Below are 115,343 nucleotides of genomic sequence, written 5' to 3'. Positions count from 1 at the left end.
TCGGACGTACTCGGGCAATGCTTGTCGTCGCCCTCGTCGCGTGGACGGGACTGTTCGGCGAAGCAGCGTTGGCCTCGGCTGACCCGGCCCCGACATCCCCTTCAGGCGGTTCAGCTCTCGATCACGTCGAGGAGATCAACGCCCGTCAGCTGACTATGTACGTCTACTCGGCTGCGATGGACAAGGTGATTCCGCTCGAGGTGATTCGGCCGGCAGACACAAGTGCGCCCCGGCCGACCCTCTATCTACTCAATGGGGCCGGCGGAGGCGAGGACACGGCGACGTGGCAGACACGGACAGACGTCGTCGACTTCTTCGGCGACAAGAACGTCAACGTCGTCAACCCGATCGGCGGTGCCTACAGCTACTACACCGACTGGGAGAAGCCCGATCCTGTTCTCGGACTGAACAAGTGGACCACATTTCTCACCCAGGAGTTGCCACCGATCGTCGATGCCACGCTCGGGACTACGGGTACGAATGCCGTTGCCGGATTGTCGATGGCAGGTACCTCGGTTCTGAGCCTGGCCGAGGCGGCGCCATCCGTTTACCGTGCCGTCGGTGCTTTCAGCGGGTGTGCCGAGACGAGTACTCAACCCGGTCAGGACTACGTGAGATTCGTGGTCGGATTCCGCGGCGGCAACGTGGACAACATGTGGGGTCCTCCCGGCGGTCCGGGCTGGGTAGCCAACGATCCTGTGGTCAATGCCGAGAGATTGCGGGGGGTCGACCTCTACATCAGCAATGGATCGGGCCTGCCCGGCCCACACGAGAATCTGGGCGGACCGATGGTCAACGGCGACCTCGGCGTTCTGGCGAACCAGGTGATCGTGGGTGGAGTCATCGAGGCCGGGACGAACCAGTGCACCCAGCGTTTGGCCGAGCGGCTCGACTCCTTGGGCATCCCGGCCACCTATGATTTCCGGGCAACTGGCACTCACTCTTGGGGTTACTGGCAGGACGATCTTCACAACTCGTGGTCGATGATTGCCGCGTCGATCGGTGCGCGTTAGCCGGCGAACCCTGGGGTCGGTGGCTGAGTTGTTTCTCACTCCGGGACACTCTTGCCGAACCTAGCCGACCGAACTGCAGGTCAGCGGCGTTATAGTCGCCTCATGAGTTCAGAAACACTCGCTCCCCTCGACACCGACGTACTTGCGCGCAGGTTTGCGTGCCTGGGTGATCCGACGCGGCTGCGAGTGCTTCGACTTGCTGCCGGCGGTCCGATCGACGTCGAGACGATTGCACACGCCGCATCACTCGAGCCGTCGGCGTTGAGTGCTCACCTCGAGGCCTTGATCGAGGTCGGTTTTGTCGAGGCTTCGGTGCGTGAAGGCACTTCGGTTGTCAGTGTTGCCGGAACGGCATACTCCGATCTGATGGCAGCGGCCGCCGTCGTGGCTGCTCGTGGTCCGGTCGAAGACACACTGGGAGTTCTTCCCGATGACGTGGTGGTGCGCCGCATGGAATCCGGCGACTGGGATGCCGTCCGCTCGATCTACCGCGAAGGAATCGACACCGGAACCGCGACGTTCACCACCTCGGTGCCATCCGCCGAGAAGCTCGACGCGCAATGGTTACCCGATCATCGATGGGTGGCCGAGATCGACGGCCGCGTCGAAGGCTGGGCGAGCCTCAGCCCGGTGTCCTCGCGTGATTGCTACCGCGGGGTCGCCGAGAACTCCATCTACATCGGTAGCGGCGCTCGCGGGCGCGGCGTGGGCAAGCTGCTGCTTCGCCGACAGGTGCAAGCCGCCGACGCCAGTGAGATATGGACAGTGCAGTCGTCGATTTTCCCGGAGAACCGGGCAAGCGTCGCCTTGCATCAGGCCGTCGGATTCCGAGTCGTCGGCACTCGGTCGCGTATCGCTCAACTGGGTGGGCGGTGGCGTGACACGTTGTTCCTCGAACGTCGCAGCGAGGACGCTGACATCTGAGAAGAGACGCTCAGCCCTTAGCAGCGCTGACTCCGGCGCGTCGCCCGTAGAAGCTGCCGTCACCGAGGGACGTTCCGGAGGCGTATCCACCGGCGCAGACGCCGGCGGTGCAGCGTCCAGCGGCAAACAAACCCGGGATCGGTTCGCCGGAGACGTGGATGACCTCCGAGTTGATCGACGTGCGCAGACCGCCGAGCGTGAATCCGGCGGTGAAATTGCGAAGATCGAGCGCAGCGACGGGTGAGCCGATCGGCTTGACCCACTCCTTCTTCTTTCCCAATACCGGGTCCTCACCACGGGCGGCGTGGCGGTTGTAGACCTCGACGGTCGACTGGAGGGTGCCTTCCGGCAGACCCATGTCGGATTCGAGTTCCTCGACGGTCTCGGCCACCCACTTGGGCTGGAATCTGAAGAACGGTGTGGAACTGTCGGCGGCGCAGCCCTCTTCGTAGGAAGCTTCGTCGATGATCAGGTAGGCCTGATTCTCGTTGCGCAGCAGCGTCTCCTGGCCGATTCTTCCCGGGTACGTGTCCTCGTTGACGTAGCGCTGGCCGCGTCCGTTGACGAGAATGCCGCGGATCATCAACTGGGGGTCGCCGAAGAATGCGACCTCGGTGGCGTCCATGTGCGCGAGGTCGGCCCCGAGAGCCTGCGCCATCTGGATGGACTTTCCGTCGTGCTCTTCGATAGCCGCACCGGGGCGCCCGATCAGCCGTGGGGCGTACGACTGGATCATCGCTTCGTTGTAGGCGAAGCTTCCCGTCGCCAGTACGACACCCGTGCGTGCTCGAACTGCCACTTCCTTGCCGTACTGCTTGGCGATGATGCCGACCACTCGATCTCCGTCGACGACCAGGCGCTGGACTCGCATGTCGTATTCTGCTCGTACGCCGAGGCTTTCGGCCGTCTCGATCAGTGGCTTCATCAACATGAAACCACCGCCCTTCTCCCCGGTGCGCTTGCCGCTCATCTGTGGAACGTGCCCGCGAGGGGCCGGTGTCGCGATCGTGTTGAACGGTGCCGAGTTCTCGCCGCCGGAATACATGAGTCCGTCGTCGAAGGGTGTTTCCCAGCCGGGTTGGCCGTAGAAACTCTCCTTGAACGGCACACCGTTGTCGACGAGCCAGTTGTAGTGCTCGACGCTGCCTTCGCAGTAGTCGGTGATCTTCTCCTCGTCGGCGCCGGGACCGAGTGCGGCCATCATGAACGATTTCATGTTGGCGGGGGAGTCCTCGAACCCGAGTGCCTGCTGCAACGGGGTCCCGCCGCCCAGATAGATGAATCCGCCTGCCAGCGCCGCAGCGCCGCCCCAGCCGCTCGTGCGCTCGAGCACCAACACGTCGGCGCCCGCTCGCGCGGCCTCGATCGAAGCACTCACTCCGGCAATGCCGTAGCCGGCGACGACGACGTCAGCCTCGAAGTGCCACTGCTCGATGTTTGCGGAGGACTGCGGACGGATTGAGCTGGCCTCGGCCATGGATTCGGATCCTTCGCTCTTCTGGTTGGTTGGTGGGGGAATCGGTGGGTGTGATCGATGCCCTGATGGCAGTATCTCGACCGAAAGTCAGTCGGTGTCCGTTTTCGCGGAATCGGCCGCGGCCTTCTCCTTGGCGCGCGCGGCTTTACGTCTGTCGGCCTTCACGGCGATCAGCGCATTGTTGAGCCCGGTGGCCAGCGGCCAGCCGACGTAGTGGCACAGGAAGATTGCGGCCTCTTCGAACTGCTGCTCGGTCAACTCCTCGTTGTGGAGAGCAGCGTTGATCTGGATCTTCGCCACATCGTTCTGCCCCTGGGCGGTGATGGCACCGATCAGGAGTAGTCGTCGATCACGTACCGACAGTCCCGGTCGCGTCCAGATGTCGGCAAAGAGGTGGTCGGCGGTGACCGCGAAGAAGTCGCCGGGAACGTCGGCGGGAAGCTCCCAGCCGTACACCTCGTTCATCTTCGCGACGCCACGAGCACGGGCCTCGGAGATGCGGCTTTCGTCGGTTCCACCGGCATCGGTCATGTGAGTGGTGTCGGTCATGCGTGCTCCCGAGTAGTAGATGCCGTTGAAGGTTCGGCCGGCCTGACTTCGCTGTCATTCCCGACGCCCAGACCGGCACCGAGTCCGGCGAGCGCAAGGTGCGCGAGCGGCAGGTCGAGATTCAGCCGATCACCGAGGTTGATGGCCAAGGCCAAGTCCTTCTCCCCGAGATTGCGAACATGCCGCAGTATCGAGAACCACGGGTCGTCCTCCGAGACCGGTGCGGTGGTGTCGCGGAGCATGATCGCGCCCGCGCCACCGGTGATCGCATCGGTGTGCCTGACGACCTTTCCGAGCGTGCGGAGATCGAGTCCTGCTGCTTCGGCGAGTCGCGCGGCCTCGGTCGTGGCGGTGAACGAGACGAAGTGAAGAAGGTTGCGTGCGAGCTTCATTCGCGTTCCCGCGCCGACGTCACCGGCGTGAACCACCAGCTCGGCCCAGGATCCGAAGGGCTCGCGGACGGCTTCGAACGCCTCGTCGGAGCCGCCGATCATCACTGCCAGCCTGCCCTGCGCTGCGCCGCCGGCACCGCCACTGATCGGCGCGTCGACCAGCAGAACACCACGCTGTTGACAGATGTCAGCGAGTTCCACCGCCGTGGTGTCCGAGATAGTGGAGTGAATCGCGACGACAGTGCCTGGCTGTGCGGTCGACAGAATCCCGTGCGGCCCGCACACAACCTCGCGTACCTGCGCGTCGTCGAGCACCGTGACGGAGATGATGCTCGCCTGCGCTGCAACGTCGGCGGGCGTCGATGCTGCGCTCGCGCCCGCAGTGGTGAACGGTTCGAGCGCTTCTGCGCGGGCATCACACACCACCAGTCCGCCCGGCCAGTCCAGGAGGCGCTGCGCCATCGGCGCGCCCATGTTGCCTAGGCCGATGTATCCCAGTCTGGTTTTCGAAGCGCTGGCTTTCGGCGCCGATTCCGTCATGACCGGTACACCTGGCCTCCGTCGACGTTGAAGATCTGCCCGGTCACCCAGCCTGCGTCGTCGGAGAGAAGGAACAGGCACATGCCGACGAGATCCTCCGGTGTTCCCATGCGCTGCAACGGGATTCGCTTCACCATGTCCTTGACGATGTTGCCGGGGGTGACGGTTCGAGTCGCCTCCGTGTCGATGGGACCGGGAGCGATGGCGTTGATCCGGATGTTCGACCAGCCGAGTTCGGTCGCGAGTTGTTGTGTCAGGCTGTTGACGCCGGCTTTCGCGAGTCCGTAGTAGTTCGAGTACAGCCAGGCTGCTGTGGAGGACTGGTTGACGATCGAACCGCCCTTCGCTCGCATGTGAGGTACGACCGCCCGGCACACGTGCAGTGCGCCGTCCATGTTGACGCTCATGAACTTTCGGTAGTAGTCCCAGTCCACCGTCAACAGGGAATCGATCTTCATTCCGCCGTAGATGGCAGCGTTGTTCACCAGATGCTCGATGCTGCCGAACTGCTCGATCGTGAAGTCGGCAAGTGCCGCAGTCGACTCCCCGTCGGCGACGTCGACGTCCTTGAACACGGCACTTCCGCCGTCCGCGTTGATCTGCTTGGCGACTGCTTCGCCGAGTTCGCGATTGAGGTCCGCCACGACCACGTTGGCCCCCTCCGCGGCCAGAGCGCGGGCATACGCCTCTCCGATACCCTGCGCTGCTCCGGTGACTATCGCGGTGCGACCGTCGAAACGTCCCATGTCGACCTACTTTCGTGGTGATCATTCTGTGGTGAGGGTGTGGGGTGAGGGTGTGGAATGTCAGGAAGGTGAAGCGACGAGCTTGGTTTCGAGGTATTCCTCGAAACCCGCGAGGCCCATTTCGCGGCCGATCCCTGATTGTTTGTAGCCGCCGAACGGTGCGTCGGCCGAATACCAGACGCCGCCGTTGACGCTCAGCGTTCCGGTTCTGACACCGGCAACGACGTGCGCGACGCGATCGGGATCGGTGCCCCACACCGACCCGGACAGGCCGTAGGGGGAATCGTTGGCAATCCGGATAGCGTCGTCGTCGTTGTCGTACGGAAGGATCACGAGGACGGGCCCGAAAATCTCCTCCTGCGCTACGCGAGACGAGTTGTCCAGCCCGGCAATGAGAGTGGGTTCGACGAAGAAACCCCTCTCGCGATCGTCGGGACGGCCCCCACCCGTCACGATCGTGCCGCCCTCTTCGACCGCGAGGGCGAGGTAGCTCTCCACCCTGGCGCGCTGGCGCGCCGAGATGACCGGGCCACACACCGTTCCGCGCGCGCTGGGGTCGCCGGCTCGGATACCCGCCATCGCGGCAGATGCCGCGGCCAGAGCATCGTCGTACCGAGCGCGCGGCACCAGAAGTCTGGTACTGAGCGCGCATCCCTGACCGGCATGAACGCAGACGGAGAACGCGGCAACCGAGCATGCACCCTTGATGTCCGCATCGTCGAGGACGATGAATGCGGACTTACCCCCGAGTTCGAGGAAGACCTTCTTGAGAGTTTGCGCGGCCGTGGCCATCACTGTGCGTCCGGTGGCGGTGGAACCGGTGAAGGACACGAGATCGACGCGCGGATCGCTGCACAGCTGCGCGCCTAGGGAGTGATCCGTCGACGTCACGACGTTGACTACGCCGGCCGGGATCTCGGTTTCTTCTGCAATCACCTTGGCGACCAGCGCGGCGCACCAGGGCGTGTCCGGCGCGGGTTTGAGAACGACGGTGTTGCCGGCTGCGAGGGCGGGACCGAGCTTGGCGAAATTGATCTGGTGCGGAAAGTTCCACGGTGTGATTGCGCCGACGACGCCGACGGCTTCCTTGAGCAGTCGGCGATGGGTCGGAATCCCCATGGGAGACGCGTGCCCGAGATCTTGTTCCCACGAATAGGTTTCGATCAGATCGGCCCAGTAGCGAAGATCTTCGATCGGGCCTTCGAGTTGCGGACCGCTCGTCAGCATGACCGGTGCGCCGACCTCGGCGACGGTGATCTCACGCAACTCCTCGATGTGGGACTGGAGTGCATCGCACAGTTGGCGCAGGCAGCGAGCGCGAAACCCGTGATCGCGTGCCCATTCGGTGTCGTCGAACGCACGGCGCGCAGCGGCGATGGCCGCGTCCATGTCCGCGGCGGTGCCTTCGGCCGCACGGCCGATCAGTTCCTCGGTCGCCGGGTTGAAAACTTCGAAGGTCCCGCCGGATCCGGGAACCAGTTTTCCGTCGACGAGAAGTGCAGAACTGTCTGCGGGTCGAAGCGTCATAGCGCAAACCCTCTCTTTCTGGACATGTGTCTGGACTCTAGTTCACACTTGTGGTTGAGGCAATGGTTTTTGGGGCATAAGAGATTTCGAGAGCCCAGCGGTCTCGAGAGGGTCTCGGATCTGCTTCGACGAAAAGCGCCTCGTGTCCGGTGCGGCGCCGCTACGGTTCACCGCACATTCACAACCACGTCTTCACATCCACAGGAGAGAGGTCGAAATGAACAGAGTTGACGGAAAAGTGGTGTTGGTGACCGGCGCTGCTCGAGGTCAGGGGCGCAGTCACGCCGTCCGTCTCGCGCGGGAGGGCGCGCACATCATCGCCTTCGATCTGTGCGCAGACATCGCCAGCAACGAATACCCGCTCGCCAGTCCAGCCGATCTGGAGGAAACCGCTCGCCTGGTGAAAGAGGCCGGGCAGCAGGTGGTGACGGCGCGTGTCGACGTCCGTGATCGCGCCGGACTCGAAACAGCACTTGCCGAGGCGGTAGGGCAGTTGGGCGGATTGCATGTCGTCGTGGCGAACGCCGGTATCTGTCCGCTGGGCAAACACGTGTCGACCGCCGGTTTCGTCGACGCCTTCGATGTGAACTTTCTCGGTGTCGTCAATACAGTGCACGCGTCGATGGAATACCTCGGCGAAGGGGGTTCGATCATCGCGATCGGCTCTGTTGCCGGTTTGGTGCCGCAGACCGGATTCAACGGGCAACAGGCGCTCCAGGGTCCGGGTGGCGACGGATACGGGTTGGCCAAGAAGCTGATTCAGGCCTACACCAGTTCGTTGGCGCTGACCCTCGGGCCGAGTTCCATTCGCGTCAACGCGATTCATCCGACCAATGTGAACACCGACATGTTGCAGAGCATGCCGATGTACCGGACGTTCCGTCCCGACCTCGAGAATCCGACCGCCGAGGATGCGGCTGTGACGTTCCCGTTCATGCAGGCGATGCCGATCCCGTGGGTCGAACCCGCGGACATCTCGCATGCAGTCGTGTACCTGTCCTCGGACGAGTCGCGATTCGTCACCGGCCAGCAACTGCGCGTGGACGCTGGTGCCGGGATGAAGATCGGTCTGTAGTAGAACTTTTCGCGTCGCTGCTGCCTGTTCGTGGTGAATTTTCCAAGTTTCCCCATTTCGTTGCCCTGGACAGGACGCTGTAGTAACGTCCAGACACGTGTCCAGCAAACGGGGCGATTCAAGTGGCGGGGGATCGATTGTCTACGAATCCACTCGCAGGCGCCTCACGGGCAAACAGGCGGAAACTGTGGCCAGGCTTGCCGAAGCAACAGTGAAAGTTCTACGCAAACAAGAGTTTTCCGGACTGACTGTCCGTTCGGTTGCGGCCGAAGCGGGCGTAGGAACTGCGACCGCCTACACGTATTTCGCGTCCAAGGAGCATCTCGTCGCAGAGGTTTTCTGGCGAAGACTTCAGAACTCGTCGGCGCCTGATGGCTCAGGGTTGGATCGCACCGCGCACGTGCTGTCTGTACTTCGAAATATCGCGCTGCTTCTCGCGGACGAACCGGAGGTATCGGCCGCCGTGACCAATGCACTGCTCGGATCCGACCCTGAAGTGGAACATCTTCGCGGCCGGATCGGGCTCGAGATCCATCAACGACTCGCCTCGGCGTTGGATCCGAATGGCGAACCCGAAGTGTTGGAAGCGCTCGAAATGCTTTATGCCGGGGCGCTTCTGCGGGCAGGGATCGGCTACGGAACCTACGCGCAAATCGCTGGACGCCTCGAGGCCTCAGCTCTACTGATCCTGGAGAAATCATGACAGAAGCTTTGATCGATCCGGTGGTCTTCAATCCGTACGACTACCACTTTCACGACGATCCGTATCCGACGTACAAGCGTCTGCGCGAAGAATCACCCCTGTATCACAATCCGGACGTGGGATTTTGGGCATTGTCGCGATATGCGGACGTGGTCGACGGATTCAAGGACAACAAGCGTCTGTCGAGCGCAAACGGAGTATCACTCGACCCCGCAGCCTACGGTCCACACGCGCATTATGTGATGTCGTTTCTCGCTATGGATGATCCCCGCCATATGCGGTTGCGCCAGTTGGTTTCTCGCGGATTCACACCGCGGCGTGTTGCGGAGCTCGACGGCCGGATACTCGAACTGACGAAGCAACATCTGATACCCGCGCTGGGCGCGGGGGAGTTCGACTGGATTACGGAGGTGGCGGGAAAGCTGCCGATGGACGTCATCTCCGAACTCATGGGTGTCCCCGAACCCGACCGAGCCGAACTGCGGCGCAAGGCGGATCTGGTGGTGCATCGAGAGGCGGGTGTTCTCGACGTGCCGCAACCTGCGGTGGAGGCTTCGATCAGTTTGATGGGCTACTACAAGGAGATGATCGCGCAGCGTCGCCGATCGCGGACGGACGATCTGACCTCGGCCTTGCTCGACGCCGAGATCGACGGAGACAAGCTTTCGGACCAGGAGATCCTCGGATTCATGTTTCTGATGGTCGTGGCCGGAAACGAGACCACGACCAAGCTTCTCGGAAACGCTCTGTACTGGGGTTCGCACCACCGGGAGCAGATCGCACCGGTCCTCGACGATCCCGAACGAGCCTCGGAATGGGTGGAAGAGACTCTTCGCTACGACACGTCGAGTCAGATCGTGGCTCGGACTTCGGTTGTCGACCTCGAATACCACGGGCGCACGATTCCGGCGGGGGAGAAGGTCCTGCTCCTGATCGGATCGGCCAACCGAGACGCCGACGTCTTCGACGATGCCGACAGCTTCCAGATCGGCCGGAGTTCGTCGGGCAAACTCGCGAGTTTCGGTGGTGGCGTGCACTTCTGCCTCGGTGCCCACCTTGCCAAGCTCGAAGCCAAGATCGCCCTGGCGGAGTTCGGGCGTCGGGTCAGCGACTACGAAGTCGTCGAGTCCGGAATCGAGCGTGTTCATTCGACAAATGTCCGGGGCTTTGCGGCCCTGCCGGTGAAAGTGCAGGTGCGCTGATGCCTCGTTTCGAACCCAATCCTGTTCGCCGGCCGGCACTGATCAGTGGTGCGTCGTCGGGAATCGGCACAGCCACCGCGTATGCCCTGGCCGAACTCGGGCATCCGGTTGCACTCGGTGCGCGTCGAGTCGCCGAATGCGAAGCCATCGCCGAGAAGATCCGCAGCAACGGTGGTGAAGCGTTCGCCCACTTCCTCGACGTCACGGACGGTGATTCGGTCGACGGGTTCGTCTCGGCCGCAGAGGCAGTCCACGGCCCCGCGGAAATCGTCGTCTCCGGTGCCGGAGACCTCGAATTCGGGGCTGCGGACGAGATGAATCCTGAGGCGTTTCTACGGCAGATCCAAGTTCACCTCGTCGGTGCGCAGCGATTGGCGCATCGTGTTCTCCCCGGTATGAGGCAACGACAGCGCGGTGACTTCGTACTGATCGGCTCGGATTGTGCCGAGCGCCAGCGTCCACTCATGGGTGCGTACGACGCAGCGAAGGCCGGGCTCGAGGCAATGGGGCGTCAGATGCGAATGGAGCTCGAGGGAACAGGCATTCGCGCGTCGATCGTGCGACCCGGGCCGACACTGACCGGCATGGGGATGGACACGACGCCGGAGATCATCGGACCGGTCGGGGAATCGTGGAGCAAGTGGGGGTTCGCCCGCCATGGTTACTTTCTGCGCGCCTCGGACATCGCCAATGCCATCGTCGCCGTTGTGTCGGCGCCGCGAGGAGCACACATCGTGCTCGTCGAAGTTCAGCCCGAGGCGCCACTGGACAAACTTCCCACTGCGAACTCACAGGAGACGACATGACGCACGGAGTGCAAGAGACGTCGCGAACACTGCCAGAGCCGCCGCGGGTGTCCGGCGGGGATCTCCCGCACGGGCATCTCGAGGAACTGCGAACCGACCCGATAGCGCTCATGCGCCGGGTGCGTGAGGAATGTGGTGACGTCGGCGCCTTTCAACTTGCCGACCGCACAGTGATCTTGCTGTCCGGAGCCGAGGCAAACGAGTTCTTCTTCCGCTCCACCGACGAGGATCTCGACCAACAAGCGGCTTACCCCTTCATGAAGCCGATATTCGGTGAAGGCGTCGTCTTCGACGCCAGCCCGGAGCGGCGTAAAGAGATGCTGCACAACTCGGCTCTGCGCGGCGAACAGATGCGCGGGCACGCCGCCACGATCGGCCGCGAAGTCGAGGCGATGGTCGCGCAGTGGGGAGACGAAGGCGAGATCGATCTGCTCGACTTCTTCGCCGAGCTGACCATCTATACCTCGTCGGCGTGCCTGATCGGCAAGAAGTTCCGCGACGAACTGGATGATAGCTTCGCCAAGCTGTATCACGAGCTCGAACAGGGAACGGATGCATTGGCTTTCGTGGATCCGTACGCGCCGATCGAGAGTTTCCGCCGCCGCGACGAGGCCCGGTTGGCGTTGGTCGCTCTGGTACAGGACATCATGAACGGGCGCATCGCGAATCCTCCGCAGGGCAGGGATGACCGCGACATGTTGGACGTGTTGGTCTCGGTCAAGGACGAGAACGGCGACCTCCGGTTCAGTGCCGACGAGATCACCGGAATCTTCATCTCGATGATGTTCGCCGGCCACCACACGACTTCCGGCACGGCAGCGTGGTCGCTGATCGAGATGTTGCGGCATCCCGACACCATGACGGACGTCGTCGACGAACTCGACAATCTGTACTCCGACGGCGCCGATATCAGTTTTCATGCCCTGCGCCAGATTCCGGTTCTCGAGGCTGTGGTCAAGGAAACCCTTCGACTGCATCCGCCGTTGATCATCCTGTTGCGGGTGGCACGTGGAGATTTCGAAGTGGGCGGCTTCGAGATCCGAGAGGGCCATCTTGTCGCCGCGACACCCGCGATCTCCAATCGAATCGCCGAGGACTTTCCCCGGCCGGACACCTTCGATCCCGGGAGGTACATCGACCCGAATCAAGAGGACATCGTCAACCGCTGGACGTGGATTCCGTTCGGAGCCGGCCGGCATCGCTGCGTCGGCGCTGCGTTCGCCCAGATGCAGCTCAAAGCGATCTTCTCGATCCTGCTGCGGGACTTCGAGTTCGAGATGGCGCAGCCGTCGGAATCCTACCGAAACGACCACAGCAAGATGGTCGTCCAGTTGCAGCAGCCGTGCGCGGTGAGGTACCGGCGCCGAACACGTCCCGGGCGTGAGGGGTGATCATGCACGTCGAAGTCGACCTCGACCTGTGCCAAGGCCATGCGGCGTGTGAGCTGGAGGCACCGGAGATCTTTGTCGTCCCGAAGCGGGGGAAGGTCAGTCTTCTGGACTCGGACCCACCCGAGTCGCTCCGCGGTGAAGCCGAGATGGCGGTCAGGTACTGCCCGACCGGCGCCCTGAGAATTGTCGATTGATTGCAGCGAATTCATGTGCTCGAGGGAGGAAGTTCAGATGACGGGTTTCGACCGCGCAGAGCTCGACGAGATGGTCCAACGCTGGATCGAGGCGAACAAAAAGGCCGAAGCCGCCGGCGATTGGAAACCGTTGGCGGACATGTATACCGAGGACGCCACGTACGGGTGGAACTACGGCCCCAAGCAGGATTTCATGGCGGTGGGGCGCGAGGAGATTCGCGAAGTCGCGCTCGGTCTCGAGATGAAGGGCCTCGAAGGCTGGGAGTATCCGTATCAAGACTTTGTGATCGACGACCGTAGCGGAAACGTGATCGGCTTGTGGAAGCAGATTTCCGATGCCAAGCGTGAGGACGGTAGCAACTACTCCGTCTACGGTATCGGTGGTAGTTGGTTCCGCTACGGCGGGGATTTCCAATGGTCCTGGCAGCGTGACTTCTTCGACTTCGGGAACGTGTCGGCACTGTTCATGGAGATGATCGGCAACAACGCTCTCTCGAAGGGGATGCAGGGCCGGATCCAGCGATCGATCTCGGGCGACCCGCTACCGGGCTGGTATCCGGTGGGCACCGCGCCGGTTTCGCTGTGGTGAGTCCGATGTCGGTGCGCGATTCCTTCGAGGCACTCTCGCAGCGCGACCTTGCCGTGCTGGTGCCCGAGTTGCTCCTGTGCGGGCAGCTGATCGATCGCTCGGGCATGGCGCATCTGATCGTCGAATTCGGACGCGAGGGTATGGCACAGGTGGCCGTCGAGGAGTGGGAGTCGGCCAGCCCCTGGTACACCCGCCGCATGCAGAAGGCTCTCGGATACGAGGGCGACGACGTCGTGACGATCTTCAAAGGATTACAACTCGACATCGGCGCTCCTCCACAGTTCATGGACTTTCGATACCGGGTCGACGATCCGCTGCACGGTGAATTCTGGCTCGACCATTGCGGAGCACTCATGGACGTCGAGCCGTTGGGCGATGAGTTCGTGACCTCGATGTGTCACGACATCGAGGATCCGACTTTCGATGCAACGGCCATCGCGACCAACCCGCGCGCCCAGATCCGGCCGATTCACCGACCACCGCGCAGGCCCGCCGACCGACATCCGCACTGCGCCTGGACCGTGTCCATCGACCCGTCGCACACGCCTCCCGTGATGACCGCGCACACCGAGCAGATCGGAAGCACCGCCGCGGTGACGGTCGAGCTGAGCCCGATCGATCACGGTGGGGACGGTAGGGCGGACTACTCGGGTCCGTTGTTGTCCGACCTGAGGTTTTCCGACTTCTCGCGATCAGCCTTGGTTCGTATCGCAGAGGAGATCTGCGTGCAGCATCATCTGTTGGCGTTGGGCTTTCTGGCAGCGGTTCGCCGCCGTGCCGACGAAGACAAGGCTCGCGAGATCACGCGAAAGCAATTGACCGGAATCGCGGGAGTTGCGGCACAGCGTATTCGAGATGCGCTCGGGCTTCCTTCGACGCTGGAATCGTTGGCATTGGTCCTGTCCGTGCATCCCTTGCTGAATCCGAAGCAGTATGTGGAGAGCGAGATTCGACAGGACGGCGGTGCTCTGGAGCTGCGGATCTCGCGAGAAGCTCTTGTCGACCGAGACGGCGGTTGGCCGACCTTGCTCGGCAGCGAGCACCTCGATCCTCTCCAAGCTTTGGTCCGCGGCGTGAATCCGCACTTCACCGTGAGAGTGGTGGCCGAAGATGCCGCGGGGCTTCTTCTGGCCGTCGACATCACCGAAGCTCCCGCTCCGGAATGCGTCGAAGTCGCCATCACGAAGGTCAGTACCGGCGCGGCATTCGTATTCGAAGATCGCGGAATCCCCTTGCCTCTCTTCGTCGTCTGACCGGCCGAACCCGAAGGACTCAACCTATGGCGTACACGTTTGCAGACCTGTTCGAGCATTCCGTCGATGCGATGCCCGATCGCCTCGCGCTGATCGTTTCCGGCGACGAGGTGACATACCGTGAGCTCGACGAGCGGGCCAACCGATTGGCGCATTACTTCCAGTCCGTCGGGTTAGGTGTCGGTTCGCACATCGGTATTCAACTGCACAACTCGATCGAGGCGATGGTTGCTGTCCTCGCGGCCTTCAAGATCCGCGGCGTTCCCATCACGGTGAACTACCGCTACACGAGCGACGAATTGGTTTACCTGTACGAGAACGCGGATCTCACGGCGTTGGTTTTCCATCGTGGTTTCGCTGAGCGGGTTGCCGCGGCGTTGGTGTCCGCGCCGCGGGTCAAGTACGTGATCGAGGTGGCGGACGAACTCGCTCTCGGGAACGAACCGTCGATTCCGGGGGCAGTGGCGTACGAGGATGCGCTCGGCAACCAATCCCCGCTGCGCGTAGGTGAACATGCTTTTCCCGAGCGTTCCGGCGATGACGTCTACGTTCTCTACACCGGCGGAACAACCGGACGACCGAAAGGCGTCGTCTGGCGGCAGGAAGACATCTGGCGCGTGTTGGCCGGCGGTTACGACTTCTATTCGGGTGAGCCGATCGCCGACGAGTACCAGCAGTCGCGCGGTGGCGCCGCGGCAGCCGAACCGATGCGGTGGTGCATGCTTCCACCGCTGATCCACACCTCGGCACTGATGCCGACGTTCAACGCTCTGTTCTCCGGAAACACCGTCATCTTCGAACCGAAGTTCGATGCGGCGCAGGTCTGGAAAGTCGTCGCCGAATATCGCCCGCAGGTCATGGTCATCACCGGCGACGCCATGGGCCGTCCACTGGTCGAAGCCCATCACGAATTGCAACCGGATGCGTCGAGCCTGGCCGTGCTCGCCTCCGGCGCTGCGCTCTTCTCCGGATCGGTCAAAGATGCGTTCTTCGACGTCTTTCCGAATCTGATGATCTCCGATTCGGTTGGATCGTCCGAAACAGGCTTCGGCGGAATCGGATTCGCAACCAAAGGGCTCGAGCAGCGTGGCGGACCCAAAGTGGGCGCCAACAGATTCACGGTCGTCGTCGACGACGACAACCGAGTGTTGGAGCCGGGCTCGGGCGCCGAAGGATGGCTGGCGAAACTCGGAAACGTTCCACTCGGCTACTACAACGATCCGGTGAAGTCGGCCGAGATATTCCGCGAGGTGAACGGCGCGCGGGCAGTGGTGACCGGAGACCGGGCGCGGATCGAGGACGACGGCTCGGTCACCCTCCTCGGACGGGGAAACATGGTGGTCAACACCGGCGGCGAGAAGGTCTTCGTGGAAGAAGTCGAAGCCGTGGTGAAGGCCCATCCCGACATCTACGACGCGACAGTGATCGGTGTTCCGGACGAGCGGTGGGGCAATCGGGTGGCGGCGGTGCTTCGCATCCGCGACGGTGTGGAACCGGATTTCGAATCCATCGAGAAGCACGCCCGCAGTCACCTCGCCGGCTACAAGATTCCGCGTTCCTTCTGGATCGCCGACGAGGTCGTTCGAGCGCCGAGCGGCAAGCCGGACTACCGCTGGGCCAAGGAGTTCTCACAGAACAGCGACCCGGTCCACCGGATCGACTAGCGCTCACACGCAACACCCGGCACCCGGCACCCATCCGTAAAGGAGCATCTGCAATGCCTGAGATCGACCTTCCCGACGGGTTCGACGTGACCGACCCGCATCTGTACGGCGAGCGCGTCCCGCTTGCCGAGTTCGCCGAACTACGACGATGCGCTCCGGTCTGGTGGAACGCCCAGGAACCGGGTACCGGCGGATTTCACGACGGTGGTTGTTGGGTTGTCTCCCGCCACGCAGACGTCCGCGACGTCTCGTTGCGCAGCGAGGAGTTCTCGAGCAACGTCAACGGCTGCATTCCGCGGCATGAAGACAACATCTCGGCGGAGGAGTTGGAGGCGACAAAACACGTCCTCATCAACAAGGACGCCCCTGAGCACACACAGCTGCGCAAGTTGGTGGCGCGCTTGTTCACTCCGCGGTCGGTGGAAGCGATGCGGGCCGGGTTGGAAGCGCGGGCAGAAGACATAGCGTCGGCTGCCGTGGCGGAAGGTAGCGGTGATTTTGTCAGCCAGGTCGCCAGCGAGTTACCCATGCAGGCGATCTCGGAGCTGATCGGTGTACCGCAGGACGGGCGCCGTCAGCTGTACGAATGGTCGAATCAGATGACGGGATACGACGACGAGTCGCTCGCCGGCGAGTCTCGGATGGCGTCGGCGCAGATCCTGGGCTACGCCTATCAACTGGCTGAGGCGAGACGGGAGGAACCGCTCGACGACATCATCTCACGCTTGGTGCATGCCGACATCGACGGGCAGAAACTCACCCCGGAACAGTTCGGTTTCTTCGTCATCATGTTGGCTGTCGCGGGCAACGAAACGACGCGAAACGCAACGACACTCGGCATGATGGCATTTCTCGAGCATCCGGATCAGTGGGAATTGTACAAGCGCGAGCGTCCGCGCACCGCCGCGGACGAGATCATCCGCTGGGCTTCGCCACTGACGTCGATGCAACGAACAGCAGTGGTGGACACACAGATTGCCGGCACTGCGATTGCGAAGGGGCAGCGCGTCGTACTGCTCTACGGCTCGGCGAACTTCGACGAAACCGTCTTCGGGAACCCCGACGTCTTCGACATCACCCGAGACCCGAACCCGCACCTCGCGTTCGGAGGAACCGGGCCGCACTACTGCGTCGGCGCCAACCTGGCCAGAATGGAGGTCGATCTGATCTTCGGCAAGATCGCCGATCACATGCCCGACATCAGCAAGCTCGGCGATCCGAGCAGGCTCTCGTCCGGTTGGCTCAACGGGATCAAGGAATTCAAGGTCGACTACGGCAACTCCGCGTCATGTCCTTCGGGGCATTGACGTGTACAGCGGAAGAGTTGCACTTGCGGGCCCGATGCGCGAACTCGGCCAGTTCTACCGGATGGGTGCCGATGTCGCAGTGGGCTTGTTCCGCAACCGCTTTCAGGTGCAAGAGTTTCTCGAGCAGAGTTGGATGATCGCCCGGGTATCGATCGTGCCGACAGTGTTGGTAGCCGTGCCGTTCACGGTCCTGGTGAGTTTCACCCTCAACATCCTTCTCCGCGAAATCGGTGCCGCCGACCTCAGCGGCGCCGGGGCCGCGCTCGGTGCTGTGACTCAGGTCGGTCCGGTGGTGACGGTGCTGATCGTGGCAGGTGCGGGCGCGACAGCCATCGCCGCCGATCTGGGATCGAGAACGATTCGTGAAGAGATCGACGCCATGGAGGTGCTCGGGATCGATCCGATCACTCGGCTGGTGATTCCGCGGGTGGTCGCGTCGACCGTGGTGGCTTTGCTGCTCAACGGACTCGTCTGTGTCATCGGCATCGCCGGCGGTTACGCCTTCTCGGTGTTTCTCCAGGGCGTGAACCCTGGCGCCTTCGTCGAGGGAATCACGTTGCTGACCGGCCTGCCCGAGGTGGCGTTGTCGATGGTCAAAGCTGCGCTGTTCGGGATGCTGGCGGGATTGGTGGCCTGCTATCGCGGACTGTCGGTACGGGGTGGGCCGAAAGGCGTGGGGGAGGCCGTCAACGAAACGGTGGTGTACGCATTCATGGCGTTGTTCGTCGTCAACACCATCGTCACCGCGGTCGGCATCCGATTGACGGCGGGGTGATCGAGGTGACGCTGTCGGATTCGCTGGCACAAATCGGCAAGTTCGGACGCACGCGGGCGCGGGTGGCTCGAACGTCACGCTCGATCGACGACGTCGGGCGACAAGCTGTCTTCTTCGCGCGCGCCATCGCTCACATCCCGTGGGCAATTCGCAAACACCCTAAGGAAGTGTTGAGGCTGGTAGCCGAGATCAGCATGGGCACCGGAGCTTTGGCAGTGATCGGCGGCACGGTTGCGGTCGTAGGATTTTTGACTCTCGCCTCGGGCGGCACCATTGCGATCCAAGGTTTCAGCTCACTGGGAAATATCGGAGTCGAAGCGCTCACCGGATTCTTCTCCGCCTTCATCAACGTTCGTATCGCTGCGCCGGTCATCGCGGGAATCGGCCTGTCGGCCACGATCGGCGCAGGTTCGACCGCGCAGATCGGTGCCATGCGCATCAGTGAGGAAATCGACGCCCTCGAATCGATGGCGATCAGTTCGGTCCCGTACGTCGTCAGCACCCGCGTCACCGCAGGGATGATCGCGATCTTGCCGCTGTACTCATTGGCGCTCGTAGGATCTTTTCTGGCCGGAAGGTTCACCACGGTCGTGCTGTTCGGTCAGTCCTCCGGTCTTTACGACCACTACTTCACGACGTTCCTCGATCCGGTCGATGTCGCATGGTCCTTCGTTCAAGTGCTCGTGATGGCACTACTGGTGATGCTGATCCACACGTACTACGGATACAACGCGTCCGGGGGACCGTCGGGCGTGGGAACTGCAGTGGGCCGCGGGGTTCGGCTCTCGCTGATCTGCGTCGTGGCGGTGACCCTGCTCGTCTCACTCGCGCTCTACGGCGGTTCCGGCAACTTCAATCTGTCCGGTTAGGGGGACTGCGTGCACAGATACGGCTACAAGTTGGCTGCTCTGGGCTTGGCTGCGGCGATCGTCGGGGTCATCGCTTTGTCGGTCGCGTCTTTCAACCAGGTGTTTGTCGCTCGCGTCCCGATCACGGTGATCGCGGAGCGCGCGGGGCTCGTGATGGATCCGGGCGCGCGGGTGAAGATGGCCGGGGTGACCGTGGGCTCGGTGGAGTCCATCACGCCGACTGACGACGCCACCGCACAACTGTCGTTGTCGATCGATCCCGAAGCGCTCGAATCGATTCCGTCAAACGTGGATGTGGCGATCACGTCGAACACGGCCTTCGGCGCGAAGTTCGTCAGCCTGTCCTCGCCGGAGCAGCCGAGTAGTGCGCGACTTGCCGCCGGAGCGACGATCGACGCATCCCGGGTGACCGTCGAGCTGAACACGGTGTTCGAGAAACTCACCACCGTGCTCCGGACGGTGGACCCGGGCAAACTCGATTCGACATTGGGTGCCCTCTCGACTGCTCTGCAAGGACGCGGCGAACGGCTCGGGGTCGCACTCGAACAAGCAGATTCCTCCTTGCTCGAATTCAACACTGCACGTGAGGCTCTCGATCATGTGTTGACGGATTTATCAGCCGTCACACAGACCTACCGCGACGCTGTTCTCGACTTGATGGACACACTCGACTCGCTCACGACGACGGGAACCACTGTTCTCGACGAGCAGCAGAATCTTGATCTCCTCTTGCTCAACGTGATCGGGGTCGCCCGCACCGGAGAAGATGTACTGGGAGAAAACGCCGACGGTATCGACACCGTTCTGTCGTTACTGCGGCCGACCACCGCACTGCTCGAGGAATACTCCCCGGTGATTCCCTGCATGTTCCAGGGACTGCAGGAGAGCAAGAAGATCGGCGACGGCGCCTACAACGGACAACCAGGAATCAAGATGTCGATCGGTCTGATCGCCGGAACCGAACCGTACCGATATCCCGACGACCTCCCGAAGGTCGCGGCAACAGGTGGCCCGCAGTGTATGGGCCTTCCACTGCGCGACCCGAACGTCAATGCTCCGTACCTGGTGACCGACACCGGGGTGAATCCGTTTGCGCCCGAGCGTCAGCCGAATGGTGGGCAACCGATGAACACGGTCCCGGATCTGATGAGCTACCTGTTCGGGACGGAGATCCGATGAAAGTTCGTGGGTACACCGTCAAGTTCGGAATTTTTGTTCTGGTGATGATCCTCGTCAACGCCGGGCTGATCCTCGTGTTCGGCCAGATGCGAGGTGGCGACGCGAGGTCGTACTCGGCGGAGTTCGTCAACGCCTCCGGGCTCAGAGCCGGCGACAAGGTGCGCATCGCCGGTGTGCCGGTCGGTTCTGTCGGCTCCGTCGAATTCGGTGGGAATCACCGTGCCCACGTGAGTTTCAGTGTGGATACGGGTGACACCGTGACTGTATCGACCAGAGCCGCTGTTCGATATCAGGATCTGGTGGGTAATCGATACCTCGAATTGCTCGACGATCCGGGGATCGCGGAACCGCAACCGGAGGGCGAGAGCATCCCCGTCGATCGCACCGCACCGGCACTCGACCTCGATGCGCTACTCGGTGGTTTCAAGCCGCTGTTTCAAGCCCTGGACCCGGAGCAGGTCAACGCGTTGTCGATGTCCTTGCTCGAGGTGTTTCAAGGCCAGTCCGGAACTGTGGCATCGGTGCTGGCGCACACCGGATCGATTACGAACACTCTCGCAGACCGCGACCAACTGATCGGTCGAGTGATCGGCAACCTCGACGGTGTGCTCAGCGAATTGCGCAGCCGCGGTGGTCAGTTCAGTGACACTCTCGATCACCTACAACAGCTGGTCAGCGGGCTCGCGGCGGACCGGGAGATGATCGGGACTGCCGTCGAGAGTGTGAACACCGCATCAGGCACCTTCGCCGATCTCCTCGCCGGAGTTCGCCCGGACATCGCGGGAAACCTGTCGAAGCTGGACGCAAGCCTGAATCCGCTGATCGAGCAACAGAGTGAGCTCGATCGGATTCTCGCGTCCATGCCCTCGAACTACAAGCAGCTGATCCGAGTCGGCTCGTACGGGTCGTTCTTCAACTTCTATCTGTGCGGAATCGCACTGAAGGTCGACGGTGCCGACGGTACGCCGCTCACTGTCGACCTGGTGGATCAGACGACCGGAAGGTGCGCACCACGATGAGAGAGATGGCACAGAGCCAGGCCGTACGCGTGGGGGTCGTGGGATTGGTCGTCACGGCCGCCGTCGTATTGGCATCGCTCCAGTATCAGAATCTGCAGTTCCTGAAATCGGGTGTCGGGTACAGCGCGGTGTTCGCCGACGCCAGCGGTCTCGCGCCGGGAGACGAAGTCAACGCCGCCGGAGTGAAGATCGGAACGGTGAACCGGATCGAGGTCGAGCACGGACTCGCCCGCGTGGACTTCACACTCGACGGCTCGATCGGTTTGGGAGAAAGCACATCGGCGGCCGTCACCACGATGTCGTTGCTCGGCAAGCGAGCGGTATCGCTCGATCTGGACGGTCCGGGAAGGATCGCGGTCGGCGGCGAGATCCCGGTCGAGCGAACAAGATCGGCGTACTCGCTGCCCGACGTGCTCGGTGACCTCACCACGACGGTCGAGGACATCGATCTCGACCAACTCTCCGAATCGCTCGACGCAGTGGGACAGGTGATGTCCGACAGTGCGCCGAACCTGAGGCCGGCGCTGGACGGTGTCGCACGGATCTCCGACAGCGTCAATAGACGCGACGACATGTTGCGCACCTTGCTGTCCGATGCAAACGACGTCGCCGGGACGCTGGCCGAGCGTGGACCACAGGTCAACGCGCTACTCGTCGACGGCAACGCCTTGTTGGGAGAACTGGATCGGCGACAGGCGGCGCTGGGGGAAGTGATCACGAACATCTCGGCGTTGTCGACCCAGCTGAGCGGACTCGTCCACGACAACGAGGCGCAATTGCAGCCGGTCCTCGGCAAACTCGACACGGTTGTCGGAATTCTGCAGAACAACAAGGACAACCTTTCTCAGGGAATCGACGGTCTCGGTACGTACGTGGGCACGCTCGGTGACACCGTGGCCAGCGGCCCCTTCTACTACGCCTACGTCCAGAACCTGGTGCCAGCGCAATACACCCAACCGTTGATCAACGCGATGTTCGGGCTACCACCTGCGCCGCTACCGATTCCGGAGGTTCGATGATGGGTGCCTTACGAGTTCGCAAACCGGTGAACTGGCGTCGAATCGCCGTCGTTGGTGGAAGCGTCATCGGTGCGGCGATCGTCGTCGTGTCGGGATACCTTGCGGTGCAACATCTGCGCTACTACAACGTGACGGCCTACTTCACCTCGACGACCGGTCTGTATGTCGGTGACGACGTTCGTGTCGTGGGAGTCGACGTCGGCCGCGTCACCGCGATCGCCCCACAGGGAGATCGAATGCGCGTCGAACTGAAATTGGCGCGCGAGGTTCCCGTCGCCGAGGACGCGAAAGCGGTGATCGTTGCCCAGTCGCTGGTCTCGGCCCGCTTCGTGCAGTTGACGCCGGCGGTGACGGACGGCGCCGCCGCACTGAATGACGGTGCGGAGATCCCACTCGACAGAACGGCCGTCCCGGTCGAGTGGGACCAGATCAAGGAACAGCTGGGCCGGGCTGCCGACGCTTTGGGTCCCGTCGGGGACGATCGCGGTCCCGCCGCCAACTTCCTCGACGGTGCCGGATCCGCACTGGCCGGCAACGGGGAAGCGCTGGGGCGCTCGGTGACCGAACTCTCGGAGGCTATGAGCACACTCGACGAAGGCGGAGCCGATCTGTTCGGCACCATCCGCGGCCTGCAGACCTTCACGACCGCACTCGCCGCAAGCGACGAACAGATCGTTCAGTTCCAAGGACGACTGGCAAATGTCTCGAGTGTGCTCGCCGAGAGCCGGACGCAATTGGCTCCGGCTCTCGCCGATCTGGACGCCGCCGTCGTCGACGTACAGCGGTTCGTCGAACAGAACCGAACCGGCTTGACGGAGCAGATCGCGAAGTTGGCCGACGTGTCCCACGTACTGGTCGACAAGCGCGCAGGCCTCGAGAAGGTACTGCATCTGGCTCCGACAGCGTTGTCGAACTACTACAACGTCTACCGGCCGGCCCAAGGAGCGATGGTGGGTGTGCCCGCATTCCAGAACGTCGGCAACCCGATCGACTTGATCTGCGGCGGAATCGCCGGCCTGGCCAACGACACCTCGAAGAAGGGCGCGGATTTGTGCATCGAATACCTCGGCCCGTTGCTCAACACGATCAAGGCCAACTACCCGGACCTGAGCATCAATCCGACCCGGGCGCTCGGCGCTCTTCCGGACCAACTGGTGTACAGCGAGCCTGATCTGGAACCGACTGGCGCCTTGGGCTTTCCGACGGTACCGGTGGCGTCTGATCTGACCGGCTTGCTCATGCCGTCGACAGGATCACGATGACTGGCCGCCGGTGGGGAACAGTGTGTGTGGCGGCGAGCGCCGTGCTCGTTCTGACGGGTTGTCAATGGAGCGGGCTGAATTCGGTGTCGCTGCCGGGCGCGGCCGGCCGCGGTGAGGGAAGTTTCTCGGTCGTGATCGAGATGCCGGACGTCACGTCGATCAGTCCCAACTCTCCGGTCATGGTCAACGACGTGACAGTCGGAAGTATCAGTGCGATCGAGACCGACAACTGGCACGCACGGGTGACGGTTGCGCTCGACGGCTCGGTGTCCCTGCCCGCCAATGCGACGGCCAAGATCGGCCAAACCAGCCTGCTCGGGTCCAAACACGTTGCGCTTGCGCCGCCTACCGATGTTGCGCCGGAAGGGCGGTTGTCGGAGGGATCGGTGATCCCCCTCGCGTCGGCCGGCGTCTATCCCACCACCGAGGAAGCGTTGACGGCACTGTCATTGGTCCTCAACGGCGGCGGGCTCGCTCAGATTCACAGCATCACCACGGAGCTGAACACGGCGCTCGGCGGACGGACCGACGCGGCTCGCGACCTGCTGAGTCAGATGGATACCGTGACCGAAACACTCGACCGCCAACGTGATGCGATGGTCACGACCATGGAGAATCTCGACGTCTTCGCCGGTGAAATCACGGCCCAGCGAGACGTTCTCGGTGAGGCGTTGGAGACCCTTGATCCGGCCTTGGCGGAACTCAGCGCCCAACGCGTCGACCTGACCACCGCCCTCGATGCGGTCGGCAGGTTCGGGGACGTCGGGACCGATCTGGTCGACCGGACCCGCGACGATTTGAAAGCCAATTTGAGCGCCTTGGAATCGACGCTGCAGAAGGTGGTCGAAACAGGACCGGACCTGATCAACAATTTGGGCAACCTGAGTACCTTCCCCTTCCCCCAGACGACCATCGACGACGGAATGCGCGGCGATTACACCAATCTGTGGGCGCTGATCGACCTCACGAATAATCGCCTCCAGTCAGGTCTCGGCTTCGGTACGCCGTTCGGGGCGCCGCAAACCCCCGTGGAGAACGGAGTACTGGTCGATCCCTTGACCGCCCCACTCGGCACAGGGCAGCCCGGCCCACTTGGCACAGCGCAGCCCGCCCAGGGAGGTGGACGATGATTCTCACGAAGTTGGTGCGAAGGCAATTGACGATCTTCGCGATCCTGGCGGTGATAGGCATGAGCGCAGCGGCTATCTCGTACCTGAGAGTTCCGACCATGCTCGGAATCGGGCGCTATTCGGTGACAGTCGAACTGCCCGACGCCGGTGGCCTGTATCGGAACGCGAACGTGACCTATCGCGGCGACACCATCGGTCAGGTCAGATCGGTGCGTCTGTCTCCGGGAGTGGTACGCGCCGAATTATCTTTGGAGAGTGCGGTTCCCGTTCCCTCCAGCGGGCTCGCAGTAGCGGTGCGAAGTGTGTCGGCCATCGGCGAGCAATACGTCGACATGCAACCGAGAACCGCGGACGGACCGTTTCTGGCCGACGGAGACGTGATCGGCCCCGACGCTGTCACGATCCCGACCGAGATCGGACCGGTCCTCGATCAGGCGCAGGCGATGCTCGCATCGGTACCGCAGGACAAGTTGCGGTCGGTGATCGACGAGTCCGCGGCAGCATTCGGTGGCAGGGGAGAGGACCTGGCTCGTCTGCTGGATTCGACCACCTCGTTCGTCGATCAGATGTCTGCTGCCACAACCCCGGCCACGACGCTCGTACAGCAGTTGGATCCGCTCCTGCAGACACAGGTGGTGACGGGCGATCAGATTCGCCAGTGGGCGTCCAGTGTCGCTCAACTCAGTGGACAGTTGGAGGTCGCCGACGGGTCCGTGCGCAATATCCTCGAGACCGGACCGGGCTTCGCGACTGAAGCCGACCTGCTGTTTCAAGGCCTCAAACCCACTTTGCCTGTGCTGCTTGCCAATTTCACCAGCACCGCTCAGGTGGCTTTGACGTACAACGCCGGTTTGGAGCAGGTGCTCGTCATCTTGCCGCCACTGGTCGCGGCACAGGAAACCGTCGTACAACGCGGGCAGGTGGACGGCGCCGCGAACGTCAACTTCCACCTCCAAGCGCAGGACCCCGCGGCGTGCTCGACCGGTTACCTTCCGGCCGATCAGCGACGGGACCCGACCCAGATGAGTGTGCCGGACACCCCGGCTGATCTGTACTGCAAAGTTCCGCAGAACTCGGTCTTCGCAGTTCGTGGATCCCGGAACATTCCCTGTATGGAGGTACCGGGCAAACGAGCACCGAGCCCGGAGATCTGTCGGAGCCCCGAAGCGTACGTGCCGTCGGGGACCAATGCTCCCGGCGAGTTGTACACGGGGCCTGACGGAGTCGACTATCAACATACGGAATTGGCTCCTGCTGCTTCCGATTCGGGGGAGGGTGAGCCGTGGCAACAGTTGCTGATGCCGACGAATCGCTGAGGGGCGAGGTGCTGGAGCCGGTCAGAGGGAAACGCGGTGTTCTCACTGCCCTGGCATGGATCGCACTCGCGGCTCTGAGCGTCGTTGTCGTCTTCGGTGCTCTGGCAGTTCGATCCGACCGGGCGCGCGAGACCCAGCGTCAAGAGTACGTCGACGGTGCGGTCGCAGGAGCCCTCGCTCTGATCGACGTTCACTCCGCCACAGTCGACGAGGACCTCGAGACACTGCAGTCGCTGAGTACGGGAACCTTTGCCGACGAACTGAAGTCCGGCGAATCTGCGTTCGTCGCGTCCATCCGTGATTTTGCCGTCGATTCCGACGGGCGTGTCGACACCGCAGCCTTGGCATCGGAATCCGGTAACTCGGGGGTGGTGCTGATCGCGGCATCTGCTCAGGTCGGCAATTCAGCGGGAGAGTCTTCGGCGCGCACCTACCGTCTGCGCGTCGGTGTCGAGGACGTCGACGGGCGGGTACTGATGTCGAGTGTGGAGTTCGTGCCGTGAAGCGCATGGTCATAGCGCTTGCAGCGTTGGTCTTGATGGGAGTCGGCGGCACTGCGATCTGGAGTCACCACCGTTCGGGGGACGCTGAAACCGCACGTGCCGAGGTGATCGGTGTGGCGCCCACGCTCGTCGAGAAGCTCTTGAGCTACAACAGCGATACCGTCGACGACGATCTCGCACGAGCGGCCGAAGGCGCCGGCGGATCGTTTCAGGACAGTTTCACCGAATTCGGATCGAAAACAGTTGCCCCACAGTCGAAGGAGCAGGGAATCAGCACGAAAGCCCGAGTCGTCGATGTCGGTGTGCTCTCCGTTGCCGCGGACCGCGCGGAAGTGCTCGTGTTCGTCGATCAGATCACGACGAGTACCGCGCGGCCGGCACCAGCGTCGACGTCGAGCCGAGTCGAGGTGACACTCGATCGAGTCGACGGCACATGGCTGGTGAGTGCCATGACCCCCATCTAGTGAAGGTTGTCGCGGCCCGCCATGATCAGCCTGGCAGTGACTTCGAGCCGGTCTGCGATCTGCGAATAGGACTCGTAACCCATGCCGGCTCGAACAAGCGCTCCGGACCAGGAGATTTCGAGTGCTTCGAGTACGTCGGGATCGTATGACGGCCCCAGCGCCTCGATGAGCCGCTCGCGGATGTTCTTGCCGATACGTCCCCGAAGGTGTTCGACGTCGGGATCATTGCCCATCATCGCCGTGGTCACGGCCGCGGCCAGCTCCGGTTCGTCGGAAACGAGGAGTGCGACGCTGCGTAGGACCGAACAGACCTGCGCTTCCCGTTCCGCCTCCGGGGAGGGCTCGTGGGGTACCGCGTCGAGGCGACGCCAGAACAGTTCTGCCACAAGGTGACTCTTGGACGAGAAATAGGTGTATGCCGTAGCCGCGGCGACACCGGCTTCTGCTGCCACCATCCGCACGGTCAGATCGGCAAACCCTTTGTCGCGCAGGACCGTGATCGCTGCCGCGGTCAATCGATCGACGGTTTCGGCTTGCTGCTGGGTCAGTCGGCGGCGAGTGGACTCGAACTTGGTCTTACCAGACATGTGTCCAGACACTACGGGATCAGGCCCATGCGGGCAAAGTGTGCGCTATCTCCGCCTGTTCTCGCTCCCGCTCGGCGTCATGTCTCGCTCCCGCTCGGCGTCATGTCTCGCTCCCGCTCGGCGTCATGTCTCGCTCCCGCTCGGTGGGACAGAATTTCGAACCCCCGCGATCGCTAAGTCCATGTGTTAGAACGATTTCTAGAACATGTTCGGAAACTGTGCCCAGAATCAGAGAGGCTGACGATGACGAAGTGGGACGAGACGTGCGACGTACTCGCTGTGGGATCAGGCGGCGGACTCACCGGCGCGTACACGGCAGCCCGCGAAGGCCTCGACGTCATTGCGATCGAAGCAACCGACAAGTACGGCGGAACAACGGCGTACTCGGGCGGCGGCGGAATGTGGTTCCCGTGCAACGCCGTTCTTCGTCGGGGCGGGGACGACGACACCATCGAGGATGCGCTGGAGTACTACCGATCAGTGGTGGGTGATCGTACGCCCGCCGACGTTCAGGAAGCTTACGTTCGAGGTGGCGCCGGGTTGATCGACTACCTCGAAGAGGACTCGAACTTCGAGTTTCAGATACTGCCGTGGCCCGACTACTTCGGTGAAGAGCCCAAGGCTCGAGCGAGTGGACGGCACATTGTTCCCAAGCCGATGAACGCGAACAAGATGGGTGCCCTACGTGATTCGCTTCGTCCGCCGCTGGCGACGGAACGGCTGGGGGAGAAGTTGCCGAAGTACCTCGTCGGCGGCCAGTCGTTGATCGGTCGATTCCTGTTGGCTCTTGCGGAACTCCCGAACGCCACCATGCACCTGAAGACCACTCTCGAGGAACTGGTTGTCGAGGACGGGGTGGTGGTCGGAGCCGTCGTCGACCGAGATGGTCGGCGTCGAACCATTCGGGCACGCAGAGGAGTGATCCTCGCCGCCGGTGGATTCGAGCAGAACGAGACCATGCGTGCCGAATTCGGTGTCCCCGGATCCGCTCTCGACACGATGGGCTGCCCCGGCAACCTCGGGAAGGCGCACCAGGCGGCGGTCGCCGCGGGTGCCGACACCGACCTGATGGGCGAGGCCTGGTGGTCGCCGGGACTCACCCATCCAGATGGGCGCTCCGCGTTTGCGCTGTGGTTCACCGGCGGAATCTTCGTGGACGACGACGGTCGTCGATTCGTCAACGAATCAGCGCCGTACGACCGCTTGGGTCGCTCTGTCATCGAACACATGCGGGCAGGGAAAGTAACCACGCCGTACTGGATGATCTACGACAACAGAGAAGGCGCAGTGCCGCCGGTGAAGGCACCCAACGTACCCATGGCCCAGACGGAGCAGTATGTGGCTGCGGGGTTGTGGAAGAGTGCACAGACACTCGAAGACCTCGCTGCCCAGATCGATGTTCCCACAGCGGAACTGGTGGAGACCGTGAAGCGATTCAACGCGTTTGCGGCGACTGGCGTCGACACGGACTTCGGTCGAGGAGACACTGCGTACGACCGCGCCTTCTCCGAGGGGGCTTCTCCGCTCGTACCGATCGATCAAGGGCCGTTTCACGCTGCCGCTTTCGGCATCTCCGACCTCGGGACCAAAGGTGGTCTACGGACCGACGCGACCGGGAGGGTGCTCAAAGCCGACGGTACGGCGATTGCCGGGTTGTACGCGGCGGGGAACACGATGGCAGCGGCCAGCGGGACTACGTACCCCGGCGGTGGAAACCCGATCGGAGCGAGCATGCTGTTCAGTCACTTGGCTGCACTCGACCTCGCGAAGCTGCCGTCTTGATCATCAGTCGCTCGTCTCGGGGATGTGGTCAGGCCTTGCCGAGTCCGGCGGCGATTCCCTTGTCCAGTTGGGTGAGCATTGCTGTACCCAACGACGAAAGCTGGGCGACCTGGCGATCGTCGAGGCCCTCGAAGAGGAGACCTTGAACTGAGGCGACGTGCGGCGGTGCGGCCGCGACCACCTTTGCCATTCCCTCGTCGGTGAGCACTGCGTTGGAGCCGCGGCTGCCACGAATGACTTCCCGTTTCACCCAGCCGGCCTTCTCCATCTTCGTGATCACGTGCGAGAGGCGGGACAGGGACGCGTTCGCGCGCTGGGCCAGTACCGACAACTGGAGCTTGTGCTCGGGGGCGTCCGAGAGTGCCGCGAGTACGAAGTATTCGAAGTGTGTGAGTGCCGAATCGCGTTGTAGTTGAGTGTCGAGTGCGGCAGGCAACCGTGTCACGAGAGCGATCAGTGTCAGCCATGCTTCTTGCTGCTCGGCTGTGAGCCACTTCGTCTGAGACTGCGCGTCGGGCTGCGCGGTCGGTTCACTCATCGGTGACTTCTCCTTCGGGTCGAGCATTCTTCGTGCACGGAGCGTGCTTGTGTACAGCGTCTCAGACGCATGTCCAGAAGAATCCTGCGGGGAATAGTTGCGGGACGCAAGTGTTGAGTTCTATATTAGGTTGAACCTTCAACTTACGACGAATGTCTATCCCGAGGAGTCCGTATGTCCACCACAACCATGCCTGCGCTGTATCTCAGCCACGGTGCTCCGCCGCTGGTGGACAGCGCGTTGTGGGTCGACCAGTTGGGGGCGTGGGCTGGCGATCTTCCGCGGCCGACGGCAATCCTCGTCGTATCGGCGCACTGGGAATCAGCACCGCTGACGATCGGATCGACGACCACGGGCACCCCGCTCATCTACGACTTCGGTGGTTTTCCCGAGAGGTTCTACCGCGCGAAGTACAACTCTCCCGGCGCTCCGGAACTCGCCGCCCAGGTTGCCGCGTTGATGCCGGACAACGAACGCGTGGTTCAGCAGCCGAATCGAGGCCTGGATCACGGTGCCTACGTGCCGCTCACGGTGATGTACCCGGACGCAGACATCCCGGTACTGCAAATTTCGCTGCCAACCCTCGATCCCGAGCGTTTGCTCCATCTCGGACAGCGCCTACGGCCACTCCGTGAGCAAGGTGTACTGATCGTGGGATCCGGATTCACCACGCACGGGCTACCGTTCCTGCGCGATCCGTCACCGGAGGCGCAGGCCCCGGGATGGTCGGCGGAATTCGACGCGTGGGCAGGGGAGAGGTTCGCTGCCGGTGACGTCGATTCCTTGATCGACTTCCGCGCTCAAGCTCCCGGGATGCCGTACGCGCATCCGACCATCGAGCACTTCGCCCCGTTGTTCGTCACGCTCGGTGCGTCGTCCGATCCGGAACAGGTGCCCACTCAGGTGATCGACGGATTCTGGATGGGGCTTGCGAAGCGCTCGATTCAGGTCGCATAGAGGGTTTAAATCGCGCAGAGAATCAGGTGCCCAGGCACGTCAGCTTCGATTGCGAAGGAACTCGAGCGCCTGGTCTCCGTGGGTGTTGGCGCGTAGTTCACTCGAGATGACTTTGAGGACGGTGCGGTCGGTGTCGATCACGAAGGTCGAGCGTTTGACCGGAGCCAACTTGCCCAGGAGTCCGCGCTTGACGCCGAACTGTTCGGCTACCTTGCCCTCGGTGTCGGCGAGTAGGGGGTAGTCGAAGGATTGTGCGGTGGCAAAGGTGGACTGAGCTTCGACCGTATCGGTGCTGATGCCCGCTCGCGAAGCGCCCACCGCGGCGAATTCGCTGCCGAGGTCACGGAAGTGGCACGCCTCGGCGGTGCACACCGGCGTCGAGGCTGCCGGGTAGAAGAAGAGGACCAAGGGTCCGTTCTCGAGCAGGCTCGTCAGCGAGCGCGGAGTCCCGTCCTGGTCGGGCAGTGAGAAATCGGGAGCGAGTTGGCCTGGTTTCATTCGGCCGAGGTTACCCGCGCACGACGGCCACATGGGGGAGCCTGGGATGATGGAGCCATGCACGGCGAGCCCACCTCCATGTCCGCACGGTCGTCCGACACCGCGATCGTCGGTGACGCGTCCGATTCCACCACGACCCGGGAGCAGTTCCGAGCTCTCGCAGCTGAGCACCGGGTCGTTCCGGTCACTCGGAAAGTGTTGGCGGACTCCGAAACTCCGCTCTCGGCGTACGAGAAGTTGGCCGGCAATCGTCCAGGCACCTTCTTGCTCGAGTCGGCCGAGAACGGTCGTTCGTGGTCGCGGTGGTCGTTCATCGGCGTCGGAAGTCCGGCTGCACTGACCGTCGTGGACGGAGAGGCGGCCTGGTACGGCAACGTTCCGGCCGGCGCTCCGGCCGGCGGCGACCCGATCGACGCGCTCGGTGCCACCCTCGAGCTGCTTCGTTCGGAGCGGCTGCCCGACCTGCCCCCGCTGACCGGCGGAATGGTCGGATTCCTCGGCTACGACGCGGTGCGGCGCCTCGAGAGATTGGGTGACTCCGCGGTCGACGACCTGCAGATCCCCGAAATGGTCATGCTGCTTGCCGCCGACATCGCCGCAGTCGATCACCACGAAGGGGCGATCACCCTCATCGCGAATGCCGTCAACTGGGACGGCACGGACGAGCGCGTCGACACGGCGTACGACGACGCAGTCGCCAGGTTGGACGCGATGACTCGTGCTCTCGCGGCGCCGGCGAAATCGACGGTGTCGACATTTTCGAAAGCGACTCCGAACTACCGTCGTCAGCGCACCACCGAGAGCTTCGGTGTCGACGTCGAAAAGTTGATCGGCGACATCGAAGCGGGCGAGGCATTCCAGGTAGTTCTCTCGCAGCGATTCGAGATCGATTGCACTGCAGCGCCGATCGACGTGTACCGGATGCTGCGCGCGTCGAACCCCAGCCCGTACATGTATCTGCTCAACGTGCCGAACGGTGATGGAGAGACGGCGTTTTCGATCGTCGGTTCGAGCCCTGAGGCACTGGTAACCGTCGCCGAGGGCGTCGCGACAACACACCCGATCGCTGGAACCAGATGGCGCGGTGCCACAGAGGAGGACGACATCCTGCTCGAGAAAGATCTCCTCGCCGACGAGAAGGAAAACTCCGAGCACCTCATGCTCGTCGATCTGGGGCGAAACGATCTGGGTCGTGTCTGTCGCCCGGGCACGGTGAAGGTGCACGACTACCGGCACATCGAGCGGTACAGCCACGTGATGCATCTCGTATCGACCGTCACCGGTCATCTGGCCGAGGGAAAGCACGCTCTCGACGCCGTCACCGCATGCTTCCCCGCTGGAACCCTCTCGGGGGCACCCAAGGTCCGAGCGATGCAGCTGATCGAAGAACTGGAACCGACCAGGCGCGGTATCTACGGCGGCATCGTCGGCTACCTCGACTTCGCCGGCGACGCCGACACCGCGATCGCGATCCGAACGGCATTGATCAAGGACGGGATCGGATACGTCCAGGCGGGCGCCGGCGTCGTCGCCGACTCGGATCCGGTCTACGAGGACACCGAGGCCCGCAACAAGGCGATGGCAGTGCTGAGCGCGATTGCGTCGGCGCACACCCTGCGCACCATCGGAGGTGACGATCAGTGAGTGAGAACGAGTCGAGTGCAGCGGAGCCTACAAGCGTTTCTCGTGGCACCGCCGTGCCGAGAACGCTTCTGCTGGCGTTGTCGGCAGCAGCTCTGTGGGGCAGCTCACGAATGACGTGGGTTCATCTGACCTCGAGCGACGGCAAGACGCTGGAGAGGACGACGGATCTCGACGGCAGCACCTGGGCGGCGGCGATGACTCCGCTCGCGCTCGCGCTTCTGGCGGCGATCGCGGCGTCGTTTGCGGTGCGAGGTTGGGCACTTCGGGTAGTCGGACTGTTGGTTGCCCTCGTCGCCGTCGCGGTAGCGGTTCCGGCAGTGCAGTTGTTGGTGTCCGGAGCCTCTGCGGACCGAGCGGTGGACTTGGCCGAGTTGTCCGGTCACCCGGAAGATCTCTCGACGACTGTTTCGGTACTGCCTGCCTTGCTTGCGTTGCTCGGAGCGGTGGCGGCGCTCGGCGCGGCAGTGCTTCTGATGCGCAAACCTCCAGTGCGAGGCGGGTTGTCGTCGAAATACGACAACCCTGCCGCGCGCCGCGAGGCCGCGGCCAAGCTCGGTCAGGGAGACAAACCCGCATCGGACGAGCCTGTGACACAACGGATGTTGTGGGATGCGCTCGACGCCGGAGAGGACCCGACAGCGACTGACGGGGACGACGGAGTTGGGGGAGACAACGGCGCGAAACCGGGGTCGTCCCACTGAGTAAGACTGAACCCTCACCTGCGTGGGTACCCCGACGGAGTAGCAAAATTTCGTCCCACTAGGCTGAGACCACCCTGATGACGTATCTCACATCGGGCTCTTGCCCAGAAAGGATTCGGGCCACGATGACCGTACTCGACTCGATTCTCGACGGGGTGCGCGCTGACGTCGCCGCCCGCGAAGCCGTACTCGACTTCGCTGCAGTCAAGGCTGCTGCGGCCGCTGCACCTCCTGCACTCGATGCTGCAGCAGCACTTCTGGAATCGAGCATCGGCGTCATCGCCGAGGTCAAGCGAGCGAGCCCGTCAAAGGGTGCGTTGGCCGACATTGCCGATCCCGCTGAGCTTGCCGCGGCGTACCAAGCCGGTGGCGCACGCATCATCAGTGTTCTCACCGAAGAGCGCCGTTTTCACGGCTCGTTGGCCGACCTGGACGCAGTCCGTAAAGCGGTCACCATTCCGGTGCTCCGCAAGGATTTCATCGTGGGGCCGTACCAGATTCACGAGGCTCGCGCTCACGGCGCCGACGTCATCTTGCTGATCGTCGCGGCACTCGAGCAGCAGGCGCTCGCCTCGTTGATCGATCGCACCGAATCTCTGGGAATGACTGCACTCGTCGAGGTGCACACGGAGGAAGAAGCCAACCGCGCGCTCGAAGCCGGCGCCAAGGTGATCGGTGTGAACGCCCGCAATCTCAAGACTCTCGAGGTGGACAAGAACACCTTCGGTCGCATCGCTCCCGGTCTTCCGACCGAGACGATCAAGATTGCCGAGTCCGGTGTTCGCGGAACTGCCGATCTGTTGGCGTACGCCGGGGCGGGCGCCGACGCAGTGCTCGTCGGTGAAGGCCTCGTGACCAGCGGCGACCCTCGCAAGGCCGTCGCCGATCTGGTCAACGCCGGCGCACACCCGTCCTGCCCGAAACCGTCTCGATAAAGCGCATCACCGGCCCGGCGTGCTTTGACGCACCCGGGCGGTGACCAGCGGCACCCTTGGGGCAGACTGGTGGGGTGACTTCACGTACTCAGGAACCAGGCTCCGGTGCAGTATCAGGTGCAGCATTCAAGGGCGGCAATCTGCCGCCCGCCAGCGCGGGACTCACCGAGCGCTCACATGATCCCGATGCCGGCGGCCATTTCGGCGTCTACGGCGGCCGGCATGTGCCGGAAGCTCTCATGGCGGTCATCGAAGAGGTCACCGCGGAGTACGAAAAGGCTCGCGCGGACGACACGTTCTTGAACGAACTCGATCGCCTGCAGCGCGATTACACGGGACGCCCGTCGCCGATTTTCGAGGCAACGCGAATGAGCGAGTTCGCCGGTGGTGCGCGCATCATTCTCAAGCGTGAAGATCTGAACCACACCGGTTCTCACAAGATCAACAACGTTCTCGGTCAGGTTCTGCTGGCAAAGCGTATGGGCAAGACCCGCATCATCGCCGAGACCGGAGCAGGCCAGCACGGTGTGGCATCGGCCACCGCCTGTGCACTGCTCGGTCTCGAGTGCGTCATCTACATGGGTGCTGTCGACACCGAACGTCAAGCACTGAACGTCGCCCGCATGCGCCTGCTCGGCGCGGAGGTCGTCTCGGTCGAGACCGGTTCGCGCACGCTCAAGGACGCGATCAACGAAGCCTTGCGCGACTGGGTTTCCCACGCGGACAACACCTATTACTGCTTCGGTACCGCGGCAGGTCCGCACCCGTTCCCCACCATCGTTCGCGACTTCCAGCGAGTGGTCGGTCTCGAAACACGTGTCCAGGTTCAGGCACTGACCGGTCGCCTGCCCGACGCAGTCACAGCCTGCGTCGGAGGTGGTTCGAATGCGATCGGAATCTTCCACCCGTTCATCGACGATCTGTCGGTACGGCTGGTGGGCTACGAAGCAGCCGGTGACGGTGTCGAAACTGGTAGGCATGCAGCAACATTCGCCGGCGGTACACCGGGTGCCTTCCAGGGTGCCTACTCCTACCTGCTTCAGGACGAAGACGGTCAGACCATCGAATCGCACTCGATTTCTGCCGGTTTGGACTACCCGGGTGTCGGGCCCGAGCACGCCTATCTCAGCGACATCGGGCGCGCCACCTACGAACCCGTCACGGACAGCGAAGCCATGGATGCGCTTCTGCTGCTCTCGCGCCGCGAAGGCATCATCCCGGCCATCGAATCCGCCCATGCCGTCGCCGGCGCGCTCCGACTCGGCAAGGAACTGGGCGAGGGCGCGATCATCGTCGTCAATCTCTCCGGTCGCGGTGACAAGGACATGGATACCGCCGCAAGCTGGTTCGGTCTTTTCGACGGCGCCTCAGGTCAGGCAGCCGCTTCGGATGATGCAGCAGACGAGAACGACAACACGGAAGGCTCGGACAAGTGAGCGAACGACCATCACGCCTCGCACCCACCTTTGCCGCGTGCAAGGCTGACAAGCGCGCCGCCCTCGTCGGATACCTTCCTGCCGGTTACCCGACGGTTCCCGAGTCGATCGACGTGTTCAAGGCGATGGTCGACGGTGGCTGCGACATCATCGAAGTCGGTGTCGCGTACTCCGATCCGGTCATGGACGGTCCGACCATCCAGCGCGCAGCCGAAACCGCACTCTCGAACGGTGTCCGTCTGCGCGACATCTTCACCGTGATCGAGCAGATCAGCTCGGTCGGCGGCAAGGCCGTCGTGATGACGTACTGGAACCCGGTGCTGCAGTACGGCGTCGAGAAGTTCGCACGGGACCTCGCCTCCGCCGGTGGACTCGGACTGATCACCCCCAACCTCATTCCGGAAGAAGCCGGCGCCTGGATGGAAGCATCCGAAGAGCACCACCTCGACCGGATCTTCCTTGTCGCTCCATCTTCGACCGAGGAACGGCTCGCCATGACGCTCGACGCGAGCAGCGGATTCATCTACGCGGCCTCGACGATGGGTGTCACCGGCGCGCGAGACGCCGTCTCGTCCATGGCTCCGGAACTGACCGCACGAATCCGCGCGCACTCCGACATCCCCGTCGGCGTCGGACTGGGAGTCCGCTCCGGCGCACAAGCTGCCGAAATCGCGGCGTACGCCGATGCCGTCATCGTCGGTTCGGCCCTGGTCTCCGCGGTCGAGAACGGGTTGGGTGCGGTTCGCTCGCTCACCGAAGAACTCGCCGAGGGCGTCCGCTCGGCTACCGTGGCGTCGTGACCTCAACTGTGGACCTGCTGGCCTATATCCCCAGCCCGCCCCAAGGCGTCTGGTACGTCGGACCGGTGGCGCTGCGCGCCTACGCGCTCTTCATCATCCTCGGCATCATCGTCGCGATCGTGTGGGGAGATCGTCGTTGGGTCGCCCGCGGTGGCGAGAAGGGGACCGTTCTCGACATCGCGATCTGGGCTGTTCCCTTCGGTCTGATCGGTGGCAGGCTCTACCACGTATTGACCGACTGGCCTGCCTATTTCGGCGAGAACGGTACGCCTCTCGACGCACTCAAGGTGTGGCAGGGCGGCCTCGGAATCTGGGGAGCTGTCTTCCTCGGCGGTATCGGTGCGTGGATCGGCTGCCGGCGACGCGGCATTCCCGTATCTGCCCTCGGTGACGCGATTGCGCCCGGCATCCTGCTCGCGCAGGCCATCGGCCGTATCGGCAACTACTTCAACCAGGAGTTGTACGGTCGCGAGACCACCGTGCCGTGGGGCCTCGAGATCTTCGAGCGAGTGAACTCTTCCGGCCAACTCGATCAACTCGCGGGTGTCTCCAACGGAGAAGTCATCCGGGTCGTTCACCCGACGTTCCTCTACGAGGCTGTGTGGAACGTACTGATCGTGATCCTGCTTGTTCTCGTCGACCGCCGATTCAAGATCGGCCACGGACGTCTGTTTGCTCTGTACGTCGCGGGCTATTGCCTGGGCCGGTTCGTCGTCGAACTGATGCGCGACGATTTCGCCTACGAGATCGCCGGCATTCGCGTCAACACATTCACTTCGGGGATCGTGTTCTTCGCCGCACTGGCCTACTTCTTCCTGGCGAAGAAGGGTCGTGAGGATCCGGCTGATTTGAAGTCGAAGGACTACGTCGCTGCGGTAGCTGCCGGCGAAGCAGGAGTCGCGGCGCCAGTTACCGTAACTGATTCGGCGAAGGCCGACGCGAAAGGCGCCGACGCTGAAGATTCTGAATCCGATGCTGCTGAATCCGCTTCCAGTGAGGCAAGCGACTCCACGGCAGCGTCGGATGAGTCGTCGGACGCGGTGAAGCTGTCGAAGAAAGACAAGCCGTGACAGGTCCCTATTCGCAGGGGGGATTCCCCGAGGATCAGGGACCGGTCTACGGCGCGCCCAATCCGTACGGATATCAGCAGCCATTGCCGCCTCCATCGATGTACGGGTTCGGAGATCCCTACGCCCCGTACGGTCGGCACCCGGTAACCGGGGAACCGTATTCCGACAAGTCGAAGGCCACCGCTGGACTGTTGCAGATCTTGCTGGGCTTCTTCGGAATCTGTGGAGTCGGGCGCCTCTATTTCGGAAGTGTCGGTATCGGATTGTGCCAACTGCTCGGCATGTTCTTCGCGCTGTTCATGTCGGCGTTCCTCATCGGAATTCCATTTGCGATCGGAATCTGGATCTGGGCGTTCGTCGACGGCATCGTGATACTTTCGGGCAATGCGCGGGACGGTGCTCGCCGGCCATTGCGAGGATGAGTCGCGAGCGCGAACCGAGGAAACATGTGTGGGGGACTGGCCTCGAGAAGGTCGAACCTTCTCGAAGTCCGATAACAAAAGCTATTACGTACCGTCGTCGAATCGAAGGAAAGTACGTTGCCTAACTTGAACAAGAATCCGGAACCTTCCGAGTCGGGGGACTCGTCTGGATCACAGCCGCCGGTTCCACCGCAATTCGGGTCGCCGTTCGACTACGACGCGACGGCGGATGCGTCGTTGACGGAAACCTCGGCACCCACCGAAAAGACGCCGTCGACGGAGACCACCGGCACCGGTCCAGGCTGGGACACGTATTCGGGAGTCGGAAACGGTCCGGGATGGGGAAACCACCCCATCTACCCGCCGCCGACCGGAACCGAATCGACCACAGCGTTTCCCGCTGCCGATTCTGATTCCACCCCGAATCAGCCCACAGCGCCGTACACGTCGCAGGAAAGCTACGCCGCTCAGAACTATCCGGCGACCGACTATCCGGCGCCGGACTACTCGAGGCCGACCCAAACCCCGACGGACGGTCCCGTCTACGGTGCACCGGCAGATCAGACTCCGAATCCCTACGCGGCTCCGCCGCAGGGCTACCCCCAGCCGGGATACTCACAGCCGGGTTACGGTCAGCCTCAGGGGTACCCACAAGCTCAGGGTTATCCTCAGCCTGGCTACGGCCTGGTCGACCCGTCCGCACCATACGGACGTGACCCGATGACCGGTGAACCGTACTCGGACAAGTCGAAGACGACTGCCGGATTGCTGGGCATTCTGCTCGGCGGATTCGGTGCAGGACGTTTTTATCTCAACCAGCCCGGCATGGCTGTCGCACAGATCGCGGTCACTTGGTTGACGTGTGGAATCGGTGGCATCTGGCCGCTCATCGACGGAATCATGATGTTGACCGGCAGTGTGCGCGATCAGTACAACCGCCCTTTGCGTAGCTGATCGAAACGACCCTCGGCAAGTGTGACCCCCTGATGCCTCCGTATCAGGGGGTCACCGTTTTGCTCTCGCGACCTGCGGTTATGGGCTGATAAACTAGCGCACGTCGGCTGCATGTCCGCGTGGAGGTCGCCGAGTGCTGTTTTCTCGAATACCTGAACCTCGGGGCCTGTACGACCCCGATCAGGAAACCGATTCGTGTGGTGTAGCCGTGGTAGCAGACACCTCTGGACGCCACCTGCATTCCATTGTCGACGATGCGCTCGCGGTCCTGGGCAATCTCTCCCATCGCGGCGCAGTTGGGCGCGAATCCAACAGCGGAGACGGCGCGGGCATTCTGATTCAGCTGCCGACGGAGTTCTTCGACGCGGTGACCGGGTTCGAGCTTCCACCACCCAACGCGATGGGTGAGAACACCTACGCGGCCGGAAACTGCTTTCTCCCGGTGGATCAGGAAGCACGTTGGCGCGCGGTCGTTCGGATACACCGGTACGCAGCGGCAGAAGGACTGCGGATTATCGGGTGGCGAGAGGTGCCGGTCGACCGAGACTGCGTCGGAACCGTTGCCGCGCAGTGCGCTCCGTACGTCAGTCAGTGTTTTGTGACGTGCGCCGAGTCGCGAGATCGTAGTGTGGGCGGAATTGCCTTGGACCGACGAGTCTTTGCCCTCAGGAGACAAGCCGAGCGGATTCACTGTGCCGACACTGCAGTGTATTTCCCCTCGTTGTCCGCCCGAACCATCGTGTACAAGGGCATGCTGACGCCGACGCAGTTACCCGGTTACTTCACCGACCTACGCGACCACCGAATGCGAACTGCGTTGGCAGTAGTGCACAGTCGATACTCCACGAACACATTTCCGTCGTGGCCACTCGCTCAGCCGTATCGCTGCATCGCCCACAACGGCGAGATCAATACGATTGTGGGAAACAGGAATTGGATGCGCGCTCGCGAGCCGATGCTGCGGAGCACACTTTTAGGTGGGGACATCGATCGCCTGTTTCCGATCTGCACCCCGGGAGGATCCGACTCTTCGTCGTTCGACGAAGTACTGGAGCTTTTGACGCTCGGGGGCCGCAGTGTGCAACACGCCATCGCGATGATGATTCCCGGAGCCTGGGAGAACGATTCTTCGATGCCCGACGAGATAAAGGCCTTCTACCAATTTCACGGTTGTCTGATGGAACCGTGGGACGGTCCGGCGTCCGTGACGTTCAGCGACGGCATTGTTGTCGGGGCCGTGTTGGATCGCAACGGTCTTCGCCCAGGGCGATGGTGGCGGATGAAGAACGACCGTATCGTGTTGGCCAGTGAGAGCGGTGTGTTCGACGCTCCCACGTCCGAGGTGTTGGAGAAGGGGCGCCTCGAACCGGGACGCATGTTTCTCGTGGACACCGCTCGCCATCGGATCGTTTCCGATGCGGAGATCAAGTCCGAACTCGCGAGCACAGCCCCCTACCGGGACTGGGTCGACGGGGGATTGGTCGACCTCGAGGAAATCCCCGAGACTGCGCCTGCCCGAGGCGATCCGGCTCCGCTGTTGCAACGGCAGTTGCTCTTCGGATACCACGCCGAGGACCTGCGGGACATTCTTGTCCCGATGGCAAGCTCAGGATCGGAGCCGTTGGGATCGATGGGTGTCGACACGCCTCTCGCCGTTCTTTCGGAGCGGCCGAAGCTGTTGTACGACTACTTTATTCAGCTCTTTGCTCAGGTGACCAACCCGCCTTTGGACGCGATTCGCGAGGAAGTCGTCACAACGCTTGGTGTCACCCTCGGCGCTGAGCAGAACTTGTTCGAAGCGTCGGCGCTGTCGTGCCGAAGGATTGTTCTCGATAAACCGGTGATCGGACCGGTGAAGATGGCGAAGGTCGCCGAACTATGCGGCGCAAGAACTCCGAGAAGCGCTGTCCTACGGGGAGGTTTCGATCCGAGAGGCAGTCTCGCCGAAGGCGTCGAGAGGCTTCGTGAGTCCGCCCGAACAGCCGCCGCAGCCGGTATCGAGATTCTGGTGATCTCCGACCGTGGATCAGGCCCTGAGCAGGCTCCCATTCCGTCATTGCTCGCAGTATCAGCCGTGCACCACGATCTGGTTCGTCATGGCCTGCGGACCAAGGTTTCCCTCGTCGTCGAGTCGGGTGACGCGCGCGAAGTTCATCACATCGCGCTGCTGATCGGCTACGGTGCGGCGGCTGTCCACCCGTATCTTGCTCTCGAATCGGTAGAAGCACTCAGCGAGCAAGACGAACTTCCCGGGATAAATTCGGAAAAGGCATCGGACAACTATCTGAAAGCGGCAAATTCCGGCGTGCGCAAAGTGATGTCGAAGATGGGAATCGCTACGGTTCACTCCTACACGGGCGCAAAGGTATTCGAGGCCGTGGGCTTGGGTCGAGAGTTGGTCGACGAATACTTCTGCAACACACGGAGCCGGATCGGCGGGATCGGTATCACCGAAGTCGCGCGAGAAGTTCTGATGCGTCACGCGGCTGCGTTCTCGTCGTCCGCAGTGCAGCATCGTCAGTTCGACAATCGTCAGTTGACCGACAGCGGACAATACCGGTATCGCCGCGGTGGTGAATTGCATGTGTTCACACCCGAGTCCGTGTTCTTCCTTCAGCATGCGACCCGGACGGGGCGAAGTGAGATGTTTCGTCGCTACAGCGATGAAGTCGATCGACTGAGCGCGCAGGGCGGAACACTTCGGGGATTGTTTCGATTTCGGCGTGAGATTCGTCAGCTGATTCCCCTCGATCAGGTCGAACCCGTCGAGATGATTCTCGCTCGATTCAACACCGGTGCGATGAGCTACGGTTCCCTCTCTGCCGAGGCGCACGAGACGATGGCGGTTGCGATGAATGCTCTCGGCGGACGTTCGAACACCGGTGAGGGCGGAGAGTCACCGGAGCGGTTGCGTGACAACAAGCGTCGAAGCGCAGTCAAGCAGGTCGCGAGTGGTCGCTTCGGGGTGACCAGCGATTACCTGGTCAATGCCACTGACATTCAGATCAAGATGGCCCAGGGCGCCAAGCCCGGTGAAGGAGGGCAGCTTCCGGGGTCCAAGGTGTACCCGTGGATCGCGGAAACCCGGTACTCGACACCTGGAGTCGGCCTCATTTCTCCGCCCCCGCACCACGACATCTATTCGATCGAGGATCTCGCCCAATTGATCTACGACCTCAGATGCGCGAACAATCGCGCGCGGATACACGTGAAGTTGGTCAGCGCAGCCGGAGTCGGGACTGTTGCGGCAGGTGTGGCCAAAGCACACGCCGACGTGGTGCTGATCTCGGGTCACGACGGCGGGACGGGTGCTGCGGCACTCTCGTCCATCCACCACGCGGCTACGCCGTGGGAGATCGGGCTGGCCGAAACTCAGCAGACCCTGGTGCTCAACGGGTTACGCGATCGGATCGTCGTCCAGTGTGACGGGGGTTTGCGCACGGCGCGGGACGTCGTCGTTGCTGCGTTGCTGGGGGCGCAGGAGTACGGGTTTTCCACGGCGCCACTCATCGCGGCCGGGTGCGTCATGATGCGGGTATGTCACCTCGACACCTGCCCTGTCGGAGTAGCGACGCAGAATCCCGAACTGCGCGAGCGATTCACCGGCCGGCCCGAGTACGTCGAGAACTTCTTTCGCTTCATCGCCGCCGACGTACGACGGTTGTTGGCAGAACTGGGGTTTCGAAGTATCGACGATGCGCTGGGGCACGCAGACGTATTGGAAATGTCTCCGGCGGTGGCGCATTGGAAGAGTCGGACGTTGGATCTCTCACCACTCTTCGACGTTCCGGCCACGCCGGCCGGCGCGGCCTACCAACCGTATGTACCTGTTTCGAGCGAACTCGAACGCACCCTGATCAAGTTGGCTGCGAACTCGCTCGAGGACGCTCGACCCGTACATATCGAACTGCCAGTACACAATACGGATCGAGCGGTGGGAACGAGGCTGGGCGCTGAGGTGACCAGACGCTACGGCGCCGTCGGGCTACCTCAAGGCACCATCGACGTCGTGCTCAGAGGAACGGCAGGCCAGTCACTCGGTGCGTTCCTGCCACCGGGCATCTCGCTGGTCGTCGTCGGCGATGCAAACGATTACGTGGGAAAGGGGCTCTCGGGTGGACGAATCGCGCTTCGGCCGAGTGAGGACGCACCCTTCGTGGCCGAGGATCAGGTGATTGCCGGCAATACGCTGCTGTACGGCGCTACGAGCGGTGCGCTCTATGCCAGGGGGCGTGTCGGGGAACGATTTGCGGTGCGCAACTCGGGCGCGGTCGCTGTGGTGGAAGGCGTCGGAGACCATGCGTGCGAGTACATGACCGGGGGTCGCGTCGTCATCATCGGCCCAACTGGTAGGAACCTTGCTGCGGGAATGTCGGGCGGAATTGCCTTCGTACTCGACGTGAAGGCAGAAAAGGTCAACCGCGACATGGTCGTTCTGGAGCGGCCTTCGGCGGAAGACTGTCGTCAGCTGGTCGAAATTCTCGGCGAGCATTTGGCTGCGACCGGTTCGCCGGTGGCGGCAAAACTTCTCGACGACTGGGTTGGCCAGAGTCCGAGATTCACCAAAGTTTTGCCTGTCGATTATCAGAAGGTCGTGGAAGAGAACGAACTGGTGGAGCCAGCTCATGCCTGACGCACGCGGGTTCCTCAACGTGAAACGATCCGGCTCACCGACCAGATCGACCGATGTGCGTGTCGGTGACTGGGCGTCAGTATACGAGTCGCTGGATCCCGTCGTGCGAAATCGAGACGTATCTGCACAGGCCTCGCGTTGCATGGACTGCGCTGTGCCGTACTGCCATTCGGCCGATGTGGGGTGTCCGCTCGGCAATCTCATTCCGGAATGGAACGACCTGGTTCGGCGTGGACGGTGGTCCGAAGCCTCGGAGAATCTGCATTCCACCAACAATTTCCCCGAGTTCACCGGACATCTGTGCCCCGCACCGTGCGAAACGGCGTGCGTTCTCGCACTCGACGGCGAGCACACGTCGGGGGGTGTCACCATCAAGCGCATCGAACAGGCAATCGTCGACAACGCCTGGGAGTCGGGTTGGTTGGGGCCGCAGGCACCGGTAGTTCACAGCGGAAACTGTGTTGCGGTTGTCGGTTCGGGACCGGCGGGACTGGCCGCGGCTCAACAACTGACACGAGCCGGACACAGTGTCACGGTGTTCGAGCGGAGCGATCGGATCGGGGGACTGCTTCGCTACGGAATTCCGGAATTCAAGTTGCCCAAGGCCCTCATCAACCGGCGGCTGGACCAACTGACCGCCGAGGGGACCAGGTTCGTCACCGACTGCGCCGTCGGAGTGAACGTGAGCGCGCACGACCTCTCGACGGAATTCGAGGCGGTAGTCCTGGCGGTCGGGGCTGATCGTGCCAGAGACACCGACGTACCGGGTCGTAGTCTTCGCGGAATCCATCGTGCGATGACGTACCTGCGTGCGGCCAACCGCGAATGCGAGGGTGACGGTGCGTCGAGCATCTCGGCGCGAGGTAAGAACGTCGTGATCATCGGTGGCGGCGACACGGCCGCCGACTGCCTCGGCACGGTGCATCGCCAGGGTGCGCTCTCGGTGACGGAATTGGACTACCACGTCCCACCTCCGGCACGCCGCGATCGAGATCGCGACCCATGGCCGTTGTGGCCGCGGGTCCTGCGCACCTCGCCGGCGGACGAGGAGGGCAGTGACAAACGATTCCGATGGGCGGCGCAGGAATTTCTCGACGACGGTGGGGGTGCGGTCCGCGCAATCCGGATGGTTCCGGTAGCCGTGTCACGAGCGAAGGACGGACAACGGACCCTGGTGGAGACCGGCGACACGACGGATCTGGTGTGCGAGATGGTCTTGCTCGCTCTGGGTTTCGACGGCGTCGAAACCGCCCCACTGCTCACCGACCTTGATGTCGGCACCGATCCACTCGGCAGAATCGAGTGTGATGTCGGGTGGCAGACCCGGACACCCGGCGTATTCGTCTGCGGCGACGCGCATCGCGGGGCGTCGCTGGTCGTGTGGGCGATTGCCGAGGGACGGTCGGCCGCACGTGCCGTCGACGTGTTTCTCACAGGCGAGTCGGCGCTTCCGGCTCCGGTTCATCCAAAGGCATTTCCGCTGTTCGTGAGCTGACCAACTGAATCGAGTAAGTACAGAAAGTGCAGGTCGCAAATGCCGGATAGAAGTGCGGTGGGGTAGCGACTAGGCTCGAGCCGTGAACCGACGGACAAAAATTGTATGCACACTTGGACCTGCGACAGCTTCTGGCGACCGCATCCGTGAGCTCGTGGAGAGCGGCATGGACGTGGCGCGCCTCAACTTCAGCCACGGCGAGCATGCCGATCACGAAGAAAACTACATTCGCGTCCGCGCCGCGTCGGACGCCACCGGAAAGGCCGTCGGTGTTCTCGCCGACCTTCAGGGGCCCAAGATTCGCCTCGGCCGATTCAAGGACGAGCGGACCACCTGGGCCAACGGTGAAGAGGTTCGTATCACCGTCGACGACGTCGAGGGAACGCACGATCGCGTCGGGACCACGTACAAGGAATTGGCGCGCGACGCCAAGGCCGGCGATCGACTGCTGGTCGACGACGGAAAGGTCGGCCTGGTCGTCACGTCCATCGACGGCAACGACGTCGTCTGTCGGGTCACCGAAGGCGGTCCGGTCAGCAACAACAAGGGCCTCTCACTGCCCGGTATGAACGTCTCCGTTCCAGCCCTGTCGGGCAAGGACATCGCCGACCTCGAGTTCGCTCTCAAGCTGGGTGTCGACTTCATTGCACTCTCCTTCGTTCGCTCACCGGCGGACGTCGAATTGGTTCACGCCATCATGGATCGAGTCGGGCGCCGCGTTCCCGTCATCGCGAAGCTCGAGAAGCCCGAGGCCATCGACAATCTCGAAGCCATCGTGCTCGCGTTCGACGCCGTCATGGTCGCCCGCGGTGACCTCGGTGTCGAGTTGCCGCTCGAGCAGGTCCCGCTCGTTCAGAAGCGCGCAATCCAGATTGCTCGTGAGAACGCGAAGCCGGTCATCGTCGCGACGCAGATGCTCGAGTCGATGATCGAGAACTCACGTCCCACTCGCGCAGAGGCATCCGATGTCGCCAACGCCGTTCTCGACGGCGCCGACGCAGTCATGCTCTCGGGCGAGACTTCGGTGGGCAAGTACGTCATGGAAACCGTTCGCACCATGGCCCGCATCGTCGAGGCCGTCGAGAACGAATCAACCCGTGTCCCACCGTTGACCCACGTCCCGCGCACCAAGCGCGGTGTCATCTCGTACGCAGCACGCGACATCGGCGAACGTCTCGACGCCAAGGCCTTGGTTGCGTTCACTCAGTCCGGTGACACGGTGCGTCGACTGGCTCGTCTGCACACGCCGCTGCCGTTGCTCGCCTTCACACCGCTGCCCGCGGTGCGCAGTCAGCTGACGCTGACGTGGGGAACCGAGACGTTCCTGGTCGATGCGGTGGCCACCACCGACGAGATGGTGCGTCAGGTGGACAGTGCGTTGCTCTCCCTCGGGCGGTACGTCAAGGGCGACCTCGTGGTCATCGTTGCCGGATCCCCTCCGGGAACTGTCGGTTCCACCAACCTCATTCACGTCCACCGTATCGGCGAAGAGGACCACTGAGTGACCCACGCGAACGCGTCCACCGACCTCGGTACTCTCCTCGGTCTGTTGGATCTGGAGCAGATCGGTGAAGACGCGTTCCGTGGATACCACCCGAAACAGGTAGGTTCGCGGACGTTCGGCGGTCAGTTGGTGTCTCAGGCACTGATGGCCGCCGGGCGGACCGTCGACGGTGATCGCCCCATCCATGCGGTGAATGCCCATTTCATTCGCGGCGGAGATGTCAAGGCGCCCATCGAGTATCGGGTGGATCGTCATCGCGACGGGCGGGCGTTCGCCAACCGTCAGGTGACTGCCTATCAGGGTGAGAACGAATTGTTCGTGATGCTCGCGGCGTTCCAGGACTCCGGCAAGGGGCTCGACCATGCTGTCGAGATCCCGGATGTTCCACTTCCGGAGTCGTTGCCTCCCATCGGCGATCATCTGGTGGGGTACGAGGAGAAACTGCCGCATTTCAGTGCGGCGCTCAAGCCGATCGACATGCGGTACGCCAACGATCCGGCGTGGATCCTCAAGGGCACCGGCGAGAAACTCAACCACAATCGGGTATGGATGCGCCCCGACGGTGATCTGCCGGACGATTCGCTCATTCACGCTGCGACGCTGGCATATTCGTCCGACACCACCGTGCTCGATTCGATTCTGACCACTCATGGTTTGTCCTGGGGTCATGATCGTATCGTCGCGGCGACGGTCAATCATTCGATCTGGTTCCATCGCCCGTTCCGGTTCACCGACTGGGTTCTGTACGCCACCGAATCGCCGGTCGCCGCAGGTTCGCGCGGTCTGGCAACCGGACGGTACTTCTCGGTGGAAGGACTGCTGTTGGCGACGGTGGTCCAAGAAGGAATGATCAGGCATTTCCCGCGCAAAGGGGAATGAGATGCGGGCCCGAGACTGAACTCGGGCCCAGAATCAAGCAGACTTGCGATATTGCGGTGAGAGTTCGTCGGCGCGGTCCCACGGAGACCAGTCGACTTCGCGTCCATCGAGTTGGGCCGCAACAACTTCCAAGCCCGCGTGCCAGCCGGCAGCGTGGGCGTACGCGGACTCTTCGTCTTCCATCGTGTGGGTGAGGGTCAGCCAGCAACCGCCGGTGCCGTCCGGTGCCAGTTCCCAATGCAGAGTATCTGCGTCCCAGAGGAATTCGAGAATTCGGTGCGGGTGGACGCTGATGACCGTCCCGCGCGTCACGTGATCTGCTGGCAGTCCGAATCGCTCGACTTGTTCCGGGGTCACCTTGAACAGCAGATCCGCGCCTGGAGTGAGGTTGAAATCGACGTCCGCCGGGAACCAGGCGTCGAGGTACTCGCGTTCCGTTATCACTTTCCAGACCTTGTCCAGTGCGTGCGGAATCGCCAGTTGGAAGCTCAGTGACACCCGACCGTCATAGGTCAGGTTTATCTTGCCGTTGTCCATCGGTGCCTCCAATGCTTGGTGCCCGTGCGGTTGCCCCCATCGTGCCATCTAATTGCTTGGGATGGAATAACTGCAGGTCAGATCGTTACCTATTGATAGGTTATGTCGATTTGTCTCGTTTTGAGAGCGGCGTTCCGGATGCGTTTCGTGGCAGTGAGACAAACGCGCAGTACGCTGACCAAGCACGACTGGCGCGGGTGGGAATTACCACCGGGGAGTGCACATCGCGAGGCATCGACCGCCTGGGTGCTTCACACATCTTGTGTGAAGGGGGATTCATGTCTACCGAGAATCGGCCTACCGAAAACGTCTCTACCAAGAATCTGTCGACCCAGACCGCGCCCGCTCGAATAATCGACGGACGCGCAATTGCCGATGCTGCGCTCGCGGACCTGTCAGTGCGCACCAGGCAGTTTCGTGATGAGGCGGGGCACGTTCCTTGCCTGGCCGCCGTCATCGTGGGAGCGGACCCGGCCTCGAAGGCGTATGTACAGATGAAGGCCAAACGATCTGTCGCCGTCGGAATGACGTCGCGGACGGTCGAACTCCCGGTGAGTACAACCACCGAAGAACTGGTCGACGTGCTGAGAGCGTTGTCGGCGGACCCTTCGATCGACGGCATACTGCTGCAACACCCGGTGCCAGGCCACATCGACGAACGGGCCGCGTTCGATGCCATCTCGGCCGACAAAGACGTTGACGGCGTTACCTCGGCAGCGTTCGCGGCAATGGCGTTGACCGGTGGGGGATTCGAATCATGTACACCGAGTGGCATCCTGCGCCTCCTCGACGCCACAGGCGTCGAACTCACCGGAAAGCATGCTGTCGTGGTCGGCCGAAGCCCGATACTCGGATTGCCGATGGGAATGCTCCTCCTGCGTCGAGGCGCAACGGTGACGTACTGCCATTCGCGAACCGTCGACCTGGCCGCCCACGTCGCCTCGGCAGACGTCGTCATCGCGGCCGTCGGTGTTCCGGAACTGATCAAAGGGGCGTGGATCAAGCCTGGGGCAGTGGTGATCGATGCGGGGTACAACGAGGGCAACGTCGGAGACGTGGAGTACGCCGCTGCGCTCCCACATGCCGGTGCGATCACACCAGTGCCGGGTGGCGTCGGCCCCATGACGGTGGCAGTCCTGCTGGAACAAACACTGGCAGCAGCAGTTCGATCAGCGGACGTTCGGGCATGCAGTGAGAATCATGACAGTCGTGTTGAACCGGACCCCGCAATCGCCTCGGATCGATTGTGAGACCTCGGTTTCGAGACGGAGTATTCATCCGCCCCTCGATAACCGAATTACCGCGTCGAGCACCGCTGCGCTGGAATGGCTGAGCTGAGCGCGCAATTGGGTAATCGACAGTCAGCTGTGTGCTGTGGGGATGTCGATCGTCAACTGGGACGGTGAATCGGATGCCGATACGGTGTATGCCGGACGGATGTCGACCGTGCCGACAAACGACTGCAGGATCGCACTGTTCCTGGCTGCACTGTCTATGCGCGTGATGTTTTCGCCCTCGTGAGATACGGAGTTGAGCGACGAATCCGATTGGACTCCCATCAGGTCGACTTGAAGTATCGATCGACTTCCGACGTCCACGACTGTGCTGTCTCCCGCTCGGATTGCTTCGCTGACGTATTCGGTTTTCCAGAACACTGATCCATTTCCGTCGAATCGGTAGGTGATTCGGGTGAAACCGTCGTGATCGGTTACGTCGATCTCGGTCACGTCGACGCGCGGATTCGGTGAAGGGATCTCCGTGTCGTTCGGGAGCGGAGCAAGCGTGGAGATCTCGGTTGGTGGGGCATCGATCGGGGGAGTGCCGACCTGAACGGTGCCTGTCTGTGTTGCAGCATCGAGGACGGCCTGGGTGGAAGATTCGCCGGCAGTGTTGGATTCGCCGGCAGTGTCGGATTGGTCGTCAGTCTGACACCCGGTGAGCAGCGCGAAAACAGATATGGCTCCGAGCAGAGCAATCAGGCGACGACCGTTCATGGATCGAATCTAACGGCGGTCGATCTGGGGTACAGCCGAATGCCGAAACCTTGCGGTACGGCCAACTGCGGCAGGTGGTGCCCTCGGTGAGACTCGAACTCACACTGGACGGGTTTTGAATCCGTTTCCTCTGCCAATTGGGATACGAGGGCTTGTTGCGATGACTACATTAGAAGATGCGATTTCAATGTCAAACACCGGTACCCTCTAATCGTTCGCGTCTCGTGTCGGGGCGGTTCGATGGAGGAGGATGGTGGCCATGAATTCGCCGCAGCCGCAAGGCAATCAGCTCGCACCCCGTCGTGTTGTCGTCGCTGAAGACGAGGCGTTGATCCGTATGGATCTGGTCGAGATGCTCCGCGAAGAGGGCTACGACGTCGTCGGTGAGGCCGGTGACGGGCAGGTTGCGGTGGAGTTGGCCGAGTCGCTCAAGCCTGATCTGGTCATCATGGACGTGAAAATGCCCAGGAGAGACGGCATCGACGCCGCTTCGGAGATTGCCGCCAAACGCATCGCTCCTGTTGTCATTCTCACAGCGTTCAGTCAGCGCGAGTTGGTCGAGCGCGCACGCGATGCCGGCGCCATGGCTTACTTGGTCAAGCCGTTCTCGATCAGTGACCTCGTTCCCGCTGTCGAATTGGCGGTCAGTCGTTTCCGCGAGGTGACGGCGCTCGAGCGTGAGGTCGCTGATCTTTCCGACCGGCTCGAAGCACGCAAGCTGATCGAGCGAGCCAAGAGTGTTCTGATGGTTCGCCAAGCGCTCACCGAACCTGAGGCGTTCAAGTGGATTCAGCGCGCCGCGATGGATCGGCGCTCCACGATGAAGGCGGTCGCACAGGTCGTACTGGAAACTCTGGGCGGTGAACCGGACGCTTGAGCAAAGTGTCCGGGTTATCCGGCTGCACTGAGTGGCTGCGTCGACCGTCGAAACGTCGCGCAGCGCTACAGCCGTGTAAACACTGTGCACCTTCAGATAACAGTCAGGTCACAGGGCTTTCTTGAAGGATCGCGAAACGGTTCCAAGGTCTAGCGTCTGATCCCACAGCGAGCGCCAGTTCGGGTGGCGCGAGCACCGGCTGATCTTAGGAGCGTGGGATGGCTAGACGAACACTTGTGCGTACTGCTGCAGTTCTCGGCGCGGCATCACTGGCACTTGCAGGCTGTAGCTCGGACAAGTCGGATGACTCGTCTTCGAGTGGCTCTACGTCCGGCGCTTCTGCCGCGACGACATCCGTCACGACTGATTGCACCCCGGAGCAGGCCAAGGCCGGCGCCACCCCGTCCACGGAAGCGCTGCGCATCGGCACGCTTCTTCCCGATACAGGCAGCTTGTCGTTCCTCGGGCCGCCGATGGTCGCGGGCACCCAGCTGGGAGTCAACGACGTCAATGCAGCCGGAGGCGTTCTCGGCCAACCGGTCCAGCTGATTCCCGGCGATTCGGGTGACACCACAACGGACACCGCCAATACCACCGTCGACCGCGAATTGGCTGCAGGCACTCAGGTCATCGTCGGCGCCGCGTCGTCTTCGGTCTCGCTCAAGGTGATCGACAAGATCGCCAGCGCAGGCGTCGTGATGTTCTCGCCTGCCAACACCTCGGACCAATTCGTCTGCTACCCAGACAAGGGCATGTACTTCCGCACCGCTCCGACGGACGTACTACAGGCTCAGGCCGTCGCACAGCTCATTTCGGACGACGGTGGTCAGCGCGTAGCGATCATGGCCCTCAACGACCCGTACGGGACGGGTCTGGCGGACAACATCGAAAAGAATCTGATCGATTCGGGTGTCCCCTCCGATCAGATCGAGAAGATCATCTACGACCCGAACGCGCAGTCGTTCAACTCCGAAGTCGATCAAGTCAAGAACTTCAATCCGGATGCAGTGGCACTGGTGGGCTTCGAAGAGTCGGCGAAGATCATCACGCGCATGCACGAAGTGGGCATCGGCCCGTCGGACGGAATGGCGATGTACGGCGTCGACGGCAACATGGGCAACGCTCTCGGCGAATCCGTGGCGAAGCCGTTGCTCGACACCATGCAGGGAACGACGCCCCTGACGGACGTCGGAGCTGCCTTCCAGGATCGTCTGAAGGCTGTGAACCCCTCTCTGATCGACTTCAACTACGCCGGAGAGTCATACGACGCGGTGGTGATCTCAGCGCTCGCTGCCGAGCAGGCGAAGTCGACGGCCGGTACCGACATCGCGGCCAACATCAACAGCGTCACCGAAGGCGGCACCAAGTGCACGTCCTACGTCGAGTGCCTGCCGTTGGTGAAGGCGGGAACCGACATCGACTACGACGGCATCACCGGTGAGTTGGACTTCAACGATTCGGGGGAGCCGTCCATCGGTTCGTACGGAAAGCTCAAGTTCGGCCCTGAGAACACCCTGACCACAGAAGGATTCGTGGTGGTGGGCAAGTAAGTCGTGGGCAGGTAAGCAGCCAACGAGAATGGGCCAGGGTCTCGCGACCCTGGCCCATTCTCGTGTCTGTCCTACTTCTCTTTGCTTCCAGCGAGCGTTCCCAAGTACAACTCGATCACCTTGGGGTCGTTCATCAGATTGGCGCCGGTGTCGGTGTACGCGTTCTTACCCTGATCGAGTACGTAACCGCGGTCGCAGATCTGAAGGCAGCGGCGCGCGTTCTGCTCGACCATGATGACCGAGACACCCGCAGCATTGATCTTCTTGCAGCGGATGAACACCTCGTCCTGGAACATGGGGGACAGGCCCGCGGACGGTTCGTCGAGCAGCAGCACCGACGGATCCATCATCAGGGCCCGGCCCATCGCGACCATCTGGCGTTCACCACCCGAGAGTGCGCCGGCCTTCACCTTTCGTCGTTCACTCAGGAGAGGGAACAGTTCACTCACGAAGGCGAATCGTTCCGCGAATGCCTTGGGGCGCAGATAAATGCCCATTTCGAGGTTTTCTTCGATGGTCAGAGTCTGAAAGACGTTCTGCGTTTGAGGGACGTACCCGACTCCCTTCTGAACGAGGACGTGAGCGGGCGCAGACGTGATGTTGTCCTCGCGTAGAGTGACCGACCCTTCGCGTACCGGTATCAGTCCGAACAGTGATTTCAGGAGTGTCGATTTGCCTGCGCCGTTCGGTCCGATGATCCCGACGATTTCCCCTTCCTTCAGGAAGAAGTTGCACTCACGCAGGATGTTGACGCCGGGAATGTAGCCCGCGACGAGGCTGTCGGCGCGGAGCAGGGCACCTGCCGACAGTCGCTGATGCTCCTCGGCCGTCGCGGCGAACTCTGCAGGGGTGAGTGCTCGTGCTTTGTTCTCGCTCATGGCTTCTCGTGCCTTCCGCGCGGTTCCTCGGGACTCGATTCCAGCGTCGCGGCGAGATCGGCCGGAAGGTTGTCGACGTCGGGTTCCGACAGGTCCCCGCCCGACTCGAGGGTTTCGACCTCGGCTTCAGCCAGGGCGGCGGCCAGAACGGCCGTCTCGCCCACCGGATTTCCGTTGTCGTCGAACTCGAGGGCCTGGTCATGGTGGCTGCCCAGATATGCGTCGACGACGGCTGTGTTGGACGAGAGTTCGTCCGGGGTGGATTCGGCGATGACGCTGCCCTGCGCCATGACCACCACCCAATCGCTGATGTCTCGGATCACGTCCATGTCGTGCTCGACGAACACGACGGTCATTCCGTCGTCGCGCAATGACTTGATGTGTCCGAGCAGGCTTTGCGTCAGAGCAGGATTGACCCCCGCCATCGGTTCGTCCAGCATCACCACCGAGGGCGAGGTCATGAGTGCGCGAGCCATTTCGAGCAGTTTGCGCTGCCCACCGGAGAGTGAACCGGCGAGGTCGTCGGCCTTGGTGTCGAGTTTGAATCGTGCGAGGAGTTCGTTGGCGCGTTCGGTGATCTCGCGTTCCTGGCCTTTCCAGATCCACGGGACGAGAGATGCAAAAATGCGTTCACCACGTTGGCCGGTGGCACCGAGACGTACGTTGTCCAGCACGGTGAGTTTGGAGAGCGCCTTGGTCAACTGGAACGTCCGTACCACTCCTTTCCTGGCTACCTGGTGGGGATACATGCGGCCCAGCGATTGACCGTCCATCGACCACGTACCGGTGTCCGGCCGGTCGAATCCGGTAAGGAGGTTGAAGAGCGTCGTTTTTCCGGCACCGTTTGGACCGATCAGACCCGTGATGCACCCTCGTTGAATCTCGAGGTGATCGACGTCGACGGCCTTGAGACCGCCGAACGTCCGCGAGACGTTGTCAGCGACCAACACCGGGTCGGGTTTCGCCGATCCGGGAAGGTGAGGAACGTCGGCAAAGATCTGTGCTCTGGTATCGGCGTCAAGCATTGAGTTGCACCTCCCGCTTGTTACCCAGTATTCCCTGCGGTCTGAAGACCATCAGGAGAGCAATCATCAATCCGAGCAGGACGTACCTGGTGGCCCCGACCTGTTGTTCGGTCAGCGAGAGCAGCGGATTCTCGCCGGAGATCGCCTGACGCAGCAAGGCGTCAGGGATGGCGAGGAGGAACCAGAACAACATTGCGCCGAGCACCGGGCCGAATACCGTTGCCGCCCCGCCCAGAATCAGTGCGCCGAACGCGAAGAACGTCTGCGCGGTCGAGTAGAAGTCCGGGTTGATGGACTTGGTCTGCAAAGCGTTGAACACCCCGGCCAGACCACCGATCACGCCGCCGAGAACCAGCGCCTGCATCTTGTACACGAACACGTTCTTGCCCAACGATCGCGCTGCGTCCTCGTCTTCGCGAACCGCCTTGAGGACGCGCCCCCACGGACTGTGCGTCAACAGGTAGACGAATCCGCACAAGATCAAGACCAGCGTCCACCCCACGACCATCGACCAGAGGTCGTCTCCGTAGAACTTCACGCCGAGAAATGAGTACTGCTTGGCCGAGTCGAAGGGGCTCAGTGCGGTGAACGGGTCTGCGAAACCGAACAGGCCATTGGTGGAACCGGTCACCGAATCCGACGCGGTCGAGCGGAAGATCAGACGCAGGATCTCCGAAGCGGCGATGGTCACGATGGCGAGATAGTCGGCGCGCAGACGCAGCGTCGGGATACCGAGCACGAGCGCGAGGAGCCCGGCTGCGGTGAGTCCGACGAGGATGCCGAGCCAGAGCGGCTGGTCGTAGGTCACGGTCATGATGCCGACGCCGTAGCCGCCGAGAAGGGCAAAACCGATCTGACCGAAATTGAGCAGTCCGGCGTAGCCGAAGTGCAGGTTCAACCCGATTGCCAACAGTGCGTAGAAGATTGCCGACGGCCCGATCAGCTGGGCGAAGGAAACCTGGAAAGCTCCCATGATGTCCATGTTCGTCACCCGATCCTTTGTCTGGATCCGAGGATGCCCTGGGGGCGAACCACGAGGATCACGATCAAGACGAGAAGTCCGCCGATGTATTTGAGGTCTGGGTTGATGATGAGCGTCGAGAGTTGGACCAGAAGTCCGACGATGACGCAGCCGAGTAGCGCCCCGTACGCGGTTCCCAGACCACCGAGGGTGATTCCGGCGAACATGAGCAGCAACAGTTTGAATCCCATTTCCCACTGGACGCGTCCTCCGAGTTCGGAGATACCGAACAGCACACCGCCGAGGGCGGCCAGTCCGCCGCCGAGACCCCAGACGAACATGATCACGCGCTCGACGTTGATACCGGACGAAGCGGCGAGGTCACGATTGTCGGAGACGGCACGCATGGCCTTTCCGATGCGAGTCTTCTGCAGAAGCAGTGCGACGCCGACCAGGACGACCAGACTGACGATCATGACTATCGCGTTGGCGTCGGTCAGTGCGATCGGGCCCCAGTTCTTCTCGACCTGGCCCTGGTAGTCGTCGAACGGTTCGGCGCGGTCGGAGAAGAAGATCAGGATCAAGTAGCGCAATGAAATCGCGAGACCGATCGAGACCACCAATTGCGCGATCAACCCGGTCTTGCGCTTACGCAGTGGTTTCCAGACGATTCCGTTGGTCAGCAGGCCGATGCCGATGCCGACGAAGATCGCGAGGATCGTGGCGGGAATCAGCGGAACGCCGAAGGACGTGTTGATCACCCAGGCAGCAACGGCTCCCAACGTCACCATCTCGCCGTGAGCGAAGTTGGTCAGGCCAGTGGTGCCGTAGATCAGGCTCAAACCCACACCGGCGATCGCGATCACGAGGCCGAACCGCAGACCGTCGACCGTCGTGCGGATCAGCTTCTCGCCGAAGCTGACATTCGAGGCGGTACGTACCTCGCCGAACGAGAAGATCACGGTGTTCGCGCGGCCGGCCACCACCTCGCGTTCGACAGCGGCTTGCACACTGACCCCGTCGGGAAGTGTGTCGGCAACGATCTCGAAGGTGTAGGTGCCCGGTGCCACGGCCAGTTCCCAACGGCCGTTCGATGCCGATTCTCCGGTGGCGACTTCCGTGCCGGAAGAATCGAGCGCACGGACGGTGACGCCCTCGAGGCGTGTGCCGCCGTTGTTGAGATTGCCGCTGACGGGGACAGCGTTGTCGGGAACCGGTGCTGTTGGTGTTGCGGATGCTGTCGGGGTCGGCGGTGTAGGGGAAGTGGTCGGTTCCTGAGCCGAAGCAGTTCCGGCCAGGCTGAGTAATGCGAAGAACGTCAGTAATGCAAAGGCCAGTAGTCGGCTGAGTGTCGCGAGGGTCTGCCGTTTCACTACGGGTGGGGCCACGTACGTCCTCCGAGCGGGTCGGGAATAGCGCGTCTGGACAAAGTGCCGCACAGCAGAGGGATTGTTTCGCTGCTGCGATTTCCGGACTCTAACGGCTCCGTTCGCTTCAGATGGGGTTCTGAGATTTCCGGGATGTTTCGGTTCCGTATCGAAGGCCGAAGGCTGCATCAATTGTCCGATTCTTGTGTCTGTTCCTGCGTAAACAACGGCGAAGGCGTCGATGTCGGTCGCGATCCCTAGACTGATGAACCGTGAGCCCCGCAACCACAACTCGGTCCAGCACGTCCACCGCTCCAGCCGGCACCACCGGCAAGGCGGACGATCGCCCTCTTCTGATGCTTCTCGACGGGCATTCGTTGGCGTTTCGCGCCTTCTACGCGCTGCCTGCAGAGAACTTCAAGACACACAGTGGGCAGGCCACCAACGCGGTGTACGGCTTCACGTCGATGTTGATCAACCTTCTTCGTGACGAGCAGCCCACCCACCTGGCCGCGGCCTTCGACGTGTCGCGTCAGACGTTTCGCGCCGACCTGTTCCCCGAATACAAGGCGCAGCGCGCGAAGGCTCCTGACGAATTCAAGGGCCAGATCGACATCACCAAGGACGTTCTCGGCGCGCTGGGCATCCCGGTCATGGCCGAGGAAGGTTTCGAAGCCGACGACGTGATCGCCACCTTGACCACGCAGGCGGAGGCCCTCGGATACCGGGTTCTCGTCGTGACCGGTGACCGTGACTCGCTGCAACTGGTGACCGACAACGTCACTGTGCTCTACCCGAAGAAGGGTGTCTCGGAGCTCACCCGATTCACGCCGACGGCCGTAGAGGAGAAGTACAGCCTCAGCCCGGCGCAGTATCCCGATTTTGCTGCACTGCGCGGCGACCCGAGTGACAACCTCCCCGGCATCCCCGGCGTCGGCGAGAAGACCGCCACCAAGTGGATCCGTGAGTACGGCGACCTGCAGGGACTGGTCGACAACGTGGACAAGGTCCGCGGCAAGGTGGGCGACTCACTGCGGGAGAACCTCGCGAACGTCCTGCTCAATCGTCAGCTCACCGAAATGGTTCGCGACGTTCCCTTGCCGTACACGCCCGAGCAGTTGGTGTTGGCCCCGTGGGACCGCGAGAAGATTCATGCGTTGTTCGACGATCTCGAGTTCAAGGTTCTCCGCGATCGACTGTTCGCGACCCTGTCGTCGTCCGAGCCCGAAGCAGAGGAAGGGTTCGAGGTCAGCGGCGACGCACTCGCCCCGGGTGCGGTTGCCGCGTGGCTCGACGCCCACGCACGAACCGGTGAGCGTCACGGCGTGACGGTGCTCGGAACCAGAACTCCGTTCGCCGGCGACGTCACTGCACTCGCGATCGCGGCCTCCGACGGTGAATGTGCATACATCGCGGCGTCGACGGCAACACCGGAAGACGAAGCAGCTCTCGGTGATTGGCTCGCCGACGCATCGCAGCCGAAGGCGCTGCACGAAGCCAAGTGGGCGATCCATGCTCTGCGTGGGCGTGGTTGGACGCTCGGTGGACTGACCAGCGACACTGCTCTGGCCGCGTACCTCGTCCGGCCGGGCCAGCGCAGCTTCAATCTCGACGACCTCTCGCTCCGCTACCTCAAGCGTGAACTGCGCGCCGAAACATCCGGCCAGGAACAGCTTTCACTGCTCGACGACACCGAGCAGCTCGATGCCGAAGCGGCCGAGACCGCGATGCTCAGCGCTCAGGCCGTTCTCGACTTGGCAGCTGCACTGGACACCGAGTTGGAGTCGATCGAATCCAAGTCGCTCCTCTCCGACATGGAACTGCCGTTGACGATCGAGCTCGCTCAGATCGAGGCCACCGGCATCGCCGTCGACAGCGCGCATCTGCACGATCTTCAGAGCCGTTTCGCCTCCCAGGTCGCCGACGCAGCAAACTCGGCCTACGAGGTGATCGACAAGCAGATCAACCTGGGTTCGCCGAAGCAGCTGCAGGTGGTCTTGTTCGAAGAACTCGACATGCCCAAGACGAAGAAGACGAAGACGGGCTACACCACCGACGCCGAGGCGTTGCAGGGTCTGTTCGACAAGACAGGACACCCGTTCCTCGAACACCTTCTCGCGCACCGTGATGCGACGCGTATGAAGGTGACCGTCGACGGTCTTCTCAAGGCCGTAGCCGAAGACGGACGCATTCACACGACGTTCAACCAGACGGTTGCCGCGACCGGACGTCTGTCGTCGACCGATCCGAACTTGCAGAACATCCCGGTGCGAAACGACGCGGGGCGCGAGATTCGCGACGGATTCGTAGTCGGGCAAGGGTTCGACGTTCTACTCACTGCCGACTACAGCCAGATCGAAATGCGCATCATGGCGCACGTGTCAGGCGACGAGGGGCTGATCGAGGCATTCAACACCGGTGAGGACCTGCACAGCTTTGTCGGCTCGCGCGCATTCGGTGTACCGATCGAAGAGGTGACTCCAGAACTGCGGCGCCGGGTCAAGGCGATGTCCTACGGTCTGGCCTACGGGCTCAGTGCCTACGGATTGGCGTCGCAGCTGAAGATTTCGACCGAAGAAGCGAAGCAGCAGATGGATGCGTACTTCGCTCGTTTCGGCGGCGTGCGGGATTACCTCCACGCGGTGGTCGAGCAGGCACGTAAGGACGGCTACACCTCGACGCTCTACGGTCGTCGTCGCTACCTGCCGGACCTCAACAGCGACAACCGTCAGCGTCGTGAGGTTGCCGAACGTGCTGCCCTCAATGCGCCGATCCAGGGCACTGCGGCCGACATCATCAAGGTGGCGATGATCAACGTGCAGAAGGCTCTCGCCGACGCCGGATTGAAGTCGCGCATGCTGTTGCAGGTGCACGACGAATTGGTGCTCGAAGTGGTTGCCTCCGAGTTGGAGGAGGTCACCGCGCTGGTCAAGGACAAGATGGCCACAGCCATCGAGCTGTCGGTACCTCTGGATGTTTCGGTGGGAACCGGTCGAAGCTGGGACAGCGCGGCTCACTAGGCAGCAACGAAAAAGGCTGGGCCGGAATCGACTTCGATTCCGGCCCAGCCTTTTCACGCTATTCAGCAGATGCGGTCTGCTCTGCGATCTGCTTGCGGACCTCGTCCATGTCGAGTGCCTTGACCTGAGTGACGAGCTCCTCGAGCTGAGCGGCGGGAAGCGCGCCGGCCTGGTTGAACACGAGTACGCCTTCGCGGAAGGCCATGATCGTGGGGATGGAGCGGATGTTGGCGGCCGCTGCGATTCCCTGCTCGGCCTCGGTGTCGACCTTGGCGTGAACGACGTCGGCATGCTTCTCCGAAGAGGCTTCGAACGTCGGTGCGAACTGGCGGCACGGGCCGCACCAGGAGGCCCAGAAGTCCACGAGGACGACGTCGCTGCCGTTGATCGTTTCGTCGAAGTTCTGCTGGGTGAGTGTCTGGGTGGCCACAGGGGTCCTTTCCATTGTGCGGGCTGTTGGTGTGTGCAACGCCCCGGAACCGCTGATTCTTCCCTGAGCCGATTTCAGCTTGCGTTCTCGGTCGCCCGAAACGTCCGGCGGTAGGCCTGCGGCGTGGTGCAACGCAGACGAATGAAGTGCTGGCGAAGCACGGCACCGCCGCCGAATCCGACGCGTTCTGCGATGACGTCGACGGAGAGGTCGGAATTCTCGAGGAGATGTTGGGCGGCCAGTACTCGCTGATCGCTGAGCCAGCGGGCGGGGGTTGTTCCCGTTTCCGCTTGGAAACGGCGCGCGAACGTGCGCGCGGACATGTTCGCGCGGGCTGCGACCATGCCCACAGTGAGGTCGAGGGCGAGGTTCTCCGTCATCCAGTCGAGGAGCGGGGCAAGGGTTGCACTCGGCGTCGAGGCGAGGGGAGTGGCAACGTACTGGGCTTGCCCACCGTCACGATGGGGCGGCACCACCATCCTTCTCGCGATGCCATTGGCAACGCGAGAACCCTGTTCTTTTCGGACGATGTGCAGGCACAGGTCAATTCCTGCCGCGGTGCCTGCGCTGGTGAACACCGGATCTTCGTCCACGTACAACACGTCCGGATCGACCTTGGCTTCCGGATACGTCTGGGCAAGCCTCTCTGCATGCCGCCAATGCGTCGTGCATCGCCTTCCGTCCAGTAGTCCAGCCGCCCCGAGGACAAACGCTCCGGTGCACAGACTCGCCACCTTGGCGCCCCGGGCTACGGCCTCGTTGAGTTTGACCAACAGGGGATCGACACTCGAGTCGGGACTCGGTGAGCACATGTACGCGTCGCCGGCGTCGTAGGTTCCGCCGGCGGACACGACGATGAGATCGGCGTCGTCGAGAGAATCGAGGTTGTACGGAACATCGATGTTGTACCCGAACCGCGTTCGGATCGGACCCGGAACTGCGGCGATCAGAGAGAAGTCGTACGTGGGGAGGCCGTCGTCGGATCGGTCGAAGCCGAAGACTTCACATGCGACGCCGAGTTCGAACGCCTCGGTCATCGGCATCAGTGGGACCACCACTTTCGCGAGCATCTTTCGAGTGTGACAGAAAAACAGGAAAGTGGCAGAAAATCGTCCAAGTCTGGCTTTTCTGCCACTACTGCCACGTGGGACATTCCGTCAGGCTGGACACATGGCAATCATCGTCATCAGCGTCTTGGTCCTACTGGTCCTGAACGTACTAGCTCTTGCCGGCCGAACGCCCGACACTCGTCACGACGTCAGTCCGCACGGAGACTTCACCCTTTGAGGGCAAGTCTGGCCTTTCAATACACCGCAGCTGCGGTGGTGTGGGGAGCCAGTTTCCTCTTCATGAAGATCGGGCTCGAAGGTCTGTCCTTCACGCAGGTAGTTCTGTGGCGCTTGGTCTTCGGTGCGCTCGCGCTGGTTCTCGTGTCAGCGGTCAGCCGGATCGGCCTACCGAGGGACTTTCGCGTCTGGAAACACATGGCTTTTCTCGCAGCGACACAATGCATCGTGCCGTGGCTGCTGTTCAGTTGGGCGGAGCAAAACATGTCTTCGGGACTCGCGAGCATCTACAACGCCACCACGCCACTGATGACTATGGCTGTCTCCCTTGCCTTTCTGCCGGGGGAGACGCTGACGCGATACAAATCGCTGGGGTTGCTTCTCGGATTCGGTGGGGTGCTGATCGTATTGGCGCCGTGGAATCTCGGCGTCGGCGGAAGTGTCAGTTCTCAGGTCGCTTGCCTGGGAGCGACTGCCTCGTACGGGATTTCGTTTGTCTACCTCAGACGTTTCGTGCTTCCTCTCGGCGTCGACACCCGCACGGTCGCGCTATTACAGATCAGTATCGGTGCATTCGTGATGGTTCTGGCCTCACCGGTCATCGCGAATACACCGATGCACCTGACGCCGGCAGTTGTCCTGTCGATGATCGCTCTGGGCGCACTGGGGACCGGGCTCGCATTCATCTGGAACACCAATGTCGTTCAGGGGTGGGGGCCGACTGCGGCGTCCACCGTCACTTACCTCAGTCCAGTGGTGGGCGTCGCTCTCGGCGCAATAGTCTTGAACGAAAGCGTTGGCTGGAATCAGCCGGTTGGTGCACTCGCGGTGATCGCGGGAATCCTGGTGACCCGACGTGCAACCCGATCTGTCACAGCGGCGGCGTCAGTAACCACTCCGTCTTCTGTTCGCCGTCCCAGCGCCTGATCGCGCCGCTGCGCCCGTGAATCACGTCGTTACCGACCAGGGCAATGGCTTCACCCAGACGTGCAGGTTCGACGCGTCGGGCGAGCGTCACATGAGGAGTCCACCCGCCGGGCTCGACGTGGGCGGGAAGCGCCGTCGAACCAACGGTTGCCTCGGCTATTTCTCGGTGCAGGTGAAGGAGTGCGCGCGAAGGAATGACCGAGCGCGCCAAGACCATCTGCTTGCCGCCGAACACGATGTAGCCACCGAGTCGGACCTCGAAGTCAGGGGCCGAGAAGCGCCGCTTCAACAGTCCGTCGACCTCCGCGGGGATCTCACGGGCGACGAACAGTGTGATGTGCGGACGGTTGGACGGGCTGTGATGAGAGGCCTGACTTGGTAAACCGGCGTCGGCGAGAAGCTGCCACTGTGCTCGGACTGCCGACTCACTCACTGGATCGAGGAGCAATTCCACCGACTGGACCATGGTGAGCAATGATTGCCTGATGACAGGTGCGAGCGCAATCGGTACTTCGGCCATGCGGCTGGGACTCATGCACGGCGACGGAATCGGCCACGAAATCGTCCCGGCGACACGGCAGATCGTGGATGCGGCGTTGTCAGCGGTTCATGCTCCGCCCGTCGAGTGGGTCGAGCTTCCGCTCGGGAGCACGGCCATCGACAGCCACGGCACACCGATTCCCGACGAGACCATCGATTCGTTGGGGCAGCTGCAGGGTTGGATTCTCGGACCCCACGACAGCGCGTCCTATCCGGAGAGGTTTCGCGGACAACTCACACCCGGCGGCGTCATCCGGAAAAAGTTCGAGTTGTTCGCGAACATTCGGCCGGCAGCGGCGTTCCCCGGTGTCAAGGCGATGGTCCCCGACATGGATCTGGTGATCGTCCGTGAGAACACCGAGGGGTTGTACGCGGATCGGAACATGGCAGTCGGCAGCGGCGAGTTCATGCCGACGCCCGACATCGCGCTGGCCGTCGGTGTGTTCACCCGCGCTGCGTGTGAACGGATCGCACGCACTGCCTTCGCGTTGGCGTCGCGACGGCGCAATCACGTCACGATCGTCCACAAAGCCAACGTTCTCACACTGACCACCGGCCTGTTCCGTGACGCCTGCCGAACCGTCGCTGCGGAGTACCCGCACGTCGTTGTCGACGACGAGCACGTCGACGCGATGGCGGCGCACCTGGTTCGGCGCGGCGGCGACTTCGATGTCGTGGTGACGGAAAACATGTTCGGCGACATCTTGTCGGATCTGGCGGGCGAGCTGTCCGGTTCACTCGGAACCGCGCCGTCGATCAACGCTTCCGAGACGCAGGTCATGGCTCAGGCTGCGCACGGTGCCGCACCCGACATCGCCGGGAAGAATCGGGCGAACCCGACGGCACTGTTCCTCTCGAGTGCAATGATGCTCGACTGGCTCGGTGATGCGCGTGGCGATCGGTTGTTGTCTGCGGCAGCACGCCGGATTTCAGATGCCGTTCGCACGACCATCGCGTCGGGCATCGCGACCGCCGACCTCGGCGGTTTGGCATCGACCAGCGAATTTTCCGAAGTCGTGTACGCACACACTCTGCGTCGCTGATTCTTGTACGACAGGCCGGAATCTTGCGAAGTCGGCGACGGTGGAACTCCTGCCGTAACCTACCGTTCGACTGAATTTCGGATGGACGTTGCAAGTGCGGCGATCGACGAGTGGAGAGCAGAGTCGTGGTCGATGAAAACGCACGGGCACCAAGGCCACGTGGCGTGAGTTATGGCTCGAGCAGTGGCGGGCGTATCCGCACCAACGTGGTGCGAGTCTTGTTGGTGGGCTTGATCGTCGCACTGTGCGGCGGGTGTGTGACCAACAACGAGGGCCTCGTTCCGGAGGGGCCGCCACTTGACATCCAGAAGGTGCCCGAGATCGCCGCCCTGTTGCCCCCGAACGTCAGGGAGTCGGGCAAGCTGCAGGTCGGGGTCAACATTCCTTACGCACCAAACGAATTCAAAGATGAGAATGGCAAAATCGTCGGCTTCGACGTCGACATCATGAACGCAGTGGCGACTGTGCTCGGGGTCGAAGCTGTCTATAACCAAGCCGACTTCGACAAGATCATCCCTGCTATTCAGTCGGGAAGCTACGACCTCGGCATGTCTTCGTTCACCGACTCCAAGGAGCGCGAGAAGACGGTCGACTTTGTCACGTACTACAGCGCGGGTATCCAGTGGGCCCAGCGGCCGGACAAGCCAGTCGATCCGAACAATGCGTGCGGGCTTCGGGTGGCGGTGCAGACCACGACCACCGAGGACATCGACGAGGTGCCCGCCAAGAGCGAGGCCTGCGTGGCCGAGGGCAAACCCCCGATCGACAAGATCAAGTACGACAGCCAGGACGACGCGGCCAACGCGCTCATTCTCGGTCGAGTCGACGCGCTGTCCGCTGATTCACCAGTGACCGGCTATGCGATCAAACGGAGCAAGGGCCGGATGGAAGCTGCGGGAGAACCCTTCGATTCGGCGCCTTACGGCTGGCCGATCGTGAAGGGCTCCGCCCTCGGTCCCGCCCTGCAGCAGGCAATGCAGTACCTGATCGACAACGGTGTCTATCAACAGATCGCGCAGACCTGGAGTGTCGAGGCCGGCGTCATCGAAGTATCCAAGATCAACGGCGCGGAAAGCTGATGAACATGACAACAACTGAGACCGGCGATCCGGTGCCGATCAAGGCAATTCCACTACGCAGACCTGGTCGTTGGATTGCCGCGGTCGTCGTCGTGGTCCTCTTCGGACTGTTCGTTTACGGCGCGGCGACCAACGAAGCCTTTGCATGGGGGACTTACGGTCAGTATCTGTTCGACAAACGCATCTCCGCTGGTGCGTGGACAACGATCCAGCTGACGGTGCTGGCAATGGTGATCGCGATCGTCCTCGGTGTGATTCTGGCAGTCATGCGACTCTCTCCCAACCCGGTGCTTCGCGCCGCGGCTTGGGGCTATCTGTGGATCTTTCGAGGAACACCTGTCTACGTGCAGTTGGTCTTCTGGGGCCTGTTCCCGTCGATTTACAAGAGCATCGATCTCGGTATTCCCTTCGTACATCAGTTTGCGCACATCAATCTCCAGGACTTGCAGGCAGCGTTTCTGTTTGCCGTGATCGGTTTGGCATTGAACGAGGCCGCCTACATGGCCGAGATCGTCCGCGCCGGCGTGAGTTCGGTCAACGAGGGCCAGACCGAAGCATCTGTTGCATTGGGTATGACGTGGAGTCAGACGATGCGACGAACCGTTCTACCGCAGGCGATGCGCGTCATCATTCCGCCGACCGGTAACGAGGTCATCAGCATGCTCAAGACCACCTCGCTCGTGACGGCGGTCCCTTACAGCTTCGAGTTGTACGGTCGAGCGCGCGATATCTCGGGCGCCAACTTCGAGCCGATTCCCCTGTTGATGGTGGCGGCGACGTGGTACCTCGCAATCACGAGTCTGCTCATGATCGGGCAGTACTACGTCGAGCGTCACTATTCGAAGGGCGCAACCCGAGCACTGACCACGCGCCAACTTCAGGCACTGGCCGACGCGCAAGGAAAAGCTACGGTAGTGGAAACGCTTCCGGATACCCCCGGAGGAGAACGCAAATGACACCCATGGTGAAAGCAGACCGAGTTTGTAAGAACTTCGGCGCATTGGAGGTCCTGAAAGGGATTTCGCTCGAAATCGACCCCGGTCAGGTCCTGTGTCTCGTCGGTCCGTCCGGATCAGGCAAGTCGACGTTCTTGCGCTGCATCAATCACCTCGAGCAGGTCAACGCCGGCCGACTGTACGTCGACGGCGACCTGGTGGGCTACTCGGAGAAGAACGGAAAACTGTACGAACTTCACCCGCGAGCAGCGGCCAAACAACGCCGCGACATCGGGATGGTGTTTCAGCACTTCAATCTGTTCCCGCACCGCACCGCTCTCGAGAACATCATCGAAGCGCCGACGCAGGTGAAGCGCGTCAGTAAGAAGAAGGCTGTCGAACGAGCGAAGGACCTCCTCGATCAGGTCGGGTTGAGCGCCAAAGCCAACGCCTACCCGGCCCAGTTGTCGGGTGGTCAGCAGCAAAGAGTTGCCATCGCCCGCGCTCTCGCGATGGACCCGAAGCTCATGCTGTTCGACGAGCCGACGTCCGCGCTCGACCCCGAACTGGTCGGTGAAGTTCTCACCGTGATGAAGCAGTTGGCCAAAGAAGGTATGACGATGGTGGTCGTCACCCACGAGATGGGATTCGCCCGCGAAGTCGCCGACCAGTTGGTGTTCATGGACGGGGGAGTTGTGGTCGAGGCAGGCGAGCCGCGGGAACTCCTGGCCAATCCTCAGCACGACCGGACCAAGGCTTTCCTGTCGAAGCTGCTGTAGCCGTCAGGGTTTGACGGCGCTGAAAATTGCAGTGCCCGGAAAGAGTTGGCCGCGCAGGGGACTCCACTGTCCCCATTCGCGGTCCAACCACTCCGGCCATTCGGGCTCGATGATGTCGCGCACCTGAAGTCCGGCCGCGACGATCTCACGAACCCGGTCGCCGATGGTGCGGTGATGCTCGACGTAGGTGGGGACTCCGTTGTCATCGACCTCGACGTACGGGGTGCGGTCGAAGTAGGGGAGGGTCGCGGTCAAGCCCTTCGGCCCGGGATCGTCGGGGAAGATCCATCGAATCGGATGGTTGACGGCAAAGACCCACGATCCGCCGGGACGCAGAACCCGGGCGACTTCGTTCATCACTCGCTGCGAATCGGCAACGAACGGGACGGCGCCGAACGCAGAACAAACGATGTCGAAACTCTCGTCGGCAAACGGCAGGAGTTCCGCACTTGCCTGAATCAACGGGACTGCCGGCCCGCCGGCATTCATCGCGTCCTGCCCGCGGGCGAGCATCCCCATCGAGATGTCGAGACCGACGGCCCGAGCACCGTGTCCGGCGAGCCATCGGGCGCACGGCGCGGAGCCGCAACCCACTTCCAATATGTCTTTGTCGACTATGTCGCCGAGCAAGTGGTGATCGCCCTCGTGCAGCCCTTCGGGGCACCAGACGAATTCACCTTCCGCGCTGTTCACGCCCAGAAACTCGCCGTGGGTTCGGTGGTAATCGTCGGCGTCGGCGTCCCACCACGCACGGCTGGCGCGGTCGCTGGCACTTGAATCGACACGGACTCGGCCGACGCCGCTGGTACCGAGAATGGAATTGGCAGCGGCATGGCGCTCGTCAGACATGAACAACACAGTAGAACGGGTGATGCGGGCGCAGGGTACCCGGGTTTGCCCGGCAAGATAGCCGACGCGTAGTCTTACTCACGCGAGTGTCTGTCATCCGACCGATTGTCTATACGAGATCTTTACCAAGGTCTCGGAATCAGTCGGACCGAGGGAGCTCGCGGTGCGCTTCCGCGGTGTGGAATGTGATCCGGTATTCGGTTGTTCGTTATTGATGCAGCTGGGTACTTCGATCTAGTACTTCACAAAGTACTTCCAACATTTGTACGCCACAGTCGCGCATCTCGTCCGACAAAATCCATCAACCGACCACAACTCGTCCGGAGCAATTCAACATATGCCCTCCACAACCGTCACCTCGCCGCAGGTTGCCATTAACGACATTGGCTCCGCCGACGACTTCCTCGCCGCCATCGATGCCACGATCAAGTACTTCAACGATGGCGACATCGTCGAAGGAACCATCGTCAAGGTCGACCGCGACGAGGTTCTGCTCGACATCGGTTACAAGACCGAAGGCGTCATCCCTTCTCGTGAGCTCTCCATCAAGCACGACGTCGACCCCAATGAGGTCGTCTCCGTGGGAGATGCGGTCGAGGCTCTCGTCCTCACCAAGGAGGACAAAGAAGGTCGACTGATCCTGTCGAAGAAGCGCGCTCAGTACGAGCGTGCCTGGGGCACCATCGAGGAGCTCAAGGAGAAGGACGAGGCCGTCAAGGGCACCGTCATCGAGGTCGTCAAGGGCGGCCTCATCCTTGACATCGGTCTTCGTGGCTTCCTCCCCGCTTCGCTCGTCGAAATGCGTCGCGTCCGCGACCTCCAGCCGTACGTCGGCAAGGAGATCGAGGCCAAGATCATCGAGCTCGACAAGAACCGCAACAACGTGGTCCTGTCGCGCCGCGCATGGCTCGAGCAGACTCAGTCCGAGGTTCGCAGCGAATTCCTGCACCAGCTCCAGAAGGGCCAGGTCCGCAAGGGCGTCGTGTCCTCCATCGTCAACTTCGGTGCATTCGTGGACCTGGGCGGCGTAGACGGTCTGGTTCACGTTTCCGAGCTGTCTTGGAAGCACATCGATCACCCGTCCGAGGTTGTCGAGGTCGGCACCGAGGTCACCGTCGAGGTTCTCGACGTCGACCTGGACCGCGAGCGCGTCTCCCTGTCGCTCAAGGCAACGCAGGAAGATCCGTGGCGTCAGTTCGCCCGCACGCACGCCATCGGCCAGATCGTGCCCGGCAAGGTCACGAAGCTGGTTCCGTTCGGTGCATTCGTGCGCGTCGAAGAGGGAATCGAAGGCCTCGTTCACATCTCGGAGCTCGCTGAGCGCCACGTCGAGGTTCCGGACCAGGTTGTCGGCGTCGGCGACGATGCACTCGTCAAGGTCATCGACATCGACCTCGAGCGTCGTCGTATCTCGCTGTCGCTGAAGCAGGCCAACGAGGATTACAACGCCGAGTTCGATCCGTCCAAGTACGGCATGGCCGACTCGTACGACGAGCAGGGCAACTACATCTTCCCCGAGGGCTTCGATCCCGAGACCAACGAATGGCTCGAGGGCTTCGACAAGCAGCGTGAAGAGTGGGAGAACCGCTACGCCGAGGCTGAGCGTCGCCACAAGATGCACACCGCTCAGATGGAGAAGACCGCTGCAGACGAGGCCGCTGAGGCTGCCACCGCTGCTGCCGGCTACTCCTCGGAGACGGCTGCTGCAGACGACGCCGAGGCTCCGGCTGCTGCCGGCTCCGCTCCGGCCGAGTCCGCTGGCGGATCGCTTGCCAGCGATGCACAGCTCGCCGCACTTCGCGAGAAGCTGTCGGGCAACGCATAAGGATTACCGCTTGATCTGATCAGGCGAGATCTGTGAAGAACCCCGCCCCTGCACGTGCAGGGGCGGGGTTCTTTTCTCTGCCAGGTGTCACTTGCGAGCGAAGAATCAATTCAGTGAGTGAACACAAAAATGACCGGCACCGAAGGGTTGCCGGTCATTTTGTACTTCGTGAAGAGAACTCAGTTTGCGGGAGCAGGCACCCAGTAGGTGGCGGTCGCTTCGGCTGTGCGCTTACGCATCGACGCGAAGCTGTGTCGGCCTTGGCTCACGAGCATCGTGAACCACGTACGACGGTGCTCTGCCAGGGCAAAAGCAACTTCGGGAAACTCTATGCAGTGCACGCCGTTCGGCATTCCGAGGCGGTGCTGACCGTGATGGTCGCGATCTGCTCGCATGGCGTCCACTTTCTCGAGAAGGTGCAGGTACAGGTGCGTTCGCTAGAACATAACCGCACGGTCACCGAAATTGTGGTATTTGAGCCTCGAACGCCCCGGCGTGTTCGATCAGTAGGCGTGTCTGAATCTCTCGGGCGCGGAGATGAGAGACTGTCGAGTGTGTTGAGAGTTGGCCTCACTGGAGGCATCGGAGCCGGTAAGTCGACAGTGTCGAAAATCCTCAGCGAACTGGGAGCCGTCATCGTCGACGCCGACCTGATCGCCCGAGAAGTGGTCGAGCCCGGTACCCCGGGACTTGCCGCTCTGGTCGATGCATTCGGCGACGGGATTCTGTCCGAGGACGGCAGCCTCAACCGACCCGCGCTGGCGTCGTTGGCGTTTGCCGACGACACGTCACGCGGAACTCTCAACGGCATCCTCCACCCACTGATCGGTGCGCGGACGATGGAGCAGATTTCGTCTGCGCCGTCGGATGCAGTGCTCGTTCAAGATATTCCGCTGTTGGTCGAGGGTGCGATGGCGCCGGCATTCAATCTGGTCGTCATCGTCTACGTCGACGAGGAGGAACGAGTTCGACGCTTGGTGGGCTCGCGCGGCATGCCTGAATCCGACGCTCGTGCGCGCATCGCAGCGCAGGCAAATGACGATCAGCGTCGTGCTGTTGCCGACGTGTGGCTCGACAACAGCGGAGAGCCGGGTTCACTCGACGACGTGGTCCGCGACTTGTGGGCGAATCGACTTGTTCCCTTCGAGAAGAACCTCCGCGAGGGCACGGTAGTGCGCGCACTGCCCGAGCTGACTCCAGCCGACCCGTCGTGGCCGGCGCAGGCCGAACGAATCATCGGCCGGTTGTCGTTGGCGTCCGGTGACCGCGCGCGCCGTATCGATCACATCGGATCGACCGCAGTGCCTGGTCTCGATGCCAAGGACGTGATCGACATTCAGATCACTGTCGAGCACCTCGGCGTTGCCGACGACCTCGCGGAAGATCTGGCCGCTGCCGGGTTCCCCCGGATCGAGCACATCGTCGCCGACGACCCGAAACCGTCGTACCTCGGTGGCGAGACCGATCCGGCAGTGTGGGCGAAGCGGATCCACGGGAGTGCCGATCCAGGGCGCCGCGCGAACATTCACATTCGGGTGGACGGTTGGCCAGGTCAGCAGTTCGCGATCCTGTTCCGCGACTGGCTTCGCGCCGATGCGTCGGCGCGTGCCGAATATGCCGAACTCAAGGTCAAGGCAGCCGAGAGTGCCGCAGGCATCGACGACTACGCCGCTGCGATCGACGCCTACCTGGGAGTCAAGACGCCGTGGTTCGACGCCGCTTTCCACCGGGCATGGGAGTGGGCCGAGAAATCAGGCTGGTCCCTCTAACCACTAGCGCCACGTGACCGGCATGCCCACCGAGGTGAGCCAGGCGTCGAGATCGTGACCGTGGGCGGCGATGCCGTCGATAGCGCGGGCCGCGTTCAGCATCGCACGCTCTGACGTCTTCGGGTCGAGAATCCCGGCGGTGTTCGCCTCGAGCAATTCGTCGACGTCGAGCAATTCGACGCTGCGTCCGGTCTGCACAATCAGGTCGAGGTAGTGGTCCTCGGACGTCCAGACCTGGTCGCCGCGGATGAAGTCGCCGATGTCGACATAGAAATCCCAGTCTCGGATGTGTTCCGGGGTGAAGTGCAGGATCGACGCCCGAATTCCGAGTTCGGGAATGATCCAGGACTCCAGGTAGTGAAACCGGGGATGGTCGGCGTGACGCGCCATGTACAACCCCCACGGTTCTTCGCGGTAGTGCTCGACCGGGCGAACGAAGCCCTTGGGATCGACGTTGGTGCGAGCTGCGATGTCGAAGGTTTCGACCTTCGGCCGGTGAATGTGGGGACGTTCCTCGCTCATGGTCGAAGAACCTACCGCCGAACTGCATTTTCGGCTGAACGCGGACGAGCGGGCATTGTGTCGGTAGGTGCGCTTACCCTGGTTTCATGGCGTTTGCTTCCGAACATCCCGTGGTCGCGCATTCCGAGTTTCGGCCGGTTGGTGACATCGAGCGCTCAGACGCGCGCTTCGAGGTCGTCAGCCCGTACGAACCGGCAGGCGATCAGCCGGCAGCTATCGCCGAGCTGGAGAAACGGATCAACGAGGGGGAGAAGGACGTAGTCCTCCTCGGTGCGACCGGTACCGGTAAGTCGGCCACGACTGCGTGGTTGATCGAGAAGCTGCAGCGCCCAGCTCTGGTGATGGCTCCGAACAAGACTTTGGCGGCTCAGCTCGCGAACGAGCTTCGGGAAATGCTACCCAACAACGCGGTCGAGTACTTCGTCTCGTACTACGACTACTACCAACCCGAGGCGTACATCGCCCAGACGGACACCTACATCGAGAAGGATTCGTCCGTCAACGACGATGTCGAGCGGCTGCGCCACTCGGCGACGTCCAGCCTTCTGTCACGACGGGACGTGGTCGTGGTGGCCTCGGTGTCGTGCATCTACGGCCTCGGTACACCGCAGTCGTACCTCGATCGCTCGATTCAGCTGGACGTCGGTGTGGAGGTACCGCGGGATGCGTTCCTGCGTCTGCTCGTCGACGTTCAGTACAACCGCAACGACATGGCGTTCACGCGAGGTTCGTTCCGCGTGCGCGGCGACACGGTCGAGATCATTCCGTCGTACGAAGAGCTGGCGGTCCGCATCGAATTCTTCGGTGACGAGATCGAGGCACTGTACTACCTCCATCCACTGACCGGTGACATCGTTCGCCAGGTCGACACGGTTCGTATCTTCCCGGCGACGCACTACGTCGCCGGCCCTGAACGCATGGAGCGTGCCGCCAAGGACATCGAGGCGGAACTCGAAGAGCGACTCGCCGAGCTCGAAGGCAAGGGCAAGCTCCTCGAGGCTCAGCGTCTGCGCATGCGTACGCAGTACGACCTCGAGATGATCAAACAGGTCGGATTCTGCTCCGGCATCGAGAACTACTCGCGCCACATCGACGGCCGTGGCCCTGGAACTGCCCCCGCAACCTTGATCGACTACTTCCCGGAAGATTTCCTTCTGGTCATCGACGAGTCGCACGTGACGGTTCCTCAGATCGGCGCCATGTACGAGGGCGATATGTCGCGCAAGCGAAACCTGGTCGAGTTCGGATTCCGGCTACCGTCGGCAACAGATAACCGCCCTCTGACTTGGGAAGAATTCAGTCAGCGGATCGGTCAGACCGTCTACTTGTCGGCGACACCAGGTAAGTACGAGTTGGGTCAGTCCGGCGGTGAGTTCGTCGAGCAGGTGATCCGCCCGACCGGATTGATCGATCCCGAGGTCATCGTCAAACCCACCAAGGGACAGATCGACGATCTCGTTCACGAAATCCGCGAGCGAGCGGAACGTGACGAGCGTGTGCTGGTCACCACGTTGACCAAGAAGATGTCGGAAGATCTGACCGATTACCTGCTCGAACTCGGTATTCGCGTCCGCTACCTGCACTCGGATATCGATACGCTCCGGCGAGTCGAGTTGCTCCGTCAGCTCCGCCTGGGGGAGTACGACGTGCTGGTCGGCATCAACCTCCTGCGTGAGGGACTCGACCTTCCCGAGGTGTCGCTGGTCGCGATTCTCGATGCCGACAAAGAAGGTTTCCTACGTAGCTCCACCAGCCTCATTCAGACGATCGGCCGAGCGGCTCGAAATGTATCCGGTCAAGTGCACATGTATGCGGACAAGATCACCGCTTCCATGGCGCAGGCCATCGAGGAAACCGAGCGACGACGCGAGAAGCAGGTCGCCTACAACGAGAAGATGGGCGTCGACCCACAACCTCTACGCAAGAAGATCGCGGACATTCTCGATCAGGTGTACGAGGAGGCAGAGGACACTGCGGCGTCCGTGGACGTCGGTGGTTCGGGTCGCAATGCGACGCGTGGTCGGCGTGCGCAGGGTGAGGCCGGTCGTGCGGTCAGTGCGGGTGTGTACGAGGGGCGCGACACCAAATCGATGCCTCGCGCCGAATTGGCAGATCTGGTCAAGGAACTCACCGATCAGATGATGAACGCTGCCCGCGACCTTCAGTTCGAGTTGGCTGGGCGATTGCGAGACGAAATCTCGGATTTGAAGAAGGAGCTTCGAGGAATGGACGCCGCGGGTCTCAAGTAGGTCGCCTCGCGTGCGTTCGTGCTTTCGACCGCTACGGTTTCAGGTATGGATGCACAGACTGCAGGCAAGACCGCGCGGACTCTCGAACTTCTCCATTCCTTGGCGTACTTCGTCCCGGAGACGGAGAAGGAACTTGTCGGCGTCGGGTTGGAGCCTGGCCGAATGGTGTACTTTGCCGGGCGATCAGCTCCGCTCGGCGCTCCACCCGCGACTGTCGTCACGGCCACCTTCTTCAACTTCAATCCTGAATTGATCGCCAGTGTCATCCCACGTGCCTGGGAATTGGCAAGGCCCACAGAGGTTGTCGCCGCGCGGTATCGGGCAATCGACGCGGCGTACGTCCGCCTGTTCGGTGCAGACGTGACAGGATCGGCGGACATGGCCGAGGCCGCCGAACTCGTGTCGATCGCTGCCCAGAACATTCCTGGAGTGGACGGCCGCCCTCTGTACGCGGGTTGGGCGTCGCTCGACTGGCCGGCCGAGCCGCACCTGCGTTTCTGGCACGCGCTGACACTGCTGCGTGAGTATCGCGGTGACGGCCACATTGCGGCCCTTCAGACCGCGGGATTGAACGGCCTGGACGCGTTGATCACGCACACCGCGACGGGAATCGGGTTTCAGCGCAAATTCGCGCAGACTCGTCGCGGATGGTCGCAGGAACAGTGGGACGAGGCCGTCGAGAGTTTGAAGGACCGCGAACTGCTGGATCGTTCGTCCGGTGCGCTGACCGAGGACGGGCAGGACTTGCGTGACGTCGTCGAAGACCTGACGGACGACCTCGCTTTGGCTCCGTGGGATGCGCTGGGTGAGGAGGGTGCCAAGCGGTTGCTGGAATTGGCGACGCCGTGGCGTACCGCCCTGGTCGAGCAGGAAGTATTTCCGGCGGCGCTGTTCGGGCCCCGCTTCGGCAAACTTCGCTGAGTGGTCACCACCGAACAAATGTGTCTGTGACGAAGAATCACATTCACTGTGGGCTTGTGGCGTGTACTGCAAATAACACTATCCGCGGCACAATCCCGCTAATGTCAGCGCAGCGGTTGTCGAGCGGGCGCAACAGCGTTGCGCCCGGTGCCGGCCGTACCGTCCGTCCCGTAACCATGGAGGAATGAATGAGTGCCTACCGGACCGTTGTCGTAGGAACCGATGGCTCCGAGTCGTCACTGAAGGCAGTCGACAGAGCTGCCGCCATTGCCAGTGGCTCGGACGCTCAGCTCGTCATCGCGTGTGCGTACTACCCGGCTGATCCCAAGGACGTGAGCGCTGCCGCTGATGCGTTGGGTAACGAGGCCTACCAGGTCACCGGTTCCGCTCCGACCTACGAGATCCTTCGCACCGCTCGTGAGCGCGCACATGCCCAGGGGGCAAAGGATGTTGTCGAGCGCGCCGTCGTCGGCGCTCCCGTCGAATCGCTTCTCGCTTTGCTCGACGAGGTGAAGGGCGACTTGCTGGTCGTCGGAAATCGCGGATTGAACACGTTGACCGGGCGTCTACTCGGATCGGTGCCTTCCGATGCCGCTCGCAAGGCGACGTCCGATGTCCTGATCGTGCACACCGTTCGCTGAACTACCGGCAGTAGTCGGCCTCGGCCGCATCGACGAACACTTCAGCCAGCTGATCGGCGCTGGGGGGTGTTGTCGATGCGGCCGAGCCGTTTCCGGAGGTGACCATTGGTTCGCTTGCTCCGTTCAGCGATACCGCCCGCAGATTCGCGATGATCATCGCTCGATCCGTTCCGGCCGCGAGCTGCTGGCAGACGCCGTCACCGAGCGCCTGCAACATGTCGTCGGAAAAGGCGGGCGTGACCCCGGTAGACGCAAGCGCCGCCCGCAGCCTTTCTGCCTCGTCTACCGGTTTTTCGGTCGGTGCGGCAGCAACAGCAGCGATGTCGTCGCTGCCGGCAGCAGCCGTCGAACTCGAATCATCCTCTGAGCAACCGGCTGTCACCGCCGCAAGCATCCCGACGCCGATCACCACGCGAGCGATCTTGCGGATGGGTGCGGCGGAACTTGCGGGCAGGCCAAGCACGAGGGGTCATTCCTTCAGTCGTCGACACAAATTGGAGTGACACCACCATTCGTGGTGTCACGCACGAACCTACTCCGTGATGCTCACGAATCGAAGGCCAACTCTGCTGCTTCGACGCCGTCGAGAACCGAGGGGAGCGACTCGACGTGAATGATGCCGAGCCTCTGGGTAGCGCGGGTCAATGCGACGTAGAGGTCGTTCATTCCGCGTGGTGACTCGTCGAGAATGTCGGCAGGTTCGACGATCAACACTGTGTCGAACTCGAGTCCCTTGACGTCCTTGACGGACAGGACGCTTACGGTGTCACTCGCAATGCCCGCCAGATCGGCAACGACCTCGGAACCGGCGATCACTGCGGTGATACCGGGATGCGACTCGGACTCGATGCAACGGCGCACGGTCGATTCCAATTCTTCGGCCGTGGTCTTGAGCGCCCACGGCGCGAATCCGCTGTCGCGTACCGACCGGGGCACGGATTGCTCCGGGTCGATCTCTTCGAGCACACGGTGCGCGACATCCATGATCTCCGAGGGAGTTCGGTAGTTGACGGTCAGTTCGGTGAGCTTCCAGCGCTTGGCGACGTAAGGCTCGAGAATCTTCTGCCAGGACGAAGTTCCCGCGGGATCACCGGTCTGAGCTGTATCGCCGACCAACGTCATCCAGCGATTCGGTATGCGCCGCATCAGCATTCGCCACGCCATTTCGGAGAGCTCTTGGGCTTCGTCGACGATCACGTGACCGTAGGTCCAGGTTCGGTCGCCGGCAGCGCGTTCTGCCGTGGTCTGGCGCTGGCCCTGATCGTGGCGTTGGGCGAGTTGGCTGGCGTCGATCAAGTCGTACGCCATCAAGATCTCGGGATCCATCTCGTCTTCGAGATCCTGTGGTGCAGACCCGGTGAGGATGTCGAGGGCGCCCTGGGCGTCGGCGATCTGCGCGCGCCATTCACGTTGTGCGCGTTCGCGTTCGGCGGCGTCGTCGACGCCGAGAATCTCGGCCAGTTCGTCGAGCAGGGGAGCATCGGCCGCACTGAAACCCGGTCCGACGCTCTGCAGAAGCTCGTCGCGTTGGGCGTCGTCGAGTTGCGGTGCTGCCTTGGCCAACCTCGCCGGCGACGTCCACAGTTCCGCGAGGATTTGCTGCGGCGACAATTCGGGCCACAGCTTCGCGATGGCGGACATGATGTCCGGGTCCTCACGCATCTCGTCGCGAATGTCGGCGATGTCGTCCCGACTGAGGAGTGACCCACCGTCGACGAGGTTTCCGCCGATGAGTTCGGCCATCTGCAGTGCCAACGCCTCGACGACTGCTGCCACGAAGATCGGGCGCGCCAGGTTGTGTGGGCGACGCGACGACCGAGCACGCCCGCGCGCCTTCGTGACAGTCTTTCGATCCAGCTTCAAGTCGTACGTGTCGAATCGAAGGGTAATCGGCTTCGACGGAACTTCCTGCCGATCCCGGACGGCGTTCTTGAGCACGTCGAGGATCGCGAGGGAACCCTTGATCTCACCGGCGGCGAGGGAATCCGTACGAGTCGCACGCACTCCGGGGTACAGGTCCCCGATCGTCGAGAGTAGAACTCCGGTCTCACCGAGTGAAGGAAGGACCTGGCTGATGTAGTCGAGGAACGTCGCGTTCGGCCCGATGATGAGAACACCGGCCTTGGCCAGTTGCTGGCGGTAGGTGTAGAGCAAGAAGGCGGCACGGTGAAGGGCGACTGCGGTTTTGCCGGTACCCGGACCGCCCTGGACGACCAAAACGCTCTTGTGCTCGGAGCGGATGATGGCATCCTGCTCACTCTGAATGGTCTCGACGATGTCGTTCATCTGACCCGTACGCGCTGCGTTCAGAGCGTCCAGGAGAGCGCTCTCACCGGCGACGCCGCCGGCTTCGGTCACCACGCCTGCGGCGCGGGCCGCGTCGAGGTCCAGGTATTCGTCGTTGATGCCGGTGACTGTGCGGCTCCGACTGCGAATATGGCGTCGCCGCTTCACGCCCTCGGGTGCCGCGGGCGTCGCCAGATAGAACGGGCGTGCCATCGGAGCTCGCCAGTCGAGGAGCAGCGTTTCGTAGTCGTTGTCGGTGTCCAGGATTCCCAGTCGGCCGACGTAGCGTCGCTCGTCGTCGAAGTCGATGCGTCCGAAACACATTCCGTTCTCGGCTGCGTCGTACTTGGCGAGATCCTCGGTGTACATGGCGTTGAAGGATTCGCGTTCGCTGCGTGCTTGCGGGGTTCCGCCGGTCTCGAGGAGGACCGTGCTCAAGCGAGTTTGGGCATACTTTCGAAGATCGTCGAGACGGGAGTACAACATCGTCACGTACTGCTGCTCGAGCTCTTGCTCGTTCAGTGACGGGTCCGCGTCGGGCAAAGGATCTCCTAGGCTTGATGAGAAATTCACGCGCTGCAAAAGCGCCAAGACAGTCTAGTTCCCCCAGATGAACTGCCGCATAGATACAGGTCAGGCCACCCGAAGGTGGCCTGACCTGTCTTTCGGTGCACTCAGTGCGTCAATTCGTCCTTCTTGGCGCGAGCCTTTTCGAGCGCCTTCTCTGCGCGCTTGCGAGCACGCTTACCCAGCACCTCGGTCTGCTCCGACGCCGTTTCGGCCCACTCGTTGCTCTTCTCGAGGGCGAGTTCGGCGAACTCCGAGCTGCGCTTGCTCGCCAGCTCTGCCAGTTCGGCGCTGCGCTCGCGTGCGGTCTCGGCCAGTTCGGAGCCGCGCTTCTGCGCGACTTCGAGGATGTCCGGGCCGCGTTCCTTGGCGACCTCTCCGAATTCCGCGGCTCGCTTGCTCGCGATCTCCGCGAACTCGGAGCTGCGCTCCTTGGCAAGTTCGAGCCAATCCGTGCCGTGTGCCTTCGCGGTTTCGGCAAGTTCGGAACCGCGTTCGGACGCCACCGACAGAGCGTGTTCGACGCGATCGCTCGTGTGATCGGTCTGCGATGCGACCAATGGAAGTGCTGCGGCGATAGACGCCTGGGCCTTCTTCGCGGCGCGGCGGCCACGCCAGCCGAGCGACGGCTTGCCCTCGGTGTCGACGGAGGCGATCATCAGTCCGCCGAGCAAGCTGACGTTCTTGATGAAGTTTGTGCGCTGCATCGCTCGCAGTGACGGATCGGTTTCGTTCCAGAAGTCGTGACCGGCAAGCGTGGTCGGTACCAGGCTCCCCGCGAGCACCAACGACGCGAGCCGCGGCGCCTTGCCGGTGGCCAGCAGGGCACCGCCGCCGATCTGGACGGCGGCGTTGATCTTGACGAGTGTTTCCGGATCAGCAGGCACCTTCTGCGTCACTGCTCCTGGCAGCGTCTCGACGGATTTGTCGATCAGCGGTGACGCTTTGGCTGCTCGCTGAGCGGGGTTGCGCAAAGCATCGATTCCCCCGGCGATGAAGATCGTGGAAAGCAGTGGACGAGCAATTCGACGTACCAGCATGTTTCAAGCCTCCCGATGTAGGTTCGTTTTCCACCCTAGCGATCTCACAAGGAATTGGTCCGGTTCGGCGATCCCGGCACGCCTGACCCGGTCGCCGGATTCCTGGTCGCCGAAGCGCGCTGTACTGCGACGATGACTTCTCCACTGATCCGGACACACCGTTCTGAAGTATCCGTTACCGTTTGTCCGCTTACGGCGTGTTCGTGGTTGCCGCACGTGCGCACGTCGATGGTTCGGACGAAGCGCCCACCTAGTTGAGGCGCAAGGAATCGTGTCTGCAATAGATTGTGGGTCATATGGTGCACACTGTTTCTGTGGCGCAGTGGGACACATTAAGAGTGACATTGGTCGAGGTCAACGATTCGATTCATCTGACCTGGCAGGAACTTGAGTCAATCGTCGGTGAGCTACCGCCGTCTGCATCGAGGTACCGAGCTTGGTGGTCGGGCGATCGTCCTCACGTTCGAATGTGGCAACGAGCGGGGTTCAGCGTGGCCAGCCTGGAACTGGGGCAGGAAGTTACTTTTGTTCGTGCAGAACGAGTTCAAGCGGCTACTTCAACATCTGACCGGTATTCTCCGGCCGCGACTGTGCTGGCTTTGGGAGCCGGCACAGACAACAACGTCGCCCGGCCGGATCTCCTTCTTGTCACGTGTGTCAAGTCGAAGGGATCCGCGCCCGCCGCTGCCAAGGACTTGTATGTCTCGGCGCTGTTCAAAAAACAACGCGCGTATGCAGAAAGCAAGCGTGTTCCCTGGTTCGTCCTCTCCGCAGAGCACGGACCTGTGGCCCCAGATTCGTGGATTGCACCGTATGAGCGGTACTTGCCGGAAATGCCCGCCGCCTACCGCGCAGCGTGGGGATTGTGGACCGCGGAACGTCTCGAATTATTGGCGGGTCCCCTACAAGGCAAGGTCATCGAGATGCACGCGGGCGCTGCCTATGTCGACGCGGCGAAAGCGGCGCTGAGCTCCAAGGGAGCCACGGTGACTACTCCACTCGAAGGGCTCGCGTTGGGCGAGCGACTCGCGTGGTATTCGTCAGACCCGGAGGTGCTCGATGAGTCTTACCACGGGTCGGGTGAATTCTTCCCGAGCGGCACCGCATCATTCGTCGCGATGCTGCTGGACGAGTCACGTTCGATCACCCCCTCTGAGTTGCTTGAGAGCAAGCGCGAGGAGCTACAGTCGCCTGGTCTCTATAGCTGGTGGGTTGACCAGGACGGCGCATCTGACCTGACTGATGGTCTCGAACTACTGGTCGAACCCGGACTGATCTACGCAGGACTGGCTGGTGCGACCCGATGGCCGAGTGGGAAGCGTTCGGCGAACACATTGTGGACTCGTGTCTGTGGCATGCACCTTGGCGGCAATCACGAATTCTCGACATTTCGAAAGACACTAGGGTCGATTCTCGCCCACGCCGCTGAAAGCCCACGAATCGATGAGGCGTATCTCACCTCGTGGATGAAGGAGCACCTAAAGGTCATCGCGATTCCTAGTGATGATCCCGACAATCTCGGATCCCTTGAGCACGATGTACTGGCAGATATCGACCCTCCGCTGAACCTGAAGGGGATGGCCATATCACCTGTACGTTCGCGGCTGAAAGAACTCCGACGCGACATCCGATAAACGCTCACATAAGACCAACCAAAACCTGACACTTCACCAACCGCGCTCGCGCCATTCCGCCAGGTGCGGGCGCTCGGCGCCGAGCGTCGTGTCCTTGCCATGCCCGGGGTAGACGACGGTCGCGTCGTCGTACCTTCCGAACAGCTTGTTTTCCACGTCGTCGAGCAGAGAAGTGAACTTCTCGGGGTCGGCGGTCTTGCCTACTCCGCCGGGGAAGAGTGAGTCGCCGGTGAAGAGGTGAACCTGTCCGCTCGGTTCGGTGAGAGCCAGCGCGATGGAGCCGGGCGTGTGGCCGGACAGGTGAATGACGTCGAGGCTCAAGTTGCCAACGGTCACCTTGTCGCCGTCTTCGAGGAGTACGTCCGGGGTGACGGGAAGGACCTCTGCGTCGAGGGGGTGCGCGGCGGTCGGCACCTTGGTTGCGGCGTGAACGTCTTCGAGGGCCAACCAGTGATCGCCGTGCTGGTGGGTGGTGACGATGGAATCGAAAACAGGTGCTTCCTGTTCGATGAGCGCGATGATCTTCTCGGCTTCGTTGGCCGCATCGATCAGGAGAGATTTCCCGGTCGTGGAACAGGCGACGAGGTAAGTGTTGTTGTCCATGGGGCCGACCGACATCTTCGTGATGACGGCGCCTTCGACTGTGCGCCGCTGAGGGGCAGAATCGGGGGAGACCTGACCGGTGTAGGAGTCGTCGATCACGATGGGCTGATTCGTCATGAAACGCAGGCTACCTTCGAATAGGGGCAGGTAGAGCGATGGGCTCGCCTGGTGAGAAAAACGTGTCGGTGGCTCGGCCTACGATGACGATCGCTCGAGGACTCGCGTTTGCGAGGCCACTCGAGACTTCTCCGGGGGGACGGCCCCGGACGATTGACAATGAAGGGAATTGGTGTGGCGGATCGCCTGATCGTGCGGGGTGCGCGTGAGCACAATCTGCGAGGAGTCGATCTCGACCTCCCGCGAGACAGCCTGATCGTCTTCACCGGGTTGTCCGGCTCCGGCAAGTCCAGCCTCGCGTTCGACACGATCTTCGCCGAAGGTCAGCGCCGCTACGTCGAGTCGCTCTCGGCATACGCGCGTCAGTTCCTCGGTCAGATGGACAAGCCGGATGTGGACTTCATCGAGGGATTGTCTCCTGCGGTGTCGATCGACCAGAAGTCGACCAACCGCAACCCCCGTTCGACGGTGGGCACCATTACCGAGGTCTACGACTACCTCCGACTTCTCTATGCCCGCGCAGGTTCGGCGCACTGCCCGGTGTGTGGTGAGAAGATCGCACGTCAGACGCCCCAGCAGATCGTCGACCAGGTGCTCGAGATGGAGGAGGGCATCAAGTTCCAGGTCCTCGCACCAGTGGTCCGTACTCGTAAGGGCGAGTTCGTCGATCTCTTCGATCAGCTCAACACCCAGGGCTACTCGCGAGTGCGCGTCGACGGTGTCGTCCATTCGCTGGCCGATCCGCCGAAGCTCAAGAAGCAGGAAAAGCACGACATCGAAGTAGTGGTCGACCGATTGCAGGTCAAGGCGAGTTCGAAGCAGCGCCTGACCGACTCGGTCGAGACCGCACTTCGCTTGGCTGAAGGCATCGTGGTCCTCGACTTCGTCGACCGTGAAGAAAATGCACCTGATCGTGAGCGTCGTTTCTCCGAGAAGTTGGCCTGCCCGAATGGCCACGCACTCGCGATCGACGATCTCGAACCGCGCTCGTTCTCCTTCAACTCGCCCTACGGCGCCTGCCCGGAATGCACTGGCCTCGGTATCCGCAAGGAGGTCGACCCGGATCTGGTGGTTCCCGATCCCGACCTGAGTCTCGAAGACGGAGCGATCGCGCCGTGGTCGATGGGCCAGAGTTCGGAGTACTTCGGACGGTTGCTCTCCGGCCTCGGCGACATTCTCGGTTTCGACATGAAGACGCCGTGGAACAAGTTGCCGGCGAAGGCCCGTAAAGCAATCCTCGAAGGCAGCGAGGAGCAGGTTCACGTCCGGTACAAGAATCGGTACGGCCGTACCCGTTCTTACTACGCGGAGTTCGAAGGTGTGATGCCGTTCCTGCATCGCCGGCTCGAGCAGACCGAATCGGATCAGATGAAGGAACGGTACGACGGGTACATGCGCGACACGCCGTGCCCGGCGTGTGGTGGTGCTCGCCTGCGCCCGGAAATCCTGTCGGTAACTATCGCGGCTGGGGACTTCGGCAGTAAGTCCATCGCCGAGGTCTGTGAACTGTCGATCTCCGATTGCGCGGACTTCTTGAACAGCCTCACTCTCGGTTCGCGCGAAGAGGCGATTGCGGGTCAGGTCCTCAAGGAAGTTCAGGCACGACTCGGGTTCCTGCTCGACGTCGGCTTGGAATACCTTTCCCTCTCGCGTGCCGCTGGCACGTTGTCCGGTGGCGAGGCCCAGCGAATCCGCTTGGCAACGCAGATCGGTTCCGGACTCGTCGGCGTGCTGTATGTACTCGACGAGCCGTCCATCGGCCTGCATCAGCGTGACAATCGACGACTGATCGAAACCCTGACGCGCTTGCGCGACCTCGGCAACACGCTGATCGTCGTCGAGCACGACGAAGACACGATCCGCACGTCCGACTGGGTAGTCGACATCGGACCGTACGCCGGCGAGCACGGCGGCAAGGTCGTCCACAGCGGACCGTACGAAGAACTGCTGACGTGTGAAGAATCTCTGACCGGCGCCTACCTGTCGGGTCGTAGCTTCATCGAGGTTCCGGCCATTCGTCGGCCGGTGGATCGCAAACGCCAGGTCACGGTCGTCGGAGCTCGCGAGCACAATCTCGACGGCATCGACGTGAGTTTCCCGCTGGGTGTTCTCACCGCTGTCACCGGTGTCTCCGGTTCGGGCAAGTCGACGTTGGTCAACGACATTCTCGCGACCGTCATGGCGAACAAGCTCAACGGTGCACGCCAGGTGCCTGGGCGTCACACACGAATCAACGGTCTCGATCAGCTGGACAAGCTCGTGCAGGTCGATCAGTCTCCGATCGGCCGGACTCCGCGATCGAATGCGGCGACGTACACCGGTGTGTTCGACAAGATTCGAACCCTGTTCGCGGCCACGACGGAAGCGAAAGTCCGCGGTTACCAGCCCGGCCGATTCTCGTTCAATGTCAAGGGTGGACGCTGCGAGGCGTGCTCCGGCGACGGAACCTTGAAGATCGAGATGAACTTCCTGCCGGACGTGTACGTGCCCTGCGAGGTATGCCACGGCGCTCGGTACAACCGCGAAACGCTCGAGGTCCACTACAAGGGCAAGTCGATCGCCGAGGTACTCGACATGCCTATCGAGGAAGCAGCCGAGTTCTTCCAGCCGGTCACCTCAATTCACCGGTACCTCAAGACGCTGGTCGACGTCGGCCTGGGCTATGTCCGACTGGGTCAGCCGGCTCCGACTCTGTCCGGTGGTGAAGCGCAGCGCGTCAAGCTCGCCGCCGAATTGCAGAAGCGGTCCACCGGTCGCACGGTGTACATCCTCGACGAGCCCACCACGGGTCTGCATTTCGAGGACATCCGCAAGCTCCTGATCGTGATCAACGGTCTGGTGGACAAGGGCAACAGCGTGATCGTGATCGAGCACAACCTCGACGTGATCAAGACGTCGGACTGGGTCGTCGACATGGGGCCCGAGGGTGGATCCGGCGGCGGAACCGTTGTGGCGCAAGGTACGCCGGAGGACGTTGCCGCGGTCCCCGAGAGCTACACGGGCAAGTTCCTCAGTGAGGTTCTCACCGCACAGCACGCGCCGGTCAAGGCCAAGCCGATCACCAAGAAGCGTGCGACGAAGGCAGTTGCCGCAAAGAAGGCGGCGCCACGGAAGAAAGCTGCTTCCGTGAGCTAGTAGAAGGTGAGCAAGTAGAAGTCGGTCAGTGATGCCGGGTCGGAATCCGATCCGGCATCACTGCTTTGTCGATCAGGAAGCGGCGGCCTCGAGGATCACCTGGGCGACCTCTTCGGGGCGCGACCACATCGGCCAATGGCCGGTCGGGAGGTCGACGTACGTCACGGGGAGTTTCGCCAGTTCGGCGGCCATCGGATGACCTCCGTCGGCCATCTGGGCGATCACCGCGGAGGGGAAGGTGCTGCAAACGACGGTTGACGGCACCTGGTAGCGCTTTTCGTTCGTCAGGACAATCGGCTCACGCGCGGGCCCAGCCGGTTCGGGGACCGCGTTGGCGCGGAACGTCTCCAGAGCTTTCTCGTCGAGTCCTTCGAGGCTGCTGCCGTCCGCTTCGAGCTCTGCCCACGTGGGGAGCGGAATCTCGATGACATCGGAAGCCAGATCCGGTCGCAGCGCTGCGCCGTCGGGCATGGGGCCCGAGTCGACGTAGACGATCCGAGCGACGCGATCCGGGATGCGATCGGTGACGGCGTACCCCGCCGGGCCGGCGCCGCTGTGTACGACCAAGACCGTGCGCTCGTCGGAGTCCGATACGGCGTCGACGACTGCACGGACGTGAGCGTCGAAGGTGACCGCTGATCGATCTGTGTCTACTGCGTCGAGCCCGGGCAGTGTCAGGCTGGTCACGCGGGTGTCGGAACGTTCGAGGTGTGGGAGTACTGCATCCCAAGCCCATGAACCGAGCCAGAATCCGGGAACAAGAACGATGTGAGTTTTCATGTACTTACAGTGCACCCGGGTTGGTGACAGCAGAGTGTCACCAATTATGTCACCGTTTGGTATCGGAATCTGAGACACTGGTGAACGTGAATCGAGCTGCGAGATTGCATGCTCTCGTCGAGGAACTTCGGCGACAGGGCGATCGAGGGACTACGTGCTCCCGATTGTCCGAGGAATTCGGTGTCACCACCCGGACGATCAAGAGGGATATCGAGACGCTGATGATGTCGGGTGCGGCGATCGAAGCGCGCTCAGGTCCCGGAGGTGGATACCGACTCGTGGGTCGCGCCACGCTGCCGCCGGTGAATTTCACTGTTCCGCAGGCAGTTTCGATCGCGTTGGCCTTGACGGCGATGGGTGATGCTCCGTTTGCGCCGGATGGGCGAGCAGCGCTGGCGAAACTGCTCGATGTGATGGACGAGGAGAGTCGTCGCAAGGTCGCCGAGCTCGGTGGCCGCGTGTGGATTCGCGGTGACGGCGGGGCTCTGACGGATTCGCGCGCGAACCGGCAGGCCGTCGAGCAGGGTCTCGAGCAGAGTCGCGTCGTGTCGTTGCACTACGTGGATGGGGACGGTGCGGAGACGGTGCGGGCAGTTGAGCCGCACATTCTGGCGCAGGACCGTGGGCAGTGGTTTCTCATCGGCTGGTGTCGCCAGCGCGACGCGGTGCGGTGGTTTCGACTCGATCGAATGCGTCGGGCCACGCTGACGAACGATCACTTCACACCACGCGATTCGACCGTCTTCGGGCAACCGCCCGAAGACGCTCGGCCTGTTTCTCCCCGTAGGTGAGTGACTCAGTCGATCATGTTGCGGGCTGCGGCAACGGAATCCGTGATCAGTTCGGTCAGGGCGGTCACATCGACGTCGCTCAGCCGTTTGACGTACAGGCAGCCCTTGCCGATTTTGTGCTTGCCGAGGCGAGCGAGCGTGTCGGTGTAGTCGTCGAAGTTCAGCGACAAGTACAACGTGAGCGCGGTGGCCCTGGGGGAGAACCCGATCAGTGGGGTGTCACCTTCGTGGCCACTCGCATATCGGTAGTGCCGTGCCCCGAATCCGATGATGCTCGAGCCCCACATGACAGCAGGCTCGCCGGTTGCGGCCGACAGCAGGGAGATCAGCTCCACGGCGTCGGCGCGTTTGCGGTCGTCGACGCGTGAAATGAATGCGTCGACGTCCTCGGGCGTCGGTTGAGTCTTGTTGGCGGTTGCCAACTCAGTAGACCGGACCGGTGAACTTCTCGCCCGGTCCCTTTCCTGGCTCGTCCGGGTGCGAGGACGCCTCACGGAATGCGCGCTGCAGGGCTTGGAGGCCTTCACGGATGGGTCCGGCATGAGGGCCGAGGTATTCGACCGACGCAGTCACGAGTCCGGCAAGTGCCGTGATGACTCGACGCGCTTCGTCGAGGTCCAGGTAGGGGCTGGAAGACGGATCGGCGTCGGAGAGGCCGAGTTTTTCGGCAGCCGAACTCATCAGCATCACTGCAGCACGGCTGATGACCTCGACCGCGGGAACTTCGGAGAGTTCGCGGACGTCGGGGTTCGCGCCGTCGGTGTTCTGTTCTGCCTCGAAGTTCTCACTCATGGATGTAAGGATTCCATCAGGCCGTGACGGTGTTGAATCGGGCCTCTCCCGGCAGCACTGGGAGCGGCACCGATTTCTTTCATCTGTGGCGACCTGTTACTCTTGTTGTAACGACCGCCTCCGACTTGTTCGGGGGCAGCAAGTGGAGTCCGACTCCCACCTCTGCGCGGCAGGTGAAACTGCAGTTCAGTGGTTCCGGTCACCTGTTATCGGAGATCATTCTTCGTCAGGTTCCTCGCTCAGTCGAGGAGATAGGTTTCGGCGTGAGCTGGATCTTATGTGATCGGTCGACATCGGGCCCCGCGGATGAGCAATCATCACAGCGGGGCTTTTTTGTTGGGGTGCGGGCGGTACGGGCTGCGTGCGGTCATGAAGACCGCACCGTTCAACCTAGGAGGCCCCATCAGCACTGAGACCCGCATCAACGATCGTATCCGCGTTCCCGAGGTTCGTTTGGTCGGACCTGGCGGCGAACAGGTAGGCATCGTGCGTGTTGAAGATGCACTCCGCTTGGCCCTTGAGGCCGACCTCGACCTGGTCGAGGTAGCTCCTGACGCCCGTCCACCGGTCTGCAAGATCATGGACTACGGCAAGTTCAAGTACGAGGCTGCACAGAAGGCACGTGAGTCACGTAAGAACCAGCAGCTGACGGTCATCAAGGAGCAGAAGCTCCGACCCAAGATCGACGACCACGACTACGAGACCAAGAAGCGCAACGTCGTTCGCTTCCTCGAAGCCGGTTCCAAGGTCAAGGTCACGATCATGTTCCGCGGACGTGAGCAGTCACGCCCCGAACTCGGCTACCGCCTTCTGCAGCGTCTGGGAGCAGACGTCGCAGATCTCGGATTCGTCGAAACCTCGGCAAAGCAGGACGGCCGAAACATGACGATGGTCCTGGCACCGCACAAGGGCGCCAAGACTCGTGTCAAGGCGCAGGAGAGCGCTCAGGCGCCAGTGGCTCAGGCTGCTCCGCGTCCGGCTCCGGCCGCACCGGCTTCCAGTGAAGCAGCTCCGGAAGCACCGGCGACCGGCGATGCCGCTCCCGAGGCTCCGGCCAGCTAGTCGATTTCCCAAGATCCACCACGTAACAAGAACTGAGGACTCCATGCCCAAGATGAAGAGCCACAGCGGCGCCTCGAAGCGATTCAAGGTGTCCGGCAGCGGAAAGCTCATGCGCCAGAAGGCCGGCCGTCGCCACCTTCTCGAGCACAAGTCCAGCAGGGTTACCCGTCGTCTCGACGGTGTCGCTGTTGTCAGCCCTGACGACGCTCCGCGCATCAAGCGCATGCTCGGCATCTGAGTCGCCCCCTTACTGACCACCCGGGGCCGTACTTTCAGCCCCTAGATTGACAGGATTTTTCAAGTGGCACGCGTAAAGAGGGCGGTCAACGCCCAGAAGAAGCGTCGTTCAATTCTTGCTGCATCCAGCGGCTACCGTGGACAGCGTTCGCGTCTGTACACCAAGGCCAAGGAGCAGCAGCTCCACTCGCTCACCTACGCGTACCGCGACCGTCGTGCGCGCAAGGGCGAGTTCCGCAAGCTGTGGATCACGCGTATCAACGCTGCAGCTCGTGCAAACGACATCACGTACAACCGCCTCATCCAGGGCCTGCGTCTGGCAGAGGTCGACGTCGACCGCAAGATCCTGGCTGAGCTCGCTGTCTCCGATGCCGAGGCCTTTGCCGGCCTGGTCGCACTCGCGAAGGCCGCTTTGCCGGCTGACGTGAACGCTCCTGCCGGAGAAGCAGCCTGATTCACGCATCACAGCAACGGCCCGTGGACCCGCTCACCGAGCGGACTCCGCGGGTCGTTTCTGCTGTCAAGCTCCTGCGCACAGCAGAACGACGCAAAGCAGGACGTTTCCTCGTCGAGGGCGAGAACTCGGTCACCGAACTGTTGAACGGTGCACTCTCGAATGGCGAGGCCCGCCCGGTACACGACCTCTTCTACACCGAGGACGCAGCCGAGCGCTATCAGCACGTCATCGATCGGGCGCTGACCGCTGGAGTTCGTGTTGCTCTTGTGACCGATCGAGCAATCAAAGCTCTGAGCGATACCGTCACGCCGCCCGGACTCGTTGCCGTCAGCGATCTACTGGATGTACCGCTGAGCGCAGCCGTCCATCAGGAGACCCGCCTGCTCGCAGTGCCGGTCGAGGTCAACGAACCAGGTAACGCGGGCACCGTCATTCGCATCGCCGACGCAGTGGGTGCCGATGCGGCAATCCTCGCCGGCGACAGCGTCGATCCGCACAACGGCAAGGTCGTTCGTTCGTCGGCGGGCAGCCTCTTTCACCTGCCAGTCGTCCGCGATCGAGACACGGTGTCGGTGATCGAGCAGATTCGCGCAGCCGGCATTCAGATTCTCGCGACTGCAGCTGACGGCGAGGTCGATCTCGACGAGGCCGACGAGTTGCTGAGCAAGCCGACGGCCTGGCTGTTCGGTAACGAAGCGCACGGTCTCGATCCGGCGATCGCCGCCCAGGCTGATCATCGGGTGCGGATTCCGATCCATGGCCGCGCCGAAAGCCTGAACCTCGCGACAGCGGCGGCAATTTGCCTGTACGCAAGCGCACGGGTGCAAAATCGCACCACCGATCACGGCTGAAAACGCACGCGAAGACCTCACGGAATCCCATTTGCGGAAGCCTGAGACAATACAAGAGCAGAGACAATGCTCGAGCGAGTTCGAATGCTCGCTCGCAGTACAAGAAGTAAGCAGTACAAGAAGCACGCAGTACGAGAAGTAAACCGAGAAGCGACAGGAGCGTCACAGCCGTGGCCAAAAATGAGGGCGCGACACCGCCGGAGGTCGACGCGAGTGTACTCACCGAAGAGGCGTTGACCGCTGCGGCTGAGAACGCCGAGAAGGCGCTGGCGGACGCCGCCGACCTGGATGCGCTGGCGCACGTCAAGGTGGAGCACCTGGGGGACAAGTCCCCGATCGCCCTCGCTCGCCGGGGACTCGGCAGCCTTCCGGGCAAGGAAAAGGCGGACGCCGGTAAGCGCGTCAACATCTTCCGCACTCGGATCAACAACGCGTACGACGCTCGTCGTGAGGTCCTCCTCGCCGAGCGTGACGCCGCGGTGTTGGTTGCCGAGGCAATCGACGTCACTCTGCCCTCCGATCGCCACCCCGTCGGGGCGCGTCACCCGATCAGCCTGATTTCCGAGCAGGTCGCCGACGTATTCGTCGCGATGGGTTGGGAAGTTGCCGAGGGTCCGGAGGTGGAGACCGAGCACTTCAACTTCGACGCGCTCAACTTCTTGCCGGATCACCCTGCCCGCACGATGCAGGACACCTTCCACCTGGCACCCGAGAACTCTCGCCAGGTGCTGCGTACCCACACCTCGCCGGTGCAGGTCCGCACGATGCTCTCGCGTGAGGTACCGATCTACGTGGTGTGCCCGGGCCGCACGTTCCGCACCGACGAACTCGATGCGACGCACACGCCTGTCTTCTCGCAGGTCGAGGGCCTGGCCGTCGACAAGGGCCTGACCATGGCCAACCTGCGCGGGACTCTCGACGCGTTCGCTCGTGCCCTTTTCGGCCCCGAGACGCGTACCCGTATGCGCCCCAATTACTTCCCGTTCACGGAACCGTCGGCCGAGGTCGACGTCTGGTTCGCGAACAAGAAGGGCGGCGCAGGCTGGGTCGAGTGGGGCGGCTGCGGCATGGTCAACCCGAACGTTCTGCGCGCCAGCGGTATCGATCCCGACGAGTACTCGGGTTTCGCATTCGGCATGGGCCTCGAGCGGACCCTGCAGTTCCGCAACGGTATCCCGGACATGCGCGACATCGTCGAAGGTGACGTCCGTTTCACGCTGCCCTTCGGTGTCGCAGGCTGACCGATCCGGTCCGCGGAACCTTCACAAAGACTTATCGACAAACGAGAGAGCTGAGCAGACGTGCGAGTAGCGCAATCCTGGCTGACCGAGATCCTGCAGCGGGCAACTCCCAACTGGGAGGTGACCCCGGAAGAGCTGGACGCCGGGTTCGTCCGGGTGGGACTCGAAGTCGAGGAACTCGACACACTCGAGGCGATCGACGGCCCGTTGGTCGTCGGCAAGGTCGTCTCCATCACCGAACTGACCGAGTTCAAGAAGCCGATCCGCTTCTGCCAGGTCGAGGTCGGCGAACCCGAGCCCCGTGGCATCGTCTGTGGCGCGCGCAATTTCAACGAGGGTGACCTCGTCGTCGTTGCGTTGCCCGGCGCGGTGCTGCCCGGCGGATTCGAAATCGCCACTCGCAAGACGTACGACCAGGTGTCCGACGGCATGATCTGCTCCGTCTCGGAACTCGGTATCGGCAAAGACCATTCGGGCATCTTGGTGCTCGAGCCTGGTACCGCCGAACCCGGCGCAGATGGCAACGAGTTGCTCGGTCTCGGTGACACGATCATCGAACTGAACATCACCCCGGACCGTGGCTACTGCTTCTCGGTCCGCGGTCTCACGCGAGAGCTCGCGTGCGGCTTCGATCTCGAATATGCCGATCCCGCTTCGGTTCCCGCGCACCCGGCTGAGGGTGAAGCCTGGCCGGTGCGCCTCGAACCGGAGTCCAAGGCTTCGCGTTTCGTGATGCGGAAGATCACGGGTATCGATCCGCAGGCAGTGAGCCCGTGGTGGCTGCAGCGTCGACTTCTGCTCTCGGGTGTTCGCCCGATCTCGCCGGCCGTCGACGTCACCAACTACGTGATGCTCGAACTCGGTCAGCCTCTGCACGCGTTCGATGCGACCTCGGTGCAGGGCGACCTGGTGGTCCGTCGCGCCAAGGCGGGGGAGAAGCTGACGACGCTCGACGACGTCGAACGCACGCTCGATCCCGAAGACGTTGTCATCGCCGACGATTCCGGAGTCATCTCGCTGGCTGCCGTCATGGGCGGCGCAACCACCGAGGTGGGAACGGCAACGACGGACATCCTCCTCGAAGGAGCTACTTGGGATCCGCTCGCAGTCTTCAAGACGGCGCGCCGGCACAAGCTGCCGAGTGAGGCGAGCAAGCGTTTCGAGCGCGTCGTCGATCCGGCAATTCCGCTCGCGGCCGTCGACCGCGCAGCCGCTCTGCTGGTCGAGATTGCCGGCGGACGGATCGAACCGGTCCTGACCGACGTGGGCGATGTTGCCCCTCGCGCTGCCATTCGCATGGATATCGACCTGCCCGACCGTGTCGCCGGAGTCACGTACCCCAACGGCACCGCAGCTCGCCGCCTCACCCAGGTTGGCTGCAACGTCGAGGTCGGCGTCAGCGAAGAAGGACACGGCCAGTTGGTCGCGACGCCGCCGTCGTGGCGTCCGGACCTGGTGCAGCCTGCGGACCTCGTCGAGGAAGTTCTTCGCCTCGAAGGTCTCGAGCAGATCCCGTCTGTTCTTCCCGCCGCTCCGGCCGGACGTGGGTTGACTCCGTCGCAGCGGCGAAAGCGCACGGTCTCGAAGGCCGTGGCTCACGCCGGTTACGTCGAGGTCCTTCCTCCGGTCTTCCTGCCGACGAACGTCTTCGACGTCTGGGGCCTCGACGCGGATGATCCGCGCCGCAACACCAGCAAGGTCCTCAACCCGCTCGAAGCCGATCGTCCGGAGTTGGCGACCACGCTGCTCCCGGGTCTGCTGGAGATCCTGGCTCGCAACGCTTCTCGCGGTCAGCGTGATCTGTCGCTGTACGGCATCGCGCAGGTCGTCCTGCCGGGCCCCGACACCAAGCCGGTGGATGCATTGCCGGTGGATCGTCGCCCGACGGACGAGCAGATCGCGAACCTGATCGCGTCGTTGCCGGCACAGCCGGTGCACATCGCTGCAGTGTTGAGTGGTTTGCGTGAGCCGAGCGGCCCCTGGGGTCCTGGCCGTCAGGCCGAGGCTTCGGACACTTTTGCAGCAGTGCGGGTCATTGCAGCTGCAGCAGGCGTCGAGGTGGAACTGCGTGCGGCGCAGTACCTGCCGTGGCATCCCGGCCGTTGCGCCGAGGTTGTCGTTGACGGCACCGTAGTCGGTCATGCGGGCGAACTGCATCCGGCTGTTCTCGAGCGTGCGGGATTGCCTGCGCGCACTTGTGCACTGGAGATCGACCTCGACGCTTTGCCGTTGGTCGAGAACCTGCCGGCGCCGCGCATTTCGCCCTTCCCCGCAGTGCTCCAGGACGTGGCGGTTGTTGTCGATCGCGATATTCCGGCAGCCAAGGTGCAGGAAGCTCTGCGTTCCGGCGGCGGTGAGCTTCTCGAAGACATCCGCCTCTTCGACGTCTTCGAGGGCGAGCAGGTCGGTGAAGGCCGCAAGTCGCTCGCGTTCGCATTGCGATTCCGTGGTGTCGACCGGACGCTGACCGAGGACGAGGCCAGTGCCGCGCGCGATGCAGCGGTCGAGGCTGCCTCCAAGGCCGTCGGTGCGCAGATGCGCGGCTGATTTCCTCAACTGATCACAGAGCCCACGTCCATCCCAGGTGGTCGTGGGCTCTGTCGTGTTATCGGCTTTTCGACTGAGGTGAATCGGAAAGCCACACATCTGGCGCAACGGTGTCCGTCCGTCGCCCTTGCTGGTCGAGCACGTGGCCGAGCAGTTTGCGCAGATACAGCACGATAGATCGTTCCGTGACGCAAAGACCCGGAATCTCCTTGCGCAGACGAGTTTCAAATGCATCGAGTTCTGCAGGAGAATGCAGCCACAACTGAACCACCAGGTTGTCGGGGCCGACTACAGCGAAGCAGTTTCGAACTTCCGACGCCCGACTCAGCACTCGTCCCGCCGTATCGAGAAGCTCGGGTTCGACGCGGCACCACAAAGTGGCGAGCACGGGAAGGCCGGCCAGCGGCCGCGCGAATTCACACCGCAGCGCCACCAACCCCGAAGACGTGAGCCGGTCGATCTGGCGTTTGCACGCAGCGGGACTGACACCGATCGCGTCGGCCAACTCCTTCATGGGAGTGCGCCCGTCGTAAGCGAGCTTCGTCAGAACCTTGCGATCCTGTTCGGATATCCCGGTCGGCCGAGCGCGCACGGCAGGACGGTTTTCGCTGGTGGTCAGCACACCCTTCTCGGACGGTGCCAGCGCATTGAGTCTCCATCGCCCACCTTCGGTGAACCAGCGTGTGATGATCGAGGTTCGTGTCGCCAGTACACCGTCGATCGTTGCGACGTCTTCCGAGATGAAGCGCGACATCGACGCCAGATCCGCGGTACCGGCTGTGACGAGCAGATCTGCTCTGCCCGTTGATGCTTCGATGGTCACGGCGTGGGCCGAGCGAGTCAACCGTGCCGCGATGGTGTCGAGAAGAGCAGGTGAGCAATCGATTTCGATGATCGCTGTGACGATGCTGCCCAGCACCTGTGGCCCTGGAGTGACCGTGACCCAGGCCAACGACGATTCGGAGAGTTGATTCCAACGACGGGCGAGAGTCGCGGCGTCGAGTTCGAGTGGTTCGGCCAACGAAAGCCACTTCGATCGCGGTGCGAGCTGGAGTGCATTGATTATCCTCAGATCGATTTCATCTATCCTGCGACCGTTGCCGGCATCTGGTGCGCTCATAACGTCATTATCCGGCATATTGCTGCAAGATTCGGACTATCTGCGACGCTCGACGGATGATCACAGAGGAGAAGTACGCGCTGATCGGAGCGGGCCCGTCTGGATTGGCCGGCGCGCGAAACCTCGATCGGGCCGGGATAGCGTTCGACGGCTTCGAGAGCCACGACGACGTCGGTGGGCTCTGGGACATCGACAACCCGCACAGCACCGTCTACGAGTCGGCGCACCTCATCTCTTCGAAGGGCACCACCGCATTCGCGGAGTTCCCGATGGCGGATTCGGTGGCCGACTACCCGAGCCACGTCGAACTTGCCGATTATTTCCGCGACTACGCCGATACTCACGATCTTCGCAGGCACTTTGCCTTCGGCATTACCGTCGTCGACGTTTCGCCGGTCGATTCGCTATGGCAGGTCACCACGCGCAGTCGCAGCGGTGAGACAACAGTCGCGCGGTATCGAGGCGTGATCATCGCGAACGGAACGCTGTCGAAGCCGAACATGCCGACTTTCCGGGGCGACTTCACCGGCACGTTGATGCACACGAGCCAGTACCGCAGCGCCGAGATCTTCCGTGGGAAGAAGGTACTGGTCATCGGAGCGGGCAACAGTGGATGCGACATCGCCGTCGATGCCGTCCACCAGGCCGAGTGCGTCGACCTGAGCGTTCGGCGAGGCTACTACTTCGTTCCCAAGTATCTGTTCGGCCGACCCTCGGACACCTTGAATCAGGGAAAGCCGTTGCCGCCGTGGATCAAACAACGCGTCGACACCTTGGTACTCAAGCAGTTCACGGGTGATCCGGTGCGGTTCGGATTTCCGGCACCGGACTACAAGATCTACGAATCGCATCCGGTCGTGAACTCGTTGATCCTGCACCACATCGGGCACGGTGATGTGCACGTGCGCGCCGACGTCGACCGGTTCGAGGGGAAGACGGTGCGGTTTGTCGACGGATCGTCTGCCGATTACGACCTCGTTCTCTGCGCCACGGGGTATCACCTCGACTATCCCTTCATCGCGCGCGAGGACTTGGACTGGTCGGGCGCTGCCCCGGACCTGTTCCTCAACGTCGCGAGTCGCCGCCACGACAATCTCTTTGTTCTCGGCATGGTCGAAGCATCCGGTCTCGGGTGGCAGGGCCGTTTCGAGCAGGCCGAGTTGGTGGCCAAATTGATCACCGCACGTACCGAAGCCCCCGCCGCGGCGCGGGAATTCTCGGCGGCGGCGGCCGGTCCTCCTCCCGATCTGTCCGGGGGATACAAGTACCTGAAGTTGGGACGAATGGCCTACTACGTGAACAAGGACGCCTACCGCTCGGCGATCAAGCGGCACATCGGACTGCTTGATGCCGCTCTGACGAAGGGAGGACAATGATGCCGATCGACGACGTGGTGCTCAACTTCAACCCGGGATCGTTGATGATCCTCAACGCGGTGCTGGCCGCGATCATGCTGGGGATCGCCCTCGACACCTCGGTCGACGACTTTCGTCGTGCGCTCACCAAACCCAAGGCGATGGCGGTGGGTATTGCTGCGCAGTTCCTGCTGTTGCCGGCAGTGACTTTTCTCCTGACGCTGATTCTCTCGCCGGCTCCGTCGGTAGCACTCGGCATGATCCTGGTGGCGTGCTGCCCGCCAGGGAACATCTCGAACGTCCTGACTCACCGGGCGGGCGGCGACGTCGCACTCTCGGTGTCCATGACGGCGGTGTCGAACGTCCTCGCGATCTTCCTCATGCCGCTCAATCTCGCGTTCTGGGGGAGTCGACGCCCGGAGACCGACGCTCTGTTGCAGTCCGTGAACCTGAATGCGCTCGAGATGGTCGCGCAAATCGCCCTGATCATCGGCGTGCCGTTCGTTCTCGGCATCTGGGCGGCACAAAAGTTCCCGGAGATCGCCGCGAAAGCGCAGCCTTGGGTGAAAAACGGTTCGTTGGTGGCGTTGTTGATCTTCATCGTCGCGGGTGTGTCAGGGAATGCGTCGTACTTCGTCGACCACATCGGGGTGGTACTGCTCGCGGTCTTCCTGCACGACACGGTTGCCCTCGCACTGGGATACTTCTGCGGCGCCGTCACCGGGTTGAACGAATACAGCCGTCGCGCCGTCTCTTTCGAGGTCGGCATCCGCAATGCCGGACTGGGGCTTGGCCTGGTGTTCACGTTCTTCGACGGGCTCGGTGGCATGGCCGTCGTGGCCGGCTGGTGGGGGATCTGGGACATCATCGCCGGGTTGGCTCTGGCGACGATCTGGTCCAAGCGACGCGCCCGAAAGGCGGTACCGGCATGACCGTCGCACTCGTCACGGGCGGGAACGGGTTCCTGGGTACCGCTGTCATCGACGCACTGATCGCGCAGGGCATCGCCGTCGTCTGTGTCGACCTCACGGTCAAGGACACGCCCGACGATCGCATCCGCCGCGTCAGGGCGGACGTCTGCGACCCCACAGAGTTGGGGCGGGTGTTCGGTGAGTACCGACCGAACGTCGTGATCCACCTTGCGTCCATCGTGAATCCCGGCAAGAACACGACAGCAGAGCAGGAGTACCGCGTCGACGTCGACGGGACACGAAACGTGCTCGCGGCCTGCGTCGAACACGGGGTTGGACGGATCGTCGTGTCTTCGTCCGGAGCGGCGTACGGCTACCACTCCGACAACCCACCGTGGATCACCGAGGACGTACCTGTCCGAGGCAACGACGAATTCACATACAGTCGCCACAAACGCCTGGTCGAGGAGATGCTCGCCGAATATCGCGTCGAACACCCGGAGTTGGAACAGGTTGTCTTCCGGATCGGCACGATCTTGGGTGAGAGCGTCGACAATCAGATCACCGCGTTGTTCGATCGCCGCAAGCTGCTCAAGGTTGCCGGGAGCGACAGCCCCTTCGTCTTCGTCTGGCACACCGATGTCGCGGGCGCTTTTGCGGAGGCCGTGACCGGAAACCAAGTGGGTATCTTCAATGTCGCGGGCGACGGCGTGCTGACCGTCGACGAGTTGGCTTCCCGGATGGGCAAGAGCACGGTGACGCTTCCTGCATGGTTGCTGCGAGGCGTTCTACGCGTCGGACGGCGATTGGGCGTAACGGAACACGGTCCGGAGCGCGTCGGATTTCTCCAGTACCGACCGGTTCTCGACAATCGGCGGCTCAAGGAACAGTTCGGATACGTCCCCGAATACTCGAGCGAGGAAGCGTTTGTCGCGTATCTCGCGTCACGCTGACCCCTTCGACGGACGGTCGTGGAAGGATCGGAATTGTCCGTCGGCGTTTTCGAGAAGGGACTGACAGTGTCACGAAATGATGGGTCCGAACATGATGGGTCCGTGCACCAGGTAGTCGAGGCCGCCAGTGCACTCGACGACAAGGACTTCCTCGCGGTCGTCCGCGCAGTGGTCGAGCGTCGTCCGAGTTTGTCGGTCCTTCTTTCCGTGGTGGACACCGCTGCCGCGAGCCTCGAGCCGAACCGCGTCGAGGACGAGAACGAGATCACCGACGCCGAAGAAGTCGAACTACCCGACACCGTTGTGGAGGTCGACGAGATCATCGACGTCCCGGTGGTACTTGCGACCGATCCGAGAATTCCCGAACCCGACTACACCGAAGGGGGAGTGCCCACTTTCGACCGCGTTCGGGAGAAGATAGAGGGGCGCTTCGGTACTTCCATAGGTTCGTCCGAACTGGCGCACGAGAGTCCTGCCGGAAAGTCCGTCGACGAGCAGTGGGACGAGCGCCAGAAGGCCGCAAAGGCCAAGCTCGAGGAGATCCGGCGATCCATGGGTAAGTAATTATGCATTCCGATGCACAATGATGCATACTGTGTGACATGACTGAAGGTGGTACGACCGAGAACGCACGCAAGCCGATCAGAGTCGCCGTTGCCGGCGCCAGTGGGTACGCCGGTGGTGAGGTTCTGCGTCTGCTTCTCGGGCACCCCTCCTATGTCGACGGCAGCCTGGTTATCGGTTCGCTGACCGCCGGTGGCAACGCCGGTTCGACGCTCGGTGAGCATCATCCGCACTTGCTTCCACTCTCTTCGCGGGTACTCGAAGAGACCACTGTCGAGATCCTCTCGGGTCACGACGTCGTCTTCCTCGGTCTCCCACACGGAAATTCGGCTCAGTACGCCAAGTTGCTGCCCGAGTCGACGGTCATCATCGACTGCGGCGCGGACTTCCGGCTGCAGGATCCCGCAGCCTGGGAGAAGTACTACAAGAGCGCTCATGCCGGCACCTGGCCCTACGGTCTTCCTGAATTGCCCGGTGCCCGTGAGAAATTGGTAGGCGCAACCCGCATCGCCGTTCCGGGCTGCTACCCGACGGCAGCGAGCCTCGCGCTGGCCCCCGCCGTTGCCGCGGGGATCGTGGACTCACACGTGAACGTAGTTGCGGTCAGTGGCACTTCGGGCGCCGGCCGGGCACCGAAGGCTGATCTGCTGGGTTCCGAGGTCATGGGCTCCGTCCGTGCGTACGGCGTCGGCGGCGTCCATCGCCACACCCCTGAGATCATTCAGAATCTCTCGGCCGCAGGCGGCAAGGACATCAGTGTCTCCTTCACTCCGGTGCTCGCGCCCATGCCGCGCGGCATCCTCGCGACCTGCACGGCAGCCACCACGGCCACCGAAGAGCAGGCAAGCGAAATCTACGAAAAGGCATACAACGACGAGCCGTTCATTCATGTGCTGCCTGCCGGCATCTTCCCGCAGACCGGCGCTGTGATCGGATCCAACGCCGTGCAGATCGGGGTCACCGTTGACGCCGACGCCGGTCAGCTCGTTGTCATCTCGGCAATCGACAATCTCACCAAGGGCACCGCCGGTGGCGCGGTGCAATCGATGAATCTCGCCCTTGGCCTACCCGAGACCGCAGGTCTCTCTACCGTGGGAGTAGCTCCGTGAGCACCGACAATCCGCAGCAGATCGACAACGCAACCGAGCCTGACGCGACCGTTGCAGACGTGGTTCACGTCGCCGGGGGACGTCTGCTCCGCACGCAGGGCGTCACCGCACCTGCCGGATTCCGCGGTGCCGGAATTGCTGCCGGTATCAAGAAGAGTGGCAAGTCGGACCTCGCATTGGTGCTCAACGAGGGACCCGATCTGGCCGCTGCCGGCGTCTTCACCCTGAACAAGGTCAAGGCAGCTCCGGTGCTCTGGTCTCAGCAGGTCCTGACGACGGGCAAGCTGCGCGCGGTGGTGCTCAACTCGGGCGGCGCGAACGCCTGCACGGGCGCGGGTGGATTCCAGGATGCACACAAGACTGCCGAGGAAGTTGCTTCGGCACTGAGTAATTGGGGCACCGAGACGGGCGCGATCGAGGTCGCTGTCTGTTCGACCGGACTTATCGGTGACCGCTTGCCCATGGACAAGCTGATCCCCGGTGTCACCGAGGTAGTGCACGAACTCGCTGGCGGAATCTCCGGCGGCACCGACGCGGCATACGCGATCATGACCACCGATACCGTGCCGAAGCAGGCGTCGCTGCACCACGCGAACAAATGGAACGTCGGCGGAATGGCCAAGGGCGCAGGCATGCTCGCGCCTGCGCTGGCCACCATGCTGTGCGTCGTCACGACCGATGCTGTCGCAACGGCCGAGCAGCTCGATACCGCTCTGCGCGCCGCCACCCACCTGAGCTTCGATCGCCTCGACGTCGACGGCGCCACGTCCACCAACGACACAGTGCTCCTGTTGGCCTCCGGCGCCAGCGGTGTCACGCCGACGCAGGACGAACTGAACGCCGCAGTGCTGGCCGTGTGTGATGATCTCGCGGATCAGTTGATGGCAGACGCCGAGGGCGTCACCAAGCGGGTCAAGGTGACGGTTCGCGGCGCGGCGTCCGAGTCCGATGCGTTGATCGGCGCCCGGACCATCGCCCGCGACAGCCTGGTCAAGACGGCACTGTTCGGATCCGATCCGAACTGGGGCCGCGTCCTCGCCGCAGTGGGTATCGCCCCCATCGAGCTCGATCCCGATCGAATCAGTGTGTCCTTCAACGGGAGTCCCGTCTGCATCGACGGCGTCGGCGCTCCGGGAGCGCGTGAGGTGGACCTGAGCGGGATCGACATCGAACTCGACATCGACCTGGGAATCGGCAACGAGTCCGTGAGCATTCGCACCACGGACCTCTCGCACGCGTACGTCGAAGAGAACTCGGCGTACTCGTCATGACCGAGACGTATCCCGTGATCAGCGAGCATCAGAAAGCGCATGTCCTTGCCGACGCGCTGCCGTGGCTGCAGCGATTCCGAGACAAGGTGGTCGTGGTCAAGTACGGCGGAAACGCCATGATCGACGAGACACTCAAGACCGCCTTCGCCGCGGACATGGCGTTCCTGCGGACTGTCGGCATCCACCCCGTCGTCGTGCACGGCGGCGGCCCGCAGATCAACGCGATGCTGGCACGCCTTGGCATGAAGGGTGAGTTCCGCGGTGGTTTCCGGGTCACGACGCCCGAGGTGATGGACGTCGTGCGGATGGTGCTCTTCGGTCAGGTGGGCCGTGAACTCGTCGGGCTGATCAACGCGCACGGTCCGTACGCGGTCGGTATCTCCGGTGAGGATGCGCACCTGTTCACCGCTACTCGACGCACTGTTGCGGTCGAGGGGGAGCAGACCGACATCGGCCTGGTCGGAGACGTCACTACCGTGAACCCAGACGCGGTACTCGATCTCATTGCGGCAGGACGTATTCCGGTGGTCTCGACCATCGCGCCCGACGCCGACGGCGTCGTCCACAACATCAACGCCGATACCGCTGCTGCCGCACTGGCCGAGGCGATCGGTGCCGAGAAGCTCGTTGTCCTCACCGACGTCGAGGGCCTGTACACCGATTGGCCGGACCGAGCCTCGCTGGCCACCGAGATCGACACCGACGCCCTTGCTCAGTTGTTGCCGAGTCTCGATGCCGGCATGGTGCCCAAGATGGAGGCCTGCCTTCGCGCGGTGCGCGGAGGTGTGCCGTCGGCGCACGTGATCGACGGTCGGCTCGAACATTCAGTCCTACTCGAACTTTTCACCGGTGAAGGAATCGGCACGATGGTCGTGCCGGGTTCCTCGGTCGCCGGTCCCCAGCAGGGAGCTATCTCATGAGCACGATCGATCTGCAGCAGCGGTGGTCCGCTTCGCTGATGAACAATTACGGCGTACCCCGGGTTGCTCTCGTCCGCGGTGACGGCGCCGTACTCACCGACGCCGACGGCAAGCAGTACGTCGACTTCCTGGCAGGAATCGCGGTCAACATCCTCGGACACGGACATCCGGCCGTCGTCGAAGCCGTCACTACTCAGTTGTCGACACTCGGCCATGTTTCCAACCTGTACGCCAGCGAGCCGGTCGTCGAGTTGGCGGAGCAGTTGCTCGCTCATCTCGGCAACGTCACCGGGCGCGCGTTCTTCTGCAACTCGGGTACCGAGGCGAACGAGGCTGCCTTCAAGCTCGCTCGCGCCACCGGCCGGAAGAAGATCATCGCAGCCGAAGGCTCCTTCCACGGTCGCACGATGGGGGCACTCGCTCTGACGGGTCAGCCGGCAAAGCGGGCGCCGTTCGAACCGATGCCCGCCGGTGTCGAGTTCGTGCCGTACGGCGACGTCGAGGCACTCGAGCAGGCCGTCGATTCCGACACCGCCGCTGTGTTCCTCGAACCGATCATGGGTGAGGGCGGCGTCGTGGTGCCACCCGAGGGATACCTCGTCGAGGCTCGGCGGATCACCGCCGAGCGCGGTGCACTTCTCGTGCTCGACGAAGTGCAGACCGGCATCGGCCGGACCGGCTGGTTCTACGCCCATCAGGCAGTCGGCATCGTGCCGGACGTCATCACCCTCGCGAAGGGACTCGGTGGCGGAATGCCGATCGGCGCCTGCATCGCGACCGGGGCAACGGCCGAGTTGTTCGGACCGGGTAAGCACGGTACGACGTTCGGTGGCAATCCGGTTTGTGCTGCGGCGGCACTTGCCGTGCTGAAAACCATTGCAGCGGAAGACCTGATCTCACGCGCCGACAGCTTGGGTAAATCCATCTCGGCGGGCATCGAAGATCTGGGCCATCCGTTGGTCGACTACGTACGGGGATCAGGACTGTTGCTGGGTGTCGTGCTGACCGAGGACGTCGCGCCGGCGGTGGAAAACGCAGCGCGCGAAGCCGGGTACCTTGTGAATGCAGCGCAACCCGGAGTGATCCGGTTGGCGCCGCCGCTCATCCTCACGGACGAGCAGGCCGAAACCTTCGTGGCAGCACTACCTGCCATCTTCGACAGCGCACTATCGGCTGACCAGCCGGGGGAGAAGTGACTACCGTGGTGAAACACTTTCTCAGGGACGACGATTTGACTCCGGCACAGCAGGCCGAAGTTCTCGAACTCGCAGCGATTCTCAAGAAGGACCCGTTCGCTCGGCGTCCGCTCGAGGGTCCCCGCGGAGTCGGTGTCATCTTCGAGAAGAACTCGACGCGTACACGTTTCTCGTTCGAGATGGGCATCGCACAGATGGGCGGCCACGCTGTCGTCGTAGACGGGCGCAGCACTCAACTCGGTCGTGAAGAGACCTTGGCGGACACCGGACGCGTTCTCTCCCGCTACGTCGATGCCGTCGTGTGGCGCACGTTCGGCCAGAAGCGACTGGAGCAAATGGCTACGGGTGCAACGATTCCCATCGTCAATGCATTGTCCGACGAATTTCATCCCTGTCAGGTTCTGGCCGATCTGCAAACGCTGATCGAACAGAAGGGTGAGCTCAAGGGGCTGAAGCTGACCTACCTGGGCGACGGCGCCAACAACATGGCTCACTCGCTGATGCTCGGCGGAGTGACCGCAGGCATAGACGTCACCATCGCAAGCCCCGCCGGCTTCGAACCGGCGGACTGGGTCGTGGCAGCAGCACGCAAACGCGCCGAGGAAACCGGCGCGACCATCACCCTGACGCAGGACCCACAGGCCGGCGTCGTCGGCGCCGACGCGTTGGTCACCGACACCTGGACCTCGATGGGTCAGGAGAACGACGGACTCGATCGGGTCGGACCTTTCCGTCCGTTCCAGATCAACAAGGAGCTGCTCGCAAAGGCAGATCCGAAGGCCGTCGTCCTGCACTGCCTGCCCGCGCATCGCGGCGAAGAAGTCACCGACGAGGTTCTCGACGGGCCGCAGAGTGTTGTCTGGGACGAGGCGGAGAACCGTCTGCACGCCCAGAAGGCATTGCTCGTGTGGCTGCTGGAACAGCGAACCCAACTGGACCCGGCGTGAGCGTCGCTCCCACTCGGGCTGGTCGCCAGTCGCGCATCATCGCGCTTCTGGCGGCTCACCCTGTCCGAAGTCAGACGGAGCTGGCGGCCTTGCTCGGTGCCGAGGGCATCGAAGCAACGCAGGCGACGCTCTCGCGTGACCTCGAAGAGCTGGGAGCGGTGAAACTGCGAGCCGCCGACGGCGGCGCCGGTGTTTACGTGGTGCCGGAGGACGGGAACCCGGTACGCGGTGTGGCCGGCGGTACCGACCGCCTCTCACGGCTGTTGGGTGAGTTGTTGGTCTCCACCGATTTCAGCGGCAACATGGCGATCCTCCGGACACCGCCGGGAGCCGCGCACTACCTCGCGAGCGCACTGGATCGGTCCTCGATGCCGGACATCGTGGGCACGATCGCCGGAGATGACACCATCTTCGTAGTGGCCCGGGAACCGCTTTCCGGAGCGGAACTCGCGGCCATGATCGAATCGCTCGCCTGACCCCTTATTCTTTGATAGAGATTTTCAACCGAAGGAGCACAAAAACCATGGCCGATCGCGTCGTACTCGCCTACTCGGGCGGGCTGGACACTTCTGTTGCCATCAGTTGGATCGGTAAGGAGACCGGCGCTGAAGTTGTCGCCGTCGCCATCGATCTGGGGCAGGGTGGCGAGGACATGGAGGTCGTGCGTCAGCGCGCGATCGACTGCGGCGCAGTCGAATCCGTTGTCGTCGACGCCCGCGACGAGTTCGCGGACGAGTACTGCTTGCCGACCATCGCGGCCAACGCCCTGTACATGGACCGCTACCCGCTGGTCTCGGCCATCAGCCGTCCGCTGATCGTCAAGCACATCGTCGAAGCTGCACGCTCGCACGGCGGCACCATCGTCTCGCACGGTTGCACCGGTAAGGGCAACGACCAGGTTCGCTTCGAGGTCGGATTCGGCGCCCTCGCACCCGACCTTCAGGTCATCGCACCGGTCCGCGACTACGCCTGGACCCGCGAGAAGGCCATCGCCTTCGCCGAAGAGAACAACATCCCGATCAACGTCTCCAAGAAGTCGCCGTTCTCGATCGACCAGAACGTCTGGGGCCGCGCCGTCGAAACCGGATTCCTCGAGGATCTGTGGAACGCGCCGACGAAGGACGTCTACGACTACACCCAGGACCCGACGGTCAACTGGAACGCACCCGACGAGCTCATCATCAGCTTCGACAAGGGCCGCCCGGTCGCCATCGACGGCCGCCCGGTGTCGGTTCTCGAAGCCATTCAGGAACTGAACAAGCGCGCAGGCGCTCAGGGCGTCGGCCGTCTCGACGTCGTCGAGGACCGTCTCGTGGGCATCAAGAGCCGTGAGATCTACGAAGCTCCCGGCGCCATGGTTCTCATCACCGCGCACCAGGAACTCGAACACGTCACCCTCGAACGCGAACTCGGTCGCTACAAGCGTCAGATGGAGCAGCGTTGGTCCGAGCTGGTCTACGACGGACTCTGGTTCTCGCCCCTCAAGGACGCACTGGACACGTTCGTCAACAAGACGCAGGAACGCGTTACCGGCGACATCCGTCTCTTCCTGCACGGTGGAGCCATCACCGTCAACGGTCGTCGCAGCCCGGAGTCGCTCTACGACTTCAACCTCGCGACGTACGACGAGGGCGACAGCTTCGACCAGTCCGCATCGAAGGGCTTCGTCGAGATCCACGGTCTGTCGTCGAAGGTCGCCGCGAAGCGCGATCTGGGACTCTGAGCCATGACGGCTCACGGTGACGGAGACGCTCAAAAACACGGCACCAACGAAGGTGCGCTGTGGGGCGGGCGGTTCGAGTCCGGACCGGCCGCTGCCATGGCGGCGCTGAGCAAGTCGACTCACTTCGACTGGGTCCTCGCTCCGTACGACGTGCGGGCGTCGCAGGCGCATGCGCGTGTGCTGAACAAGGCAGGCCTGCTCAGTGAAGCCGACCTCGTGACAATGCTCGACGGTCTCGACCGCCTGGCGGCAGATGTTGCCAGTGGCGCCTTCGGGCCCAGCGAGTCGGACGAGGACGTACACGGCGCACTCGAGCGCGGTCTGATCGAGCGTGTCGGGCCTGAGGTCGGTGGGCGCCTGCGTGCTGGACGTTCGCGAAACGACCAGGTGGCCACGCTGTTCCGCATGTGGCTTCGCGATGCAGTCCGCCGCATCTCCACCGGAGTTCTCGACGTGGTCGACGCATTGGCGACTCAGGCCGGGGCGCATCCGGATGCCGTGATGCCGGGCAAGACGCACCTGCAGGCGGCTCAGCCGGTCCTGTTGGCGCATCACCTGCTCGCTCACGCACATCCACTGTTGCGGGACGTGCAGCGCCTTCGCGACTTCGACGTGCGAGCTGCGGTGTCCCCGTACGGTTCCGGTGCACTGGCCGGTTCCTCACTCGGACTCGATCCCGAAGCGATTGCGGCGGAACTGAAGTTCGACAGCTCGGCCGAGAACTCGATCGACGCAACGGCTTCGCGTGATTTCGCAGCCGAGGCAGCGTTCGTGCTCGCAATGATCGGTGTCGATCTCTCCCGTATGGCGGAAGAGATCATCATCTGGAGCACACCGGAGTTCGGCTACATCACGCTTGCCGACGCGTGGTCGACGGGATCGTCGATCATGCCGCAGAAGAAGAATCCGGATGTCTCGGAACTGACGCGCGGTAAGTCGGGTCGTTTGATCGGCAACCTGACCGGATTGTTGGCGACGCTCAAGGCTCAGCCGCTGGCGTACAACCGCGATCTGCAAGAGGACAAGGAACCGGTTTTCGACTCGGTTGCGCAGCTCGAGATGCTGCTCCCGGCCATCACCGGTCTGGTGCAGACGCTCGAGTTCCACACCGAGCGCATGGCGGAACTAGCTCCGGCAGGGTTCACGTTGGCCACCGACATCGCGGAGTGGATGGTGCGTCAGGGCGTGCCGTTCCGGGTTGCCCACGAGGCTGCCGGAGCGTGCGTGCGTGTCGCCGAAGCACGAGGGGTCGGACTCGAAGATCTCACCGACGAGGAGCTGGCCGGCGTCGACAGCGCGCTGACACCCGCTGTTCGTGAGGTGCTGACAGTCGAGGGTTCCATTGCTTCGCGCAACGCGCGAGGCGGCACTGCGGGGGTGCGGGTTGCCGAGCAGCTGGACGGAGTCAAAGCAGTGGCGCAGTCACTGCGGGAATGGACCCTGTGACCTCGCGGTCACGAGTGTTGTCGCTCTCTTTTCGGCAGTAGTCCTTCGGTCGTACGCGGTCAGGTAGCAGAATTTGCTCCCTGACCGCGTACGCGTATTCATCGTCAGTAGGCTTGTCGCGCGCGGGAAAAATGAGACTGACGTCACATGGTGAGTAACTTGGGAGTGAAATGGTGGGATTGAATTCCAAGTCTGTGCTGGGCCCGATTCGTCGGGTGGTTGCGACAGCACAAAACGGCCTCGAGGTCGTCCGGTTGGGTGGGCTGGAAACGGATGCGACCACGTCGCCGTTCGAGATCGTCGAACGCGCAGCGATGTATCGGCTACGGCGCTACTTCCCGGACAGTGACCCGGAAACCGTCGGCGCACCGATCTTGCTGATCCCGCCGATGATGATGTCGGCGAACGTGTACGACGTGACCCGTGACCAGGGCGCTGTGGGAACTCTGCACGAGATGGGCCTTGATCCCTGGGTCGTCGATTTCGGTTCGCCCGACTCCGAAGAGGGCGGTTGGGATCGTAACCTCGCCGATCACATCATCGCTCTCAGCGACATCGTCGATCACATCCACCGTCACACCGGAAAAGATGTTCACATCTCCGGTTATTCGCAGGGTGGCATGTTCGCCTATCAGGCTGCCGCGTATCGGCGTAGTCGAAACATCGCCAGCGTCATCACCTTCGGCAGTCCGGTCGACACACTCGCCGCGCTACCCTTCGGCATCCCGGCGGGATTGGCAACCAAGGGTGCAGATTTCCTCGCCGATCACGTCTTCAATCGCCTGGCGGTCACCGGGTGGATGGCCCGTACCGGGTTCCAGTTGCTCGATCCCGTGAAGACGCTGAAGATGCGCGTCGACTTTCTGCTTCAACTGCACGACCGTGAGGCGTTGCTTCCGCGGGAGCAGCAACGCCGCTTCCTCGCGACCGAGGGTTGGGTCGCGTGGTCGGGGCCCGCGGTAGCCGAACTGCTCAAGCAGTTCATCGTGCACAACCGAATGATGACCGGTGGGTTCGTCATCAAGGATCAATTGGTCTCGCTCGCCGAGATCACCTGCCCCATCCTGGCATTCGTCGGTGAGGTCGACGACATCGGCCAGCCGCAAGCGGTTCGAGGCATCAGTCAAGCCGCTCCGCGGGCGAAGGTCTACGAATCTACCTTGCGTGCAGGCCATTTCGGTTTGGTTGTCGGTTCCACCGCGGCCAATCACACCTGGCCGACCACCGGTGAATTCGTACAGTGGACCGAGACGGGTGGACCCCTCCCGGACCGTATCGCGAACATGGTCTACGGCGCCGACCTCGAAGACCAGACCGGTGTGTCGATCAGCAATCGGATTATCCACACCGTCGCCTCGGTCGCTGAAGTAGGTGCAGGAGTCACCAAGGGAATCAGTGACCTTGCCGCCGGTGCGTTGCGCGGCACTTTCGAATTGTCGGGAGAAGCGGCACGAGCGTTGCCACGTCTGGCTCGACTCAACCAGATTCAGCCGCACACCAAGATCTCGCTGAGCCAGTTGCTGGCGGAGCAGCGTCGAAAGGCGCCGAACGGCGAGTGCTTCCTCTTCGACAATCGCGTGCACACGTATGAAGCGGTCAACGCGCGTATCGACAATGTCGTGCGTGGATTGACCTCCGTGGGAGTGCGTCCGGCAGCGCATGTCGGTGTCCTGATGGAGACCCGTCCCAGCGCACTCGCGGCCATCGCAGCCCTGTCGCGACTTGGTGCCGTCGCGGTCATGCTTCCGCCAGGCTCCGACATCACGGCGGCGGTCAAGCTGGGGTCGGTCGATCGGATCATCACCGATCCGGAAAACGTCGATGCTGCAGTGGTTACCGGTCGGCCGGTACTGGTGCTCGGCGGCGGCGATGCCCGTGGCCTCGAGGTGGATCCGTCACACGACGTGATCGATCTCGAACAAATCGATCCGACGAAGGTCAATCTGCCCGGGTGGTACCGACCGGATCCCGGTGTCGCCCGCGAACTCGCCTTCATCATCTTTGCGGAATCCGGCGGTGTGCTCGAGGCCAAGCAGATCACCAACTACCGGTGGGCATTGTCGGCCTTCGGCACGGCTACGGCGGCAGATCTCGATCGCGGTGACACCGTGTACTGCCTTGCGCCACTCCATCATTCGTCGAGTCTGCTCGCGACCATCGGTGGTGCCATGGCCGGTGGCTCACGCATTGCGCTCTCACGTGGACTGAACCCCGCGAGGTTCGTCGAGGAAATCCACCGCTACGGCGTGACGGTCGTGAGTTACACGTGGTCGATGATGCGCGAGATACTCGACGAGGATCTTCTTCTCATCGACGGTAGTCATCCGGTCCGCCTGTTCATCGGTTCGGGCATGCCCCATGGTCTGTGGAAGCGGACAACGGAGGCGTTCGACCCCGCGCAGGTACTCGAGTTCTATGCGTCGACCGAAGGCGACGTGATTCTTGCCAATGTTGCAGGTTCCAAAGTTGGTTCCAAGGGGCGCCCGCTGCCGGGTAGCGCGCAGGTGCGGTTGGCGGCATACGACCCGCTGAGTGGTCGGCTCCTCGAGAACGGAAACGGATTTGTCCGTGAGTGCGCCGAAGACGAGGTCGGATTGCTGCTCGGGCGCGCGGGATTCACCGCCGATCTCTCGGGCGGAGCCATGCGAGGTCTCTTCCAAGCCGGCGATTCGTGGATTCCCACCGAAAATCTCTTCCGCCGGGACGCCGACGGCGACTACTGGCTGATCGACCACAAGAACACGGTCATTTCCACGCTCCGCGGTCCCGTGTTCACCCAGCCGATCGTCGACGCGTTGTCGAGTGTGGCGCGGGTGGATCTTGCCGTCGCATACGGAGTCGGTGACGCGCCGCATCAGCTGGCGGTCGCTGCCGTGACTTGGCGTCCGGGGCGGCAGTTCCGTTCTGCCGAGCTTGCAGAGGCCCTCTCGCGCATCGCTTTCGACGCTCGTCCGGATATCGTGCAGGTGGTTGACGAGATCCCGGTGGGTTCGTCGTACCGTCCGAGCTCCACTGCTTTGGCTGCGGCCGGATTGCCGGCGCCGGGGCCACGGACCTGGTTCCTCGATTCCGAGTCGCAGTCGTACAAGCGGCTGACCAAGGCAATTGCCGCGCAGTTGATGCCGACGAGGGTGAGCACCGGAGCACGGTAGCCTGAGGACATTCTGTTTGATCGGTTCGAGAGGACACACGTGGCTATTGATTCGACGTTGCTCAGCATTTTGGCCTGCCCCCAGGACAAAGGCCCGCTGCTGCTGGTCGGGGACGAGTTGCTCTACAACCCGCGCCTGCGACGTGCCTACCCGATCGAGAACGGCATTCCCGTTCTGTTGATCGACGAGGCACGCGATGTAGCGGACGACGAACACGAGAAGTTGCTCGCGCGGGCTGAAGGCTAGATCGGTAATTCACCGATCAGGTACCGCTGGAGGTTCGGCGCCACCAGCGGTACCAACGCGTCAACGCTCAATGATGCGAGTGGTTCGAGTCCGAGCACATATCGCGTGACAAGCAGTCCGGCCATCTGAGATGCCACCAATTCCGCTCTGATCAAGCCGGTACCAGGTGGTGTGTCCACCCGCGGAATGATGTCGCGCAATACGACATCGAGCAGAAAGCTCTGGATCAACTGCGATCCGTCGCCGGAAATGGCTGATCGAAAAGCCGCCAGAATCGCCGGCTGGTGTTCCGAATCCCATAGCCCGATCACCGCCCGGAGAAGGCTTTCGCCGAGGTTTTCGGTCGGGGAGGTGTGAACCGGTCCCAGTACCTTTGCTGGATCGATCGGTAGCGCGATCGCAGCGGTGAACAACTGCTCCTTGCTCCCGAAATGGTGATGAATCATAGCCGGATCGACGTCAGCGGCCGCAGCTATCGATCGAACGGTTGTTCGTCGAAAACCGTTCTGGGAGAACGCCCGTCGCGCCGAATCGAGGATCTGCGCGCGAGTCTCCGACTTGCCCGGTCGTCGCCCCGAACGAATCGGTGCAGGACTCGTGTCCTTGTCGGTCATGGAGTGCGGCGATCGAGTGTGGCCGCGGCCAGCGAGAGTGCGGCGGCGGCGAAGCCCGCCATGACGGCGAGATCACGCCACATCTGACCCGTCGCGTCGGCATGCATCGACACTTGCTGAAGTGCGTCGACGGCGTAGCTCAAGGGGAGGACGTTGCTGATCCATTCGAGCCAGGTCGGCAATTGGTCGCGCGGTACCAGGAGTCCGCAGAGGAAGAGCTGTGGAACCACAACTACCGGCATGAATTGCACCGCTTGGAACTCGGTCTTCGCGAATGCGCTGGCCAACAGGCCTAGCGCAACGCCCAGTATTGCGCCGAGAACTGCAATGACGATGACCCAGGCAAGACTGCCGGCGATGGTGAGTCCGAGGAATCCGAAAGCAACCGCGCACGCGAGGGCTGCCTGAGCGGCGGCGGAGAGCGAAAATGCCGCCCCGTATCCGGCGAGAAGGTCGAGTTTGCCCATCGGTGTGGTGAGCAGGCGTTCGAGGGTTCCTGAACTGCGTTCGCGCTGCATGGCGATGGATGTGACCAGGAACATCACCACAAACGGCAAGATTCCCAACATCGTGATCGCCACTCGTTGGAAGAGCGAAACCTGGCCGGGTGGCGTCGGGACGTCTTGGTAGAGGAAATACAGCAAAATCATCAACAACGACGGGACCAACAAGATCATGGCCACCGTGCGATGGTCCTGGCGGAGCTGAAGCAGAATGCGTACGGTCGTAGCGCCGAAGATCCTGATGCTCATGATATTTCACCTCCGACGGGTGAAGTCCGAATCAGCTCGAGAAAGGCGTCCTCGAGCCGTTCACATCTGGTTTTGGCGCGCAATTCATCGGGTGTGAGTTGAGCGAGGAGGTGCCCGTCTCGCATCAGGATCAGCTCAGCGCAGTGGTCGGCCTCATCCATGACGTGGCTGGAGACCAACAGGGTGGTTCCGCTGCGAGCAAGGTCAGCGAATCGTTCCCACAATTCGACGCGAAGCACCGGATCGAGGCCGACGGTCGGTTCGTCGAGGATCAACACATCAGGTGACGCCACCAACGCGCAAGCCAGCGAGACTCGCCCGCGTTGACCACCAGACAGATCGGCGGCGGTCTGGTCGGCGTATCGGCTCAATCCGACGGCGTCGACCGCCGCTGCGACGTCGGCGCCGGACTTGCCGTAGAGAGCGCCGAAGTACTGGACGTTTCGAGTGACCGTCAGGTCGCCGTACACGCTGGGGGATTGGGTGACATATCCGACCCGGCGGCGAAGAGCAACGGAACCGGCGAGGTCGCCCAGCACTCTGACCTCACCACTTTCGACGATCTGTGTTCCGACAATCGCGCGCATCAGGGTTGTCTTGCCGCAGCCGGACGGGCCGAGCAGTCCGGTGATCGATCCTGCTGATACCTGCAGGTCAAGCGAGTGAAGAACTTCGTGCTTGCCGCGAATGACTCGTAGTCCGCGGATATCTATTGCCGGCGTTGTGGTCACGGTTCGCCTCGTTTCAATAATTCATCACTTGTTGAATTATGCGACTCGGCCGACCGATGAGTCAACGGCGTGGGCACAATCGAAGGGTGAGCATCGAGACCTTGGAAAATGTGGAGAACCCGTTGGAAGCGGGCCTGACAATTCTCGGCTCGACCCTGACCGTCGACGACATCTCGCTGAGGATCGTCGAGGTCGAGGCGTACGGAGGGGAGAGGGACGGGCCATGGCCGGATCCGGCAGCACATTCGTATCGGGGGAGAACGCCGCGGAACAGCGTGATGTTCGGGCGGGCGGGGCGTCTCTACGTCTACCGCAGCTACGGAATGCACTTTTGTATGAACATCTCGTACGGCCCGGATGGTGTCGCGGGTGGTGTTCTGCTCCGAGCGGCCGAAATCGAGGCCGGTCACGATGTGGTGTCTGCTCGGAGATCGCCGGATCGACCATCTCACCAATGGGCCAGAGGGCCGGGTAATCTCGGTGCTTCTGTCGCAATCACGTTGGCGGACAACGGAACAGACGTGTTCAACCCTGCCTCTCGGATTCGGCTCGAATTGGGGGAGTCGAAGGAATGGGTCAGTGGACCGCGGGTGGGGGTCAGTACCGCGGCGGAGGTTCCGTGGCGCCTGTGGATTCCGGACTCGCGAGCGGTGTCCGCGTATCGCCGAAGCCCGCGAGCGCCGGTCATTTCGTGAAGATGGGATGATCGAGTCCGTGACTGAGAATATTCTCGACGAACTGACCTGGCGCGGGCTGATCGCCCAATCAACCGATCTCGACGCTTTGCGTAAAGATCTCGAGGCCGGACCGGTCACGTTGTATGCGGGCTTCGACCCGACAGGACCGAGCCTGCACGCAGGTCATCTGGTTCCGCTCCTCGCGCTCAAGCGGTTTCAGCGCGCCGGCAACCGCCCGATCGTTCTTGCCGGCGGTGCAACGGGCCTGATCGGAGACCCCCGTGACGTCGGGGAACGGACGATGAACTCCGCCGATACCGTCGCGGACTGGGCAGGTCGCATCCGTGGTCAGCTCGAACGATTCGTGGATTTCGACGATTCGCCGACGAGCGCGGTCATCGAGAACAACATGAACTGGACCGGCAAGATGTCGGCCATCGACTTCCTGCGTGATGTCGGTAAACATTTCTCCGTGAACGTCATGCTTGCGCGTGACACCGTGAAGCGTCGTCTCGAGTCGGACGGGATGTCGTACACCGAGTTCAGCTACATGCTGCTCCAGGCCAACGACTACCTGCACTTGCGACGCGATCTCGGCTGCACTCTGCAGGTCGGCGGGTCCGATCAGTGGGGCAACATCATTGCCGGCGTCGAACTCAACCGTCGTGTCGACGGTGAGAGCGTTCATGCAATGACGGTTCCGCTGGTGACCTCGGCCGATGGCAAAAAGTTCGGAAAGTCGACCGGTGGCGGAAGTTTGTGGCTCGACCCCGAGATGACCAGCCCGTACGCCTGGTACCAGTACTTCGTGAACACTGGCGACGCCGACGTGATCAAGTACCTGCGCTGGTTCACCTTCCTGACTGCGGACGAACTCGCAGAGTTGGAGACTGCAACGGCAGAGCGGCCGCATGCGCGAGAAGCGCAGAAGCGACTTGCCGCGGAGATGACGACCTTGGTTCACGGGGAACACAACACCCGTGCTGTCGAGCTCGCCAGTCAGGCGTTGTTCGGCAAGGCGGAGCTGGCGGAACTCGACGAGTCGACGCTAGCCGCGGCGCTGAAAGAAGCATCGGTCAGCGAATTGGCGCCGGGGGAGCCGCGCACGATCATCGATCTGCTCGTGACGAGCGGCTTGTGCGAGAGCAAGGGGGCCGCTCGACGCGCCGTGAAAGAGGGCGGTGCTTCGGTGAACAACCAGAAGGTGTCGGCCGACGACTGGGAGCCCACCGCATCCGATCTGCTTCACGGCAGCTGGTTGGTCGTCCGGCGCGGAAAGCGCAACTTCGCCGGCGTGAGAATCCTTCCGAACTGACGTGTGTGGGGTCACAGTTGTCTTGCGGGGCTCCTGTGGCCGCTGGTGGCCCGCCTCCGGGCGGGCTACCAGCGGATTTAACCTGTCGAACATCTGCGACCTGCACGTTTGACGCTCAGTTTTCATTCGCGTAACTTTGTCCAAGTCAGAGCGACACGGACACCAACCCCGACCGACAGGCCGGGGAAACGCGGTTGGACGAAGTCGGAGACAATCACGCTCAGCGGGAACTTGCTTCCCTGGAGCGAACAAGCTAAGATTGTAACCCTTGCCCCGGAGCTTTCAACCTGGTTGAAGTGATGGTGTGTGCGTGTTCTTTGAGAACTCAACAGTGTGTCGATGAATGTCAGTGCCAAAATTTTTTTGGTACTTCACATCCGCGAATGATCAACCGCCTCTTGGGGTTTGGTTGGTTTGTGTGTGGTGTGAGTATTTTTCGTCGGTGATTGTTCATTCTTCCGTCTGAATGGTTGC

Annotated in this window: 106 protein-coding genes, 1 tRNA gene and 1 riboswitch (1 of these 108 running past the window's edge); of the genes, 75 read left to right on the top strand and 32 right to left on the bottom strand. The window is 62.4% G+C overall.

The window, feature by feature from the left end:
- Both V3587_RS18695 and V3587_RS18690 read left to right on the top strand, forming a co-directional pair.
- Positions 1 to 1,013: the 3' portion of an alpha/beta hydrolase gene (locus V3587_RS18695; RefSeq protein WP_003944025.1), read on the top strand. 10 nt of this gene lie to the left of the window's left edge; 1,013 of the gene's 1,023 nt are visible here — the last part of the coding sequence; its start codon lies off the left edge, out of view; the stop codon is at positions 1,011 to 1,013.
- 102 nt (positions 1,014 to 1,115) lie between these two features.
- Entirely contained in the window at positions 1,116 to 1,937 is an 822-nt protein-coding gene (locus V3587_RS18690) for a helix-turn-helix domain-containing GNAT family N-acetyltransferase (RefSeq protein WP_030536776.1), read from the top strand.
- A gap of 10 nt (positions 1,938 to 1,947) precedes the next feature.
- Here the strand turns inward: V3587_RS18690 and V3587_RS18685 are convergent, their stop codons facing one another.
- The 5 genes from V3587_RS18685 to V3587_RS18665 all read right to left on the bottom strand — a co-directional run bounded on the left by V3587_RS18685 (position 1,948) and on the right by V3587_RS18665 (position 7,168).
- Positions 1,948 to 3,414 (bottom strand): FAD-dependent oxidoreductase, encoded by a 1,467-nt coding sequence (locus V3587_RS18685; protein ID WP_050656861.1) that lies wholly within the window; start codon positions 3,412 to 3,414, stop codon positions 1,948 to 1,950.
- 87 nt (positions 3,415 to 3,501) lie between these two features.
- Complete coding sequence (locus V3587_RS18680) at positions 3,502 to 3,963, bottom strand: carboxymuconolactone decarboxylase family protein (protein ID WP_003944075.1); 462 nt, start codon at positions 3,961 to 3,963, stop codon at positions 3,502 to 3,504.
- Positions 3,960 to 4,895 carry an NAD(P)-dependent oxidoreductase gene (locus V3587_RS18675; protein WP_065352528.1) on the bottom strand — a complete coding sequence of 312 codons (936 nt, stop codon included), beginning with the start codon at positions 4,893 to 4,895 and terminating at the stop codon, positions 3,960 to 3,962. The genes V3587_RS18680 and V3587_RS18675 overlap by 4 nt, the downstream gene beginning before the upstream one ends.
- The gene (locus V3587_RS18670; protein ID WP_065352527.1) at positions 4,892 to 5,641 is read right to left on the bottom strand and encodes an SDR family oxidoreductase; all 750 of its coding nucleotides are present in this window, start codon (positions 5,639 to 5,641) and stop codon (positions 4,892 to 4,894) included. The genes V3587_RS18675 and V3587_RS18670 overlap by 4 nt, the downstream gene beginning before the upstream one ends.
- 60 nt (positions 5,642 to 5,701) lie before the next feature.
- Positions 5,702 to 7,168: an aldehyde dehydrogenase gene (locus V3587_RS18665; RefSeq protein ID WP_065352526.1), complete on the bottom strand. Its 1,467-nt coding sequence runs from the start codon at positions 7,166 to 7,168 to the stop codon at positions 5,702 to 5,704.
- A 217-nt stretch (positions 7,169 to 7,385) separates the two neighbouring features.
- On the opposite strand from V3587_RS18665, the gene V3587_RS18660 reads away from it, so the two are divergent.
- The 20 genes from V3587_RS18660 (at position 7,386) to V3587_RS18565 (ending at position 26,888) form a co-directional block, all read left to right on the top strand.
- On the top strand, positions 7,386 to 8,243 hold the full coding sequence (locus V3587_RS18660) for a mycofactocin-coupled SDR family oxidoreductase (RefSeq protein WP_065454976.1): 858 nt from the start codon (positions 7,386 to 7,388) through the stop codon (positions 8,241 to 8,243).
- 136 nt (positions 8,244 to 8,379) lie between these two features.
- Positions 8,380 to 8,946, top strand: coding sequence for a TetR/AcrR family transcriptional regulator (locus V3587_RS18655; protein WP_024487471.1), 567 nt, complete (start codon positions 8,380 to 8,382; stop codon positions 8,944 to 8,946).
- Positions 8,943 to 10,148, top strand: coding sequence for a cytochrome P450 (locus tag V3587_RS18650; protein WP_003944019.1), 1,206 nt, complete (start codon positions 8,943 to 8,945; stop codon positions 10,146 to 10,148). Before V3587_RS18655 ends, V3587_RS18650 begins: the two co-directional genes overlap by 4 nt.
- On the top strand, positions 10,148 to 10,954 hold the full coding sequence (locus V3587_RS18645; RefSeq protein WP_003944110.1) for an SDR family oxidoreductase: 807 nt from the start codon (positions 10,148 to 10,150) through the stop codon (positions 10,952 to 10,954). Before V3587_RS18650 ends, V3587_RS18645 begins: the two co-directional genes overlap by 1 nt.
- Positions 10,951 to 12,345 carry a cytochrome P450 gene (locus V3587_RS18640; RefSeq protein WP_283377422.1) on the top strand — a complete coding sequence of 465 codons (1,395 nt, stop codon included), beginning with the start codon at positions 10,951 to 10,953 and terminating at the stop codon, positions 12,343 to 12,345. Before V3587_RS18645 ends, V3587_RS18640 begins: the two co-directional genes overlap by 4 nt.
- A 2-nt stretch (positions 12,346 to 12,347) precedes the next feature.
- Entirely contained in the window at positions 12,348 to 12,539 is a 192-nt protein-coding gene (locus V3587_RS18635; RefSeq protein WP_020907945.1) for a ferredoxin, read from the top strand.
- 37 nt (positions 12,540 to 12,576) lie between these two features.
- Complete coding sequence (locus tag V3587_RS18630) at positions 12,577 to 13,128, top strand: hypothetical protein (RefSeq protein ID WP_007728648.1); 552 nt, start codon at positions 12,577 to 12,579, stop codon at positions 13,126 to 13,128.
- A gap of 5 nt (positions 13,129 to 13,133) precedes the next feature.
- Entirely contained in the window at positions 13,134 to 14,381 is a 1,248-nt protein-coding gene (locus tag V3587_RS18625) for a hypothetical protein (RefSeq protein WP_081557939.1), read from the top strand.
- Positions 14,382 to 14,407: 26 nt separating this feature from the next.
- A complete protein-coding gene (locus V3587_RS18620) occupies positions 14,408 to 16,045 on the top strand; it encodes an acyl-CoA synthetase (RefSeq protein ID WP_283377421.1) in 1,638 nt (545 codons plus the stop codon).
- A 53-nt stretch (positions 16,046 to 16,098) separates the two neighbouring features.
- On the top strand, positions 16,099 to 17,352 hold the full coding sequence (locus tag V3587_RS18615; protein WP_283377420.1) for a cytochrome P450: 1,254 nt from the start codon (positions 16,099 to 16,101) through the stop codon (positions 17,350 to 17,352).
- Between the two features lie 34 nt (positions 17,353 to 17,386).
- Positions 17,387 to 18,127 carry an MlaE family ABC transporter permease gene (locus V3587_RS18610; RefSeq protein WP_042923097.1) on the top strand — a complete coding sequence of 247 codons (741 nt, stop codon included), beginning with the start codon at positions 17,387 to 17,389 and terminating at the stop codon, positions 18,125 to 18,127.
- The gene (locus V3587_RS18605) at positions 18,124 to 18,996 is read left to right on the top strand and encodes an MlaE family ABC transporter permease (protein ID WP_003944051.1); all 873 of its coding nucleotides are present in this window, start codon (positions 18,124 to 18,126) and stop codon (positions 18,994 to 18,996) included. The genes V3587_RS18610 and V3587_RS18605 overlap by 4 nt, the downstream gene beginning before the upstream one ends.
- Positions 18,997 to 19,005: 9 nt before the next feature.
- On the top strand, positions 19,006 to 20,175 hold the full coding sequence (locus tag V3587_RS18600; protein WP_283377419.1) for an MCE family protein: 1,170 nt from the start codon (positions 19,006 to 19,008) through the stop codon (positions 20,173 to 20,175).
- Positions 20,172 to 21,194, top strand: a complete 1,023-nt coding sequence (locus V3587_RS18595) for an MCE family protein (RefSeq protein WP_007728666.1) — start codon at positions 20,172 to 20,174, stop codon at positions 21,192 to 21,194. Before V3587_RS18600 ends, V3587_RS18595 begins: the two co-directional genes overlap by 4 nt.
- On the top strand, positions 21,191 to 22,213 hold the full coding sequence (locus tag V3587_RS18590) for an MCE family protein (RefSeq protein WP_075835314.1): 1,023 nt from the start codon (positions 21,191 to 21,193) through the stop codon (positions 22,211 to 22,213). The genes V3587_RS18595 and V3587_RS18590 overlap by 4 nt, the downstream gene beginning before the upstream one ends.
- Positions 22,213 to 23,475: an MCE family protein gene (locus tag V3587_RS18585; RefSeq protein ID WP_283377418.1), complete on the top strand. Its 1,263-nt coding sequence runs from the start codon at positions 22,213 to 22,215 to the stop codon at positions 23,473 to 23,475. The genes V3587_RS18590 and V3587_RS18585 overlap by 1 nt, the downstream gene beginning before the upstream one ends.
- Positions 23,472 to 24,605, top strand: coding sequence for an MCE family protein (locus V3587_RS18580; protein ID WP_283377417.1), 1,134 nt, complete (start codon positions 23,472 to 23,474; stop codon positions 24,603 to 24,605). Before V3587_RS18585 ends, V3587_RS18580 begins: the two co-directional genes overlap by 4 nt.
- Positions 24,602 to 25,921, top strand: coding sequence for an MCE family protein (locus V3587_RS18575; RefSeq protein WP_283377416.1), 1,320 nt, complete (start codon positions 24,602 to 24,604; stop codon positions 25,919 to 25,921). Before V3587_RS18580 ends, V3587_RS18575 begins: the two co-directional genes overlap by 4 nt.
- A complete protein-coding gene (locus V3587_RS18570) occupies positions 25,888 to 26,424 on the top strand; it encodes a hypothetical protein (RefSeq protein WP_283377415.1) in 537 nt (178 codons plus the stop codon). The genes V3587_RS18575 and V3587_RS18570 overlap by 34 nt, the downstream gene beginning before the upstream one ends.
- Positions 26,425 to 26,429: 5 nt before the next feature.
- Positions 26,430 to 26,888: a hypothetical protein gene (locus V3587_RS18565; RefSeq protein WP_202427395.1), complete on the top strand. Its 459-nt coding sequence runs from the start codon at positions 26,430 to 26,432 to the stop codon at positions 26,886 to 26,888.
- Here the strand turns inward: V3587_RS18565 and V3587_RS18560 are convergent.
- Positions 26,885 to 27,475 carry a TetR/AcrR family transcriptional regulator gene (locus tag V3587_RS18560; RefSeq protein WP_003943994.1) on the bottom strand — a complete coding sequence of 197 codons (591 nt, stop codon included), beginning with the start codon at positions 27,473 to 27,475 and terminating at the stop codon, positions 26,885 to 26,887. The genes V3587_RS18565 and V3587_RS18560 overlap by 4 nt on opposite strands.
- A gap of 243 nt (positions 27,476 to 27,718) precedes the next feature.
- Between V3587_RS18560 and V3587_RS18555 the strand changes: the two genes are divergently transcribed.
- Positions 27,719 to 29,257, top strand: a complete 1,539-nt coding sequence (locus V3587_RS18555) for an FAD-binding protein (protein WP_161121460.1) — start codon at positions 27,719 to 27,721, stop codon at positions 29,255 to 29,257.
- A 28-nt stretch (positions 29,258 to 29,285) separates the two neighbouring features.
- Here the strand turns inward: V3587_RS18555 and V3587_RS18550 are convergent, their stop codons facing one another.
- Positions 29,286 to 29,795, bottom strand: a complete 510-nt coding sequence (locus V3587_RS18550) for a MarR family winged helix-turn-helix transcriptional regulator (RefSeq protein ID WP_039973005.1) — start codon at positions 29,793 to 29,795, stop codon at positions 29,286 to 29,288.
- Between the two features lie 174 nt (positions 29,796 to 29,969).
- On the opposite strand from V3587_RS18550, the gene V3587_RS18545 reads away from it, so the two are divergent.
- Complete coding sequence (locus V3587_RS18545; protein WP_003944012.1) at positions 29,970 to 30,752, top strand: dioxygenase family protein; 783 nt, start codon at positions 29,970 to 29,972, stop codon at positions 30,750 to 30,752.
- A 39-nt stretch (positions 30,753 to 30,791) separates the two neighbouring features.
- Here the strand turns inward: V3587_RS18545 and V3587_RS18540 are convergent, their stop codons facing one another.
- Positions 30,792 to 31,250, bottom strand: a complete 459-nt coding sequence (locus V3587_RS18540) for a peroxiredoxin (protein ID WP_030536758.1) — start codon at positions 31,248 to 31,250, stop codon at positions 30,792 to 30,794.
- Positions 31,251 to 31,307: 57 nt separating this feature from the next.
- Here V3587_RS18540 and V3587_RS18535 point away from each other — a divergent pair, with 57 nt between their 5' ends.
- From V3587_RS18535 to V3587_RS18480, 12 genes are all read left to right on the top strand, one after another.
- On the top strand, positions 31,308 to 32,894 hold the full coding sequence (locus V3587_RS18535; RefSeq protein ID WP_007728697.1) for an anthranilate synthase component I: 1,587 nt from the start codon (positions 31,308 to 31,310) through the stop codon (positions 32,892 to 32,894).
- Positions 32,891 to 33,595 (top strand): TIGR02234 family membrane protein, encoded by a 705-nt coding sequence (locus V3587_RS18530; protein ID WP_082893184.1) that lies wholly within the window; start codon positions 32,891 to 32,893, stop codon positions 33,593 to 33,595. The genes V3587_RS18535 and V3587_RS18530 overlap by 4 nt, the downstream gene beginning before the upstream one ends.
- Positions 33,596 to 33,720: 125 nt before the next feature.
- Positions 33,721 to 34,530 carry an indole-3-glycerol phosphate synthase TrpC gene (gene trpC / locus V3587_RS18525; protein WP_003944016.1) on the top strand — a complete coding sequence of 270 codons (810 nt, stop codon included), beginning with the start codon at positions 33,721 to 33,723 and terminating at the stop codon, positions 34,528 to 34,530.
- Between the two features lie 74 nt (positions 34,531 to 34,604).
- Positions 34,605 to 35,966, top strand: a complete 1,362-nt coding sequence (gene trpB / locus V3587_RS18520) for a tryptophan synthase subunit beta (protein ID WP_065454984.1) — start codon at positions 34,605 to 34,607, stop codon at positions 35,964 to 35,966.
- Entirely contained in the window at positions 35,963 to 36,766 is an 804-nt protein-coding gene (gene trpA, locus V3587_RS18515) for a tryptophan synthase subunit alpha (protein ID WP_058227003.1), read from the top strand. The genes trpB and trpA overlap by 4 nt, the downstream gene beginning before the upstream one ends.
- Positions 36,763 to 37,836 carry a prolipoprotein diacylglyceryl transferase gene (lgt, locus tag V3587_RS18510; RefSeq protein WP_283377414.1) on the top strand — a complete coding sequence of 358 codons (1,074 nt, stop codon included), beginning with the start codon at positions 36,763 to 36,765 and terminating at the stop codon, positions 37,834 to 37,836. Before trpA ends, lgt begins: the two co-directional genes overlap by 4 nt.
- Positions 37,833 to 38,258, top strand: coding sequence for a TM2 domain-containing protein (locus V3587_RS18505; RefSeq protein WP_058227004.1), 426 nt, complete (start codon positions 37,833 to 37,835; stop codon positions 38,256 to 38,258). Before lgt ends, V3587_RS18505 begins: the two co-directional genes overlap by 4 nt.
- Before the next feature lie 126 nt (positions 38,259 to 38,384).
- Complete coding sequence (locus tag V3587_RS18500; RefSeq protein ID WP_007728705.1) at positions 38,385 to 39,212, top strand: TM2 domain-containing protein; 828 nt, start codon at positions 38,385 to 38,387, stop codon at positions 39,210 to 39,212.
- Between the two features lie 133 nt (positions 39,213 to 39,345).
- A complete protein-coding gene (gltB, locus tag V3587_RS18495; protein ID WP_283377413.1) occupies positions 39,346 to 43,845 on the top strand; it encodes a glutamate synthase large subunit in 4,500 nt (1,499 codons plus the stop codon).
- A complete protein-coding gene (locus tag V3587_RS18490) occupies positions 43,838 to 45,340 on the top strand; it encodes a glutamate synthase subunit beta (RefSeq protein WP_070161402.1) in 1,503 nt (500 codons plus the stop codon). Before gltB ends, V3587_RS18490 begins: the two co-directional genes overlap by 8 nt.
- A gap of 82 nt (positions 45,341 to 45,422) precedes the next feature.
- On the top strand, positions 45,423 to 46,841 hold the full coding sequence (gene pyk, locus V3587_RS18485) for a pyruvate kinase (protein ID WP_003944038.1): 1,419 nt from the start codon (positions 45,423 to 45,425) through the stop codon (positions 46,839 to 46,841).
- On the top strand, positions 46,842 to 47,723 hold the full coding sequence (locus V3587_RS18480; protein WP_003944096.1) for an acyl-CoA thioesterase: 882 nt from the start codon (positions 46,842 to 46,844) through the stop codon (positions 47,721 to 47,723).
- Positions 47,724 to 47,756: 33 nt separating this feature from the next.
- Here V3587_RS18480 and V3587_RS18475 read toward each other — a convergent pair whose 3' ends face one another.
- Complete coding sequence (locus V3587_RS18475) at positions 47,757 to 48,260, bottom strand: SRPBCC domain-containing protein (RefSeq protein ID WP_283377412.1); 504 nt, start codon at positions 48,258 to 48,260, stop codon at positions 47,757 to 47,759.
- 174 nt (positions 48,261 to 48,434) lie between these two features.
- Positions 48,435 to 48,515: riboswitch (ZMP/ZTP riboswitch) on the top strand.
- Positions 48,516 to 48,538: 23 nt separating this feature from the next.
- Between V3587_RS18475 and V3587_RS18470 the strand changes: the two genes are divergently transcribed.
- The gene (locus V3587_RS18470; RefSeq protein WP_058227008.1) at positions 48,539 to 49,510 is read left to right on the top strand and encodes a bifunctional 5,10-methylenetetrahydrofolate dehydrogenase/5,10-methenyltetrahydrofolate cyclohydrolase; all 972 of its coding nucleotides are present in this window, start codon (positions 48,539 to 48,541) and stop codon (positions 49,508 to 49,510) included.
- Between the two features lie 111 nt (positions 49,511 to 49,621).
- Here the strand turns inward: V3587_RS18470 and V3587_RS18465 are convergent, their stop codons facing one another.
- Together V3587_RS18465 and V3587_RS18460 are read right to left on the bottom strand one after the other, a co-directional pair.
- Positions 49,622 to 50,254, bottom strand: coding sequence for an AMIN-like domain-containing (lipo)protein (locus V3587_RS18465; protein WP_214925362.1), 633 nt, complete (start codon positions 50,252 to 50,254; stop codon positions 49,622 to 49,624).
- 75 nt (positions 50,255 to 50,329) lie between these two features.
- Positions 50,330 to 50,406 (bottom strand) — tRNA-Leu (locus V3587_RS18460).
- Positions 50,407 to 50,513: 107 nt separating this feature from the next.
- Between V3587_RS18460 and V3587_RS18455 the strand changes: the two genes are divergently transcribed.
- Positions 50,514 to 51,131, top strand: a complete 618-nt coding sequence (locus tag V3587_RS18455; protein WP_003944029.1) for an ANTAR domain-containing response regulator — start codon at positions 50,514 to 50,516, stop codon at positions 51,129 to 51,131.
- Positions 51,132 to 51,349: 218 nt separating this feature from the next.
- Entirely contained in the window at positions 51,350 to 52,681 is a 1,332-nt protein-coding gene (locus V3587_RS18450; RefSeq protein WP_003944031.1) for an ABC transporter substrate-binding protein, read from the top strand.
- A 71-nt stretch (positions 52,682 to 52,752) separates the two neighbouring features.
- Here the strand turns inward: V3587_RS18450 and V3587_RS18445 are convergent, their stop codons facing one another.
- Genes V3587_RS18445 through V3587_RS18430 form a run of 4 tightly spaced genes read right to left on the bottom strand, consistent with a single transcriptional unit; the run spans position 52,753 to position 56,882 of the window.
- Complete coding sequence (locus tag V3587_RS18445) at positions 52,753 to 53,559, bottom strand: ABC transporter ATP-binding protein (RefSeq protein ID WP_003944041.1); 807 nt, start codon at positions 53,557 to 53,559, stop codon at positions 52,753 to 52,755.
- Positions 53,556 to 54,584 (bottom strand): ABC transporter ATP-binding protein, encoded by a 1,029-nt coding sequence (locus tag V3587_RS18440; protein ID WP_029255470.1) that lies wholly within the window; start codon positions 54,582 to 54,584, stop codon positions 53,556 to 53,558. Before V3587_RS18440 ends, V3587_RS18445 begins: the two co-directional genes overlap by 4 nt.
- A complete protein-coding gene (locus V3587_RS18435; protein WP_283377425.1) occupies positions 54,577 to 55,566 on the bottom strand; it encodes a branched-chain amino acid ABC transporter permease in 990 nt (329 codons plus the stop codon). Before V3587_RS18435 ends, V3587_RS18440 begins: the two co-directional genes overlap by 8 nt.
- 5 nt (positions 55,567 to 55,571) lie before the next feature.
- Positions 55,572 to 56,882 (bottom strand): branched-chain amino acid ABC transporter permease, encoded by a 1,311-nt coding sequence (locus V3587_RS18430; protein WP_037120375.1) that lies wholly within the window; start codon positions 56,880 to 56,882, stop codon positions 55,572 to 55,574.
- Between the two features lie 302 nt (positions 56,883 to 57,184).
- On the opposite strand from V3587_RS18430, the gene polA reads away from it, so the two are divergent.
- Positions 57,185 to 59,932 (top strand): DNA polymerase I, encoded by a 2,748-nt coding sequence (polA, locus tag V3587_RS18425; RefSeq protein WP_007728727.1) that lies wholly within the window; start codon positions 57,185 to 57,187, stop codon positions 59,930 to 59,932.
- A gap of 58 nt (positions 59,933 to 59,990) precedes the next feature.
- Here polA and trxA read toward each other — a convergent pair whose 3' ends face one another.
- Both trxA and V3587_RS18415 read right to left on the bottom strand, forming a co-directional pair.
- Positions 59,991 to 60,362: a thioredoxin gene (trxA, locus tag V3587_RS18420; RefSeq protein ID WP_003944106.1), complete on the bottom strand. Its 372-nt coding sequence runs from the start codon at positions 60,360 to 60,362 to the stop codon at positions 59,991 to 59,993.
- A gap of 74 nt (positions 60,363 to 60,436) precedes the next feature.
- Positions 60,437 to 61,432, bottom strand: coding sequence for a helix-turn-helix domain-containing protein (locus V3587_RS18415; protein ID WP_003944097.1), 996 nt, complete (start codon positions 61,430 to 61,432; stop codon positions 60,437 to 60,439).
- A 213-nt stretch (positions 61,433 to 61,645) separates the two neighbouring features.
- Here V3587_RS18415 and V3587_RS18410 point away from each other — a divergent pair, with 213 nt between their 5' ends.
- A complete protein-coding gene (locus V3587_RS18410) occupies positions 61,646 to 62,575 on the top strand; it encodes a DMT family transporter (RefSeq protein WP_050656519.1) in 930 nt (309 codons plus the stop codon).
- Here the strand turns inward: V3587_RS18410 and V3587_RS18405 are convergent.
- Positions 62,520 to 63,095: a 2'-5' RNA ligase family protein gene (locus tag V3587_RS18405; protein ID WP_193595251.1), complete on the bottom strand. Its 576-nt coding sequence runs from the start codon at positions 63,093 to 63,095 to the stop codon at positions 62,520 to 62,522. The two genes, V3587_RS18410 and V3587_RS18405, sit on opposite strands and share 56 nt — an antisense overlap.
- On the opposite strand from V3587_RS18405, the gene V3587_RS18400 reads away from it, so the two are divergent.
- From V3587_RS18400 to V3587_RS18385, 4 genes are all read left to right on the top strand, one after another.
- A complete protein-coding gene (locus V3587_RS18400; protein WP_283377411.1) occupies positions 63,061 to 64,158 on the top strand; it encodes an isocitrate/isopropylmalate dehydrogenase family protein in 1,098 nt (365 codons plus the stop codon). The genes V3587_RS18405 and V3587_RS18400 overlap by 35 nt on opposite strands.
- A 164-nt stretch (positions 64,159 to 64,322) precedes the next feature.
- Positions 64,323 to 65,237 (top strand): ABC transporter substrate-binding protein, encoded by a 915-nt coding sequence (locus V3587_RS18395; RefSeq protein ID WP_411742246.1) that lies wholly within the window; start codon positions 64,323 to 64,325, stop codon positions 65,235 to 65,237.
- A complete protein-coding gene (locus V3587_RS18390) occupies positions 65,237 to 66,193 on the top strand; it encodes an amino acid ABC transporter permease (RefSeq protein ID WP_019748635.1) in 957 nt (318 codons plus the stop codon). Before V3587_RS18395 ends, V3587_RS18390 begins: the two co-directional genes overlap by 1 nt.
- A complete protein-coding gene (locus V3587_RS18385; protein WP_019748634.1) occupies positions 66,190 to 66,951 on the top strand; it encodes an amino acid ABC transporter ATP-binding protein in 762 nt (253 codons plus the stop codon). The genes V3587_RS18390 and V3587_RS18385 overlap by 4 nt, the downstream gene beginning before the upstream one ends.
- Before the next feature lie 3 nt (positions 66,952 to 66,954).
- On the opposite strand, the gene V3587_RS18380 is transcribed toward V3587_RS18385, so the two are convergent.
- The gene (locus V3587_RS18380) at positions 66,955 to 67,800 is read right to left on the bottom strand and encodes a class I SAM-dependent methyltransferase (RefSeq protein WP_007728737.1); all 846 of its coding nucleotides are present in this window, start codon (positions 67,798 to 67,800) and stop codon (positions 66,955 to 66,957) included.
- 337 nt (positions 67,801 to 68,137) lie between these two features.
- On the opposite strand from V3587_RS18380, the gene rpsA reads away from it, so the two are divergent.
- The gene (rpsA, locus tag V3587_RS18375; RefSeq protein WP_283377410.1) at positions 68,138 to 69,625 is read left to right on the top strand and encodes a 30S ribosomal protein S1; all 1,488 of its coding nucleotides are present in this window, start codon (positions 68,138 to 68,140) and stop codon (positions 69,623 to 69,625) included.
- A 179-nt stretch (positions 69,626 to 69,804) separates the two neighbouring features.
- Here the strand turns inward: rpsA and V3587_RS18370 are convergent, their stop codons facing one another.
- Positions 69,805 to 70,020, bottom strand: a complete 216-nt coding sequence (locus V3587_RS18370) for a hypothetical protein (RefSeq protein WP_003944056.1) — start codon at positions 70,018 to 70,020, stop codon at positions 69,805 to 69,807.
- 159 nt (positions 70,021 to 70,179) lie between these two features.
- Between V3587_RS18370 and coaE the strand changes: the two genes are divergently transcribed.
- Complete coding sequence (coaE, locus tag V3587_RS18365; protein WP_218748567.1) at positions 70,180 to 71,394, top strand: dephospho-CoA kinase; 1,215 nt, start codon at positions 70,180 to 70,182, stop codon at positions 71,392 to 71,394.
- A 3-nt stretch (positions 71,395 to 71,397) separates the two neighbouring features.
- Here the strand turns inward: coaE and V3587_RS18360 are convergent, their stop codons facing one another.
- The gene (locus V3587_RS18360; protein ID WP_054187412.1) at positions 71,398 to 71,916 is read right to left on the bottom strand and encodes a DUF402 domain-containing protein; all 519 of its coding nucleotides are present in this window, start codon (positions 71,914 to 71,916) and stop codon (positions 71,398 to 71,400) included.
- 86 nt (positions 71,917 to 72,002) lie between these two features.
- On the opposite strand from V3587_RS18360, the gene uvrB reads away from it, so the two are divergent.
- The 3 genes from uvrB (at position 72,003) to V3587_RS18345 (ending at position 75,727) form a co-directional block, all read left to right on the top strand.
- Positions 72,003 to 74,165 carry an excinuclease ABC subunit UvrB gene (gene uvrB / locus V3587_RS18355; protein ID WP_007728743.1) on the top strand — a complete coding sequence of 721 codons (2,163 nt, stop codon included), beginning with the start codon at positions 72,003 to 72,005 and terminating at the stop codon, positions 74,163 to 74,165.
- 45 nt (positions 74,166 to 74,210) lie between these two features.
- Positions 74,211 to 75,086 carry an SCO6745 family protein gene (locus V3587_RS18350; RefSeq protein ID WP_007728746.1) on the top strand — a complete coding sequence of 292 codons (876 nt, stop codon included), beginning with the start codon at positions 74,211 to 74,213 and terminating at the stop codon, positions 75,084 to 75,086.
- A 188-nt stretch (positions 75,087 to 75,274) separates the two neighbouring features.
- A complete protein-coding gene (locus V3587_RS18345) occupies positions 75,275 to 75,727 on the top strand; it encodes a universal stress protein (RefSeq protein WP_003944055.1) in 453 nt (150 codons plus the stop codon).
- Between the two features lies 1 nt (position 75,728).
- Here the strand turns inward: V3587_RS18345 and V3587_RS18340 are convergent, their stop codons facing one another.
- The 3 genes from V3587_RS18340 to V3587_RS18330 all read right to left on the bottom strand — a co-directional run bounded on the left by V3587_RS18340 (position 75,729) and on the right by V3587_RS18330 (position 79,620).
- Positions 75,729 to 76,190, bottom strand: a complete 462-nt coding sequence (locus tag V3587_RS18340; protein WP_003944104.1) for a DUF732 domain-containing protein — start codon at positions 76,188 to 76,190, stop codon at positions 75,729 to 75,731.
- Positions 76,191 to 76,273: 83 nt separating this feature from the next.
- A complete protein-coding gene (locus V3587_RS18335; protein ID WP_283377409.1) occupies positions 76,274 to 78,556 on the bottom strand; it encodes a HelD family protein in 2,283 nt (760 codons plus the stop codon).
- A 131-nt stretch (positions 78,557 to 78,687) separates the two neighbouring features.
- Positions 78,688 to 79,620 (bottom strand): DoxX family protein, encoded by a 933-nt coding sequence (locus V3587_RS18330; protein WP_003944048.1) that lies wholly within the window; start codon positions 79,618 to 79,620, stop codon positions 78,688 to 78,690.
- Between the two features lie 296 nt (positions 79,621 to 79,916).
- On the opposite strand from V3587_RS18330, the gene V3587_RS18325 reads away from it, so the two are divergent.
- Positions 79,917 to 81,254, top strand: coding sequence for a DUF6884 domain-containing protein (locus tag V3587_RS18325; protein ID WP_442973149.1), 1,338 nt, complete (start codon positions 79,917 to 79,919; stop codon positions 81,252 to 81,254).
- Between the two features lie 33 nt (positions 81,255 to 81,287).
- Here the strand turns inward: V3587_RS18325 and V3587_RS18320 are convergent, their stop codons facing one another.
- On the bottom strand, positions 81,288 to 81,974 hold the full coding sequence (locus V3587_RS18320; RefSeq protein WP_054187410.1) for an MBL fold metallo-hydrolase: 687 nt from the start codon (positions 81,972 to 81,974) through the stop codon (positions 81,288 to 81,290).
- Positions 81,975 to 82,148: 174 nt separating this feature from the next.
- Between V3587_RS18320 and uvrA the strand changes: the two genes are divergently transcribed.
- On the top strand, positions 82,149 to 85,109 hold the full coding sequence (gene uvrA / locus V3587_RS18315; RefSeq protein WP_024487477.1) for an excinuclease ABC subunit UvrA: 2,961 nt from the start codon (positions 82,149 to 82,151) through the stop codon (positions 85,107 to 85,109).
- 72 nt (positions 85,110 to 85,181) lie between these two features.
- Here the strand turns inward: uvrA and V3587_RS18310 are convergent, their stop codons facing one another.
- Entirely contained in the window at positions 85,182 to 85,889 is a 708-nt protein-coding gene (locus V3587_RS18310; RefSeq protein ID WP_283377407.1) for an alpha/beta fold hydrolase, read from the bottom strand.
- A gap of 80 nt (positions 85,890 to 85,969) precedes the next feature.
- Between V3587_RS18310 and V3587_RS18305 the strand changes: the two genes are divergently transcribed.
- Positions 85,970 to 86,680: a helix-turn-helix transcriptional regulator gene (locus tag V3587_RS18305; protein ID WP_047270467.1), complete on the top strand. Its 711-nt coding sequence runs from the start codon at positions 85,970 to 85,972 to the stop codon at positions 86,678 to 86,680.
- Between the two features lie 5 nt (positions 86,681 to 86,685).
- Here the strand turns inward: V3587_RS18305 and V3587_RS18300 are convergent, their stop codons facing one another.
- The gene (locus V3587_RS18300) at positions 86,686 to 87,102 is read right to left on the bottom strand and encodes a DUF1801 domain-containing protein (protein ID WP_030536732.1); all 417 of its coding nucleotides are present in this window, start codon (positions 87,100 to 87,102) and stop codon (positions 86,686 to 86,688) included.
- Position 87,103: 1 nt separating this feature from the next.
- Positions 87,104 to 87,472 carry a DUF1844 domain-containing protein gene (locus V3587_RS18295; RefSeq protein WP_007736262.1) on the bottom strand — a complete coding sequence of 123 codons (369 nt, stop codon included), beginning with the start codon at positions 87,470 to 87,472 and terminating at the stop codon, positions 87,104 to 87,106.
- Between the two features lie 369 nt (positions 87,473 to 87,841).
- Here V3587_RS18295 and infC point away from each other — a divergent pair, with 369 nt between their 5' ends.
- From infC to pheT, 6 genes are all read left to right on the top strand, one after another.
- Positions 87,842 to 88,534, top strand: coding sequence for a translation initiation factor IF-3 (gene infC / locus V3587_RS18290; protein ID WP_003944008.1), 693 nt, complete (start codon positions 87,842 to 87,844; stop codon positions 88,532 to 88,534).
- A gap of 43 nt (positions 88,535 to 88,577) precedes the next feature.
- Entirely contained in the window at positions 88,578 to 88,772 is a 195-nt protein-coding gene (gene rpmI, locus V3587_RS18285; protein ID WP_003944043.1) for a 50S ribosomal protein L35, read from the top strand.
- Positions 88,773 to 88,835: 63 nt separating this feature from the next.
- Complete coding sequence (gene rplT, locus V3587_RS18280; protein WP_003944011.1) at positions 88,836 to 89,225, top strand: 50S ribosomal protein L20; 390 nt, start codon at positions 88,836 to 88,838, stop codon at positions 89,223 to 89,225.
- 23 nt (positions 89,226 to 89,248) lie between these two features.
- Positions 89,249 to 90,079 carry a TrmH family RNA methyltransferase gene (locus tag V3587_RS18275; RefSeq protein WP_166502320.1) on the top strand — a complete coding sequence of 277 codons (831 nt, stop codon included), beginning with the start codon at positions 89,249 to 89,251 and terminating at the stop codon, positions 90,077 to 90,079.
- 170 nt (positions 90,080 to 90,249) lie between these two features.
- A complete protein-coding gene (pheS, locus tag V3587_RS18270; RefSeq protein WP_003944109.1) occupies positions 90,250 to 91,320 on the top strand; it encodes a phenylalanine--tRNA ligase subunit alpha in 1,071 nt (356 codons plus the stop codon).
- Positions 91,321 to 91,380: 60 nt separating this feature from the next.
- Positions 91,381 to 93,867 (top strand): phenylalanine--tRNA ligase subunit beta, encoded by a 2,487-nt coding sequence (gene pheT, locus V3587_RS18265; protein WP_283377406.1) that lies wholly within the window; start codon positions 91,381 to 91,383, stop codon positions 93,865 to 93,867.
- Between the two features lie 58 nt (positions 93,868 to 93,925).
- On the opposite strand, the gene V3587_RS18260 is transcribed toward pheT, so the two are convergent.
- The gene (locus V3587_RS18260; RefSeq protein WP_283377405.1) at positions 93,926 to 94,987 is read right to left on the bottom strand and encodes an Lrp/AsnC family transcriptional regulator; all 1,062 of its coding nucleotides are present in this window, start codon (positions 94,985 to 94,987) and stop codon (positions 93,926 to 93,928) included.
- Between the two features lie 56 nt (positions 94,988 to 95,043).
- On the opposite strand from V3587_RS18260, the gene V3587_RS18255 reads away from it, so the two are divergent.
- From V3587_RS18255 to V3587_RS18190, 14 genes are all read left to right on the top strand, one after another.
- A complete protein-coding gene (locus tag V3587_RS18255; protein ID WP_007736253.1) occupies positions 95,044 to 96,363 on the top strand; it encodes a flavin-containing monooxygenase in 1,320 nt (439 codons plus the stop codon).
- A complete protein-coding gene (locus V3587_RS18250; protein ID WP_283377404.1) occupies positions 96,363 to 97,274 on the top strand; it encodes a bile acid:sodium symporter family protein in 912 nt (303 codons plus the stop codon). Before V3587_RS18255 ends, V3587_RS18250 begins: the two co-directional genes overlap by 1 nt.
- Positions 97,271 to 98,206, top strand: coding sequence for an SDR family oxidoreductase (locus tag V3587_RS18245; RefSeq protein ID WP_283377403.1), 936 nt, complete (start codon positions 97,271 to 97,273; stop codon positions 98,204 to 98,206). Before V3587_RS18250 ends, V3587_RS18245 begins: the two co-directional genes overlap by 4 nt.
- Before the next feature lie 102 nt (positions 98,207 to 98,308).
- Complete coding sequence (locus V3587_RS18240) at positions 98,309 to 98,770, top strand: hypothetical protein (RefSeq protein WP_054187435.1); 462 nt, start codon at positions 98,309 to 98,311, stop codon at positions 98,768 to 98,770.
- A gap of 38 nt (positions 98,771 to 98,808) precedes the next feature.
- Positions 98,809 to 99,879, top strand: coding sequence for an N-acetyl-gamma-glutamyl-phosphate reductase (argC, locus tag V3587_RS18235; protein WP_283377402.1), 1,071 nt, complete (start codon positions 98,809 to 98,811; stop codon positions 99,877 to 99,879).
- Positions 99,880 to 99,899: 20 nt separating this feature from the next.
- Positions 99,900 to 101,150, top strand: a complete 1,251-nt coding sequence (gene argJ / locus V3587_RS18230; protein WP_051720865.1) for a bifunctional glutamate N-acetyltransferase/amino-acid acetyltransferase ArgJ — start codon at positions 99,900 to 99,902, stop codon at positions 101,148 to 101,150.
- Positions 101,147 to 102,070: an acetylglutamate kinase gene (gene argB, locus V3587_RS18225; RefSeq protein WP_007736229.1), complete on the top strand. Its 924-nt coding sequence runs from the start codon at positions 101,147 to 101,149 to the stop codon at positions 102,068 to 102,070. The genes argJ and argB overlap by 4 nt, the downstream gene beginning before the upstream one ends.
- Positions 102,067 to 103,266: an acetylornithine transaminase gene (locus V3587_RS18220; RefSeq protein WP_007736227.1), complete on the top strand. Its 1,200-nt coding sequence runs from the start codon at positions 102,067 to 102,069 to the stop codon at positions 103,264 to 103,266. Before argB ends, V3587_RS18220 begins: the two co-directional genes overlap by 4 nt.
- On the top strand, positions 103,263 to 104,213 hold the full coding sequence (gene argF, locus V3587_RS18215; protein WP_021334039.1) for an ornithine carbamoyltransferase: 951 nt from the start codon (positions 103,263 to 103,265) through the stop codon (positions 104,211 to 104,213). The genes V3587_RS18220 and argF overlap by 4 nt, the downstream gene beginning before the upstream one ends.
- Complete coding sequence (locus V3587_RS18210; RefSeq protein WP_007736224.1) at positions 104,210 to 104,689, top strand: arginine repressor; 480 nt, start codon at positions 104,210 to 104,212, stop codon at positions 104,687 to 104,689. The genes argF and V3587_RS18210 overlap by 4 nt, the downstream gene beginning before the upstream one ends.
- A 47-nt stretch (positions 104,690 to 104,736) precedes the next feature.
- A complete protein-coding gene (locus V3587_RS18205) occupies positions 104,737 to 105,936 on the top strand; it encodes an argininosuccinate synthase (protein WP_007736221.1) in 1,200 nt (399 codons plus the stop codon).
- Positions 105,937 to 105,939: 3 nt separating this feature from the next.
- On the top strand, positions 105,940 to 107,382 hold the full coding sequence (gene argH, locus V3587_RS18200) for an argininosuccinate lyase (protein WP_003944092.1): 1,443 nt from the start codon (positions 105,940 to 105,942) through the stop codon (positions 107,380 to 107,382).
- A gap of 170 nt (positions 107,383 to 107,552) precedes the next feature.
- A complete protein-coding gene (locus V3587_RS18195; protein WP_283377401.1) occupies positions 107,553 to 110,534 on the top strand; it encodes an acyl-CoA synthetase in 2,982 nt (993 codons plus the stop codon).
- A 39-nt stretch (positions 110,535 to 110,573) separates the two neighbouring features.
- Positions 110,574 to 110,780, top strand: a complete 207-nt coding sequence (locus V3587_RS18190; RefSeq protein WP_003944045.1) for a Trm112 family protein — start codon at positions 110,574 to 110,576, stop codon at positions 110,778 to 110,780.
- Here V3587_RS18190 and V3587_RS18185 read toward each other — a convergent pair.
- The 3 genes from V3587_RS18185 to V3587_RS18175 are packed head-to-tail and all read right to left on the bottom strand — an operon-like array spanning position 110,777 to position 112,877.
- Positions 110,777 to 111,394, bottom strand: a complete 618-nt coding sequence (locus V3587_RS18185) for a TetR/AcrR family transcriptional regulator (RefSeq protein ID WP_030536723.1) — start codon at positions 111,392 to 111,394, stop codon at positions 110,777 to 110,779. The genes V3587_RS18190 and V3587_RS18185 overlap by 4 nt on opposite strands.
- On the bottom strand, positions 111,391 to 112,146 hold the full coding sequence (locus V3587_RS18180) for an ABC transporter permease (protein ID WP_003944033.1): 756 nt from the start codon (positions 112,144 to 112,146) through the stop codon (positions 111,391 to 111,393). The genes V3587_RS18185 and V3587_RS18180 overlap by 4 nt, the downstream gene beginning before the upstream one ends.
- Positions 112,143 to 112,877: an ABC transporter ATP-binding protein gene (locus tag V3587_RS18175; RefSeq protein ID WP_042925860.1), complete on the bottom strand. Its 735-nt coding sequence runs from the start codon at positions 112,875 to 112,877 to the stop codon at positions 112,143 to 112,145. The genes V3587_RS18180 and V3587_RS18175 overlap by 4 nt, the downstream gene beginning before the upstream one ends.
- A gap of 86 nt (positions 112,878 to 112,963) precedes the next feature.
- Between V3587_RS18175 and V3587_RS18170 the strand changes: the two genes are divergently transcribed.
- A complete protein-coding gene (locus V3587_RS18170; RefSeq protein WP_283377400.1) occupies positions 112,964 to 113,572 on the top strand; it encodes a DNA-3-methyladenine glycosylase in 609 nt (202 codons plus the stop codon).
- Between the two features lie 19 nt (positions 113,573 to 113,591).
- The gene (tyrS, locus tag V3587_RS18165; protein WP_007736194.1) at positions 113,592 to 114,869 is read left to right on the top strand and encodes a tyrosine--tRNA ligase; all 1,278 of its coding nucleotides are present in this window, start codon (positions 113,592 to 113,594) and stop codon (positions 114,867 to 114,869) included.
- The last annotated feature ends 474 nt before the right edge of the window (positions 114,870 to 115,343 follow it).

The sequence above is a fragment of the Rhodococcus sp. IEGM 1306 genome, from assembly GCF_036541985.1.
GTDB lineage: Bacteria > Actinomycetota > Actinomycetes > Mycobacteriales > Mycobacteriaceae > Rhodococcus_F > Rhodococcus_F qingshengii.
Note: the sequence above shows the minus strand (reverse complement) of the source record. Positions and strands in the feature narration are given on the sequence as shown.

What these genes read in the sequence shown, in the direction of transcription:
- V3587_RS18690 (WP_030536776.1), top strand. Translation starts at nt 1,116, where the DNA reads ATGAGTTCAGAAACACTCGCTCCCCTCGACACCGACGTACTTGCGCGC.
- V3587_RS18685 (WP_050656861.1), bottom strand. Translation starts at nt 3,414, where the DNA reads ATGGCCGAGGCCAGCTCAATCCGTCCGCAGTCCTCCGCAAACATCGAG.
- V3587_RS18680 (WP_003944075.1), bottom strand. Translation starts at nt 3,963, where the DNA reads ATGACCGACACCACTCACATGACCGATGCCGGTGGAACCGACGAAAGC.
- V3587_RS18675 (WP_065352528.1), bottom strand. Translation starts at nt 4,895, where the DNA reads ATGACGGAATCGGCGCCGAAAGCCAGCGCTTCGAAAACCAGACTGGGA.
- V3587_RS18670 (WP_065352527.1), bottom strand. Translation starts at nt 5,641, where the DNA reads ATGGGACGTTTCGACGGTCGCACCGCGATAGTCACCGGAGCAGCGCAG.
- V3587_RS18665 (WP_065352526.1), bottom strand. Translation starts at nt 7,168, where the DNA reads ATGACGCTTCGACCCGCAGACAGTTCTGCACTTCTCGTCGACGGAAAA.
- V3587_RS18660 (WP_065454976.1), top strand. Translation starts at nt 7,386, where the DNA reads ATGAACAGAGTTGACGGAAAAGTGGTGTTGGTGACCGGCGCTGCTCGA.
- V3587_RS18650 (WP_003944019.1), top strand. Translation starts at nt 8,943, where the DNA reads ATGACAGAAGCTTTGATCGATCCGGTGGTCTTCAATCCGTACGACTAC.
- V3587_RS18645 (WP_003944110.1), top strand. Translation starts at nt 10,148, where the DNA reads ATGCCTCGTTTCGAACCCAATCCTGTTCGCCGGCCGGCACTGATCAGT.
- V3587_RS18640 (WP_283377422.1), top strand. Translation starts at nt 10,951, where the DNA reads ATGACGCACGGAGTGCAAGAGACGTCGCGAACACTGCCAGAGCCGCCG.
- V3587_RS18635 (WP_020907945.1), top strand. Translation starts at nt 12,348, where the DNA reads ATGCACGTCGAAGTCGACCTCGACCTGTGCCAAGGCCATGCGGCGTGT.
- V3587_RS18630 (WP_007728648.1), top strand. Translation starts at nt 12,577, where the DNA reads ATGACGGGTTTCGACCGCGCAGAGCTCGACGAGATGGTCCAACGCTGG.
- V3587_RS18625 (WP_081557939.1), top strand. Translation starts at nt 13,134, where the DNA reads ATGTCGGTGCGCGATTCCTTCGAGGCACTCTCGCAGCGCGACCTTGCC.
- V3587_RS18620 (WP_283377421.1), top strand. Translation starts at nt 14,408, where the DNA reads ATGGCGTACACGTTTGCAGACCTGTTCGAGCATTCCGTCGATGCGATG.
- V3587_RS18615 (WP_283377420.1), top strand. Translation starts at nt 16,099, where the DNA reads ATGCCTGAGATCGACCTTCCCGACGGGTTCGACGTGACCGACCCGCAT.
- V3587_RS18610 (WP_042923097.1), top strand. Translation starts at nt 17,387, where the DNA reads ATGCGCGAACTCGGCCAGTTCTACCGGATGGGTGCCGATGTCGCAGTG.
- V3587_RS18595 (WP_007728666.1), top strand. Translation starts at nt 20,172, where the DNA reads ATGAAAGTTCGTGGGTACACCGTCAAGTTCGGAATTTTTGTTCTGGTG.
- V3587_RS18590 (WP_075835314.1), top strand. Translation starts at nt 21,191, where the DNA reads ATGAGAGAGATGGCACAGAGCCAGGCCGTACGCGTGGGGGTCGTGGGA.
- V3587_RS18585 (WP_283377418.1), top strand. Translation starts at nt 22,213, where the DNA reads ATGGGTGCCTTACGAGTTCGCAAACCGGTGAACTGGCGTCGAATCGCC.
- V3587_RS18580 (WP_283377417.1), top strand. Translation starts at nt 23,472, where the DNA reads ATGACTGGCCGCCGGTGGGGAACAGTGTGTGTGGCGGCGAGCGCCGTG.
- V3587_RS18575 (WP_283377416.1), top strand. Translation starts at nt 24,602, where the DNA reads ATGATTCTCACGAAGTTGGTGCGAAGGCAATTGACGATCTTCGCGATC.
- V3587_RS18565 (WP_202427395.1), top strand. Translation starts at nt 26,430, where the DNA reads ATGGTCATAGCGCTTGCAGCGTTGGTCTTGATGGGAGTCGGCGGCACT.
- V3587_RS18560 (WP_003943994.1), bottom strand. Translation starts at nt 27,475, where the DNA reads ATGTCTGGTAAGACCAAGTTCGAGTCCACTCGCCGCCGACTGACCCAG.
- V3587_RS18555 (WP_161121460.1), top strand. Translation starts at nt 27,719, where the DNA reads ATGACGAAGTGGGACGAGACGTGCGACGTACTCGCTGTGGGATCAGGC.
- V3587_RS18550 (WP_039973005.1), bottom strand. Translation starts at nt 29,795, where the DNA reads ATGAGTGAACCGACCGCGCAGCCCGACGCGCAGTCTCAGACGAAGTGG.
- V3587_RS18545 (WP_003944012.1), top strand. Translation starts at nt 29,970, where the DNA reads ATGTCCACCACAACCATGCCTGCGCTGTATCTCAGCCACGGTGCTCCG.
- V3587_RS18540 (WP_030536758.1), bottom strand. Translation starts at nt 31,250, where the DNA reads ATGAAACCAGGCCAACTCGCTCCCGATTTCTCACTGCCCGACCAGGAC.
- V3587_RS18535 (WP_007728697.1), top strand. Translation starts at nt 31,308, where the DNA reads ATGCACGGCGAGCCCACCTCCATGTCCGCACGGTCGTCCGACACCGCG.
- trpC (WP_003944016.1), top strand. Translation starts at nt 33,721, where the DNA reads ATGACCGTACTCGACTCGATTCTCGACGGGGTGCGCGCTGACGTCGCC.
- V3587_RS18490 (WP_070161402.1), top strand. Translation starts at nt 43,838, where the DNA reads ATGCCTGACGCACGCGGGTTCCTCAACGTGAAACGATCCGGCTCACCG.
- V3587_RS18475 (WP_283377412.1), bottom strand. Translation starts at nt 48,260, where the DNA reads ATGGACAACGGCAAGATAAACCTGACCTATGACGGTCGGGTGTCACTG.
- V3587_RS18470 (WP_058227008.1), top strand. Translation starts at nt 48,539, where the DNA reads ATGTCTACCGAGAATCGGCCTACCGAAAACGTCTCTACCAAGAATCTG.
- V3587_RS18465 (WP_214925362.1), bottom strand. Translation starts at nt 50,254, where the DNA reads ATGAACGGTCGTCGCCTGATTGCTCTGCTCGGAGCCATATCTGTTTTC.
- V3587_RS18455 (WP_003944029.1), top strand. Translation starts at nt 50,514, where the DNA reads ATGAATTCGCCGCAGCCGCAAGGCAATCAGCTCGCACCCCGTCGTGTT.
- V3587_RS18450 (WP_003944031.1), top strand. Translation starts at nt 51,350, where the DNA reads ATGGCTAGACGAACACTTGTGCGTACTGCTGCAGTTCTCGGCGCGGCA.
- V3587_RS18445 (WP_003944041.1), bottom strand. Translation starts at nt 53,559, where the DNA reads ATGAGCGAGAACAAAGCACGAGCACTCACCCCTGCAGAGTTCGCCGCG.
- V3587_RS18440 (WP_029255470.1), bottom strand. Translation starts at nt 54,584, where the DNA reads ATGCTTGACGCCGATACCAGAGCACAGATCTTTGCCGACGTTCCTCAC.
- V3587_RS18435 (WP_283377425.1), bottom strand. Translation starts at nt 55,566, where the DNA reads ATGGACATCATGGGAGCTTTCCAGGTTTCCTTCGCCCAGCTGATCGGG.
- V3587_RS18415 (WP_003944097.1), bottom strand. Translation starts at nt 61,432, where the DNA reads ATGCTCGCGAAAGTGGTGGTCCCACTGATGCCGATGACCGAGGCGTTC.
- V3587_RS18400 (WP_283377411.1), top strand. Translation starts at nt 63,061, where the DNA reads ATGACAGGTGCGAGCGCAATCGGTACTTCGGCCATGCGGCTGGGACTC.
- V3587_RS18405 (WP_193595251.1), bottom strand. Translation starts at nt 63,095, where the DNA reads ATGGCCGAAGTACCGATTGCGCTCGCACCTGTCATCAGGCAATCATTG.
- V3587_RS18390 (WP_019748635.1), top strand. Translation starts at nt 65,237, where the DNA reads ATGAACATGACAACAACTGAGACCGGCGATCCGGTGCCGATCAAGGCA.
- V3587_RS18385 (WP_019748634.1), top strand. Translation starts at nt 66,190, where the DNA reads ATGACACCCATGGTGAAAGCAGACCGAGTTTGTAAGAACTTCGGCGCA.
- V3587_RS18380 (WP_007728737.1), bottom strand. Translation starts at nt 67,800, where the DNA reads ATGTCTGACGAGCGCCATGCCGCTGCCAATTCCATTCTCGGTACCAGC.
- rpsA (WP_283377410.1), top strand. Translation starts at nt 68,138, where the DNA reads ATGCCCTCCACAACCGTCACCTCGCCGCAGGTTGCCATTAACGACATT.
- V3587_RS18370 (WP_003944056.1), bottom strand. Translation starts at nt 70,020, where the DNA reads ATGCGAGCAGATCGCGACCATCACGGTCAGCACCGCCTCGGAATGCCG.
- V3587_RS18360 (WP_054187412.1), bottom strand. Translation starts at nt 71,916, where the DNA reads ATGAGCGAGGAACGTCCCCACATTCACCGGCCGAAGGTCGAAACCTTC.
- uvrB (WP_007728743.1), top strand. Translation starts at nt 72,003, where the DNA reads ATGGCGTTTGCTTCCGAACATCCCGTGGTCGCGCATTCCGAGTTTCGG.
- V3587_RS18350 (WP_007728746.1), top strand. Translation starts at nt 74,211, where the DNA reads ATGGATGCACAGACTGCAGGCAAGACCGCGCGGACTCTCGAACTTCTC.
- V3587_RS18345 (WP_003944055.1), top strand. Translation starts at nt 75,275, where the DNA reads ATGAGTGCCTACCGGACCGTTGTCGTAGGAACCGATGGCTCCGAGTCG.
- V3587_RS18330 (WP_003944048.1), bottom strand. Translation starts at nt 79,620, where the DNA reads ATGCTGGTACGTCGAATTGCTCGTCCACTGCTTTCCACGATCTTCATC.
- V3587_RS18325 (WP_442973149.1), top strand. Translation starts at nt 79,917, where the DNA reads ATGGTGCACACTGTTTCTGTGGCGCAGTGGGACACATTAAGAGTGACA.
- V3587_RS18320 (WP_054187410.1), bottom strand. Translation starts at nt 81,974, where the DNA reads ATGACGAATCAGCCCATCGTGATCGACGACTCCTACACCGGTCAGGTC.
- V3587_RS18310 (WP_283377407.1), bottom strand. Translation starts at nt 85,889, where the DNA reads ATGAAAACTCACATCGTTCTTGTTCCCGGATTCTGGCTCGGTTCATGG.
- V3587_RS18295 (WP_007736262.1), bottom strand. Translation starts at nt 87,472, where the DNA reads ATGAGTGAGAACTTCGAGGCAGAACAGAACACCGACGGCGCGAACCCC.
- infC (WP_003944008.1), top strand. Translation starts at nt 87,842, where the DNA reads ATGAAGACCGCACCGTTCAACCTAGGAGGCCCCATCAGCACTGAGACC.
- rpmI (WP_003944043.1), top strand. Translation starts at nt 88,578, where the DNA reads ATGCCCAAGATGAAGAGCCACAGCGGCGCCTCGAAGCGATTCAAGGTG.
- V3587_RS18260 (WP_283377405.1), bottom strand. Translation starts at nt 94,987, where the DNA reads ATGAGCGCACCAGATGCCGGCAACGGTCGCAGGATAGATGAAATCGAT.
- V3587_RS18255 (WP_007736253.1), top strand. Translation starts at nt 95,044, where the DNA reads ATGATCACAGAGGAGAAGTACGCGCTGATCGGAGCGGGCCCGTCTGGA.
- V3587_RS18250 (WP_283377404.1), top strand. Translation starts at nt 96,363, where the DNA reads ATGCCGATCGACGACGTGGTGCTCAACTTCAACCCGGGATCGTTGATG.
- V3587_RS18245 (WP_283377403.1), top strand. Translation starts at nt 97,271, where the DNA reads ATGACCGTCGCACTCGTCACGGGCGGGAACGGGTTCCTGGGTACCGCT.
- argC (WP_283377402.1), top strand. Translation starts at nt 98,809, where the DNA reads ATGACTGAAGGTGGTACGACCGAGAACGCACGCAAGCCGATCAGAGTC.
- argB (WP_007736229.1), top strand. Translation starts at nt 101,147, where the DNA reads ATGACCGAGACGTATCCCGTGATCAGCGAGCATCAGAAAGCGCATGTC.
- V3587_RS18220 (WP_007736227.1), top strand. Translation starts at nt 102,067, where the DNA reads ATGAGCACGATCGATCTGCAGCAGCGGTGGTCCGCTTCGCTGATGAAC.
- V3587_RS18205 (WP_007736221.1), top strand. Translation starts at nt 104,737, where the DNA reads ATGGCCGATCGCGTCGTACTCGCCTACTCGGGCGGGCTGGACACTTCT.
- argH (WP_003944092.1), top strand. Translation starts at nt 105,940, where the DNA reads ATGACGGCTCACGGTGACGGAGACGCTCAAAAACACGGCACCAACGAA.
- V3587_RS18195 (WP_283377401.1), top strand. Translation starts at nt 107,553, where the DNA reads ATGGTGGGATTGAATTCCAAGTCTGTGCTGGGCCCGATTCGTCGGGTG.
- V3587_RS18185 (WP_030536723.1), bottom strand. Translation starts at nt 111,394, where the DNA reads ATGACCGACAAGGACACGAGTCCTGCACCGATTCGTTCGGGGCGACGA.
- V3587_RS18180 (WP_003944033.1), bottom strand. Translation starts at nt 112,146, where the DNA reads ATGAGCATCAGGATCTTCGGCGCTACGACCGTACGCATTCTGCTTCAG.